The sequence below is a fragment of the Enterobacter cloacae complex sp. 342H5 genome (assembly GCF_050030905.1).
GTDB lineage: Bacteria > Pseudomonadota > Gammaproteobacteria > Enterobacterales > Enterobacteriaceae > Enterobacter > Enterobacter intestinihominis.
In genome coordinates this window covers 3,207,019-3,322,361 of the sequence record NZ_JBLGVB010000001.1, presented here as the reverse complement: position 1 = coordinate 3,322,361, position 115,343 = coordinate 3,207,019, and the positions used below count along the sequence as shown (strand labels likewise).

General features: G+C 55.7%; 97 protein-coding genes, 6 tRNA genes and 1 pseudogene (2 of these 104 only partly in view). 57 read left to right on the top strand and 47 right to left on the bottom strand.

Annotated features, from left to right (window positions below):
• Positions 1-263: the 5' end (the start) of a PTS transporter subunit EIIC gene (locus ACQG03_RS15780; protein WP_038416508.1), read on the bottom strand. Its footprint begins 1,282 nt before the window's first position; only the first 263 of its 1,545 coding nucleotides appear in the window; it begins with the start codon at positions 261-263; its stop codon lies off the left edge, out of view.
• Positions 264-549: 286 nt separating this feature from the next.
• Here ACQG03_RS15780 and ACQG03_RS15775 point away from each other — a divergent pair, with 286 nt between their 5' ends.
• The 16 genes from ACQG03_RS15775 (at position 550) to ACQG03_RS15700 (ending at position 23,773) form a co-directional block, all read left to right on the top strand.
• Entirely contained in the window at positions 550-5,502 is a 4,953-nt protein-coding gene (locus ACQG03_RS15775) for an alpha-2-macroglobulin family protein (protein ID WP_063163667.1), read from the top strand.
• 1 nt (position 5,503) lies between these two features.
• Positions 5,504-7,831, top strand: coding sequence for a peptidoglycan glycosyltransferase PbpC (pbpC, locus tag ACQG03_RS15770; RefSeq protein WP_063163666.1), 2,328 nt, complete (start codon positions 5,504-5,506; stop codon positions 7,829-7,831).
• A gap of 88 nt (positions 7,832-7,919) precedes the next feature.
• Positions 7,920-10,298, top strand: coding sequence for a DMSO/selenate family reductase complex A subunit (locus ACQG03_RS15765; protein ID WP_063163665.1), 2,379 nt, complete (start codon positions 7,920-7,922; stop codon positions 10,296-10,298).
• Positions 10,295-10,924, top strand: a complete 630-nt coding sequence (locus tag ACQG03_RS15760) for a DMSO/selenate family reductase complex B subunit (protein ID WP_022649006.1) — start codon at positions 10,295-10,297, stop codon at positions 10,922-10,924. Before ACQG03_RS15765 ends, ACQG03_RS15760 begins: the two co-directional genes overlap by 4 nt.
• Positions 10,917-11,696, top strand: a complete 780-nt coding sequence (locus ACQG03_RS15755; RefSeq protein ID WP_063163664.1) for a dimethyl sulfoxide reductase anchor subunit family protein — start codon at positions 10,917-10,919, stop codon at positions 11,694-11,696. The genes ACQG03_RS15760 and ACQG03_RS15755 overlap by 8 nt, the downstream gene beginning before the upstream one ends.
• Entirely contained in the window at positions 11,696-12,571 is an 876-nt protein-coding gene (locus ACQG03_RS15750; RefSeq protein ID WP_063163663.1) for a 4Fe-4S binding protein, read from the top strand. The genes ACQG03_RS15755 and ACQG03_RS15750 overlap by 1 nt, the downstream gene beginning before the upstream one ends.
• A gap of 124 nt (positions 12,572-12,695) precedes the next feature.
• Positions 12,696-13,127 carry a nucleoside-diphosphate kinase gene (ndk, locus tag ACQG03_RS15745; protein WP_003860625.1) on the top strand — a complete coding sequence of 144 codons (432 nt, stop codon included), beginning with the start codon at positions 12,696-12,698 and terminating at the stop codon, positions 13,125-13,127.
• A 147-nt stretch (positions 13,128-13,274) separates the two neighbouring features.
• Positions 13,275-14,441 carry a bifunctional tRNA (adenosine(37)-C2)-methyltransferase TrmG/ribosomal RNA large subunit methyltransferase RlmN gene (locus ACQG03_RS15740; RefSeq protein WP_003860623.1) on the top strand — a complete coding sequence of 389 codons (1,167 nt, stop codon included), beginning with the start codon at positions 13,275-13,277 and terminating at the stop codon, positions 14,439-14,441.
• Positions 14,442-14,732: 291 nt separating this feature from the next.
• Positions 14,733-15,743 (top strand): cytoskeleton protein RodZ, encoded by a 1,011-nt coding sequence (gene rodZ / locus ACQG03_RS15735; protein ID WP_045621487.1) that lies wholly within the window; start codon positions 14,733-14,735, stop codon positions 15,741-15,743.
• 26 nt (positions 15,744-15,769) lie between these two features.
• Complete coding sequence (gene ispG / locus ACQG03_RS15730) at positions 15,770-16,888, top strand: flavodoxin-dependent (E)-4-hydroxy-3-methylbut-2-enyl-diphosphate synthase (protein WP_003860619.1); 1,119 nt, start codon at positions 15,770-15,772, stop codon at positions 16,886-16,888.
• Between the two features lie 81 nt (positions 16,889-16,969).
• A complete protein-coding gene (gene hisS, locus ACQG03_RS15725) occupies positions 16,970-18,244 on the top strand; it encodes a histidine--tRNA ligase (protein WP_022649001.1) in 1,275 nt (424 codons plus the stop codon).
• 13 nt (positions 18,245-18,257) lie between these two features.
• Positions 18,258-18,878, top strand: a complete 621-nt coding sequence (locus tag ACQG03_RS15720; protein WP_032622338.1) for a YfgM family protein — start codon at positions 18,258-18,260, stop codon at positions 18,876-18,878.
• 10 nt (positions 18,879-18,888) lie between these two features.
• Positions 18,889-20,067, top strand: coding sequence for an outer membrane protein assembly factor BamB (bamB, locus tag ACQG03_RS15715; protein ID WP_022648999.1), 1,179 nt, complete (start codon positions 18,889-18,891; stop codon positions 20,065-20,067).
• A gap of 112 nt (positions 20,068-20,179) precedes the next feature.
• On the top strand, positions 20,180-21,652 hold the full coding sequence (gene der / locus ACQG03_RS15710) for a ribosome biogenesis GTPase Der (protein ID WP_022648998.1): 1,473 nt from the start codon (positions 20,180-20,182) through the stop codon (positions 21,650-21,652).
• Positions 21,653-21,951: 299 nt separating this feature from the next.
• On the top strand, positions 21,952-23,493 hold the full coding sequence (locus ACQG03_RS15705; protein WP_023306697.1) for a peptide MFS transporter: 1,542 nt from the start codon (positions 21,952-21,954) through the stop codon (positions 23,491-23,493).
• A 58-nt stretch (positions 23,494-23,551) separates the two neighbouring features.
• Positions 23,552-23,773: a zinc ribbon domain-containing protein gene (locus ACQG03_RS15700; protein WP_023300707.1), complete on the top strand. Its 222-nt coding sequence runs from the start codon at positions 23,552-23,554 to the stop codon at positions 23,771-23,773.
• Here the strand turns inward: ACQG03_RS15700 and ACQG03_RS15695 are convergent.
• From ACQG03_RS15695 to xseA, 3 genes are read right to left on the bottom strand one after another with little or no spacing between them, the layout of a single operon-like run.
• A complete protein-coding gene (locus ACQG03_RS15695) occupies positions 23,770-24,120 on the bottom strand; it encodes a protealysin inhibitor emfourin (RefSeq protein WP_023300706.1) in 351 nt (116 codons plus the stop codon). The genes ACQG03_RS15700 and ACQG03_RS15695 overlap by 4 nt on opposite strands.
• A complete protein-coding gene (locus ACQG03_RS15690) occupies positions 24,121-25,140 on the bottom strand; it encodes a M4 family metallopeptidase (RefSeq protein ID WP_023306696.1) in 1,020 nt (339 codons plus the stop codon).
• Between the two features lie 58 nt (positions 25,141-25,198).
• A complete protein-coding gene (gene xseA / locus ACQG03_RS15685; RefSeq protein WP_063163662.1) occupies positions 25,199-26,572 on the bottom strand; it encodes an exodeoxyribonuclease VII large subunit in 1,374 nt (457 codons plus the stop codon).
• A gap of 159 nt (positions 26,573-26,731) precedes the next feature.
• Here xseA and guaB point away from each other — a divergent pair, with 159 nt between their 5' ends.
• Positions 26,732-28,198: an IMP dehydrogenase gene (gene guaB, locus ACQG03_RS15680; protein WP_003860601.1), complete on the top strand. Its 1,467-nt coding sequence runs from the start codon at positions 26,732-26,734 to the stop codon at positions 28,196-28,198.
• Between the two features lie 68 nt (positions 28,199-28,266).
• A complete protein-coding gene (guaA, locus tag ACQG03_RS15675) occupies positions 28,267-29,844 on the top strand; it encodes a glutamine-hydrolyzing GMP synthase (RefSeq protein ID WP_006811514.1) in 1,578 nt (525 codons plus the stop codon).
• 159 nt (positions 29,845-30,003) lie between these two features.
• On the opposite strand, the gene ACQG03_RS15670 is transcribed toward guaA, so the two are convergent.
• From ACQG03_RS15670 to ACQG03_RS15660, 3 genes are all read right to left on the bottom strand, one after another.
• Complete coding sequence (locus ACQG03_RS15670; protein WP_023300702.1) at positions 30,004-30,495, bottom strand: Hcp family type VI secretion system effector; 492 nt, start codon at positions 30,493-30,495, stop codon at positions 30,004-30,006.
• A 251-nt stretch (positions 30,496-30,746) separates the two neighbouring features.
• On the bottom strand, positions 30,747-31,262 hold the full coding sequence (locus ACQG03_RS15665; protein WP_074148395.1) for a DUF2778 domain-containing protein: 516 nt from the start codon (positions 31,260-31,262) through the stop codon (positions 30,747-30,749).
• Positions 31,263-31,722: 460 nt separating this feature from the next.
• A complete protein-coding gene (locus ACQG03_RS15660) occupies positions 31,723-32,076 on the bottom strand; it encodes a helix-turn-helix domain-containing protein (protein WP_006811509.1) in 354 nt (117 codons plus the stop codon).
• A 334-nt stretch (positions 32,077-32,410) separates the two neighbouring features.
• Here ACQG03_RS15660 and ACQG03_RS15655 point away from each other — a divergent pair, with 334 nt between their 5' ends.
• Both ACQG03_RS15655 and oqxB read left to right on the top strand, forming a co-directional pair.
• Positions 32,411-33,586 (top strand): efflux RND transporter periplasmic adaptor subunit, encoded by a 1,176-nt coding sequence (locus tag ACQG03_RS15655; RefSeq protein WP_063163661.1) that lies wholly within the window; start codon positions 32,411-32,413, stop codon positions 33,584-33,586.
• Between the two features lie 23 nt (positions 33,587-33,609).
• Positions 33,610-36,762: a multidrug efflux RND transporter permease subunit OqxB gene (gene oqxB / locus ACQG03_RS15650; RefSeq protein ID WP_063163660.1), complete on the top strand. Its 3,153-nt coding sequence runs from the start codon at positions 33,610-33,612 to the stop codon at positions 36,760-36,762.
• A 66-nt stretch (positions 36,763-36,828) separates the two neighbouring features.
• Here the strand turns inward: oqxB and ACQG03_RS15645 are convergent, their stop codons facing one another.
• From ACQG03_RS15645 to ACQG03_RS15635, 3 genes are all read right to left on the bottom strand, one after another.
• Complete coding sequence (locus tag ACQG03_RS15645; protein WP_063163659.1) at positions 36,829-37,308, bottom strand: RrF2 family transcriptional regulator; 480 nt, start codon at positions 37,306-37,308, stop codon at positions 36,829-36,831.
• Positions 37,309-37,475: 167 nt separating this feature from the next.
• Positions 37,476-38,864, bottom strand: coding sequence for a sensor histidine kinase (locus ACQG03_RS15640; protein ID WP_063163658.1), 1,389 nt, complete (start codon positions 38,862-38,864; stop codon positions 37,476-37,478).
• A complete protein-coding gene (locus ACQG03_RS15635; protein WP_426726136.1) occupies positions 38,864-39,541 on the bottom strand; it encodes a response regulator in 678 nt (225 codons plus the stop codon). Before ACQG03_RS15635 ends, ACQG03_RS15640 begins: the two co-directional genes overlap by 1 nt.
• A 205-nt stretch (positions 39,542-39,746) precedes the next feature.
• On the opposite strand from ACQG03_RS15635, the gene ACQG03_RS15630 reads away from it, so the two are divergent.
• The gene (locus tag ACQG03_RS15630; protein ID WP_063146747.1) at positions 39,747-40,583 is read left to right on the top strand and encodes a MipA/OmpV family protein; all 837 of its coding nucleotides are present in this window, start codon (positions 39,747-39,749) and stop codon (positions 40,581-40,583) included.
• Positions 40,584-40,713: 130 nt separating this feature from the next.
• Here the strand turns inward: ACQG03_RS15630 and ACQG03_RS15625 are convergent.
• The 3 genes and pseudogenes from ACQG03_RS15625 to ACQG03_RS15615 all read right to left on the bottom strand — a co-directional run bounded on the left by ACQG03_RS15625 (position 40,714) and on the right by ACQG03_RS15615 (position 42,264).
• Positions 40,714-41,459: pseudogene (locus ACQG03_RS15625) on the bottom strand (alpha/beta fold hydrolase).
• 10 nt (positions 41,460-41,469) lie between these two features.
• Positions 41,470-41,937: a DUF6130 family protein gene (locus ACQG03_RS15620; protein ID WP_003860582.1), complete on the bottom strand. Its 468-nt coding sequence runs from the start codon at positions 41,935-41,937 to the stop codon at positions 41,470-41,472.
• Positions 41,938-42,093: 156 nt separating this feature from the next.
• Positions 42,094-42,264, bottom strand: a complete 171-nt coding sequence (locus ACQG03_RS15615) for a YfgG family protein (protein WP_017383512.1) — start codon at positions 42,262-42,264, stop codon at positions 42,094-42,096.
• Between the two features lie 368 nt (positions 42,265-42,632).
• Here ACQG03_RS15615 and ACQG03_RS15610 point away from each other — a divergent pair, with 368 nt between their 5' ends.
• Positions 42,633-44,930 carry an EAL domain-containing protein gene (locus tag ACQG03_RS15610; RefSeq protein ID WP_051979833.1) on the top strand — a complete coding sequence of 766 codons (2,298 nt, stop codon included), beginning with the start codon at positions 42,633-42,635 and terminating at the stop codon, positions 44,928-44,930.
• On the opposite strand, the gene ppx is transcribed toward ACQG03_RS15610, so the two are convergent.
• The 4 genes from ppx to purM form a co-directional block, all read right to left on the bottom strand.
• A complete protein-coding gene (ppx, locus tag ACQG03_RS15605; protein WP_003860570.1) occupies positions 44,878-46,416 on the bottom strand; it encodes an exopolyphosphatase in 1,539 nt (512 codons plus the stop codon). The two genes, ACQG03_RS15610 and ppx, sit on opposite strands and share 53 nt — an antisense overlap.
• 3 nt (positions 46,417-46,419) lie before the next feature.
• Positions 46,420-48,480, bottom strand: a complete 2,061-nt coding sequence (gene ppk1, locus ACQG03_RS15600) for a polyphosphate kinase 1 (protein WP_006811494.1) — start codon at positions 48,478-48,480, stop codon at positions 46,420-46,422.
• A 204-nt stretch (positions 48,481-48,684) separates the two neighbouring features.
• Positions 48,685-49,326, bottom strand: a complete 642-nt coding sequence (purN, locus tag ACQG03_RS15595) for a phosphoribosylglycinamide formyltransferase (RefSeq protein WP_023300681.1) — start codon at positions 49,324-49,326, stop codon at positions 48,685-48,687.
• A complete protein-coding gene (gene purM / locus ACQG03_RS15590) occupies positions 49,323-50,360 on the bottom strand; it encodes a phosphoribosylformylglycinamidine cyclo-ligase (RefSeq protein ID WP_032623797.1) in 1,038 nt (345 codons plus the stop codon). Before purM ends, purN begins: the two co-directional genes overlap by 4 nt.
• 266 nt (positions 50,361-50,626) lie before the next feature.
• On the opposite strand from purM, the gene ACQG03_RS15585 reads away from it, so the two are divergent.
• From ACQG03_RS15585 to ACQG03_RS15570, 4 genes are all read left to right on the top strand, one after another.
• Entirely contained in the window at positions 50,627-52,057 is a 1,431-nt protein-coding gene (locus ACQG03_RS15585) for a 6-phospho-beta-glucosidase (protein WP_023306686.1), read from the top strand.
• Positions 52,058-52,274: 217 nt separating this feature from the next.
• Entirely contained in the window at positions 52,275-52,901 is a 627-nt protein-coding gene (gene upp, locus ACQG03_RS15580; RefSeq protein WP_022648979.1) for a uracil phosphoribosyltransferase, read from the top strand.
• An 82-nt stretch (positions 52,902-52,983) separates the two neighbouring features.
• Positions 52,984-54,273 (top strand): uracil permease, encoded by a 1,290-nt coding sequence (gene uraA / locus ACQG03_RS15575; RefSeq protein ID WP_022648978.1) that lies wholly within the window; start codon positions 52,984-52,986, stop codon positions 54,271-54,273.
• A 97-nt stretch (positions 54,274-54,370) separates the two neighbouring features.
• Entirely contained in the window at positions 54,371-55,072 is a 702-nt protein-coding gene (locus ACQG03_RS15570) for a DnaA inactivator Hda (RefSeq protein ID WP_211482948.1), read from the top strand.
• Positions 55,073-55,148: 76 nt separating this feature from the next.
• Here ACQG03_RS15570 and ACQG03_RS15565 read toward each other — a convergent pair whose 3' ends face one another.
• From ACQG03_RS15565 to celB, 3 genes are read right to left on the bottom strand one after another with little or no spacing between them, the layout of a single operon-like run.
• On the bottom strand, positions 55,149-56,567 hold the full coding sequence (locus ACQG03_RS15565; protein ID WP_063163657.1) for a leucyl aminopeptidase family protein: 1,419 nt from the start codon (positions 56,565-56,567) through the stop codon (positions 55,149-55,151).
• The gene (locus tag ACQG03_RS15560) at positions 56,567-57,523 is read right to left on the bottom strand and encodes a N(4)-(beta-N-acetylglucosaminyl)-L-asparaginase (RefSeq protein WP_022648976.1); all 957 of its coding nucleotides are present in this window, start codon (positions 57,521-57,523) and stop codon (positions 56,567-56,569) included. Before ACQG03_RS15560 ends, ACQG03_RS15565 begins: the two co-directional genes overlap by 1 nt.
• Positions 57,524-57,526: 3 nt before the next feature.
• Entirely contained in the window at positions 57,527-58,846 is a 1,320-nt protein-coding gene (gene celB, locus ACQG03_RS15555) for a PTS cellobiose transporter subunit IIC (protein WP_063163656.1), read from the bottom strand.
• A 147-nt stretch (positions 58,847-58,993) separates the two neighbouring features.
• On the opposite strand from celB, the gene ACQG03_RS15550 reads away from it, so the two are divergent.
• The gene (locus ACQG03_RS15550) at positions 58,994-59,818 is read left to right on the top strand and encodes a homeodomain-like domain protein (protein ID WP_032623803.1); all 825 of its coding nucleotides are present in this window, start codon (positions 58,994-58,996) and stop codon (positions 59,816-59,818) included.
• Here the strand turns inward: ACQG03_RS15550 and arsC are convergent.
• Together arsC and bepA are read right to left on the bottom strand one after the other, a co-directional pair.
• Positions 59,815-60,171 (bottom strand): arsenate reductase (glutaredoxin), encoded by a 357-nt coding sequence (gene arsC / locus ACQG03_RS15545; protein WP_063163655.1) that lies wholly within the window; start codon positions 60,169-60,171, stop codon positions 59,815-59,817. The two genes, ACQG03_RS15550 and arsC, sit on opposite strands and share 4 nt — an antisense overlap.
• Positions 60,172-60,184: 13 nt before the next feature.
• Positions 60,185-61,648 (bottom strand): beta-barrel assembly-enhancing protease, encoded by a 1,464-nt coding sequence (gene bepA, locus ACQG03_RS15540; protein ID WP_003860547.1) that lies wholly within the window; start codon positions 61,646-61,648, stop codon positions 60,185-60,187.
• Between the two features lie 220 nt (positions 61,649-61,868).
• On the opposite strand from bepA, the gene ACQG03_RS15535 reads away from it, so the two are divergent.
• Positions 61,869-62,933 (top strand): AI-2E family transporter, encoded by a 1,065-nt coding sequence (locus ACQG03_RS15535; protein ID WP_003860546.1) that lies wholly within the window; start codon positions 61,869-61,871, stop codon positions 62,931-62,933.
• 533 nt (positions 62,934-63,466) lie between these two features.
• On the opposite strand, the gene bcp is transcribed toward ACQG03_RS15535, so the two are convergent.
• Complete coding sequence (gene bcp / locus ACQG03_RS15530) at positions 63,467-63,937, bottom strand: thioredoxin-dependent thiol peroxidase (protein ID WP_063147671.1); 471 nt, start codon at positions 63,935-63,937, stop codon at positions 63,467-63,469.
• Entirely contained in the window at positions 63,937-64,506 is a 570-nt protein-coding gene (locus ACQG03_RS15525) for a glycine cleavage system transcriptional repressor (RefSeq protein WP_000213743.1), read from the bottom strand. Before ACQG03_RS15525 ends, bcp begins: the two co-directional genes overlap by 1 nt.
• Before the next feature lie 145 nt (positions 64,507-64,651).
• Here ACQG03_RS15525 and dapA point away from each other — a divergent pair, with 145 nt between their 5' ends.
• From dapA to ypfH, 6 genes are all read left to right on the top strand, one after another.
• Positions 64,652-65,530 carry a 4-hydroxy-tetrahydrodipicolinate synthase gene (gene dapA, locus ACQG03_RS15520; protein WP_003860542.1) on the top strand — a complete coding sequence of 293 codons (879 nt, stop codon included), beginning with the start codon at positions 64,652-64,654 and terminating at the stop codon, positions 65,528-65,530.
• 16 nt (positions 65,531-65,546) lie between these two features.
• On the top strand, positions 65,547-66,581 hold the full coding sequence (gene bamC, locus ACQG03_RS15515) for an outer membrane protein assembly factor BamC (protein WP_022648971.1): 1,035 nt from the start codon (positions 65,547-65,549) through the stop codon (positions 66,579-66,581).
• A 109-nt stretch (positions 66,582-66,690) separates the two neighbouring features.
• Positions 66,691-67,404, top strand: coding sequence for a phosphoribosylaminoimidazolesuccinocarboxamide synthase (purC, locus tag ACQG03_RS15510; protein WP_001171626.1), 714 nt, complete (start codon positions 66,691-66,693; stop codon positions 67,402-67,404).
• 120 nt (positions 67,405-67,524) lie between these two features.
• Positions 67,525-68,394 carry a KPN_02809 family neutral zinc metallopeptidase gene (gene ypfJ, locus ACQG03_RS15505; protein WP_022648970.1) on the top strand — a complete coding sequence of 290 codons (870 nt, stop codon included), beginning with the start codon at positions 67,525-67,527 and terminating at the stop codon, positions 68,392-68,394.
• Positions 68,394-70,340 carry a tRNA(Met) cytidine acetyltransferase TmcA gene (locus ACQG03_RS15500; RefSeq protein ID WP_063163598.1) on the top strand — a complete coding sequence of 649 codons (1,947 nt, stop codon included), beginning with the start codon at positions 68,394-68,396 and terminating at the stop codon, positions 70,338-70,340. The genes ypfJ and ACQG03_RS15500 overlap by 1 nt, the downstream gene beginning before the upstream one ends.
• 73 nt (positions 70,341-70,413) lie before the next feature.
• Complete coding sequence (gene ypfH / locus ACQG03_RS15495; protein WP_023306678.1) at positions 70,414-71,109, top strand: esterase; 696 nt, start codon at positions 70,414-70,416, stop codon at positions 71,107-71,109.
• 38 nt (positions 71,110-71,147) lie between these two features.
• Here ypfH and ACQG03_RS15490 read toward each other — a convergent pair whose 3' ends face one another.
• From ACQG03_RS15490 to ACQG03_RS15480, 3 genes are read right to left on the bottom strand one after another with little or no spacing between them, the layout of a single operon-like run.
• A complete protein-coding gene (locus tag ACQG03_RS15490; protein ID WP_000383991.1) occupies positions 71,148-71,345 on the bottom strand; it encodes a YpfN family protein in 198 nt (65 codons plus the stop codon).
• Positions 71,346-71,369: 24 nt separating this feature from the next.
• Complete coding sequence (gene dapE, locus ACQG03_RS15485; RefSeq protein WP_063163599.1) at positions 71,370-72,497, bottom strand: succinyl-diaminopimelate desuccinylase; 1,128 nt, start codon at positions 72,495-72,497, stop codon at positions 71,370-71,372.
• A gap of 3 nt (positions 72,498-72,500) precedes the next feature.
• Entirely contained in the window at positions 72,501-72,857 is a 357-nt protein-coding gene (locus ACQG03_RS15480) for an ArsC family reductase (RefSeq protein ID WP_045309148.1), read from the bottom strand.
• 387 nt (positions 72,858-73,244) lie between these two features.
• Here ACQG03_RS15480 and ypfM point away from each other — a divergent pair, with 387 nt between their 5' ends.
• Positions 73,245-73,304 (top strand): protein YpfM, encoded by a 60-nt coding sequence (ypfM, locus tag ACQG03_RS15475; RefSeq protein ID WP_100181659.1) that lies wholly within the window; start codon positions 73,245-73,247, stop codon positions 73,302-73,304.
• A 110-nt stretch (positions 73,305-73,414) separates the two neighbouring features.
• Here ypfM and acrD read toward each other — a convergent pair whose 3' ends face one another.
• Together acrD and narQ are read right to left on the bottom strand one after the other, a co-directional pair.
• Positions 73,415-76,528 carry a multidrug efflux RND transporter permease AcrD gene (gene acrD / locus ACQG03_RS15470; RefSeq protein ID WP_426726135.1) on the bottom strand — a complete coding sequence of 1,038 codons (3,114 nt, stop codon included), beginning with the start codon at positions 76,526-76,528 and terminating at the stop codon, positions 73,415-73,417.
• A gap of 141 nt (positions 76,529-76,669) precedes the next feature.
• Positions 76,670-78,364: a nitrate/nitrite two-component system sensor histidine kinase NarQ gene (gene narQ, locus ACQG03_RS15465; RefSeq protein WP_032623807.1), complete on the bottom strand. Its 1,695-nt coding sequence runs from the start codon at positions 78,362-78,364 to the stop codon at positions 76,670-76,672.
• Positions 78,365-78,516: 152 nt separating this feature from the next.
• Here narQ and aegA point away from each other — a divergent pair, with 152 nt between their 5' ends.
• The 3 genes from aegA to ACQG03_RS15450 all read left to right on the top strand — a co-directional run bounded on the left by aegA (position 78,517) and on the right by ACQG03_RS15450 (position 82,304).
• Positions 78,517-80,493, top strand: a complete 1,977-nt coding sequence (gene aegA, locus ACQG03_RS15460; protein ID WP_074148390.1) for a formate-dependent uric acid utilization protein AegA — start codon at positions 78,517-78,519, stop codon at positions 80,491-80,493.
• A gap of 67 nt (positions 80,494-80,560) precedes the next feature.
• Entirely contained in the window at positions 80,561-81,151 is a 591-nt protein-coding gene (gene nudK / locus ACQG03_RS15455) for a GDP-mannose pyrophosphatase NudK (protein ID WP_048965538.1), read from the top strand.
• A gap of 109 nt (positions 81,152-81,260) precedes the next feature.
• Positions 81,261-82,304 (top strand): DUF1176 domain-containing protein, encoded by a 1,044-nt coding sequence (locus tag ACQG03_RS15450; RefSeq protein WP_058647010.1) that lies wholly within the window; start codon positions 81,261-81,263, stop codon positions 82,302-82,304.
• Positions 82,305-82,385: 81 nt separating this feature from the next.
• Here ACQG03_RS15450 and tkt read toward each other — a convergent pair whose 3' ends face one another.
• Together tkt and tal are read right to left on the bottom strand one after the other, a co-directional pair.
• Positions 82,386-84,374: a transketolase gene (gene tkt, locus ACQG03_RS15445; protein ID WP_022648960.1), complete on the bottom strand. Its 1,989-nt coding sequence runs from the start codon at positions 84,372-84,374 to the stop codon at positions 82,386-82,388.
• A 19-nt stretch (positions 84,375-84,393) separates the two neighbouring features.
• Positions 84,394-85,344 carry a transaldolase gene (gene tal / locus ACQG03_RS15440; protein WP_062933268.1) on the bottom strand — a complete coding sequence of 317 codons (951 nt, stop codon included), beginning with the start codon at positions 85,342-85,344 and terminating at the stop codon, positions 84,394-84,396.
• Between the two features lie 286 nt (positions 85,345-85,630).
• Here tal and maeB point away from each other — a divergent pair, with 286 nt between their 5' ends.
• On the top strand, positions 85,631-87,910 hold the full coding sequence (gene maeB / locus ACQG03_RS15435; protein WP_063163601.1) for an NADP-dependent oxaloacetate-decarboxylating malate dehydrogenase: 2,280 nt from the start codon (positions 85,631-85,633) through the stop codon (positions 87,908-87,910).
• Positions 87,911-88,031: 121 nt separating this feature from the next.
• Here the strand turns inward: maeB and hemF are convergent, their stop codons facing one another.
• Positions 88,032-88,931, bottom strand: coding sequence for an oxygen-dependent coproporphyrinogen oxidase (hemF, locus tag ACQG03_RS15430; RefSeq protein ID WP_023306671.1), 900 nt, complete (start codon positions 88,929-88,931; stop codon positions 88,032-88,034).
• Positions 88,931-89,806 (bottom strand): N-acetylmuramoyl-L-alanine amidase AmiA, encoded by an 876-nt coding sequence (amiA, locus tag ACQG03_RS15425; RefSeq protein WP_023306670.1) that lies wholly within the window; start codon positions 89,804-89,806, stop codon positions 88,931-88,933. Before amiA ends, hemF begins: the two co-directional genes overlap by 1 nt.
• A gap of 212 nt (positions 89,807-90,018) precedes the next feature.
• Here amiA and ACQG03_RS15420 point away from each other — a divergent pair, with 212 nt between their 5' ends.
• From ACQG03_RS15420 to pdxK, 10 genes are all read left to right on the top strand, one after another.
• Positions 90,019-90,444 carry a GNAT family acetyltransferase gene (locus ACQG03_RS15420; RefSeq protein WP_003861292.1) on the top strand — a complete coding sequence of 142 codons (426 nt, stop codon included), beginning with the start codon at positions 90,019-90,021 and terminating at the stop codon, positions 90,442-90,444.
• Positions 90,431-90,880, top strand: coding sequence for a DUF2919 domain-containing protein (locus ACQG03_RS15415; RefSeq protein ID WP_063151774.1), 450 nt, complete (start codon positions 90,431-90,433; stop codon positions 90,878-90,880). The genes ACQG03_RS15420 and ACQG03_RS15415 overlap by 14 nt, the downstream gene beginning before the upstream one ends.
• Positions 90,881-90,943: 63 nt before the next feature.
• A complete protein-coding gene (locus ACQG03_RS15410; protein WP_022648954.1) occupies positions 90,944-91,519 on the top strand; it encodes an RpoE-regulated lipoprotein in 576 nt (191 codons plus the stop codon).
• 92 nt (positions 91,520-91,611) lie between these two features.
• The gene (locus ACQG03_RS15405) at positions 91,612-92,511 is read left to right on the top strand and encodes a Dyp-type peroxidase (protein ID WP_022648953.1); all 900 of its coding nucleotides are present in this window, start codon (positions 91,612-91,614) and stop codon (positions 92,509-92,511) included.
• Positions 92,512-92,687: 176 nt separating this feature from the next.
• Positions 92,688-93,701, top strand: coding sequence for a sulfate ABC transporter substrate-binding protein (locus ACQG03_RS15400; RefSeq protein ID WP_022648952.1), 1,014 nt, complete (start codon positions 92,688-92,690; stop codon positions 93,699-93,701).
• Positions 93,701-94,534, top strand: a complete 834-nt coding sequence (gene cysT, locus ACQG03_RS15395) for a sulfate/thiosulfate ABC transporter permease CysT (protein ID WP_022648951.1) — start codon at positions 93,701-93,703, stop codon at positions 94,532-94,534. Before ACQG03_RS15400 ends, cysT begins: the two co-directional genes overlap by 1 nt.
• Positions 94,534-95,409: a sulfate/thiosulfate ABC transporter permease CysW gene (gene cysW, locus ACQG03_RS15390; RefSeq protein WP_003861305.1), complete on the top strand. Its 876-nt coding sequence runs from the start codon at positions 94,534-94,536 to the stop codon at positions 95,407-95,409. Before cysT ends, cysW begins: the two co-directional genes overlap by 1 nt.
• Positions 95,399-96,493 carry a sulfate/thiosulfate ABC transporter ATP-binding protein CysA gene (gene cysA / locus ACQG03_RS15385; RefSeq protein ID WP_022648949.1) on the top strand — a complete coding sequence of 365 codons (1,095 nt, stop codon included), beginning with the start codon at positions 95,399-95,401 and terminating at the stop codon, positions 96,491-96,493. Before cysW ends, cysA begins: the two co-directional genes overlap by 11 nt.
• A gap of 67 nt (positions 96,494-96,560) precedes the next feature.
• On the top strand, positions 96,561-97,472 hold the full coding sequence (gene cysM / locus ACQG03_RS15380) for a cysteine synthase CysM (protein WP_022648948.1): 912 nt from the start codon (positions 96,561-96,563) through the stop codon (positions 97,470-97,472).
• Positions 97,473-97,477: 5 nt separating this feature from the next.
• Entirely contained in the window at positions 97,478-98,314 is an 837-nt protein-coding gene (gene pdxK / locus ACQG03_RS15375; protein WP_022648947.1) for a pyridoxine/pyridoxal/pyridoxamine kinase, read from the top strand.
• 44 nt (positions 98,315-98,358) lie between these two features.
• Here the strand turns inward: pdxK and crr are convergent, their stop codons facing one another.
• The 5 genes from crr to cysZ form a co-directional block, all read right to left on the bottom strand.
• Positions 98,359-98,862 (bottom strand): PTS glucose transporter subunit IIA, encoded by a 504-nt coding sequence (gene crr / locus ACQG03_RS15370; protein WP_022648946.1) that lies wholly within the window; start codon positions 98,860-98,862, stop codon positions 98,359-98,361.
• 43 nt (positions 98,863-98,905) lie between these two features.
• On the bottom strand, positions 98,906-100,633 hold the full coding sequence (ptsI, locus tag ACQG03_RS15365; protein WP_022648945.1) for a phosphoenolpyruvate-protein phosphotransferase PtsI: 1,728 nt from the start codon (positions 100,631-100,633) through the stop codon (positions 98,906-98,908).
• Between the two features lie 45 nt (positions 100,634-100,678).
• Positions 100,679-100,936 (bottom strand): phosphocarrier protein Hpr, encoded by a 258-nt coding sequence (ptsH, locus tag ACQG03_RS15360; RefSeq protein WP_000487600.1) that lies wholly within the window; start codon positions 100,934-100,936, stop codon positions 100,679-100,681.
• A 317-nt stretch (positions 100,937-101,253) separates the two neighbouring features.
• A complete protein-coding gene (cysK, locus tag ACQG03_RS15355; RefSeq protein WP_006811453.1) occupies positions 101,254-102,225 on the bottom strand; it encodes a cysteine synthase A in 972 nt (323 codons plus the stop codon).
• Between the two features lie 163 nt (positions 102,226-102,388).
• Positions 102,389-103,150, bottom strand: a complete 762-nt coding sequence (cysZ, locus tag ACQG03_RS15350) for a sulfate transporter CysZ (RefSeq protein WP_022648944.1) — start codon at positions 103,148-103,150, stop codon at positions 102,389-102,391.
• 229 nt (positions 103,151-103,379) lie between these two features.
• Here cysZ and zipA point away from each other — a divergent pair, with 229 nt between their 5' ends.
• From zipA to ACQG03_RS15335, 3 genes are all read left to right on the top strand, one after another.
• Positions 103,380-104,357, top strand: a complete 978-nt coding sequence (zipA, locus tag ACQG03_RS15345) for a cell division protein ZipA (RefSeq protein ID WP_063163602.1) — start codon at positions 103,380-103,382, stop codon at positions 104,355-104,357.
• Between the two features lie 68 nt (positions 104,358-104,425).
• The gene (ligA, locus tag ACQG03_RS15340; RefSeq protein ID WP_032623825.1) at positions 104,426-106,441 is read left to right on the top strand and encodes an NAD-dependent DNA ligase LigA; all 2,016 of its coding nucleotides are present in this window, start codon (positions 104,426-104,428) and stop codon (positions 106,439-106,441) included.
• Position 106,442: 1 nt separating this feature from the next.
• Entirely contained in the window at positions 106,443-106,658 is a 216-nt protein-coding gene (locus tag ACQG03_RS15335; protein ID WP_063163603.1) for a DUF3820 family protein, read from the top strand.
• Here the strand turns inward: ACQG03_RS15335 and ACQG03_RS15330 are convergent.
• Positions 106,655-107,650 (bottom strand): bile acid:sodium symporter family protein, encoded by a 996-nt coding sequence (locus ACQG03_RS15330; RefSeq protein ID WP_022648941.1) that lies wholly within the window; start codon positions 107,648-107,650, stop codon positions 106,655-106,657. The genes ACQG03_RS15335 and ACQG03_RS15330 overlap by 4 nt on opposite strands.
• Before the next feature lie 89 nt (positions 107,651-107,739).
• Here ACQG03_RS15330 and ACQG03_RS15325 point away from each other — a divergent pair, with 89 nt between their 5' ends.
• A complete protein-coding gene (locus tag ACQG03_RS15325; protein WP_022648940.1) occupies positions 107,740-108,681 on the top strand; it encodes a LysR family transcriptional regulator in 942 nt (313 codons plus the stop codon).
• Here ACQG03_RS15325 and ACQG03_RS15320 read toward each other — a convergent pair.
• The 5 genes from ACQG03_RS15320 to ACQG03_RS15300 form a co-directional block, all read right to left on the bottom strand.
• On the bottom strand, positions 108,672-109,013 hold the full coding sequence (locus ACQG03_RS15320; protein ID WP_022648939.1) for a FlxA-like family protein: 342 nt from the start codon (positions 109,011-109,013) through the stop codon (positions 108,672-108,674). The genes ACQG03_RS15325 and ACQG03_RS15320 overlap by 10 nt on opposite strands.
• Before the next feature lie 137 nt (positions 109,014-109,150).
• Positions 109,151-109,226: transfer RNA gene (locus tag ACQG03_RS15315), tRNA-Lys, on the bottom strand.
• A gap of 4 nt (positions 109,227-109,230) precedes the next feature.
• Positions 109,231-109,306: transfer RNA gene (locus ACQG03_RS15310), tRNA-Val, on the bottom strand.
• 29 nt (positions 109,307-109,335) lie between these two features.
• Positions 109,336-109,411 (bottom strand) — tRNA-Val (locus tag ACQG03_RS15305).
• 41 nt (positions 109,412-109,452) lie between these two features.
• A tRNA-Val gene (locus tag ACQG03_RS15300) sits at positions 109,453-109,528 on the bottom strand.
• Between the two features lie 258 nt (positions 109,529-109,786).
• On the opposite strand from ACQG03_RS15300, the gene gltX reads away from it, so the two are divergent.
• Complete coding sequence (gene gltX / locus ACQG03_RS15295) at positions 109,787-111,202, top strand: glutamate--tRNA ligase (RefSeq protein ID WP_022648938.1); 1,416 nt, start codon at positions 109,787-109,789, stop codon at positions 111,200-111,202.
• A gap of 51 nt (positions 111,203-111,253) precedes the next feature.
• On the opposite strand, the gene ACQG03_RS15290 is transcribed toward gltX, so the two are convergent.
• Together ACQG03_RS15290 and ACQG03_RS15285 are read right to left on the bottom strand one after the other, a co-directional pair.
• On the bottom strand, positions 111,254-111,640 hold the full coding sequence (locus tag ACQG03_RS15290; protein WP_063163604.1) for a YfeC-like transcriptional regulator: 387 nt from the start codon (positions 111,638-111,640) through the stop codon (positions 111,254-111,256).
• 1 nt (position 111,641) lies between these two features.
• The gene (locus tag ACQG03_RS15285) at positions 111,642-112,004 is read right to left on the bottom strand and encodes a YfeC-like transcriptional regulator (RefSeq protein ID WP_022648936.1); all 363 of its coding nucleotides are present in this window, start codon (positions 112,002-112,004) and stop codon (positions 111,642-111,644) included.
• A 217-nt stretch (positions 112,005-112,221) separates the two neighbouring features.
• On the opposite strand from ACQG03_RS15285, the gene ACQG03_RS15280 reads away from it, so the two are divergent.
• The 3 genes from ACQG03_RS15280 to ACQG03_RS15270 all read left to right on the top strand — a co-directional run bounded on the left by ACQG03_RS15280 (position 112,222) and on the right by ACQG03_RS15270 (position 114,814).
• A tRNA-Ala gene (locus ACQG03_RS15280) sits at positions 112,222-112,297 on the top strand.
• Positions 112,298-112,338: 41 nt separating this feature from the next.
• Positions 112,339-112,414, top strand: a tRNA-Ala gene (locus ACQG03_RS15275).
• A gap of 210 nt (positions 112,415-112,624) precedes the next feature.
• Positions 112,625-114,814: an EAL domain-containing protein gene (locus ACQG03_RS15270; RefSeq protein WP_063138120.1), complete on the top strand. Its 2,190-nt coding sequence runs from the start codon at positions 112,625-112,627 to the stop codon at positions 114,812-114,814.
• Positions 114,815-114,859: 45 nt separating this feature from the next.
• Here ACQG03_RS15270 and nupC read toward each other — a convergent pair whose 3' ends face one another.
• Positions 114,860-115,343, bottom strand: partial view of a nucleoside permease NupC gene (nupC, locus tag ACQG03_RS15265; protein WP_022648934.1) — the 3' end only. The gene runs 704 nt beyond the window's last position; the window shows 484 of its 1,188 coding nt (coding positions 705-1,188); the start codon falls outside the window, past its right edge — the gene reads right to left on this strand; the stop codon is at positions 114,860-114,862.

Below are 115,343 nucleotides of genomic sequence, written 5' to 3'. Positions count from 1 at the left end.
CCTTTGTCTCGGGTTGCCAGGCCAATGGGGATCCCGACGGCAAACACCAGCGCCAGGTTGACCAGCACCGACACGGCAGATTTGGCGATCAGCTGGCCGACACTCTGGATCAGCGGATGGCCGAGAAACGGCAGGTACTCGGCCAGATTGCCGTTACCCAGCACATTCCCAAAGGCGATAAACAGACCGACGATGGGTAAGATAAGTACAGGTCCGTAAAGTGATTTTCCGAAATTTTGTAGGGCGTTCACGGCTCGTTTCATGGCTTTCTCTCTTATTGAACCGCGCACTCGGGGTGCGTCATGGTCATAAAACTAGCAGGCATGATGCGAGCTTATCCAGCTATCTTCTTGTTTTAAAAACAAATGACGCGAAAGGTAACATGTTACGTTACGCTGTGTGATCGCGGTTCCACCCTCGCATGCGAGCGCGATGCCATTCTGCGAGGCGCTTTCCAGATTATAAAATTGGACTTTTTGTATTAACGAAACTTGCGGATAATACTTATCCGGACGACGACCAACAGGCCCCTCAGGCCAGGGACATAGGATGAAACCGTTTCGCTTAGCTGCGATCTCTCTCGCGCTGCTCACCACCTTTACGCTTGCCGGCTGTGATAACAGCGATGACAAACCTCAGGCCGCTGCCCCCGCAGCGTCTACTACATCAGAACAGAAAACCCCGGCAAAACCGGATCCTGAAAAGCTGGCTAAGCTGGCCGCGCAGAGTCAGGGTAAGGCGTTGACGCTGCTGGATGCCTCTGAAGTGCAACTCGACGGCGCTGCGACACTGGTTCTGACCTTCTCTGTCCCGCTGGATCCCAGCCAGGATTTTGCGAAAACGGTGCATGTGGTGGATAAAAAAAGTGGCAAAGTGGACGGCGCCTGGGAACTGGCCCCCAATCTGAAAGAGCTGCGCCTGCGCCATCTGGAGCCGAATCGTAATCTGGTCGTCACCGTCGAGCGTAATTTGCTGGCGCTGAACAAAGCGACATTCGGCATTGACTATGAAAAAGCGATCACCACCCGGGATGTTGAACCGACGGTCGGATTCGCCAGCCGCGGATCGCTGCTGCCGGGTAAAGTGGTGGAAGGGTTGCCGGTGATGGCGCTCAACGTCAACAATGTGGACGTGAACTTCTACCGCGTTAAGCCGGAGTCGCTGGCCTCGTTTGTCAGCCAGTGGGAGTACCGTAACTCGCTGACCAACTGGGAATCTGACAACCTGCTGAAGATGGCGGAACTGGTCTACACCGGCCGTTTCGACCTCAACCCGGCGCGCAACACGCGTGAAAAACTGCTCCTGCCGCTCAAAGATATTAAGCCGCTCCAGCAGTCTGGCGTCTATATCGCCGTGATGAATCAGGCTGGTCACTATAACTACAGTAACGCCGCGACGCTCTTTACCTTAAGTGATATTGGGCTGTCCGCTCACCGTTATCATAACCGCCTGGACATCTTCACCCAGAGTCTTGAAAACGGTGCGGCGCAGTCAGGCGTGACCATTACCCTTCTGAACGATAAAGGACAGACCCTGGCCGAGGCGAACAGCGACGCCGATGGTCATGCGAAACTGGAAACCGATAAAGAAGCCGCGCTCATCCTGGCCAGTAAAGATGGCCAGACCACGCTTCTTGACCTCAAACTTCCGGCGCTGGATCTGGCGGAGTTTGATATCGCCGGTAACCCGGGTTACAGCAAACAGTTCTTTATGTTTGGCCCGCGCGATCTCTATCGTCCGGGTGAAACGGTGATCCTTAACGGCCTGCTTCGCGACAGCGATGGCAAACCGCTTCCCGAGCAGCCGGTAAAACTTGACGTGCTGCGTCCGGACGGCCAGGTAGCGCGTACGGTCGTTGTGCAACCTGAGAACGGCCTTTATCGCTTCAACTATTCGCTTGATAGCGGCGCCCAGACCGGCATGTGGCATATTCGCGCGAATACGGGGGATAACCAGCAGCGCATGTGGGATTTCCACGTCGAAGATTTTATGCCTGAGCGTATGGCGCTGAATCTGACCGGGCAAAAAACGCCGGTTTCCCCGCAGGAGGATGTGGACTTTAACGTTGTGGGCTATTACCTGTATGGCGCGCCGGCTAACGGTAATTCTCTGCAAGGCCAGCTTTTCCTGCGTCCGCTACGTGACGCGGTGCCTGCACTGCCTGGCTTCCAGTTCGGTGATATTGCCGAGGAGAACCTGAGCCGCAGCCTGGATGAAGTGCAGCTTACGCTGGACGAACAGGGGCGCGGACAGGTTACCACCGAAAGCCAGTGGAAAGAGGTGCACTCGCCGCTGCAACTGATTTTGCAGGCCAGCCTGCTGGAATCAGGCGGGCGTCCGGTAACGCGACGCGCCGAGCAGGCTATCTGGCCTGCGGCTGAACTTCCGGGGATCCGCCCACAGTTCGCCAGCAAGGCCGTGTACGACTACCGCACCGATACCACCGTCAACCAGCCGATTGTCGACGAGAACGGCAACGCCAGCTTTGACATCGTCTATGCCGATGCCAGCGGGGCGAAAAAAGCGGTATCTGGTCTGCAGGTGCGTCTGGTCCGTGAGCGTCGCGACTACTTCTGGAACTGGTCCGAGAGCGAGGGCTGGCAGTCTCAGTTTGATCAAAAAGATCTGGTTGAGGGCGAGCAGGAACTTAACCTCAAGGCCGATGAAACCGGTAAAGTCACCTTCCCGGTGGAGTGGGGCTCATACCGTCTGGAAGTGAAAGCCCCTGATAGCATGGTCAGCAGCGTGCGCTTCTGGGCGGGGTACAGCTGGCAGGATAACAGCGATGGCACGGGTGCTGCACGCCCGGATCGTGTGACGCTGAAACTGGACAAGCCATCCTATCAGCCAGGCGATACCATCAACCTGCATATTGCAGCGCCGGCCGCAGGCAAGGGCTATGCAATGATCGAATCCAGCGAAGGGCCACTGTGGTGGAAAGAGATCGACGTACCGGTTAACGGTCTGGATCTCGCCATTCCGGTGGATAAGGCCTGGAAACGTCACGATCTCTACCTCAGCACGCTGGTGGTTCGTCCTGGCGATAAATCTAAGTCCGCCACGCCAAAACGCGCGGTTGGTCTGCTGCATCTGCCAATGGGGGACGAAAATCGTCGCCTGAGCATCGCACTTGATAACCCACAAAAAATGCGTCCGAACCAGACGCTTTCTGTGAAAGTGAAAGCCAGCGTAAAAGAGGGGGCTGTGCCACAGAAGGTGAACGTGCTGGTCTCGGCTGTTGATAGCGGCGTGCTGAACATTACCGACTACGTCACGCCGGATCCGTGGGAAGCTTTCTTCGGTCAGAAGCGCTATGGCGCGGACATCTATGATGTTTACGGCCAGGTGATTGAAGGTCAGGGACGTCTGGCCGCACTGCGCTTTGGCGGAGACGGCGATGAACTGAAACGCGGCGGTAAGCCACCGGTGAACCATGTCACCATTATTGCTCAGCAGGCGCAGCCGGTTACGCTTGATGCCAACGGTGAAGGCACCATCACGCTGCCGATCGGTGATTTCAACGGCGAACTGCGCCTGATGGCGCAGGCCTGGACGGAAGACGATTTCGGCAGCAGCGAAAGCAAAATCATTGTGGCGGCTCCGATTATCACCGAGCTTAACACGCCGCGATTCCTCGCAAGTGGCGATACCTCTCGCCTGACGCTGGACCTGACCAACCTTACTGACCAGCCGCAAACGCTGAACATTGCGTTAACCGCAACCGGTAAGGTGTCGCTCGAAGGTGCTCAGCCAGAGCCGGTTAAGCTGCCGCCTGGCGCTCGTAGCACTCTGTTTATTCCGGTGCGCGCGCTGGAAGGCTATGGCGATGGTGAAGTAACTGCTCAGGTGACGGGGCTTCAGCTCCCTGGTGAGACGTTTGCGCCGCAGCAGAAGAGCTGGAAAATTGGTGTACGCCCCGCATTCCCGGCGCAAACGGTGAATACGGGCACGATGCTGAACCCTGGCGAATCCTGGAGCGCGCCAGCACAGCATATCGACGGTTTCTCGCCTGCCACGCTACAGGGACAGCTATTGCTCAGCGGTAAACCACCTTTGAACCTGGCGCGCTACATTCGTGAACTTCAGGCCTATCCATACGGATGTCTTGAGCAGACCACCAGCGGCCTGTTCCCGTCCCTCTACACCAACGCGGCACAGCTTACGGCGTTGGGCATTAAAGGCGACACCGAAGATAAACGCCGTGCGGCCATTGATATCGGCATCTCCCGTCTGCTGCAAATGCAGCGTGACGATGGCGGTTTTGCCTTGTGGGATAAAAACGGCCCGGAAGAGTACTGGCTGACCGCCTATGTTACGGATTTCCTGGTGCGGGCAGGGGAGCAGGGTTACAGCGTGCCTGCCGAGGCGGTGAATAACGCCAACAGCCGACTGCTGCGCTATTTACAGGATCCGGGGATGATGTCCATCCGCTACAGCGACGACACCCAGGCCAGCAAATTTGCTGTCCAGGCGTATGCTTCGCTGGTGCTGGCTCGCCAGCAAAAAGCGCCGCTCGGTGCACTGCGTGAAATCTGGGAGCGTCACGCTCAGGCCGCTTCCGGGCTTCCGTTGATGCAGCTGGGCATGGCACTCAAACTGATGGGGGATACACCGCGCAGCCAGCAGGCGCTGGATCTGGCTCTCAAAACACCCCGTAACGACAGCCGAAACTGGATGGCGGATTACGGCAGCCAGCTGCGTGATAATGCCCTGATGCTCTCCCTGCTGGAAGAGTACAAGCTGCTGCCGGATGCGCAAAACAGGCTGTTGAACGCGTTATCTGAAGACGCGTTCAGCCAGCGCTGGCTGTCAACCCAGGAGAGCAATGCGCTGTTCCTGGCTGGACGTTCACTGCAAACCTTGTCAGGCGCGTGGCAGGCAACGACCACCCTCTCTGAACAGACCCAGAGCAGTGATAAAGCGCAGGTAGAAAACCTGAACGGCGACCAGCCTGGTGCCTTGCAGGTGACGAATACCGGCACTACGCCGCTGTGGGTACGACTGGACACGACTGGCTATCCGGAGTATGCGCCTCAGCCATCCTCTAATGTCTTGCAGATTGAACGTCATATCCTGGCGACAGACGGCAGCAGCAAGTCGCTCTCTTCTCTGAAGAGCGGTGAACTGGTTCTGGTATGGCTGGAGGTGAAGGCCAGCCAGAACGTGCCGGATGCGCTGGTGGTGGATCTGCTCCCGGCAGGTATGGAGCTGGAAAACCAGAATCTGGCGAGCAGCAGCGCCAGCTTGCAGGACAGCGGCAGTGAAGTGCAAAACCTGCTGAATCAGATGCAACAGTCTGATATTCAGCACATGGAATTCCGCGACGATCGCTTTATGGCCGCCGTGCCGGTCAATGAAGGTCAGCCGGTCACGCTGGTTTACCTGGCCCGTGCCGTTACGCCGGGAACCTATCAGGTGCCTGTTCCGATGGTCGAGTCCATGTACGTTCCGCAGTGGCGGGCAACGGGGTCGGCCAGTGGCCCGCTGATCGTTGTTCCGTAAGATGCAGATAGCAGGCCTGATTCGCTCCCGCTGGCTGTGGCTTGCGGGAGCGCTTCTCTTTTCAGGGGGGCTGATTGTCGCCGCTGATCGCGTGTGGCCGTTGCCCCTGAAAGAGGTCAACCCTGCGCGAGTGGTCGTGGATGAGCAGGGTGTTCCGTTGTGGCGTTTTGCCGACAGCGAAGGCATCTGGCGCTATCCGGTTACCATTGAAGAGGTTTCCCCACGCTATCTTGAGGCGCTGATCCAGTATGAAGATCGCTGGTTCTGGGATCACCCTGGCGTCAATCCGCTTTCTGTACTGCGTGCCGCCTGGCAGGATCTCACCGCCGGGAGAGTGGTTTCTGGCGGGAGCACGCTTACCATGCAGGTGGCACGCCTGCTGGATCCGCATCCGCGTACCTTTGGCGGTAAAATTCGTCAGCTGTGGCGGGCGATGCAGCTGGAGTGGCATCTCTCCAAGCGTGAAATCCTGACGCTGTATCTCAACCGTGCCCCGTTTGGCGGCACGTTGCAGGGCGTGGGCGCGGCAAGCTGGACTTATCTTGGCAAACCGCCGTCTCAGCTGAGCTATTCCGACGCGGCGCTGCTGGCTGTACTGCCACAGGCACCCAGCCGTCTGCGCCCCGACCGCTGGCCGGAACGTGCCGAAGCGGCGCGGAACAAAGTGCTCGACCGCATGCTGACTCAGGGCGTCTGGTCTGAGAAGCAGGTGAAAGAGTCCCGTGAAGAGCCGGTCTGGCTGGCCCCCCGGCAGATGCCGCAGCTGGCGCCGCTCTTTTCCCGCATGATGTTGAGTAAAAGCCGCGACACAAAAATAGTCACCACGCTGGATGCAGCTTTGCAACGACAGCTTGAAGAGCTGGCAATGAACTGGAAATCGCGCCTGCCTGCCCGCAGTTCACTGGCGATGATCGTCGTGGATCATACATCCATGAAAGTGCGTGGCTGGGTAGGCTCGGTAGATATCAATGATGGCAGTCGCTTTAGTCACGTGGATATGGTCAATGCGATCCGATCACCGGGATCGGTCCTCAAGCCATTCATCTATGGCATGGCGCTGGACGATGGCCTGATCCATCCCGCTTCGTTATTACAGGATGTTCCAAGAAAAACGGGGGATTATCGCCCCGGCAACTTTGACAGCGGTTTCCATGGGCCGGTCAGCATGAGCGAAGCCCTGGTGCGTTCCCTCAACCTGCCTGCGGTGCAGGTACTGGAAGCGTACGGCCCAAAACGTTTTGCAGGCATGCTGAGCAACGCGGGATTACCGCTCATACTCCCCGCGGGGGCGCAGCCCAACCTCTCCCTGATCCTGGGTGGCGCAGGCGCACGCCTGGCTGATATCGCTGCCGCCTACAGTGCCTTTGCGCGGCAGGGGCAGGCGGGCCGGTTGCGTTTACAGCCGGGCGATCCGCTGATCGAACGTCCGCTGCTGTCGCAGGGGGCGGCGTGGATCATTCGTCGCATTCTCGCCAGTGAAGCACAGCCCCTGCCGGACAGTGCGCTGCCCCAGGTTGCGCCGCTGGCGTGGAAAACGGGCACCAGTTACGGCTACCGGGATGCCTGGGCCATCGGGCTGAACGCCCGGTATGTCATTGGAATCTGGACCGGACGTCCGGACGGCACGCCCGTTGCCGGGCAGTTTGGTTTCGCCAGCGCGGTTCCGCTCCTGAATCAGGTCAATAACATGCTTCAGTCCCGCTCGATGGTGGATGAAGCCCGTCTGCCGCGCGATCCGCGTCCTGCAAGCGTAGGACGGGGCGTGATTTGCTGGCCGGGGGGCCAGTCCCTGCCTGAAGGGAACGAAAACTGTCGGCGTCGGCTGTCAACCTGGCTGCTGGAAGGCAGTGAACCGCCTACGCTGCTGCTGCCGGAACAGGAAGGTATTCGCGGGATCCGTTTCCCGGTCTGGCTGGATAAAGAAGGCAAACGCGTCGCAGCGGATTGTCCTGATGCGACAGAAAAAGTGCTGGATGTCTGGCCGCTGCCGCTGGAGCCCTGGCTGCCTGCTGCCGAAAAACGGGCCGCTCGTCTCCCCGCCCGTTCAGCGGTTTGCCCTCCGCTGGATAATCATAATGCGGCGCCGCTGATGTTGTCAGGCGTCAGAGAAGGGGCGGTAATTAAACGTCTTCCGGGTGAGAAAAACATGACCCTGTTCGTTTCAACCAGCGGCGGGGAGGGGCAACGATGGTGGTTTTTGAATGGAGAACCGCTGGACGGACATCAGAAGAATTATTCACTGCAATTATATTTGTCGGGTAAATATCAGTTAGTTGTATTAGATGAAACAGGACAAACGGCGACGGTCAATTTTGAGTTAGATCGCTAAGTGTTACTCCTCAAGAGTTAGCTTGATAATTATCAATATCCGTTCCTGAAAAAAAACGAGAATGCGTTTTTATTTTAAGGAACGAGCAATGGAAAAAAATAAACATCAGGGAGAGGGGACTATTCCCGCCATATCCCGGCGTCAGTTTATTCAGGCAGGATCGGCGCTCGCCGCTCTGCCTTTTGTCGTCAAAACCGGCAAAGTACAGGCACAGGGCGCGGCGGTTTCAGACACTACGCCTGAAGAAAAAGTGGTGCAAACCTGTAGTACGTTTGACTGCGGCGGCAAGTGTGATATTCGTGCTCACGTCAGTGAGGGCGTTGTGACCCGAATTTCTACGCGTCCGGATAACGCATTGGATCCGCAAATGCCCGTAATGCGCGCCTGCGTGCGTGGCCGGGCTTATCGGAAATTTGTTTACCATCCCGATCGGCTGAAATACCCAATGAAACGTGTAGGGAAACGTGGCGAAGGAAAATTCGAGCGTATTACCTGGGATGAAGCCACCACCCTTATTGCGAATCAATTAAAAACTATTACGCAAAAATACGGTGCGGCTTCACGCTATGTTCATGTGGGCACCGCTGTGTCCGGCGGGACTTTTTCCGGCGATAAAATGGTTCGTCGTCTGCTCAACTTAACCGGCGGCTATCTCGAAAGCTATCACTCGGTCAGTATGGGTAACACGGCGGCAGCAACGCCGTATACCTATGGCACCGCTGCCAGCGGCAGTTCTCTGGACACGCTGCTGGACACCAAACTGGTCATCCTCTGGGGACATAACCCGACGGAAACGATCTTTGGTCACAGCAACCACTTCTACCAGAAGATGAAGCAAAACGGCACTCGCTTTATTGTTGTCGACCCTCGCTATTCCGATACGGTTTCCTCCCTGGCCGATCAGTGGATCCCGCTGCTTCCCACCACGGACAACGCCCTGATGGACGCGATGATGTATGTGATCGTCACGGAGAACCTGCACGATCGCGACTTTCTTCAGCGCTACACCCTGGGCTTTGACGAAGACACTATGCCAGAAGGCGTTCCGGCCAATGAATCCCTGATGGCTTACCTGAGCGGCGCAAAAGATGGCGTGGCGAAAACGCCCGAGTGGGCAGAGAAAATCACCCACGTGCCTGCACAAACAATTCGGCAACTGGCGCGCGACTACGCAACCACCAAACCCGCTGCGCTGATCCAGGGCTGGGGACCGCAGCGTCATAACTGCGGCGAGCGCACCGCACGCGGCTCGACGTTGCTGGCTACGCTCACGGGTAACGTCGGGGTGAAAGGCGGTTGGGCAGCGGGCTATGGCGGCTGCGCAAACCGGAAATTTGCCGCCGGACCAGAAATGCCGGACAACCCGGTCAAAGCCAAAATATCGGTGATGAACTGGGTGCAGGCCGCCGACGATGCCTCTCAGGTCACCGCGGACGTCGGCCTGAAGGATGCCGAAAAGCTGGACAGCAATATCCGCATCCTGTTCTCGCTGGCGGGAAATTATCTGGCTAACCAGAACCCGGATCTTCATCAGGCAACCCGTGTCCTGGAAGACGAGTCGAAAATTGAGTTTATCGTCGCAAGCGATCTGTTTATGACGCCGAGCGCCCGATACGCCGACCTTCTTTTGCCGGAAACCAGCTTTATGGAACGCTGGAATATCGGCGAAACCTGGGGCACGGCAAGCTATCTGATCCTGTCAGAAAAGCTCATTGAACCTGAATTTGAACGCCGTTCAGACTACGACTGGCTGCGGGAGGTCGCCGCTAAGCTTGGCGTCGAACCCGCGTTCAGTGAAGGGCGTGACGAAAAAGCGTGGATTGAGCACATCTGGGAGCAGACGCGTCTTTCCATGCCTGACGAAAACCTGCCGGACTTCGCGACGCTACAGAAGACGCGTCAGCACCTTTTCAAAAGCGCGCCGTTCGTCGCCTTTGAAGACAACATTCGCGATCCGCAGAATCATCCGTTTCCGACGCCGTCCGGAAAAATTGAGATCTTCTCGAAGCGTCTGTACGACATGCATCACCCGGAAATTCCGGCGCTGTCGCACTACGTGCCTGCCCATGAAGGGCCGGAAGATGCGCTGGCGAAACGCTTCCCGCTCCAGCTGATTACCTGGAAAGGAAAAAACCGCGCTAACTCCACCCAGTACGCCAACCCGTGGTTAATTGAGGCGCAGCAGCAAAAGCTGTGGATCAACCCGCAGGATGCGCAAAAACGCGGCATTGCGCAGGGAGATACCGTGCGTATTCATAACGCGCGCGGCATTTGCGAGATCCCGGCGGAGGTCACGCCGCGCATCATTCCAGGCGTTGTGGCCATGCAGGCAGGTGCCTGGTGGCAGCCGGACGAGCAGGGTATTGATAAGGGCGGCTGCGCGAACGTGCTCAGTTCCGCACGTATTACCGCGCTTGCGAAAGGGAATTCCCATCAAACCATGCTGGTGGAGGTAGCTAAAGCATGAGTCAGTTTAAACATTACGCACCGGTAAGCGACAAACAGCTGGGTTTTTATATCGACTCTTCTCGCTGCTCGGGCTGCAAAGCATGTCAGGTAGCGTGCAAAGATAAAAACAACCTTGAGGTCGGACGTCGTTTCCGTCGCGTGTACGAAGTTAATGGCGGGAGCTTTATCCCGACCGGGCAGGGTGGCGTCAGCAATAACGTTTTTGCCTACACGCTCTCTATCTCCTGTAACCACTGTGCCGACCCAATCTGCACCAAAAACTGTCCGACCACTGCGATGCATAAGCGTCCGGGGGACGGTATTGTGCGCGTAGATACTGATAAGTGCGTCGGCTGCGGCTACTGCGCGTGGTCATGCCCTTACGGCGCGCCACAGCTCAACGAGCAGACCGGGCAGATGTCCAAATGTGATTTCTGCGTGGATCTACAGGCGAAGGGGGAACAGCCTGTCTGTGTGGCAACCTGTCCTCTCGAAGCGATTAAATTCGGGCCGATTGATGAACTGCGGGCGAAGTATGGTGCGGTCTGTGATGTGAAAGGCTTGCCTGATTCCTCCATCACCAAACCGAACCTGGTGATCAAAGCGCATCAGGGCGCAGAGAAAGAGGGGAAACGTCATGCATGAGTTACCGCTGCTGATTTTTACGCTGTTCCTGCAAGGATCGGTTGGCGTTACGCTGTGGCTGGCCTTCGGAAGCACGCAACGCAGCGTGCTGCTGCCGGCTGCCGGAGCGTTTGTGTTGGCCAGCCTCGGTCTGCTCGCCTCCGCGTTGCACATGGGCTATCCACTTAATGCGTTCAACGCGCTGCGTCACGTATCCAGCTCCTGGCTGAGCCGTGAGATTATCTTTGCCAGTCTTTATCTTGCGGCACTTGGCCTCGCAACGCTGCTGATGTTTGTCAAAAAACCAGGCTGGAAGCCGCTGTTGGTTGTGGCAGGTCTTGTCGGGCTGGTGGATGTGTTCTGCATGGCGCAGATCTACATGCATGCATCCGTGGTGACGTGGCATCACATTAATACCCTGTTGCTGTTTATTGGTTCGGTGGGAATTATCGGTTCAGCCTGCATGGCCGTTGGGGCACGTTCCCAGACTCGCGTGCGAACGGCGATTGTCATTATCACGCTGCTGGTGATTGCACGTCTGGTGATGCAGCCCGTCTGGCTGGCAGATATTACGGCTATGGACAACACCGTTGTGACGTTCCCACACGCACCGTTACAAATGCTGGAGCAACTGCGAACCGTGCATCTGCTGAGCTGGTGCGTTTCCGTTGCGGGTATGCTGTGCTTTGCTGCGGGCGGCTTAAAAGCGGCGCGAGGCACAATGCTGTTGGGCAGCGCCTTGCTGATTGTGGGTGAGCTAATGCTGCGCTTTGTTTTCTTCAGTATTGGCTGATGGGCGGATTAACCTTTGCCCCGGCGATGGACGTGACGCATGCGTGCGTCCGTCGCCGTTTTCGCCACTCTTCCTGCTGCGCCTGCGCGGACGTCTGTCCCGTGCAGGCTTTTTCTTTTAACGACACCGGCGTCTCGGTTGATGACAGCCGCTGTATTGAATGCGGTGACTGCCTGTTTGTCTGCCCCGCTGAAGCCATCACCGGCATCACGCCGCGAAAACGTTTTCTGTGTGGCGATACGCTTGTTGGGCCTTTTACTGACCGTGCGCCAGGGGTGAATGAGCTTCTGCTGTGGCACGCGCAGCACCACGTTCGTTTTATCAGTATCGACGCGGAGCAGAATCCTGACTGGTTGCTGGCGATTGCCCGGCTGAATCTGGCGCTTCGTCGACGTGGTGAAGCAGCGTGGGCGTTTAAACATATACCCGTCAACGAGGTAAATACCGCCCGGCGTGCGCTGATGCACGTTCCCCGTGAGGATGTCCGGGTCTGTTGCGTCGTGCCCGGTCAGCGTGAGCTGCGCAGGGCGTTTTCTGCGTTTAGCGAGGCAGAGATAACTCTCGATACCGAATCCTGCGTACTCTGCGGCGCGTGCTGGCGGAGTTGTACGGAAAACGCGATTCGGTTTGAGAACGCTGAACTGGTCGTGGAAACCGGACGCTGTACGGGGTGTGGCGGCTGCGAAGCGGTATGCCAGCATGCGGCGATAAACGTGACGCAAACAGACGGGACAGCGAAAAGCGTGACCATACCGGCATATGAAGCCGTTTGTTTGACGTGCCACCGCCATTTCTGGTCATTTAGTTCTGATGAAAAGCAGTGTCCGCTCTGTTTTCACCATCAGTACGGCATGCGAAATACGAGCTGTTGCTAATCTTCGTCTCATTTTAAAAAAATGTTATGCATAACCATAGGCAATGGCGCTATTGCTCTTTATAATCCGCGCCACACCATACTCAGGTATGCAAAAACAACAGAACATTTTACAGAGGTTATCAATGGCTATTGAACGTACTTTTTCCATCATCAAACCAAACGCGGTGGCAAAAAACGTTATTGGCAGCATCTTCGCTCGCTTTGAATCAGCAGGGTTTAAGATCGTTGGCACCAAAATGCTGCACCTGACCGTTGAACAGGCTCGCGGTTTCTACGCTGAGCACGAAGGTCGCCCATTCTTTGACGGTCTGGTCGAGTTCATGACTTCTGGCCCAATCGTGGTATCCGTACTGGAAGGCGAAAACGCGGTACAGCGTCACCGCGATCTGCTGGGTGCAACCAACCCGGACAACGCGCTGGCAGGTACTCTGCGCGCTGACTACGCAGACAGCTTCACCGAGAACGGCACCCACGGTTCCGACTCTGTTGAATCTGCTGCTCGCGAAATCGCGTTCTTCTTTGCAGAAGGCGAAGTGTGCCCGCGCACTCGCTAATAATTTCGTAAATGCCGCGTGCAAACGTGGCATCCCTGCGCCAGACTTTGTACAATGCAACGCCCCGGACGAGCAGACTGCTTACCGGGGCGTTTCTTTTCAACCCACCAAGGGCCACAACGTGTAACAACGAGGCCGGAAAAAATTATGTCTGAATTAGTGAATACCTCCGAAGTCGCCATTCCTGCGGTTCCCAATAAAAATGGAAAAATTAACCTGCTGGACCTGAACCGTCAGCAGATGCGCGAGTTCTTTAAAGAGATGGGCGAGAAGCCGTTTCGTGCCGATCAGGTCATGAAATGGATGTACCACTATTGCAGCGACAACTTTGATGACATGACGGACATCAACAAAGTGCTGCGCAATAAGCTTAAAGAAGTGGCGGAAATCCGCGCACCGGAAGTGGTGGAAGAGCAGCGCTCTTCAGATGGCACTATCAAGTGGGCCATTGCCGTTGGCGATCAGCGTGTTGAAACCGTGTATATCCCGGAAGACGATCGCGCCACGCTGTGCGTCTCTTCTCAGGTGGGCTGTGCGCTGGAGTGCAAATTCTGCTCTACGGCGCAGCAGGGCTTTAACCGTAACCTGCGCGTATCGGAAATTATCGGCCAGGTCTGGCGTGCCGCGAAAATCGTGGGTGCAGCGAAAGTCACCGGTACACGTCCAATCACCAACGTGGTGATGATGGGGATGGGTGAACCTCTGCTCAACCTGACCAACGTCGTTCCGGCGATGGAAATCATGCTCGACGATTTCGGTTTTGGTCTGTCCAAGCGCCGCGTTACGCTCTCTACTTCCGGCGTTGTGCCTGCGCTGGACAAACTGGGTGACATGATTGACGTTGCGCTGGCCATCTCCCTTCACGCGCCAAACGACGCCATCCGTGACGAAATTGTGCCGATCAACAAAAAGTACAATATCGAAACTTTCCTGGCTGGCGTGCGCCGTTACCTGGAGAAATCCAATGCTAACCAGGGCCGCGTGACCATTGAATACGTGATGCTGGATCATGTTAACGACGGTACCGAGCATGCACATGAGCTGGCTGAACTGCTGAAAGATACGCCATGTAAGATCAACCTGATCCCATGGAACCCGTTCCCGGGCGCGCCGTATGGCCGTAGCTCGAACAGCCGTATCGATCGCTTCTCAAAAGTGCTGATGGAGTATGGTTTCACCACCATCGTACGTAAAACGCGTGGCGACGATATCGACGCAGCCTGTGGTCAGCTGGCGGGTGACGTTATTGACCGTACCAAACGTACGCTGCGTAAGCGTATGCAGGGTGAGTCAATCGCGGTTAAAACCGTTTGATTATTATGCAGACACGGCGCATTTTTTGCGCCGTGAAGCATTAATTTACTGAATAACCAGCCACAATCATCACGACTGATTAATAATTACGGTGCGTTTCATACGACTTTCGGGCAGTATGTAACGACGTAACAACAGTTTAGCGTGAAGGCCTGCCAGCGCTGTCATCTGCGGCCCGACAGTCTTATACTGTTTGTTCCAGGTTAACTGACCTAAAGTTTCGCGGTGCGGGTGGCATTGTGACTCACCGGCACCTGAACCCTTATTTTCACGTACCAGTAGTTGTAGCGAATGAATACTGAAGCCACTCACGATCAAAATGCAGCACTCTCCACTGGCGTTCGTCTTCGCAACGCCCGTGAACAACTCGGACTCAGCCAGCAAGCCGTTGCAGAACGCCTGTGCCTGAAGGTTTCCACCGTTCGCGACATTGAAGAAGATAAGGCACCCGCCGATCTGGCTTCAACGTTTCTGCGCGGTTATATCCGTTCTTACGCCAAACTGGTTCATATTCCTGAAGACGAATTACTGCCGATGATGGAGAAGCAGGCGCCTGTGCGTGCGGCAAAAGTTGCGCCGATGCAAAGCTTCTCTTTGGGTAAACGTCGTAAAAAACGCGATGGCTGGCTCATGAGCTTTACCTGGCTGGTCCTGTTCGTGGTTGTCGGGCTGACGGGCGCATGGTGGTGGCAAAACCACAAAGCGCAACAGGAAGAGATCACCACCATGGCCGATCAGTCCTCCGCTGAGCTTAATCAGTCTGGTACTAACGGCGCGCAAAGCGTGCCGTTGAGCACCGAAGGGGCTGCGACCTCCAGCGAACCTCAGGCGGCAGCAACCAGCACGCCTGCAACCGAGCCAGCGGCGACGCCAGAAGCGACGGCGAATACCGCACCAGCCACCCAGGCCCAGGATCAGAACGCGGTCGTATCACCTTCTCAGGCCAATGTTGATACCGCCCCTGCGGCAACGGCACCGGCAGATAACACCGCGGCGTCACTGCCAACTGACCCGGCGGGTACGGCGGCACCTGCCGTTGACCCGAATGCGCTGGTGATGAATTTCACGGCTGATTGCTGGCTGGAAGTGACTGACGCGACAGGTAAAAAGCTGTTCAGCGGCCTGCAACGTAAAGATGGCACGTTAAATCTAACGGGCCAGGCACCATACAAGCTTAAAATCGGCGCACCGGCAGCGGTACAGATCCAGTATCAAGGAAAACCTGTCGATCTGAGCCGCTTTATCAGAACTAACCAGGTTGCGCGTCTTACCGTTAATGCCGAACAATCAGCAGCACAGTAACAGACGTGCAATGCGGGAGATTTTACATGCATAACCAGGCTCCTATTCAACGTAGAAAATCGAAACGGATTTACGTTGGGAACGTGCCAATCGGCGATGGGGCGCCTATCGCCGTCCAGTCGATGACCAATACGCGTACTACGGATGTAGAAGCGACGGTTAATCAAATCAAAGCATTAGAACGCGTCGGCGCGGACATTGTTCGCGTCTCAGTGCCGACCATGGACGCCGCTGAGGCGTTCAAACTGATCAAGCAGCAGGTGAGCGTTCCGCTGGTTGCCGATATTCACTTCGATTACCGTATCGCGCTGAAAGTCGCTGAATACGGTGTCGATTGTCTGCGTATTAACCCAGGCAACATCGGCAACGAAGAGCGCATTCGCATGGTGGTTGACTGCGCCCGCGACAAAAACATTCCAATCCGTATCGGCGTAAACGCTGGCTCTCTGGAAAAAGATCTCCAGGAAAAGTACGGTGAGCCGACGCCGCAGGCGCTGCTCGAATCCGCCATGCGTCACGTCGATCATCTGGATCGCCTTAACTTCGATCAGTTCAAAGTGAGCGTGAAAGCGTCTGACGTTTTCCTGGCCGTTGAATCGTATCGTCTGCTGGCAAAACAGATCGATCAGCCGCTGCACCTTGGCATCACCGAGGCGGGCGGTCTGCGCAGCGGCTCAGTAAAATCGGCAATTGGTCTCGGCCTGCTGCTCTCTGAAGGCATCGGTGACACGTTACGCGTCTCCCTGGCCGCCGATCCGGTGGAAGAGATCAAAGTCGGTTTCGACATCCTGAAATCACTGCGTATCCGCGCGCGGGGGATCAACTTCATTGCCTGCCCAACCTGTTCACGTCAGGAGTTTGACGTGATCGGCACCGTGAATGCCCTGGAGCAGCGTCTGGAAGACATCATCACCCCGATGGACGTTTCCATCATCGGCTGCGTGGTGAACGGTCCGGGTGAAGCGCTGGTGTCCACGCTGGGCGTTACCGGCGGTAACAAGAAAAGTGGTCTCTATGAAGATGGCGTTCGTAAAGATCGTCTGGATAATAGTGATATGATCGACCAGCTTGAAGCCCGCATTCGCGCAAAAGCGACGATGATGGACGAAGCGCAGCGCATCAGCGTTCAGCAGGTTGAAAAATAACGTGATGGGAAGCAGGCTGCTTCCCATGTATGATTGAACCCATTCTTTGGGTTCTTTTTTGTATATAGAAAGAGAATAAACGTGGCAAAAAACATTCAAGCCATCCGCGGCATGAACGATTATCTGCCTGGCGAAACCGCCATCTGGCAGCGCATTGAAGGCACACTGAAGCAGGTGCTCGGCAGCTACGGTTACAGCGAAATTCGTTTGCCGATTGTAGAGCAGACCCCGTTATTCAAACGCGCGATCGGCGAAGTAACCGACGTGGTTGAAAAAGAGATGTATACCTTTGAGGACCGCAACGGCGACAGCCTGACCCTGCGTCCTGAGGGGACGGCGGGTTGCGTACGCGCCGGCATCGAACATGGTCTCCTGTACAATCAGGAGCAGCGCCTGTGGTATATCGGCCCGATGTTCCGCCACGAACGTCCGCAAAAAGGCCGCTACCGTCAGTTCAACCAGCTTGGCGTGGAAGTGTTTGGTCTGCAAGGACCAGATATCGATGCCGAACTGATTATGCTGACTGCCCGCTGGTGGCGTGCGCTCGGTATTTCTGAGCACGTTTCCCTGGAGCTGAACTCTATCGGTTCTCTGGAAGCGCGTGCGAACTATCGCGATGCGCTGGTGGCGTTCCTGGAACAACACAAAGAGAAGCTCGACGAAGACTGTAAACGTCGTATGTACAGCAACCCGCTGCGCGTACTCGATTCCAAAAATCCTGACGTACAGGCGCTGCTGAACGATGCGCCAGCGCTGGGTGACTACCTGGATGAGGATTCCCGCGAACACTTTGCTGGCCTATGCAAGCTGCTTGAAGCGGCGGGCATTGCTTATACCGTTAACCAGCGTCTGGTGCGCGGTCTGGACTACTACAACCGCACCGTATTTGAGTGGGTCACCACCAGCCTCGGTTCGCAGGGCACCGTCTGTGCTGGCGGTCGTTATGACGGACTGGTCGAGCAACTGGGTGGTCGCGCAGCACCGGCTGTAGGCTTCGCGATGGGCCTTGAGCGACTTGTTTTGCTGGTTCAGGCAGTTAATCCGGAATTTAAAGCCGATCCTGTTGTCGATATATACCTGGTGGCCTCAGGTGCGGATACGCAGTCTGCGGCGATGCAGCTTGCCGAACGCGTGCGCGATGCGCTGCCGGACGTAAAGCTGATGACCAACCACGGCGGCGGCAACTTTAAAAAACAGTTTGCTCGTGCCGATAAGTGGGGCGCAAGTATTGCACTGGTGCTGGGTGAGTCCGAAGTGGCCAACGGCGAAGTGGTGGTTAAAGACCTGCGCTCTGGTGAGCAAACTACGGTAACGCAGGATGGCGTTGCGGCGCACTTGCGCACTCTATTGGGCTAAGGAGAAGGACTGCGTGGAAATGTACGAGAACGAACACGACCAGGTTGATGCGGTTAAACGCTTCTTTGCTGAAAACGGCAAGGCACTGGTTGTAGGGGTTATTTTAGGTGTTGGTGCGCTGGTTGGCTGGCGTTACTGGAACAATCATCAGGCTGACTCTGCTCGCGGTTCATCCCTGAACTACGAAAACACCGTTAGCGCAATCCGTGCCGATCAGCCGCAAACGCTGACGGCTGCGGAGAAATTTGCCGCTGACAACAAAAACACCTACGGTGCGCTGGCTGCGCTGGAAGTGGCTCAGCAGTATGTTGATAAAAACGAACTGGACAAAGCCGCTGCGCAACTGTCTCAGGGGCTTGCTGCTGCCAGTGACGAAAATCTGAAAGCGGTGATCAATCTGCGCCTGGCACGTATTCAGGTTCAGCAGAAAAAAGCCGACGACGCGCTGAAAACGCTTGATACCATCAAAGGTGATGGCTTTGCCGCTATTGTCGCCGATCTTCGCGGTGAAGCACTGCTGAGTAAGGGTGATAAAGCGGGCGCGCGTAAAGCGTGGCAAGCTGGCGTGGATAGTAAAGCTTCACCTGCGCTGAGCGAAATGATGCAGATGAAAATAAATAATTTGTCCGTCTGAGAGGGACCCAATGCAATTGCGTAAATTACTTCTGCCAGGACTGCTTTCTGTTACGTTATTGAGTGGTTGTTCACTGTTCAGTGGCGAAGAAGACGTTGTCAAAATGTCCCCGCTGCCGACGGTTGAAAACCAGTTCACTCCGTCCACCGCCTGGGACACCTCCGTGGGTGATGGTATTGGCGATTTTTATTCCAACCTGCACCCGGCATTTGCTGACGGCGTGGTCTATGCGGCCGATCGCAAAGGCACCGTTAAAGCGCTGAACGCTGATGACGGAAAAGAAGTGTGGTCCATTAACCTGGCGGAAAAAGACGGCTGGTTCTCCCGTAAACCTGCGCTGCTTTCTGGCGGCCTGACCGTTGCCGGCGGTCACGTGTATGTGGGCAGCGAAAAAGCGCAGGTTTACGCGCTGAATGCCAGCGACGGTTCGGTTGCATGGCAGACCAGCGTTGCCGGTGAATCCTTGTCACGTCCGGTTGTCAGCGACGGCCTGGTGTTGATCCATACCAGCAACGGCCAGTTGCAGGCGCTGAACGAAGCAGATGGTCTGGTAAAATGGACGGTTAACCTGGATATGCCAGCGCTGTCTCTGCGTGGTGAATCTGCTCCGGCGACTGCATTTGGCGCCGCCATTGTGGGTGGTGACAACGGTCGTGTCAGCGCAGTACTGATGCAGCAGGGTCAGATGATCTGGCAGCAGCGTATTTCCCAGGCGACCGGTTCAACTGAAATCGACCGTCTGAGTGACGTGGACACCACGCCGGTCATCGTTGACGGTGTGGTTTACGCGCTGGCGTATAACGGCAACCTGACGGCGCTGGACCTGCGTAGCGGCCAGATCATGTGGAAACGTGAGCTGGGTTCCGTGAACGATTTCATTGTCGACGGCAACCGTATTTATATGGTGGATCAGAACGACCGTCTGCTGGCGCTGAGCACCGAAGGTGGCGTGACGCTGTGGACGCAGAGCGATCTGCTGCACCGTCTGCTGACCGCACCGGCACTGTATAACGGCAGCCTGGTGGTGGGCGACAGCGAAGGCTATATGCACTGGATCGATCCAGAGAATGGCCGCTTCGTGGCGCAGCAGAAAGTGGACGGCTCAGGCTTCCTGACCGACCCGGTTGTGGCTGACGGCAAACTGCTGATTCAGGCAAAAGACGGCACGCTGTACGCGATCACGCGTTAATTACACGGCGGTTGTAGTATACTAAACGGCTCCTGTTCACTCAGGAGCCGTTTTGACATTTTTAAAAACGCTGCGAAAGCGACGTTATTTTGAATTTTATGAGGCTTCAAACATGGTACCTGTGGTCGCGCTTGTCGGGCGCCCTAACGTTGGAAAATCCACTCTTTTTAACCGTTTAACACGCACCCGTGATGCGCTGGTTGCGGATTTCCCGGGGCTGACGCGTGACCGTAAGTACGGTCGTGCAGAGGTGGAAGGACGCGAGTTCATCTGTATCGATACCGGGGGTATTGACGGTACGGAAGACGGCGTAGAAACCCGCATGGCAGAGCAATCTCTGCTGGCTATCGAAGAAGCGGATGTGGTTCTGTTTATGGTGGATGCGCGCGCTGGCCTGATGCCCGCGGACTCCGCTATCGCTAAACATCTGCGTTCACGCGAAAAGCCAACCTTCCTGGTGGCGAACAAAACTGACGGTATCGATGCCGATCAGGCCGTTGCGGATTTCTGGTCTTTAGGTCTGGGTGATATTTATCCTATCGCGGCCTCGCATGGCCGTGGCGTCACCAGCCTGCTGGAAACCGTTCTGCTGCCGTGGGTTGATGAAGTAAACCCGCCGGAAGAGGTGGACGAAGACGCCGAATACTGGGCACAGTTTGAAGCCGGAGAGGAAGGCGAGGAAGAGCCGGAAGATGACTTCAACCCGCAGGATCTGCCGATTAAGCTGGCTATCGTTGGTCGCCCAAACGTAGGTAAGTCTACGCTTACTAACCGTATTCTGGGCGAAGAGCGCGTGGTGGTTTACGACATGCCAGGCACAACGCGTGACAGCATTTACATTCCAATGCAGCGCGATGAACGTGAGTACGTACTTATCGACACTGCAGGGGTGCGTAAGCGCGGGAAAATCACCGATGTAGTGGAAAAATTCTCGGTGATCAAAACACTTCAGGCGATTGAAGACGCCAACGTGGTGCTGCTGGTTATTGACGCACGTGAAGGTATCTCCGATCAGGATCTCTCTCTGCTCGGCTTTATTCTTAATAGCGGGCGCTCACTGGTTATCGTCGTCAACAAGTGGGATGGCCTGAGCAATGAAGTACGCGAACAGGTGAAAGAGACGCTGGACTTCCGTCTGGGCTTTATCGACTTTGCCCGCGTTCACTTCATCTCTGCCCTGCACGGCAGCGGCGTAGGCAACCTGTTCGAATCCGTTCGTGAAGCCTATGACAGCTCTACCCGCCGCCAGAGCACGGCGATGCTGACCCGTATCATGAACATGGCAGCAGAAGATCACCAGCCGCCGCTGGTGCGCGGTCGTCGCGTGAAGCTGAAATATGCCCACGCCGGGGGGTATAACCCGCCTATCGTGGTGATCCACGGTAACCAGGTGAAAGACCTGCCGGACTCCTACAAACGCTACCTGATGAACTACTTCCGTAAGTCGCTGGACGTGATGGGTACGCCTATCCGTATTCAGTTCAAGGAAGGGGAAAACCCGTTTGCGAATAAACGTAATACCCTGACGCCGAACCAGATGCGTAAGCGTAAGCGTTTGATTAAGCACATTAAGAAAAGCAAATAATTCTTACCGAACTCACTAAAACCCGCGCCTGTCGCGGGTTTTTTTCGCTCATTCAAAAGGCCTGCCTTCCCTTTGTGATGTCAATCACTATTCGCTTTTAACCATGTTTATATCTAAGAAAGTAGACAATCGTCGAATTTTCATCTTAAAGTCCAGGGTTCGGTACTAGACAAAACTAGCGCCTGGTTATCAAATGGTTAACCAATATTTCGCCGCATGTAAAAAATCGATCGGATACGTAACCGTTCGGCGTACATGCAGGTGTTTACAAGCACGACACATACCTTTTCGGGAGAATTATGCAATCCTCTGTTAATCAAAAAGAGAGCCGAACCTTCTTCGGCCATCCTTATCCGCTCGGTTCGCTGTTCTTCACCGAGATGTGGGAGCGTTTCTCGTTTTACGGTATTCGCCCGCTATTGATCCTGTTTATGGCCGCCACCGTGTACGACGGGGGGATGGGCCTGGCGCGTGAAAACGCCTCGGCGATTGTCGGCATCTTCGCGGGCACCATGTACCTCGCCGCACTGCCGGGCGGCTGGCTGGCGGATAACTGGCTCGGCCAGCAGCGGGCCGTCTGGTACGGTTCGATTTTGATTGCGCTTGGGCACCTGTCGATTGCCCTGTCGGCCATTATGGGCGACAACCTGTTCTTCATCGGCCTGATGTTCATCGTGCTCGGCTCCGGCCTGTTCAAGACCTGTATCTCGGTCATGGTCGGTACCCTCTACAAAAAGGGCGATGCGCGTCGTGACGGCGGTTTCTCGCTGTTCTATATGGGCATCAACATGGGCTCGTTCATTGCTCCTCTGATTTCCGGCTGGCTGATTAAAACCCACGGCTGGCACTGGGGCTTTGGTATCGGCGGTATCGGGATGCTGGTCGCCCTGATTATCTTCCGCGTGTTTGCCGTTCCGGCCATGAAGCGCTACGACAGCGAAGTCGGTCTGGACTCCACCTGGAACAGTCCAGTAGTGAAACGTAACGGCGTGGGTGCCTGGCTGCTGGCGCTGGCTGTGGGTGTTGCAATCATCGTCACGTTGATTGCCCAGGGCGTGATTGTGATTAATCCGGTCGCGGTGGCCAGCGTGCTGGTATATGTGATTGCCGCCTCCGTCGCGCTCTACTTCATCTACCTGTTCATCTTCGCCGGGCTGAATCGCAAAGAGCGCGCAAGGCTGCTGGTATGCTTTATTCTTCTGGTCTCCGCCGCGTTCTTCTGGTCCGCGTTCGAGCAGAAGCCAACCTCCTTCAACCTGTTCGCCAACGACTACACTAACCGCATGATCGGTGATTTTGAGATCCCGGCGGTGTGGTTCCAGTCGATTAATGCCCTGTTCATCATTCTGCTGGCACCGGTATTTAGCTGGGCATGGCCGAAGCTGGCGAGCAATAATATTCGCCCGAGCAGTATCACCAAGTTCGTGATCGGTATTTTGTGCGCGGCGGCGGGCTTCGGCCTGATGATGCTGGCGGCACAGAACGTGCTGAGCAACGGTGGAGCAGGGGTTTCTCCGTTCTGGCTGGTGGGCAGTATCCTGATGCTGACGCTCGGGGAACTGTGCCTGAGTCCGATTGGTCTGGCAACCATGACCCTGCTGGCGCCGGAAAGAATGCGCGGTCAGATGATGGGCCTGTGGTTCTGCGCCAGTGCGCTGGGTAACCTGGCTGCGGGCCTGATTGGTGGTCACGTGAAGGCCGACCAGCTGGATATGCTGCCAGACCTCTTTGCCCGTTGCTCCATCGCGCTGTTGATTTGTGCTGCGGTGCTGATCGTCCTCATTGTTCCGGTGCGTCGCATGCTGGAAAATGTGCAGACAAAACCGGCTACCGAAGCCTGATACTATTCAGCCTGCCGGGGCAGTTATCCAGCCCCGGCCCACCTCAACAGGAGAGAGCATGTCGATAACCTGTCCGGATTGCCACGCAGCGCTCGAGCCGCAAAACGGTATCGCGCACTGCGACAGCTGCAATAACGATATTCCCCTCGAAGCGCGCTGCCCTGATTGCCATCAACCGCTTCAGGTACTCAAGGCCTGCGGTGCGGTGGATTACTTTTGCCAGAACGGCCACGGTCTTATCTCTAAAAAACGCGTGGAGTTTGTTCGGGCTGAAGGTTAATCGCACACGCAGCCTTCACCTTTCTGCCACAGTTCCACCAGCGACTCGGGTGCTTCCTGCTCGGGTACCAGCACGATGATATCGGCGTAGTGCGCCTGATTTTGGCCGGTCCAGATAATCTGGATGCGGAAATAGCGCTGGTCACCTCTGCCGGGGGAAGAGGCTTGCCCGGGCGGCTGGCCGCGCGGGAAAGCCTGCTCCAGAATGCTCACCAGGCGCTGGCGCTGGGCCTCATTAAGCGAGGAGAGCGCAATGGTGCGCTGGCCGCTCAGCTTAGGGATAAAAGCGACGCCGCCTTCCCGGGCCAGCTCAACCACGGCGTCATCCGTCAGTTCCGGAACCTGCATTTACAGCACTCCTACCTGTTCCCAGGCTTGTTTTATAGCCGCCCCAACGTCGCTACCGGAGCGTTTCTCGCCGTGCGCTATCGTCAGTTTTGCAAAGGCATCAAAATCCGCATCCTGTGCCAGGTTGCGATCGCAAACCGTGTCGTACCAGGCATAACCCGCTTTTTCCCAGGCGTAGCCACCGATCGCCGTTGCGGCCAGGTAAAACGCGCGGTTGGGGATACCGGAGTTAAGGTGTACGCCGCCGTTATCCTCGCGCGTTTTGATGAAATCTTTCATATGCCCGGGCTGCGGATCTTTACCGAGCAGCGGATCGTTATAGGCCGTGCCGGGTTCAGACATGGAGCGAAGCCCTTTCCCGTTGATGCCCTCCGCCAGCAGCCCTTCACCAATCAGCCAGTCTGCTTTATCGGCGGTTTGCTTAAGATGGTATTGCTTCACCAGTGAACCGAACACGTCGGATAACGACTCGTTCAGCGCGCCCGATTGTTCAAAGTAGATGAGTCCGGCTTCGGTCTCCGTCACGCCGTGGCTAAGCTCATGCGCTACCACGTCGATGGCAATGGTAAAGCGGTTGAAGATTTCCCCGTCGCCATCGCCAAAGACCATCTGCTGGCCGTTCCAGAAGGCGTTTTGATACTCACGGCCATAGTGCACGGTGCCGGTGAGGATCAGCCCTTTGTTATCGAGCGAATCGCGCTGATATTCCTTCCAGAAGAAATCATGGGTAATACCCAGATAATCGTACGCTTCATCCACCGCCACATCTCCGTTGGAGGGCTGGCCTTCATAGCGTACCTGCGTACCCGGCAGCTCCTGGGTCTGTTTCGCATCGTAGATGTCACGCTCAAGCTGACCGGCTTTATTCACATGCGGCGCGGCGGGTTTGCCCGGCATATGGGCCATCAGCGTCTGGACGTGGGTTAAGGTCTGACGGGCGCAGCGCTGCTGCGGCTCAGAACCGCTTTCGATAATACGGCGAAGAATATACGGAGGGATGACGCTATGTAGATGGGGCATGCTGCTCTCCTTATTAAAAAAGGCAATAGCAGCAGTATAGTTTGTAACCGGCGAAGATTTATCCGCTTTTACGCTGACGCGTTTTTTTCACCGGTTTGATCTCTTTCACTTCACTCTCGACCCAGCCGTCAGAAAGCCGGGTGGTGAGCACATCCCCTGCTTTAACCTGCTTCGTCTGTTTCAGCACTTTGCCGTCCGTCGCGGTGGTCACGCTATAGCCGCGGGCCAGCGTGGAGAGTGGGCTGACGGCTTCCAGATGGGTGACCGCATTGCCAAAACGCTCGCGGGTGGCGCTCAGGCGTGAGCGGATATTTTCCGCGAGGCGGAACTCAAGCTGCTGGATACGCGTTTGTGCGCGATAAATCTTCGGCTGCGGATTCTGCTGGTTCAGACGCTGAGTCGTGCGCTGCTGGCGCGATATCGCTCTCTTAAGCTGGTTATCCAGCGCGAAGTTCATCCGCTGACGCAGACGCTCCAGTACGGTTTGCTGACGCGCCAGACGCAATTGCGGATGCTGCTGTTGCAGACGATGATGAAGCTGGGTAAAGCGGCGGGTACGGTTGGCGAGGAAGTAGTCCATCGCCATCTCCAGGCGCTGCTGCCCGTTCTGGATCTGGCGCAGCAGCTCCTGCTGATTACGGCTGACCACCTCTGCCGCCGCGGACGGCGTGGGCGCGCGTAAATCCGCGACAAAATCGGCTATCGTCACATCCGTTTCATGGCCGACGGCGCTCACCACAGGGATAAGGCTGGCAAAGATTGCCCGCGCCACGCGCTCGTCGTTAAAGCTCCACAGGTCTTCCAGCGAGCCGCCGCCGCGCCCGACGATCAGGACATCGCACTCCTGACGCGCATTCGCCAGCTCAATCGCGCGCACGATCTGCCCCGGCGCATCGTCACCCTGAACGGCAGTTGGGTAGATAATGACGGGCAGGGAAGGGTCACGGCGCTTCAGGACGTGCAAAATATCGTGCAGCGCCGCGCCGGTTTTCGAGGTGATAACTCCAACACAGTGGGCAGGTGAGGGCAGGGGCTTTTTAAACCGCTGGTCAAACAATCCCTCAGCCGAAAGCATGGCTTTTAACTGCTCGTACTTCTGCTGCAACAAGCCTTCACCGGCGGGCTGCATGCTCTCGACGATAATCTGATAATCGCCGCGCGGCTCATACAGGGTAATGTTGGCGCGAACCAGAACCTGCTGGCCATGCTGAGGGCGGAACGTCACGCGACGATTGCTGTTGCGGAACATCGCGCAGCGCACCTGAGCGGTGTCGTCTTTTAGCGTAAAGTACCAATGACCGGAAGCAGGCTGCGTGAAGTTAGAGATTTCACCGCTGATCCAGACCTGTCCCATTTCCTGCTCAAGCAGCAAACGCACCGTCTGATTAAGGCGGCTGACAGTATAAATTGAGGGGGATTGAGAGGATAACATGTGAGCGGGATCAAATTCTAAATCAGCAAGTTATTCAGTCGATAGTAACCTGCTGAGAGGCGATCGCAAGCATTTTTTTCAAAAAAGTGTAGATGCAATCGGTTACGCTCTGTATAATGCCACGGCAATATTTAACCACCCAGGTCAGAGATATTGCCCATGCTACGTATCGCTAAAGAAGCACTGACGTTTGACGACGTCCTCCTCGTTCCCGCTCATTCCACCGTTCTGCCGAATACTGCCGACCTCAGCACGCAGTTGACGAAAACCATTCGTCTGAACATTCCTATGCTCTCCGCAGCAATGGACACCGTGACTGAAGCGCGTCTGGCTATCGCTTTGGCACAGGAAGGCGGCATTGGCTTTATCCACAAAAACATGTCTATCGAGCGTCAGGCGGAAGAAGTTCGCCGCGTGAAGAAACATGAATCCGGTATCGTGTCCGATCCTCAGACCGTTCTGCCAACCACCACCCTGCACGAAGTGAAAGCGCTAACCGAGCGTAACGGCTTTGCAGGTTACCCGGTTGTGACCGAAGACAACGAGCTGGTGGGCATCATCACCGGTCGTGATGTGCGTTTCGTGACTGACCTGAACCAGCCTGTCAGCGTCTATATGACACCAAAAGAGCGCCTGGTGACCGTTCGCGAAGGCGAAACCCGCGACGTGGTGCTGGCGAAAATGCACGAAAAACGCGTTGAGAAAGCGCTGGTTGTGGATGCGAACTTCCACCTGCGTGGCATGATCACCGTTAAAGATTTCCAGAAAGCAGAACGTAAACCGAACGCCTGTAAAGACGAGCATGGCCGTCTGCGCGTCGGCGCTGCGGTTGGCGCGGGCGCAGGTAACGAAGAGCGCGTTGACGCGCTGGTTGCCGCGGGCGTTGACGTGCTGCTGATTGACTCCTCACACGGCCACTCCGAAGGCGTTCTGCAACGTATTCGTGAAACCCGTGCTAAATACCCGGATCTCCAGATCATCGGCGGTAACGTGGCTACGGGCGCAGGTGCTCGCGCGCTGGCGGAAGCCGGTTGCAGCGCGGTGAAAGTGGGTATCGGCCCTGGCTCTATCTGTACTACCCGTATCGTCACCGGCGTGGGCGTTCCGCAGATCACCGCGGTGTCTGACGCGGTTGAAGCGCTGGAAGGCACCGGTATTCCGGTTATCGCGGACGGCGGTATCCGCTTCTCTGGCGACATCGCCAAAGCGATCGCCGCAGGTGCCGCAGCCGTGATGGTGGGCTCCATGCTGGCCGGTACCGAAGAATCCCCGGGCGAAATCGAACTCTACCAGGGCCGTTCTTATAAATCCTACCGCGGTATGGGCTCCCTGGGCGCGATGTCCAAAGGTTCCTCCGACCGTTACTTCCAGACCGATAACGCCGCTGACAAACTGGTACCGGAAGGCATCGAAGGCCGCGTGGCCTATAAAGGCCGTCTGAAAGAGATCATCCACCAGCAGATGGGCGGCCTGCGTTCCTGTATGGGGCTGACCGGCTGTGGTACCATTGACCTGCTGCGTACCAAAGCGGAATTCGTACGCATCAGCGGTGCGGGTATCCAGGAGAGCCACGTGCACGACGTGACGATCACCAAAGAGTCCCCGAACTACCGTCTGGGATCATGATTTTCTTCGCCCGACCTCGTGTCGGGCGATTTATTTAATCTGTTTCACTTGCCTCGGAATTAGCGTCAATGACGGAAAACATTCATAAACATCGCATCCTCATCCTCGATTTTGGTTCTCAGTACACTCAACTGGTGGCGCGTCGCGTGCGTGAGCTGGGCGTTTACTGTGAACTGTGGGCGTGGGATGTTACGGAAGCACAGATTCGCGAGTTCAATCCAAGCGGCATCATCCTGTCCGGCGGCCCGGAGAGCACCACCGAAGAGAACAGCCCGCGCGCGCCGCAGTACGTATTCGAAGCTGGCGTACCGGTGTTCGGCGTGTGCTACGGCATGCAGACTATGGCGATGCAGCTGGGCGGCCACGTAGAAGGCTCTAACGAGCGTGAGTTCGGCTACGCGCAGGTTGAAGTCGTCACCGACAGCGCGCTGGTGCGCGGTATCGAAGACTCCCTGACCGCAGACGGCAAACCGCTGCTGGACGTGTGGATGAGCCACGGCGACAAAGTCACCGCTATCCCGTCGGACTTCGTGACCGTAGCCAGCACCGAAAGCTGCCCGTTCGCGATTATGGCGAACGAAGAAAAACGCTTCTACGGCGTGCAGTTCCACCCGGAAGTGACTCACACCCGTCAGGGTATGCGCATGCTGGAGCGCTTCGTGCGTGATATCTGCCAGTGTGAAGCCCTGTGGACCCCGGCAAAAATCATCGACGACGCCGTGGAGCGTATCCGCCAGCAGGTTGGTGATGACAAAGTGATCCTCGGCCTCTCCGGCGGCGTGGACTCCTCCGTGACCGCGATGCTGCTGCACCGCGCCATCGGCAAAAACCTGACCTGCGTCTTCGTGGACAACGGCCTGCTGCGTCTGAACGAAGCCCAGCAGGTCATGGACATGTTCGGCGACCACTTCGGTCTGAACATCGTTCACGTGGAAGGCGAGCAGCGCTTCCTGGACGCGCTGAAAGGCGAGAACGATCCGGAAGCGAAACGTAAAATCATCGGCCGCGTATTCGTGGAAGTGTTCGACGAAGAAGCGCTGAAGCTGGAAGACGTGAAATGGCTGGCGCAGGGCACTATCTACCCTGACGTGATCGAATCCGCCGCCTCCGCAACCGGTAAAGCACACGTCATCAAATCTCACCACAACGTGGGCGGCCTGCCGAAAGAGATGAAGATGGGCCTGGTTGAGCCGCTGCGCGAGCTGTTCAAAGACGAAGTGCGCAAGATTGGTCTGGAACTGGGTCTGCCGTACGACATGCTCTACCGTCACCCATTCCCGGGCCCGGGCCTCGGCGTACGCGTGCTGGGCGAAGTGAAGAAAGAGTACTGCGACCTGCTGCGTCGCGCGGACGCGATCTTCATTGAAGAGCTGCACAAGGCTGACCTGTACAACAAGGTTAGCCAGGCGTTCACCGTGTTCCTGCCGGTTCGTTCTGTAGGCGTAATGGGCGATGGACGTAAGTACGACTGGGTTGTCTCCCTGCGTGCTGTGGAAACCATCGACTTCATGACCGCGCACTGGGCGCACCTGCCGTATGACTTCTTAGGCCGCGTGTCTAACCGCATCATCAACGAAGTGAACGGCATTTCCCGCGTGGTGTATGACATCAGCGGCAAGCCACCGGCGACGATCGAGTGGGAATGATTTCGCGTCTGGCTACAGCCTGTAGGAAAATGCAGTAAAGTATCTCTAAGCCCGCGTAACTGCGGGCTTTTTTGTTTTTTATGTCTGGCACTTTCTGGCAGCGTTAGCAACGAAGAGCATAATTTCAGAACGCACTGTGGCGCAGAAAGTAACAGAAATTTATGCTGTTGGCCTCTCGTACCATGAATCAGAGAATTGGATATTCCCATCTACAATACGCCATGTGATTTTTTCATATTGCATAGAGACGGATTCCATATGATTTAACTTATCATTGCCTGATAATTTAACATTGGGCACACCACAATTAACACCCGTTATTTTTACATTTTCCATTAATACGGTGTAATAACACACCTCCTGGCCCGCATCATTGATATGATAAAATTTTACTTCTGCACTTTTTAATGTTTGCCCTGTAGCTGCTGCTTTGTAGAGATAGGGACTGGAACTGTCGACTTCTTTTTCAAAATTAAATGATGAATGTTGGCGTGTTCCGGTGATCTTTCCATTGGCAGTATCGACGGGAAGGTTAACACCATGACCCATACTGATTACCTCGATAGAGCCCTCACGATCCTGAACATCTACAGAGCCTTTGATATCTGCACCACCATCATCTTTTAGCCAAAGATAGGGAGGGATAGGCATTTTATTTACTCCTTATTAGTTTAATTAACTTCATTGTTATGATGTAGAAAAAGATAGAGGTAAGAGTGTTGAATGAAATTAATACATAATCATAACTATAATAGATATCTTCGGGTGTTGGGTTGTTGCTAATTAAATAGGAAATTCTAATGGCTGTTTCGTGACTTATTAATGGATGTTCAGTTAAGTAGCAAACATCTAACCATGAAACAATAGCGAATATGCCGATGAAAAGAACCATTCTAACAGAACTAAGGACAAGTTTTCTGATAACCACCAATAATGACCTCAATTGTTCCATAGGATTCTAAATCAAGACCTTTAACCTTTGCTGTCTTTGTTCTTAATAGTGCGTTTCTTAATCTATTGTAATCTGATTGGCTTGGTAAAGTTATACACCCTTCTGATACCTGACCGGGATGTAGCCTAAATCCACCTCTGGCTACGCTTTTGTAAAATGTAGAATCATCTATATTCCCATCGTCGCGAAATAAAGCAAACCATTCAGAATGATCAACATGATAACTAAAAGTGCTTTTATATGTATCGACTCCCCAGGCTCTAAATCTGTTAGCCATACCTCCTTTAGGCCTGTCTACTATATAATATTTACCTTTTGGTAGCGGTCCAACGTTAGGAATGATGCCACATGCTCCTTTGTTTCTGTATGCACCGTTACCAGAAAAAGCCATAAAGACTCCAACACCATCAAATTCAAGTGGTGAGTAATCAGCATCATTTATAATAAACTTTCCATGCAAAGTCATGTATCTCTCTTTTCTTTATAGATGCTTATGAAAATTATCTGCATATAGTGCGTGTATTTTTAAAATAAAATATACATAAAGTGCGCATTTAATTATTTTACTCTAAAAAGGTTGGCTTGCCTTTGGAAAGTAGATCTATATCAATTTTACAGCTACACCCGATAGTAGATCGTTTTAAGGGATGTGTTCATAAAAATATAAAGTGACGTTCCACAGATAATCCCGACAAAAATCATCCCTACAGTTGTGCTCGGAACCTCGACGCAACGAGATTAAGGACAATATATAAGAAAGCCGATTATCGAGAATAGCGTAAAGCCAAAATGCAAGGACTGAGCTGATATGATTGAGTGGGAATAAGCCCGTAAACCTTTCTGCACGTCATAAGCAGTTAAGACTGATAACCCCCCCTTTTACAGAGGGTTTTTCTTTTGTAACTGATATCCGAACGGGACGTGAATTATTGGCTCATCTGTCGGGATCCACGGCAGCCGATACTGCGTCGCCATGCCCCTGGCGCCTGACCATACTGACGCTTAAAGCTGCGGTTGAAGGACTGCTGAGAGTCAAAGCCCAGCGCGATCGCCACGTTCAGAATCGGTTCATCGCTTTGGGCTAAGCGCTCAACTGATTTTTGCAGCTTTTGCGCGCGAATATATTCAGCGAGAGGGGAGCCGGTATGTTCTTTGAAGATCCGCTGGAGATGCCATTTCGAATAGCCGGCTCGCCTGGAGACGGTTTCAATGTCCAGGCGGCTATCAAGGTTGTTGTCGATCCAGTCGAGCAAATCGTGAATGAATGCACCCGTGTTCATCTTGCTTCCCCCTACGCCACGCATTAAAAGCATCTTTGTTTGTTGCACTTAAAGGTGGCCCGTTTTGATATTAATTGCAAGTTTTATTGTTACATTTAAATCCCTTCTCAAAACCCGTGATTTACCTTCGCCGCAAATAGCACATAAAGTGCAACAATTATTCTTGCACTTAATTAAGCGCCTTCCTACAATCGCCGCGATAGTGTATTCGCAACTGTTACAGTTTTGTGGCGATGAACGACACAAATGGCCTTAAGCCAGACCGGACAAAGGAAGTGGCGCGGCGCCTCCCGCTGCGTCTTGCCCGGCGGCTACAATAACCGGAATAAAAATAATGAGCCTGCAAAAAACCTGGGGTTACTTTCATCTGAGCGCGACGGGGGTGGTTTTACTCTCCGCGCTTCTCGTCGGGTGCGATGACAGCGTCGCGCAAAATGCCGCACCGCAAGCGCCCGTCGTCAGCGCAGCTGACGTGGTGGTGAAATCCATTAGCCAGTGGGACAGCTTTAACGGTCGCATTGAAGCGGTGGAAAGCGTTCAGCTGCGCCCACGCGTCTCCGGCTACATTGATAAAGTGAATTACACCGACGGCCAGGAGGTGAAAAAGGGCGAGGTGCTGTTCACGATTGATGACCGAACCTATCGCGCGGCGCTGGAACAGGCGCAGGCGAACCTGGCGAGAGCCAAAACGCAGGCCAGCCTGGCGCGAAGCGAGGCTAACCGTACCGATAAATTAGTCAATACCAACGTGGTATCCCGTGAAGAGTGGGAGCAGCGCCGTTCCGCCGCTACCCAGGCGCAGGCCGATATTCGCGCGGCGCAGGCGGAGGTTGATGCCGCGCAGCTCAACCTCGACTTCACCAAAGTGACCGCGCCTATCGACGGTCGCGCCAGCCGGGCGCTGATCACCAGCGGTAACCTGGTGACTGCGGGTGACAGCGCCAGCGTGCTCACCACCCTGGTCTCACAGAAGACGGTTTACGTCTACTTCGACGTGGACGAGTCCACCTATCTTCACTATCAGAACCTGGCCCGCAGCGGGCAGGGGGCGTCCAGTCACCACACGGCGCTGCCGGTGGAGATTGGTCTGACGGGTGAGGAGGGCTATCCCCATCAGGGCAAAGTGGATTTCCTGGATAACCAGCTCACGCCGAGTACCGGTACAATCCGCATGCGTGCGCTGCTGGATAACTCACAGCGTCAGTTCACGCCGGGACTCTTCGCACGCGTGCGCCTGCCGGGCAGTGCGGAATTTAAAGCCACGCTTGTTGACGATAAGGCGGTGCTGACCGATCAGGATCGTAAGTATGTTTATGTCGTTGATAAAGACGGGAAAGCGCAGCGCCGCGATATTACGCCGGGGCGTCTGGCCGACGGTTTACGTATCGTACAGCAGGGGCTGAAACCCGGGGATAAAGTCATCGTCGATGGTTTACAAAAAGTGTTTATGCCGGGTATGCCGGTTAACGCGAAAACCGTTGCCATGACCGCCAGCGCCGCCCTCAACTGATCCCTTACCTGAGAATCCAATCCATGGACTTTTCCCGTTTTTTCATCGACAGGCCGATTTTTGCCGCCGTACTGTCGATTCTGATTTTTATCACAGGATTAATCGCCATCCCGCTGCTGCCGGTGAGCGAATATCCTGATGTCGTGCCGCCAAGCGTGCAGGTGCGCGCCGAGTACCCGGGCGCCAACCCGAAAGTGATTGCCGAAACCGTGGCGACGCCGCTGGAAGAGGCGATCAACGGCGTTGAAAACATGATGTACATGAAATCCGTCGCGGGCTCCGATGGCGTGCTGGTGACTACCGTCACCTTCCATCCGGGTACCGACCCGGATCAGGCGCAGGTACAGGTGCAAAACCGCGTTGCACAGGCCGAGGCGCGTCTGCCGGAAGACGTTCGGCGTCTGGGCATCACGACTCAGAAACAGTCGCCAACGCTGACGCTGGTGGTGCATCTCTTTTCGCCTGGCGGTAAGTACGATTCACTGTATATGCGTAACTACGCCACGCTGAAGGTGAAGGACGAGCTGGCGCGTCTGCCCGGCGTGGGTCAGATCCAGATTTTCGGCTCGGGTGAATACGCGATGCGCGTCTGGCTGGATCCAAACAAGGTGGCGGCGCGCGGACTGACGGCCTCGGACGTGGTGACGGCGATGCAGGAGCAAAACGTACAGGTCTCCGCCGGGCAGCTTGGCGCCGAGCCGCTGCCGAAAGAGAGCGATTTCCTGATCTCCATTAACGCCCAGGGCCGTCTGCATACCGAAGAAGAGTTTGGCAATATTGTCCTGAAAACAACGCAGGACGGCACGGTCGTCCGCCTGCGCGACGTGGCGCGTATCGAGATGGGTTCCGGCAGCTATGCGCTGCGCTCCCAGCTGAACAATAAAGACGCGGTCGGGATTGGTATCTTCCAGTCGCCGGGGGCAAACGCCATCGATCTGTCTAACGCGGTGCGCGCCAAAATGGACGAACTGTCCACGCGATTCCCGGACGATATGAAGTGGGCGGCACCTTACGACCCAACGGTATTTGTGCGCGACTCGATCCGTGCGGTTGTACAAACGCTGCTGGAAGCGGTGGTGCTGGTCGTGCTGGTGGTGATCCTGTTCCTGCAAACCTGGCGCGCGTCGATCATCCCGCTGATCGCGGTGCCGGTATCGGTGGTGGGTACCTTCAGCATTCTTTACCTGCTGGGCTTCTCGCTGAATACCCTGAGCCTGTTCGGGCTGGTGCTGGCCATCGGTATCGTGGTGGATGATGCCATCGTGGTGGTGGAGAACGTCGAGCGAAATATCGAAGAGGGGCTCGCCCCGCTTGCGGCGGCGCATCAGGCGATGCGTGAAGTGTCCGGGCCGATTATCGCCATTGCGCTGGTGCTGTGTGCAGTGTTTGTGCCGATGGCGTTCCTCTCTGGCGTGACCGGCCAGTTCTACAAACAGTTTGCGGTAACGATAGCCATTTCCACGGTGATCTCCGCGATCAACTCGCTGACGCTTTCTCCGGCGCTGGCCGCGCTGCTGTTGAAGCCGCATGGTGCCCCGAAAGATTTCCCGACCCGGCTTATCGATCGTCTGTTCGGCTGGATTTTCCGTCCGTTTAACCGCTTTTTCCATCGCAGCTCGACCGGCTATCAGGGACTGGTAGGGAAAACGCTTGGCCGACGCGGTGCAGTGTTTGCGGTTTATTTGCTGCTGCTTTGTGCCGCGGGTGTGATGTTTAAAGTCGTACCCGGCGGGTTTATTCCGACGCAGGATAAGCTGTACCTGATCGGCGGCGTGAAAATGCCGGAAGGCTCGTCGCTGGCGCGTACCGATGCGGTGATCCGCAAAATGAGCGAAATCGGGATGAATACCGAAGGCGTGGATTATGCGGTCGCGTTTCCTGGCCTGAACGCGCTCCAGTTCACCAATACGCCGAACACCGGGACGGTCTTCTTTGGCCTGAAGCCGTTCGACCAGCGTAAACATACTGCGGCGGAAATTAACGCGGAGATCAATGCGAAAATCGCTCAAATCCAGCAGGGCTTTGGCTTCTCGATTCTGCCGCCGCCGATTTTAGGGCTGGGTCAAGGGTCCGGTTATTCGCTGTACATTCAGGACCGTGCTGGTCTGGGCTATGGCGCGCTGCAAAACGCGGTGAACACCATGTCCGGGGCGATTATGCAGACGCCGGGGATGCATTTCCCCATCTCAACCTACCAGGCTAACGTTCCGCAGCTGGATGTGCAGGTTGACCGTGATAAAGCGAAAGCGCAGGGCGTATCGCTTACCGATCTTTTCGGCACGCTGCAAACCTATCTGGGCTCGTCATATGTAAACGACTTTAACCAGTTTGGACGGACCTGGCGCGTAATGGCACAGGCCGACGGGCAGTTCCGCGACAGCGTGGAAGATATCGCGAATTTACGCACACGCAATGACCAGGGCGAAATGGTGCCGATTGGCAGTATGGTGAAAATCACGACCACCTACGGGCCGGACCCGGTGATCCGCTATAATGGTTACCCGGCGGCGGATCTTATTGGTGATGCTGACCCGCGCGTGCTCTCTTCCGCGCAGGCGATGACGCAGCTGGACGCGATGTCTAAGCAGATCCTGCCGAACGGGATGAATATTGAATGGACGGACCTGAGTTTCCAGCAGGCCACCCAGGGCAATACGGCGCTGATCGTCTTCCCGGTCGCGGTGCTGCTGGCGTTCCTGGTGCTGGCGGCGCTGTATGAAAGCTGGACGCTGCCGCTGGCGGTGATCCTTATCGTGCCGATGACGATGCTCTCCGCGCTGTTCGGCGTCTGGCTGACCGGGGGCGATAACAACGTCTTCGTGCAGGTGGGGCTGGTCGTGCTGATGGGGCTGGCCTGTAAAAACGCGATACTTATCGTGGAGTTTGCCCGCGAGCTGGAAATTCAGGGCAAAGGCATCATGGAGGCTGCGCTGGAGGCGTGCCGCCTGCGTTTACGCCCGATTGTAATGACCTCTATCGCCTTTATTGCCGGGACCATTCCACTGATCCTTGGTCACGGGGCAGGGGCAGAAGTCCGCGGCGTCACCGGGATCACCGTCTTCTCCGGGATGCTGGGCGTGACGCTGTTTGGTCTGTTCCTGACGCCGGTCTTTTACGTGACGCTGCGTAAGTTCGTGACGCGCGGCAAAGCGGAAAGAGAGGTGTTGCCTGCGTAGGACGTAGCAGATAACAAAAAGCCGCCTTCACTGTGAAGGCGGCTTTTTTTTCGCAATCCGTCAGGATTAAGGCGCTTTTTTATGCTGTGTACAGAGTTCCGGCACCGGATCGCACCCGCTGGTATCGGCTTTTTTCACCTCTTCCAGCGCGCTGGCGACGGTATGGAGCGCTAAAACCGCTAACGAAGCCTGCTCCGCTTCATCAGCGATTGATTTGAAGTACCAACAGGCGTTGGCGCTGACCACACAGCGGGCCGGGACGTCAGGACGGGACGCCCACAGCTTTTTATCTTCAGTGACGGAAAGGTAGATATCACGCAGGGTGATCTCTTCAGCCGGGCGGCCAAGGTGAATAGAGCCGTTGCGGCCAAGCGTGGAGACGATAATGCCGTCGCGGGCGAGAGGAACCATTAATTTGCGGATAAAGCTCGGATTCGCTTCCAGGCCGTAAGCCAGGATTGCACTCGTCGAACGTTCACCCGATTGCTCCGCCATCGCTACGCTGAGAACCATCTGCAAAGCTGTCGGGAAGCGGTAATCTAACATTTTTCTGTCCTGGGTTGCGGTGAATCTTGTTCTTTTTGGCACCGCAGAGGTGAATAATCAGTAAGTAACAATATAACAAATACGGTAATTTTATTGAAGCAATCTGCGGCATACGTGAAGTAACGCTGCGCTGACACATGTCAGGACGTGTAGCGCCGGGTTTACGTTCATGCGAACGACGGATTCGGGAAATCAACGGTCACCATAAGACCACCTTCGGCTGACGTACTCAGATTGACCCTGCCGTTGTGTTGCTGCGTAACGGCTTTGACGATGGCAAGCCCCAGTCCACTCCCGCTTTGGGTCTGATTAGGATCGCGGAAAAATCTGTCGAACACGCGCTCCCGCAGTTCAACGGGGATACCGGGGCCCGCGTCTGAGACGCGCAGCTGAGCGGACTTATCACGCGATTGCAGTTGTACCTCAATGCGTCCACCCTCAGGGCTGTACTTCACGGCATTCTCAATTAAATTGTCGATCAGCGACACCAGACGTTCCCGAATGCCTGCGACATGGATTTCATCGTCGGCGAAGAATTCAAACTCAATCCCGCGTGCCGATGCCAGCGGCTCCAGTGCGGCCATTCGCTCCTGAATAAGCGTTGTCAGCGGCACAGGCTCCATTACCGTGTCGATGTGCGCTTCGCTGTGCTTCATCAGCAGAAGCTGATTGACGAGACGAGCAGCACGGCTATTGCTGCGAACAATGCCTGCAAGCAGCTCCTGCTGGCTTTCGCTGATGACCCAGGACTGCAGCGCCTCGACGTTGATTCGCATCGCGGCCAGCGGCGTACGCAGCTCGTGCGCGGCATCGGCAATAAACACCCTTTCCCTTTCGGCGCTTTCCCGCACCCTGGCGAGAAAGTCATTAATCGCGTCCACCGTCTGGCGCAGCTCCCTGTGCCTGGGAACGGCTTTTAAGGGAGAGAGATCGTCTGGCGTGCGCAATGAAATTTCATTCACTACCCTGTTCCAGGGGCGCATCGCGATGCGGATTGACAGCCACGCGGGAAACAGAAGAAAAGGGATGCATACCAGCAGCGGCATGACGTAATAGCCGCGCGAGTTCAGGTAGATAAAGAAATTCCAGCTGCCAGCCGGGGTGAAAAGGGTGACTTCAACGTCGGAGCGCGCGGATTTGAGCGTGCGGCTCGTCCAGGTGTGGTCTCCGGTCCGGACGCGCTGCATTTCCCCCAGGAGGCTATTTTTCACCTCCGTTGGCGCGCCACGCGAAGAAAAAATAATCTCATTATGCTTGCGAACGATCAGGTTGATAGCGAGCTCCGGATCTTCACCGCCGCCATAACCCTCCCGCAGCGCCTTGCTGAACGCGGCCAGCACCTCATTACGCGCCTGCGGCCTATCCTCCATGCTCTCAACCAGGGAAAAGAGGGTTTCGTAAGTCTCACTGCCCGTGAGTATTGGAGGGCTGCGCAGGTCCTCCAGCAAAATGAAGGTTAAAAAGAAACACCAGAGCAACGTAAGCAGCAGCATCTGGGCGACCAGCATTCGCCTGACCAGCGTAGGGAGCCTGAGGCGGTACCAAAAATTACGCATTAGCCTGCCGCCTTCTGAACCGGTACGGTATCAATGACGTACCCTACGCCCCGCACCGTTCGCACAAAGCCATCGCCAATTTTTCGCCGCAGGTTACCCATATGCACGTCGAGCGCGTTGCTGAGATTTTCTTTCGTGCCGAATATCCTCTCTTCCAGATACCGCCGCGTAAGCACGCGATCGGAGCGCAGCATTAACGTTTCAAGCAGCGCATATTCGCTTGCCGTCAGCTCAACGTGGCGTGCGCTCACCGTTACGCGACGCGTCGGAATATGAAGCGACAAACCGCGAATTTCTATTGCCTCATTTTCAAAACCGTAACTGCGTCGCGCAAGGGCTCTCACGCGTGCCAGCAGCTCGGCGAGAACAAAAGGTTTGACCAGATAGTCGTCCGCGCCCGCGTCCAGCCCGCACAGGCGGTCCTGCAGCGTGCCTCGCGCCGTCAGGATAATGACGGGGATCCCCCGGAGCTGCTGACGCAGACGCGTCATCAGGCTCATGCCATCGCCATCGGGCAGCCCCAGGTCGAGCAGGATAAGCTCCGGCACGCAGAGCTCAAGCTGATGCAGCGCATCCTCTTTCCGGCGTACCCATATGACATCAAATCCTTGATCTGCAAGGGCGAAACGTACGCCGTTGCCGAGATCCAGGTCGTCTTCAATTAGTAGAATTTTCACAAAGGTAACGGTATCAGCAGTGGATGAAGAACAGCTTAAGAAAAAAACGGTATCAGGAAATCATTCAACTTTACAGAACCAGCACGTGCTTCAGCGTTTCTTCATTTTCGGCTCATAAGAACCTTAGGGAGGGTATTCAGAATGAGCGCGCTGGCGTTTAACACCGCCTGAATCGTAACCATCTGAATCCAAAAGGGCTTCTTTAATGAGAAACTGCAAACTGCGTCACAGGTTCCCCCGTTCACTCATCGGTCGCAGCGTGAAAAGCATCCTGTCGGGGGCCGTCCTGGCGTTACTGGCTACCCCGGCGCTGGCGGCCGGGCAGCGCCAGGGCAACGTTTTAACCCTGGGGGGCGGCGTGGATGTTGCGCCACGCTATTCCGGTTCGGATAAGAGCCGCGTTACTGCGGCTCAGGTGGTTGATTACGCGATGGCAAATGGGTTCTTTATCAGTACCACCCGCGGGCTCGGCTACGGCAACCGCGTTGGCAACCTGGATTACAGCGCTGCGCTGAGCTATCGCGCAGGACGTAAGGATCGCGACGTAAGCAGCGATTCAATCGCCTCCGGCAGCGACTACCTGCGGGGGATGGGTGACATCAAAGGCTCGGCCGTCGTTGTGCCGGGGCTGGGGTACAGGATAACTGACTGGCTTAACGTGCAGCTGCAGGCTGATGTCCCGGTTTCGGAAAGAGACAACGGTGAGGCTGTGCACTTTGGCATTGCCAGCCCGCTCTACACCTCTCCTGAAAACTCGGTGACGCTGGCGCTGACCGGCAGCTGGGGATCCAGCAAGTACATGCAAACGTACTACGGGGTCAGCGCCGCCCAGTCGGCCGCATCGGGATTTGCCCGACATGATGCAGGATCGGGCATATACGCCTATTCGCTGAACCTGGACTGGACCCATAAGCTCACCTCCCGCTGGAGCCTGCTTGCCGCAGCTGGCGTTACGCAGCTGACGGGAGAGGCGGGCGATAGCCCCATTGTTCAGCGAAAAACGTCTCCTGTGGGAAGTTTGAAGGTGACGTATAGCTTCTGATGGTTCAGTGAGGGCGAAGGCGCGTTTGTGACAAAACCGCACATAACCCCGTTACAGGAGCCGGAAGTACATAAAGCCCGTAGGATGGCGTGGCCCGAAGTCGAACCGTTCATCATGCGGGCTTTTTTTATCACTGTTGACCCGATAACGCCTGTTCAATCGTACGGGTAACAACGTCCGGCTGGCTGACCATCGATACATGGCTTGCCGCAACCTCCGTGGTGTTGGCGTTGATTTTCTTCGCCATTGCGCGCTCAAGCTCAGGATTGATCATCCGGTCATTTTTGCTGACCACATACCAGCTCGGTTTGTCATGCCAGGCGGCATGCGCGACTTTCTCCCCAAACGCATTGGCCTTAATGGGGCTCTGCGTCGCGGCAATCACGCTGCGCTCAACGTCTTTCACGTCAGGGGCAAAATTCTCGCTGACCGCTTTTGTCGGCAGATGTAAATACCCCTCTGCCGTTTTAGCGAGGCTGGCGCTCCCTGGCGGATCAGGGAAGCTATTTGCCAGTTCTGCCGTCGACTGGCCGGAATCCGGCGCAAAAGCGGCAACGTAAACCAGTGACTTCAGCGGGCATTGTTTCCCGCCTCGCTGATTACCGTCCCGCCCCAGGAGTGACCGACCAGCACCACATCCCCATGAGCCCGGGCAATAGCACGCTGCGTGGCGGCGACATCATCTTTCAGAGACGTGAGCGGAAGTTGTACCGCAATGACCTCGGTATGGTGTTTTTGCAGCCGGGTGATCACCTTATTCCAGCTGCTCCCGTCGGCAAACGCCCCGTGCACCAGCACCACGCTGGCTTTCGTCTCTGCCAGCGCGCTGGTGGAAACCGCCAGCAGCGCCGCTGTTAATACAGACAATGCTTTCATAACAGGCTCCTTAAAAGTGATGAACCGCCGCGTGGGGCGGTACGGTGAATTCAACGGTTTTATGGTCGATGGGCTTATGCGTCGGGTCGGCAACGATGATGGTTACCTTGTGTTTCCCGGCGGGCAGCCCGACCAGGATCACCGGCTCGCCGCTGGTATCAGCCCAGTGCCAGGGCGCGTCATCCACCACTACGTGAATATGGCCGATACGCGGAGTGACTTTCAGCGCGTCGGGTCCAAATACAGGTTCAATGCGCAGGTTTTCGACGCGGTACTGAATAAAGACCGCACCTTTACTCAGCGGTCCCGCCAGCGGTGGGTCGACGATCAGTTTTGCTGGCGGCTGGGGTTTTTCCTGCGGCGCTACGGCGGCCGGGCCATTAACATCAGCGGCGCTCAGGCCATCCAACGGTGCGGCCAGTGCGCCAGCAAAGGACGTCAGCGCAAATACAGGAAGCAGGAAATATCGACGAATCATCGGTGTCTCTCCTCATCAGTTTATTATGGCGAGGGACACAGAAGACCATTTTTATGTATCGGGGATGTTTGCTTTTGCGGGCGTTTTGTACCGGTTTGTCAGCGTAGCGCTCGGGATACAGTGCGATACAGTTTGTCTGCCTGGAGCGAACACGCTTTAGCGCTCGGGCGAATCCACTACGAGGCCTGATTGCTGCGACTGAATTTTGTCCTGATGGTGATACCAGGCGCCAATGGAGGAATAAACAAAGCGGCCAAAGAAAAACAGGAAACTGATGAGCAGTATGATGCGGGTCATCCGGGTGTTAAATCGATGTCGTTTTCGCATACGCGTAGCCTGACTCACTTTCTTTTCCTGAGTATACCCTTTTGGGCGATACGGCTATTAAGGCACAGCCGCAAGTCGGGGTCAATTCAGCGAAATGTAAAATACCGTCAATGCTTACATTAATTTATGTTATTAAAAACAACGCTTTTATTTATCGCATTGATAATTACAGGAAAAATATTCAAATAAAACGTAAGAAATGTTTATTCAGATAAATTAATTTGATTTAGGTCAACGGCATCTCGTCGTTGATATTTAAAATCCCACCTCCACTGTGCTTGCCAGGAATTTTCCGGGCATCGTGTACGTCAGGTTGGATGCCTGTCTTCATTTACCCTCTGGATCGCAAGGGTTGTAAACGAGCATCTATGAATATTCACCACATCCTGAAGCAAAATAAAGACCGCTGGTGGGCACTTCCTCTTATATTACCCGTCGTGTTACTCCCGGTGCTTAGTGTGGCTAATACCTTAACGCAGCTGGGCGACGGTATCGTTGCGCTCTATTATCTCCCGCTCTCCTTTCTGCTGACGCTGATGTTGTTCTTTGGCCTGGAAGCCCTTCCCGGAGTGGTAGTGTCGCTGTTTTTACGTTATTACCCGTCCGTTGGGTTGTTTGAAACCGTGACCGGCATTTTGCATTTTATTGTCCCCCTGGTGCTCAGCTGGGGCGGTTACCGCGTGTTTGCGCCCCGACGCAATATGACCGCTTACGGTGACATACGCCTGATGGGGCAACGTATCTTCTGGCAGGTGTTTTGCCCGGCAACGCTTTTTCTGGTGCTATTTCAGTTTGCGGTTTATCTCGGGGTCTATGAGAGCCGCCAGAGCCTTGCAGGATTGAATCCCCTCAATATTCGGACCCTTATTAACTATCAGGGGCTGCTGGTGAGCGGGCTGACGGGTGTGCCGCTAAGCTACCTGCTGATCCGCCTGATACGTCATCCGCGCTATTTCAAGGGACTGATGTCCCAGCTCCGCACGCAAATAGACAAAAAGGTGACGGCCGTTGAGTTTGTGGTGTGGTTTTTAGCTCTGGGAGGGTTGCTGGCTATGCTGCTGCTGCCCATGAATGAAAACAGTTCCATTTTCAGCACCAACTACACTTTGTCACTGCTGATGCCCGTGATGCTCTGGGGGGCGATGCGCTTTGGCTACAAGCTGATGTCAATCATCTGGACGCCGGTCCTGCTGGTGTCGATTCACTTTTTTTATCACTACATTCCGGTGCAGGGGGGTTATGGCATTCAGCTGGCGATCACCTCATCCAGCTATCTGGTCTTTTCCTTCGTTGTGACGTACATGTCGATGCTGGCGACACGCCAGCGGACCATCAATATTCGCTCCCGCAGTCAGGCTTTTCTCGATCCGGTGGTGCATATGCCCAACCTGCGGGCGCTGTCGCGCGAGCTGGCCAGTCATCCGTGGTCAGCGCTCTGTTTACTGCGCGTGCCCGAGCTGGAGGTACTGGGACGCAATTACGGCGTACTGCTACGGATCCAGTATAAACAGCAGCTGGCGCAATGGATAAATGGCACCCTTCAGCCAAAAGAGCAAGTCTATCACCTCACCGGATATGACATGGCGGTGCGTCTGGAGGCGGAGTCGCATCAACAGCGCATTGAGACGCTGGACGAGCATATTAAGCAGTTTGTTTTTATCTGGGATGGTATGCCGGTGCAGCCTCAGGTTGGCGTGAGCTACTGCTATGTACGCTCACCCGTCAATCACCTCTATCTGGTGCTGGGGGAACTGGGCATCGTGGCTGACCTTTCCCTCTCAACGAATCACCCGGAAAATCTTCAGCAGCGCGGGGCTGTTCACTTGCAGCGTAGCCTGAAAGATAAGGTGGCGATGATGAGCCGTTTGCAGACAGCGCTGGAGCAGAACGCTTTTAGCCTGTTAGTTCAGCCCGTTCGCGGCCTGCGCGGCGATCATTACCACGAAGTGCTGCTGCGCATGCGTGATGATAACGGGGCGCTGATCTTTCCCGAGCAGTTCCTGCCCATAGCACAGGAGTTTGGTTTATCGTCGCGTGTCGATTTATGGGTACTGGAGCGTACGTTGAGTTTCCTGGCACAGCACCGCCAGCGTTTGCCGGGCCAGCGCTTTGCCATCAACCTCGCACCTTCTACCGTCTACCGGGCGCAGTTCCCGCTTGAAGTGAGCCGCCTGTTAGCCAGATATGCCGTTGAAGCATGGCAGCTGATCTTTGAAGTGACCGAAAGTAGCGCCTTTGGTCATGCGGATCTGGCGGCATCCACCCTCAGGCAATTGCAAAAAATGGGAATACGGATCGCCATTGATGATTTTGGCACCGGCTACGCCAGCTATGCGCGGTTAAAAAGCGTGGACGCCGACATTCTCAAAATCGACGGCGGCTTTATTCGCAATATTGTCAGCAACAGCCTGGATTACCAGATCGTGGCATCCATTTGCCATCTGGCCCGGATGAAGAAAATGCTGGTGGTGGCAGAATGTGTGGAAACAGAAGAGATACGTAGCGCGGTGCACGCGCTAGGTATCGATTATGTGCAGGGCTACTTAATTGGGTTGCCAGTTGAGCTTGATACGTTGCTCGAAACACAGCCTTCTCAGGAGAGCGCCTTAGCCGTTACGCTGCCGCCTCAGAACTCTCTTCTTCAATCTTCAACAGCCAGCCGGTGACCGCTTCCCAGTACTGCTGCTCTTTTTCCAGATCCAGCAGCACCAGCGCGTTCTGGCTAAACCAGTCGTGCGGGAAGCTCAGCGTCCAGTGATAGTCATCCGTTTTAAGCTTCAGTGTCGGCGGTGTGGTGGTCGCCTGCCGCTGATTATTGAGCAGCACGCCCAGGCGCAGAAGCTGAATGAGTGGCAGGAACTGCTTTTTCTTAAATAGCGTAAAGCGCGGCAGATCGTCGAGCTTGATGGCTTTGCGGTGATAGCGCACCAGCGTCGCCATCATGGTTTGCTGCTCCTGGTTGAAGCCAGGCAGATCGCTATTTTGCAGAATATAGGCTGAATGGCGATGCATTCCGCTGTGGTTTATGTTCAGCCCCACCTCATGCAGCATCGCGGCCCATTTTAACAGCGCGGCCAGCTGCGGATGCGCCAGCTTTGGATTCTGCTCCTCCCACTGCTCGTACATCTGAACCGTGGTTTCCAGCACCCGTTTCGCCTGTTCGCGGTCGATATTGTACTGGTTGGCAAGGCTCTGCGCGGTGCGGCTGCGAATATCCTGATGACGGAAACGGCCTTCCATCTCATACAGCACACCTTCGCGCAGGGCGCCGTCAGAGAGGCGCAGCTCTTTGATCGCCAGCGCGTCAAACACGCCGCAGAGGATCGCCAGCCCCGGTACGAACACCGCTTTACGCTCGTCGGACAAGCCCGGCAGACTCAGGGCGTCGAAGCTCTTGTGCTTAAGCACCTCTTCGGTGAGTTTCACCAGGCGCTCAGGCGTAATAAACCCGTCCTTTTCACCCATCGCCAGCAGCACTTCATGGGCCGCTTTAATCGACCCCGATGCGCCCAGCGCCACGTTCCAGCCCTGAATACGATACTGCCAGGCCAGATTTTCCAGTTTTTGCACGGCGGCCATGCGCGCGCGCTGGAAGTTTTCGCGGGTGATGACGCCGCCCGGAAAATACATTTGCGCGAAGCTGACGCAGCCCATACGGCGGCTTTCAACCAGACGCGGCTCGAAATCTTCGCCAATCACCAGTTCGGTTGAGCCTCCGCCGATATCAATCACCAGCTTGCGGCCTTTTTCCGGCTGCGTATGCTCCACGCCCATAAAAATCAGGCGCGCTTCTTCGTTACCAGAGATGATCTCAATCGGGTAGGGGATAACCTTTTCCGCGCGCTTAAGAAATTCCGGCGCGTTCAGCGCCTGGCGTAGCGTATGCGTCCCGACGATGCAAACGCTGGACGGCGAAAAGCCTTGCAGACGTTCTGCGAACAGCGACAGGCAGTTAAGCCCGCGCTCCATTGCCTCTTCGCTCAGCATGTTACGCGCGTCGAGCCCATCGGCCAGATGCACGCGCTGCTTCAGACGACCGATGATCTGCATCGCGCCATCCACCTCGCGGGCGATGACCATATGGAAACTGTTTGAGCCAAGATCGACCGCAGCGAACTCCTGCGGGCGTGGGGTATTATCGTTTATTGGCATAGGTTAATCGGGTTGCTCAAGTGATTTGATGTAATCGTAAATCGCCAGCTGCGACCGCACTTTACGGCGATTGCCGCGCGGTACATAGCGATTACTGAGTTCTTTGTCGATATAACGTGCTTTCACCGTATCGCTGAACAGGATCTCGATAATGTCCAGGATACGCTGCTTCAGGCGAGGATCCAGCAGCGGTGCCGCCACTTCAATACGGTAATCAATATTACGCGTCATCCAGTCGGCGGACGAGAGGTATACGCGCTTATCACCGGCGTTATCGAAAATATAGACGCGATCGTGTTCAAGATAGCGATCCACAATGCTGATCACGCGGATGTTGTCGCTGATGCCTTCCAGTTCCGGAATGAGCGAGCACATGCCGCGAATGAGCAGATTTACCGGAACGCCGGAGCTGGAGGCCGCATACAGGCGATCCACCAGGCCTTTGTCCACCAGATTGTTGAGCTTCAGCGTGATGCCGGACGACAAGCCGTTCTGCGCATTGGCAATCTCTTTGTCGATCATATCGTACAGCAGGCGCCGTGAGTTCTGCGGTGACACCAGCAGATAATCGAAGCTCACCGGGCGGTACGGGTTCTCAATGAAGTTGAACACCCGACGCACTTCGTTGGTGATGCGGGCATCGGCAGTCAGCAGCGAATAGTCGGTGTAAATACGCGCGGTTTTCTCGTTAAAGTTCCCGGTACCGATATGGGCGTAGCGCACCACGTCGTCGCCCTCTTTACGGGAGATCAGGAACAACTTGGCGTGAATTTTCAGCCCCGGCGCGGAGAAGATGACGTGCACGCCCGCTTCCGTCAGTCGGCGCGCCCAGTGGATGTTGGCCTCTTCGTCGAAGCGAGCCTGGAGCTCAACCACCACGGTCACTTTCTTGCCGTTGTGCGCTGCGTGGATCATCGCATCGATGATGCGGGAATCTTTCGCCACGCGATAAATGTTGATTTTAATCGCCAGCACGTTCGGATCGAACGAGGCCTGACGCAGCAATTCCAGCACGTGTTCAAAGGTGTGATACGGATAGTAGAGCAGCACATCCCGCTCGCGGATGGCATCGAACCCGTTGCGGAATTTATCGAACCAGATATGGCGCAGGCGCGGCAACGGTTTGTTTACCAGATTGGCTTTGCCGACGTTCGGGAAGCCAATGAAATCTTTAAAGTTGTGGTAACGCCCACCGGGGATTATGGAGTCGTAGCGGGAGATGGTCAGCTTATCGCGCAGCATCTCCACCATCGCGTCCGGCATATCGCGCTGATAGACAAAACGCACCGGCTCTGCCGTCAGGCGCTGCTTGAGGCTGGAAGACATCAGCTCCATCAGGCTGGCCTCCATCTCATGCACCAGATCGTACTCGGCATCACGGGTCATCTTCATTGAGTAGGCGTTGAGCGCGTCGTAATCGAAGAAACCTTTGAAGATATCGTCCAGACAATAGCGCAGAATGTTATCCAGCAGGATCATCGGCTTACGTCGGCGCGGGGTTTCCGGCGGCAGATTTACAAAGCGCGGGACTTTATCAGACGGTATTTCCAGCAGCGCGTAGTTAATGGTCTCACCACGAATGATTTCTACCGCCAGATAGGTGTAATCATCTTTCAGGAACTGCACCAGATCGGTTTCACGGTTGATCAGAATCGGGGTGATATGCTGGCGCAGATAGTGTTTGAAATAGTGGCGCAGCCAGTTTTGCTGATTCGCGGAGAGCTGGCGTTCGTTGATCAGGAAGATTTGGTTGCGTGCCATTTCCAGCAGCAGCTCGTTATAGAGGCCATCAAATTCCTGATCGGCTTTCATGACGCGAGACTGGATTTTTCCAAGCAGATGCCGCGAGTGGGAGTTTAAGCCCTGTTCTTCGCTGATGATGATTCGGCGTTTCAGTTCGGCGAAGCGAACCTTGTAGAACTCATCCAGATTGTTGGAATAGATGCCTAAAAAACGCATACGCTCAATCAGCGGGTTACTTTTATCGGCCGCTTCCTGAAGTACACGTTCGTTGAATGCTAACCAGCTTAGCTCTTTCTCGATATATAACTTTTCCTGACCCATTACAGCTCACACTCCAGTTCAATCACAGGACGTGGTAAATCCGTCTCGTCCTTATTATGGCGAGCATTTCCACGATATGTCCAACAGTGCCAGAAAAGTATGACAGTTATTTTTTTTGTTGGGGATTTTAGGGGGTTGGAGAAGGGAATATCGGGTAATGCAATATGTAGGTCGGGTAAGCGCAGCGCCACCCGACAGAACATACTACTCTTCAGCCGCATGACCCTGCGGGGGCAACTTCACGCCGTCCAGCCAGGCGGCACCGTCGCGCATCTCAAGACGGCCGTCAACAAACCAGCTTACCACCAGCGGATAAATGGCGTGTTCCTGAGCCTGTACACGTTCCGTCACGTCGTCTTCGTTGTCACCGTCAAAGACCGGTACTTTTGCCTGCAAAATGACCGGACCGCCGTCCAGCTCGTCGGTAACGAAATGCACGGAGGTACCATGCTCCTCATCGCCGTTCTCCAGCACCTGACGATGGGTATGCAGGCCAGGATATTTCGGCAGAAGAGAAGGGTGAATATTCAGCAAACGTCCGTTGTAATGCGCGACGAAGGCCGGGCTCAGGATACGCATGTAGCCCGCCAGCACCACCACGTCAGGCGCGTAGGCGTCAATCTCCTGCACCAGCTCACGGTCAAAGGCTTCACGCCCGGCGAACTGGCTGGCTTCCAGCGCGTGCGCAGGAATGTTCGCTTCCCGCGCGCGCTCAAGGCCGAACGCATCGGCCTTGTTGCTGAATACTGCCCGAATGGTGCCATTGATTTTCTTCTGTTTGCAGGCGTCTATGATTGCCTGCAAATTGCTTCCGTTGCCGGAAATGAGCACCACGATGTTTTTCATTCAATGACCACACGCTGTTCGGAATCGGAAGCTTTAATCGTACCGATTTTCCACGCGTTTTCACCTTTTTCTGTCAGCAGCTTAACCGCTTTATCCGCTTCGCTGGCGGGCAGGGCGATAACCATGCCCACGCCGCAGTTAAAGGTGCGGTACATTTCATGCTCGCTCACGTTGCCTGCGGATTGCAGCCAGTTGAAGACGGGCGGCCACTGCCATGAGGAGGCGTCGATCACCGCCTGGGTATTGTCCGGCAGCACGCGCGGAATGTTTTCCCAGAAGCCGCCGCCGGTAAGGTGAGCGATGGCGTGCACGTCAACGTTCTCAATCAGCTCCAGCACGTTTTTCACGTAGATGCGGGTCGGGGCCAGCAGGTGATCGGCCAGCGGTTTGCCGTCCAGCTCGGTGGTCAGCGGGTCGCAACCGCTCACTTCGAGGATCTTACGCACCAGAGAGTAGCCGTTGGAGTGCGGACCGCTGGAGGCCAGCGCAACCAGCACATCGCCGTCAGCCACTTTGCTGCCGTCGATAATTTCTGATTTTTCTACCACGCCGACGCAGAAGCCTGCGACGTCATAATCTTCACCGTGATACATGCCTGGCATTTCAGCGGTTTCACCGCCGACCAGCGCACAGCCGGATTGCAGACAGCCTTCGGCGATACCGTTAATGACGCTGGCTGCGGTATCCACATCCAGCTTGCCGGTCGCGTAGTAATCCAGGAAGAACAGCGGCTCAGCGCCCTGTACCACCAGGTCGTTGACGCACATCGCCACCAGATCAATACCAATCGTATCGTGACGCTTAAGATCCATCGCCAGGCGCAGTTTTGTACCGACACCATCCGTACCCGAGACCAGCACAGGTTCACGATATTTTTGCGGCAGCGCGCACAGTGCGCCGAATCCACCCAGGCCACCCATCACTTCCGGGCGGCGGGTTTTTTTCACCACACCTTTGATTCGGTCAACCAGCGCATTACCTGCGTCAATATCAACACCGGCATCTTTGTAGCTGAGAGAAGTTTTGTTGGTCACGGCTTAAATCCCCACGCGATTGCATAGCTAGTAAGAAAAATCGGCGCAATTCTAACAGTCCAGGCAAACGTTTGCGAGACTATTCTCGGCGCGGGGATCTTTTTTTCTGTGCGGACTGTCCAGGGCAACAAACTTGACTCTGTTCACGAAAATGAAACCGGTTTCGGCGATCTGCTTGCAACGGCTATCCCCTTTGCACATCATCAAAATGAAACCGGTTTCTGTAACTGTTTTTGCAGAAAATAACGCAGAATGAGGGAAAGCGAATGTCAGGATTTAAAGCAGGTTTTCTGTGGGGTGGGGCCGTTGCGGCGCACCAGCTTGAAGGCGGCTGGAAAGAGGGCGGCAAGGGCGTGAGCGTTGCCGATGTCATGACGGCAGGCGCCCACGGGGTACCGCGTGAAATCACCAACGGCGTGCTGGAGGGGAAAAATTACCCAAACCACGAAGCCATCGACTTTTACCACCGCTATAAAGAAGACATCAAACTCTTTGCCGAGATGGGGTTCAAATGCTTCCGCACCTCCATTGCCTGGACGCGTATCTTCCCGAAAGGCGACGAGCTGGAGCCGAACGAAGCGGGACTCAAATTCTATGACGATCTTTTCGACGAGTGCCTGAAGCACGGCATCGAGCCGGTGATCACGCTTTCCCACTTCGAGATGCCTTTCCACCTGGTAACGGAATACGGCGGCTGGCGTAACCGTAAGCTGATCGACTTCTTTGTCCGCTTCGCGAAGGTCGTTTTTGAGCGCTATCAGCATAAAGTGAAGTACTGGATGACCTTTAACGAGATCAATAACCAGGCCAACTTTCATGAAGACTTTGCGCCGTTTACCAACTCCGGGCTGAAATATGCGCCGGGAGAAGATCGCGAACCGGTGATGTTCCAGGCGGCGCACTATGAGCTGGTGGCCAGCGCCCTGGCGGTGAAAGCGGGGCGCAAGATCAACCCATCACTGCACATCGGCTGCATGATTGCCATGTGCCCCATCTATCCGCTGACCTGTGCCCCGGACGACATGATGATGGCGATGAACGCCATGCATCGCCGCTACTGGTTCACCGACGTTCACGTGCGCGGCAAGTATCCGCAGCATCTGCTCAACTACTTTGAACGTCGCGGCTTCGCGCTGGATATCACCGAAGAAGATAAAGTGGCGCTGACGCAAGGCTGCGTGGATTACATCGGGTTCAGCTACTACATGTCGTTCGCCACCAAAGCGACGGCGGATAATCCGACGCTGGATTATGACGAGAGCAAGAGCCTGGTTTCTAACCCGTACGTGCAGAAATCGGACTGGGGCTGGCAGATCGATCCTGTCGGGCTGCGCTACTCTCTGAACTGGTTCTGGGATCACTATCAGCTGCCGCTGTTTATTGTGGAAAACGGCTTTGGCGCGATCGACGTGCTGGAGAGCGACGGCACGGTGAACGACCAGTACCGCATCGACTACCTTTCCGCCCACATCCGCGAGATGAAAAAAGCGGTGGTGGAAGACGGCGTGGATCTGATGGGCTATACCCCGTGGGGCTGTATCGACCTGGTCTCTGCCGGTACTGGCGAGATGAAGAAACGCTACGGTTTTATCTTTGTCGATAAAGATAACGAAGGTAACGGCACGCTGAACCGCAGCAAGAAGAAATCGTTCGACTGGTATAAGCAGGTGATTGCGAGCAACGGCGATAACCTGTAATTGTCGGGTGGCGCTAACGCTTACCCGACCTACACTACACGTAGGCCCGCGTAAGCGCAGCGCCGCCGGGCAAGACCCCGCACCCAAACCGGAGCCCAGCCTCCGGCTTTTTTGTTTTTGATTGATGTACATCAAGCAACATGGGTATGGCGCAATCCAAAAAAAGCGGTATAATCCCGCGATTTTTTTGCGGATGCCACCTCAGAGGAGAAAGAGAATGAAGATTGTGGAAGTGAAACACCCACTCGTTAAACACAAGTTGGGCCTGATGCGTGAGCATGACATCAGCACGAAGCGTTTTCGCGAACTGGCTTCTGAAGTGGGTAGCCTGCTGACCTACGAAGCGACCTCTGATCTGGAAACGGAAAAAGTGACCATCGAAGGCTGGAACGGCCCGGTACAGGTTGAGCAGATCAAAGGTAAAAAAATTACCGTGGTGCCAATCCTGCGTGCGGGTCTGGGCATGATGGAAGGCGTGCTGGAGCACGTCCCAAGCGCGCGTATCAGCGTGGTGGGTATCTACCGTAACGAAGAGACGCTTGAGCCGGTCCCATACTTCCAGAAGCTGGTCTCTAACATTGATGAGCGTATGGCGCTGGTAGTTGACCCGATGCTGGCGACCGGTGGTTCGATGATCGCCACCATTGACCTGCTGAAACAAGCAGGCTGCAGCAGCATCAAAGTGCTGGTGCTGGTCGCGGCGCCGGAAGGTATCGCGGCGCTGGAAAAAGCGCACCCGGACGTTGAACTCTATACCGCGTCTGTCGACCAGGGACTGAACGAGCACGGGTACATCATCCCGGGGCTCGGCGATGCCGGCGATAAGATTTTTGGGACTAAATAATCGAATAACGATAAAGAAGCCGACTTTGAGAGTCGGCTTTTTTTTGAATAAAAACCAACAATGACACTCAGAGGAAAACACTATGACGCGCCGTGCTATCGGGGTGAGTGAAAGACCGCCGCTTTTACAGACAATCCCGCTTAGTTTGCAGCACCTGTTCGCCATGTTTGGCGCAACCGTGCTGGTGCCAATCCTGTTTCACATTAACCCGGCTACCGTGCTGCTGTTTAACGGCATCGGTACGCTGCTTTACCTCTTCATCTGTAAAGGCAAAATCCCGGCCTATCTCGGGTCGAGCTTCGCGTTTATCTCCCCGGTACTGCTGTTGCTGCCGCTGGGTTACGAGGTCGCGCTGGGCGGCTTTATCATGTGCGGCGTGCTGTTCTGCCTGGTCTCCTTCATTGTGAAGAAAGCGGGTACCGGCTGGCTGGACGTGATGTTCCCGCCTGCGGCAATGGGGGCAATCGTTGCCGTCATCGGCCTGGAACTGGCGGGTGTCGCGGCGAACATGGCTGGGCTGCTGCCTGCGGACGGTCAGTCACCGGATTCTAAAACCATTATTATTTCGCTGGTGACGCTGGGCGTGACGGTTTTCGGTTCCGTCCTGTTCCGCGGCTTTATGGCGATTATCCCGATCCTGATCGGCGTGCTGGCGGGTTACGCGCTCTCCTTCGTGATGGGCGTTGTGGATACCACACCGATTGCCGAGGCACACTGGTTCGCGCTGCCGACCTTCTACACCCCACGCTTCGAATGGTTTGCTATCTTCACCATTCTGCCTGCTGCACTGGTGGTGATTGCTGAGCACGTTGGCCACCTGGTGGTGACGGCGAACATCGTGAAGCGTGACCTGATCCGCGACCCGGGCCTGCATCGCTCCATGTTTGCCAACGGTTTCTCCACCATCATCTCCGGTTTCTTCGGCTCCACGCCAAACACGACTTACGGGGAGAACATCGGCGTAATGGCGATCACCCGCGTCTACAGCACCTGGGTTATCGGCGGCGCGGCGATCATCGCTATTCTGCTCTCCTGCGTCGGCAAACTGGCGGCGGCGATCCAGATTATCCCGGTTCCGGTGATGGGCGGCGTTTCCCTGCTGCTGTACGGGGTGATCGGTGCGTCCGGTATTCGCGTGCTGATTGAATCCAAAGTGGATTACAGCAAGGCGCAGAACCTGATCCTGACCTCCGTTATCCTGATCATCGGCGTGAGCGGCGCGAAGGTGCACATCGGCGCGGCAGAGCTGAAGGGTATGGCGCTGGCGACCATCGTCGGCGTGGGCCTGAGCCTGATTTTCAAGCTGATCTCGGTCATTCGTCCGGAAGAAGAAATCCTGGACGCTGACGATAGCGAAAAAGCACCACATTGATCCTTTAACCGGGCGGACGATCCGCCCGGTTCTCTCCTTGCTGGTTCCGTGTTAAACTCCATTCCGATTTTATGTAAGATCTCTGGTTGAGGTATTTCTGAACGGACCGGCACAGCTCTCTCTGCCACTTTATCTCCCTGACGACGAAACTTTCGCGAGTTTCTGGCCGGGTGATAACCCCTCTTTACTGGCTGCACTGCAAAACGTGCTGCGCCAGGAACACAGCGGATACATCTATATCTGGTCACGCGAAGGCGCGGGACGCAGCCACCTGCTGCATGCCGCCTGTGCGGAACTTTCGGCGCGCGGTGACGCGGTAGGCTATGTGCCGCTGGATAAACGCACCTGGTTTGTGCCTGAAGTGCTGGAGGGCATGGAACATCTCTCCCTGGTCTGCATCGATAATATTGAATGCGTGGCGGGAGACGAGCCGTGGGAAATGGCGATCTTTAACCTCTACAACCGCATTCTGGAGTCGGGCAAAACCCGGCTGCTGATCACCGGCGATCGTCCGCCGCGTCAGCTCAATCTGGGGCTGCCGGATCTGGCGTCTCGTCTGGACTGGGGGCAAATCTACAAGCTGCAACCGCTGTCGGATGAAGACAAACTCCAGGCACTTCAGTTGCGCGCCAGACTGCGCGGATTTGAACTGCCGGAAGACGTAGGCCGCTTCCTGCTCAAGCGTCTGGATCGGGAGATGCGCACGCTCTTTGATACGCTCGATCAGCTCGATCGCGCCTCCATCACCGCCCAGCGCAAGCTGACCATTCCGTTTGTGAAAGATATTCTTAAGCTGTAGTTATGCCGGGTGGCGGCTGCGCCTTACCCGGCCTACATATGGCACCCGTAGGCCCGGTAAGCGCAGCGCCACCGGGCTAAAGATCCCCCATCAGGTGCTCAACCAGCAGCGGAATCGGTCTTCCCGACGCCATGCTTCTGCCGTTCTCACGCCACAGCGCCGTCCCGCTGATATCCAGATGTGCCCATGGGATCGCCGGCGGACAGAAGTGATGCAGCAGCCACGCCGCCGAGGCGCTTATCGCCGCATTGTTAGTCGGTGTGTTGCACAGATCGGCAATCGCGCTGTCGGTCTGCTTTTTCAGCCGTGCGTCCAGCGGCAGAGACCACACCTCGTCACCGCTCCGTTTTCCTGCCTGCGTCAACGCGGCGCGCAGCGGTTCATCCTGGGTCATCAGCCCGCTCAGCTCATACCCCAGCGCTTTCACCACTGCGCCCGTCAAAGTCGCCATATCAATGATGTAGCGGGCCTGCGGGTACCGCTGGCTGGCCCAGGCAATGGCGTCAGCCAGCACCAGCCGGCCCTCGGCATCGGTATTATTGATTTCAACGGTGGTGCCGTTACAGGCTGTTGCCACCGTGCCGGGCTGCATGGCGTCGGGGCCGATGGCGTTTTCCGCCAGCGCCAGCACGCCCATGATGCGCACGGGTAATTTCAGCTCCGCAACTGTCAGCATCAGCCCCAGTACGTTGGCCGCGCCGCACATGTCATATTTCATGGTGTACATGCCCGCGCCTTCCTTCAGCCACAGGCCGCCGGTGTCAAAGGTAATGCCTTTTCCCACGTAGCAGCGCATCGGGCCGTCGTTGGCACCATCATAATGAATAGCCAGCAGACGCGGCGGGCAGGTCGCCCCTTTGCCAACGGCGTGCAGCAGTCCAAGACCCTGCTCAGCAATATCTTTTTCGTTCAGCACCTCGCAGCGCAGGGCAGGGCTGGCGGCACACAGTTTTTGCGCCTCTTCCACCACAAACTGCGGCGTGCAGCGGTCGGACGGCATATCCGCCAGACGTCGCGCCGCGATCATGCCGAGCGCAATGGCCTGCTGCTGGCGGAAGGTCGTCTCCAGCTTCGCCTGCTGTTCCGGCAGGCAGAGGGCAGTGATGCAGGTAAGACGCACCGCTTCGTCCGTCTTCTTCAGCTTCAGGTCACTGAGCCTGTGCGCCTGATTAAAGAGAAAACGCAGCACCTGCGCCAGCACCACATCGTCGATATCCGTCACGTCCAGCACGAGTTCGGCGCTGGCGGGGGCGGTAAGCAGCGGTCGCAGGGCGGTGAGCAACCCTTCGGTCAGGGCGTCATGCCATAGCGCGTCCGACAACAGAGTAATGCGCGCAAACGGCGCGCAGCCAAAGCGCGCGTCCGCGACGGTGCTCTGCTGGCGCATTTCAGCGATAAGAGCGCTATCCGGTAACAGGGAACTGTCAGCGCGCGCAATCAAATGGCTGTTCGGCTTCGCGTCTGAAAGCGCGTTGATAAACTGGTAAGTGATCATCATGATTCCTCAATCGGCGCGCGGATCCGTGCGGCATAGGCCTGCATCCACTCCTCATCTACCGCGTGATAGTGCGTTTTCTCCCGCAGGCGTTCAGTACGAAAAACGGTGAGGGGCTGGCGAGCCGTCGCCACCACGAACGAGAAGGTTTTTATGTTAGTCGCGGCGCCAAATTCGCCCTGGTTGTTCATGCACACCACGGAGAGATCGCCCGCGCGACCGAAGCGCGACATCAGCTTGTCTTCCAGTTCGAATACGACTGAATCCGCCGCCTGCTGCGGCGTCATCCCTTGCGCCATCCGGCGAACGATTTCGTAGCTGGTACAGCCCTTCATCAGGTCTTCACCGACGCCTGTGGCGGTGGCCGCGCCGGTTTCGCTGTCGCAGTAAAAGCCGGAGCCGATGATGGGTGAGTCACCGAGGCGACCGCGTTTTTTCATAAACAGGCCACTGGTGGAGGTGGCGACGCTCATCGAACCCTGTTTATCAAGGCCAATGATGCCGACGGTGTCATGTCCGTCGTAGGGGCTTAACCCCTTATCCAGCGTTTCGCGGCAGCGCTTGCGGTAGTGCTGCATGGCGCGATCCGTGAGCATAGTTTTGTCGGCAAAGCCCTGGCTCAGCGCCCATTCGCGCGCGCCCTGGCCGACCAGCAGGCTGTTATAGCGTTGACGGCTGAGCGCGTGCGCCACGCGCACCGGGTTGGCGATATCCACCAGATTCCCCACGGCGCCGAACGCCAGCGTGTCGCCGTCCATATAGGCCGCGTCCAGCTCCACCTCGCCGTTCTCGGTCGGCAGGCCACCGTAGCCGACGGATTTATACAGCGGAAAGTCTTCCACGGCAGCGACGGCATCGACCACCGCCGAAGCGACCGGTTTTCCCGCCGCCAGGGCAGACGCGGATTCCGTTACCCCTTCAAGTGCCATTCGCCAGGTTGCGATAATTCCCCACATGCTTTACTCCTGTTTTGCAAGGGTGGTGTCGGGTTGCGTAGCGGTAGTCAGCTCCGCGGCGCGGTACTGTTTATCCAGGATACGCATAAAAGGCAGGTACAGCATGGCGCCAATCAGCAGGTTGATCAGCTGCATCACGCTGCCGCTCAGGTGCCCGGTGACGATAAAGCCGCTGATAACCGGCGGCAGCGTCCAGGGAATAAACACCCCGGTGGTGACGGCGACCGCGCCAATTTTCATCGCCGCATACTGCACGGTGACCAGCACCAGCGGCACCAGATTAAACGGGATGAGCATGATCGGGTTCATGATCACCGGCAGGCCAAACAGGATCGGTTCGTTGATGTTAAACACCGAGGCACCCGCACCGAGGTGCGCCACCTCTCGCATGTTTTTGCTGCGGGCGAAAATCAGCATCGCTATCACCAGCGACAGCGTGGCGCCCGCGCCGCCCATCCAGATCATGTCAAAAAACTGTTCCGTGATAATGTGCGGCGGTGTCGTTCCCGCCTGGATCGCGGCGATGTTGTCGGTCTGGTTTTCCATCCACAGCGGACGAATAATGCCGTTGATCATCGAACCGGAGTTAATGCCCACTGACCACAGAATGGTGATACTGAATACGGTCATCAGCGCACCGAAATAAGAGGTACCGTAGTGGCGCACCGGGGTGGCAACCACTTCATAAATAAACTGGTGGATGGTGTGGTAGTGGGTGTTTTCGAAGATGATGCGGATAATAAGCACCAGAATCATTACCAGCAGGGCCGGGATCAGCGCCGCGAACGACTCCTGCACCGCCGGTGGTACGCCGTCCGGCATTTTGATGACCAGTTTTTTGCGCTTCAGCCAGCAGAACAGTTCCGTCCACAGCAGGGAACCGATCATCGCCACAAACAACCCTTTGCTGCCAATCCACTCCACTGGCATCACGGTAATGCCGCCGTTTTCCGCCACTTTGATAAAGGGCGTCAGGATCAGAAACGCAACCAGCGCCAGGATGCCGCAGGAGATGCGGTCCTCGCCATAATGCTCAGCCAGGCGGTAGGCCACCAGGAAGCTGATAAACAGCGACATGGTTGAGAATACCGCGTTGAATGGAATCTCTATAATCGCACTCCAGCTCTCACCAAAGGCCTGAGACATAAACTGCTGATAGGCCTGATTCGGGAAGGAGGAGATCACCAGCAGGATGGAGCCGACGATGATAAACGGCATGAATGAAACGTAGGCCCCACGAATGGCCCCAAGATGACGCTGCTGGGCCGTTTTCGCCGCCAGCGGCATCAGTTTTGCTTCAAGAAATCCCAGAACATTGTTCATTGTGAACTCCGTACAAGATTGAGAGGTGTTGTTTATGTTATGTCTGTGGATTATCAGTGAAGCGCGGCGAGCGAAAGGTGAAATCGGTCACAAAGCATTCGCTGTTCTACTATAAATCTCATAAGATTAGTTGCGGAGAGAGACGCGATGGAAATCAAACTGCATGCTAACGCCACCACCACACCGCGTATCCGTCGCTATCTTCAGCAGTCAGATAAAAGCGACAGAGAGCTAGCTGTTGAACTGGGGATCTCGGTCACCACCGTCAGGCGCTGGCGCAACCGCGACCAGGTTTCGGATAACCACACAACGCCAAAAGTGATACACAAAGCATTGAGACAAGAGCAGGCGGCACTGATAAATGCCCTGCGGGATATCACTGGGGCACCGCTGGATGAACTGCTGCTGCTGGTGAATGACGGACTCGGGATCGCCGTTTCCCGCGCGACCCTGAACCGCTACCTCAAACCGGCTTCGGTAAGACAAAAGGGGGCGTCGTTGCAGGGCAAAAAGGCGCTGAAGGCCGGTATCATGCCGCAGAAGCTACTTCTGCATCATCAGCCGCTATCGCTGCATATGGACGACGGTGGGGAGCAACACCTGCTCTGGGCGCGTGAACCCGTCAGCGGCTGGTGCTACGCCCGGCTTTATGCCGGTGTCTCGCCGCAGTTGCTGACCCGCTGGACGAACGAGGTGCTGGCTGCATGTCCGGCTGATATTCAATCTATTGAGACTTTTGGGCTAGAAGTGAACTTGCCGGAGCATAACGTCATCGTAAAAGTGCATTCACAGTATTATCTTGCCCTTCAGGTCGCCGTGCCGTTACGTGAGATCATTCCGCGCGTGAATAGTGAACCGGCGGGAGAACTGTTGATCCAGTTGTGTGAATTTTTCAACCGGGGAAAAGCGCAGAAAAAGCTGGGGGAGAGTACGCCGCAGGCGTTTCTGGAAGCGCTGCGGCGTAACGATTAGACGATCCCGAGTACGTCTTCCGGCGGACGGCCGATACGCGCCTTGCCGTTCGCCACGACAATCGGGCGCTCAATCAGCTTAGGATTGTCGACCATCGCCTGAATCAGCCGATCTTCAGTGAGACTGGTATCGTTCAGATTGAGCGATTTATACAGATCTTCTTTCTGACGCATCAGCTCGCGTGCGCTGCCCATGTTCAGCATCTTCAGCAACTGGTGGATCGTCTGCGCGTCCGGGGGCGTCTCCAGATACAACACCACTTCCGGATCGATGTCGTTAGACTTCAGCAGATTCAGAGTCTCGCGGCTCTTGGAGCAGCGAGGGTTATGGTAAATTTTTACCGCGTCTGTCATGACTTCTCCTTTATTACATCTTCTCGTACGGCTTAAAGCGTTGTTGCAGGCCACGCAGCTGGTCGATTCGCGCATCGTAGCGGGCCTGTTGCAGGCTGCCGAGCTTCACCTGTGAGCTGGCGCTGCTTAGCAGGGAAATGGCCTGATCGAGGCGCCCCGCCAGCGCCAGACCTTCCGCACGCGCGGCCAGCTCCTGATCGCGATTACCCAGTTGCCCCTGGGCCTGGGCGAGCAGCTCCCAGCCGTTCTGGTCATCTTTATTGTTAAAGGTATAGCGGTTCAGAATGGTCACCGCCTCGCCGGGCTGGCCGCCCTGTAAGTAGGCGTTCGCCAGGTTAAGTTGCAATACCGGATTGTTGCGAATGTCTTTCGCCCCTTTCAGACGGTTGATCGCATCGGTCGCTTTTTTCTGTCCTAAATCGATATCGGTTGCGAGGTCGAGATACCACGGATTGTCAGGCGCCGACGCCAGCAGCGGCTGTAGCGCTTTACGCGCTTCATCGTACTTGCTTGCTTCCATCGCCTGGAGTGCCTGACCATACTGCGCGGCGTTCTTCTCGCGCACGTTGCCTTTCGCCAGCGCGTCCAGCAGATCGCTGGTGAGCTGATTACGTCCGGAGTTGTACATGCCAAGCGTTCTCACTTTGGCCATGTAGAAATCCTGCGAGGACTGCACGACGACCGGACGCATCTGGTTAGCACGGTTACGCGCATCCGAGAGACGGCTTTCCGGCAACGGGTGGGTCAACAGAATTTCAGGCGGGCGCGACGAGTAGCGTGCCTGGTCGAGCAGTTTTTCCAGGAAGCTCGGCATGGCCTGCGGGTCAAAGCCGGAACGCTGTAAAACCTGAATGCCGATGCGGTCTGCTTCCTGCTCGTTCTGCTGGGTAAAGCTGATCATCCCCTGACGCGTTCCCGCCAGCGTCCCGGTAAGCGCCGCCATCCCGGCCTGCGGGCTGGCCATTGCCAGCAGAATAGAGCCCAGCGCGCCCACCCAGGTCAGGGGGGCGTTACGCTTCTGATCTTCCATCGCACGCGCCAGATGGCGCTGGGTGACGTGCGAAATTTCGTGCGCCATGACGGACGCCAGCTGGCTTTCGTTATCGGAATAACGGAACAACGCCGAATGCAGCACCACGTTCCCGCCAAAGAAGGCGAAGGCGTTGATTTCGTCGTTATTGATTAAATAGAAGTGGAAGGGCGTTTTTACCGAGTCTGCGTGCGCCACCAGTCGCATCCCCAGACCGTTGATGTACTGCACCAGCAAAGGGTCGTTAATCAGCGGAGCACTGCCGCGCAGCTGGCGTACGTAATAATCACCCATCTGCATCTCCTGCCCGATGGAGAGCGTGCTTCCTGCCGTGGTGCCCATGTCCGGCAATGAATCGGACGAGTCAGCGAAAGCGGGCAACACCTGACCCACCGTCACGGCGGCAATCAGTGTCGCAACCAGTGTTTTTCTCAACTGCCTGAACATAACCACTGTCCTGTATGTTGGATGTGCTAATTTGACCGATGAACCCGCATAACGTTCATCTCCGCTGCTCTGCGAGTGTAGCCGTGTTAAGAGATGAAGAAAATCCCATTCATCAGGGTTTTGCGAAACCTGACAGTGAAACAAAAAGGAAAGTCTTTTTTGTGACAGTTAGATACAATTCACCGTCTCACTCCCGCCATTCGATTCAGGGAAGGGTTGTATGCTCGAAATGTTAATGCAGTGGTATCGGCGTCGGTTTAGCGATCCGGAAGCCATTGCTTTGCTGGTCATTCTGGTTGCCGGATTCGGTATCCTGTTCTTCTTTAGTGGCCTGTTGGCACCGCTTCTGGTGGCAATTGTGCTGGCGTATCTGCTGGAGTGGCCCACCGCGCGTCTGGAACATATCGGCTGTTCCCGTCGCTGGGCGACCAGCATTGTCCTGGTGTTGTTTGTCGGCATTCTGCTGCTGATGTCCTTCGTGGTGATGCCCATCGCCTGGCAACAGGGGATCTACCTGATCCGCGACATGCCCGGCATGCTGAATAAACTGTCTGATTTTGCCGCCACGCTGCCGCGCCGCTATCCTGCGCTGATGGACGCCGGGATCATCGATGCGATGGCCGAAAACATGCGCGCCCGCATCATGACCATGGGTGACTCGGTGGTGAAATACTCTCTGGCCTCGCTGGTGGGGTTGCTGACGCTGGCGGTTTACCTTGTTCTCGTGCCGCTAATGGTGTTTTTCCTGGTCAAAGATAAAGAGCAGATGCTGAATGCGGTGCGCCGCGTGCTGCCGCGCAATCGCGGTCTCGCAGGACAGGTCTGGCAGGAGATGAACCAGCAAATCACCAACTATATTCGCGGCAAAGTGCTGGAGATGATTGTGGTGGGCGTGGCGACCTGGATTGGCTTCGTGATTTTCGGGCTGAACTACTCGCTGCTGCTGGCGGTGTTGGTCGGATTCTCGGTTCTGATCCCGTATATCGGCGCGTTTGTGGTGACCATTCCGGTAGTCGGTGTGGCGCTGTTCCAGTTTGGTCTGGGTACGGAGTTCTGGAGCTGTTTCGCCGTATACCTGATTATTCAGGGACTGGACGGGAACCTGCTGGTACCGGTGCTGTTCTCAGAAGCAGTTAACCTGCATCCGCTGGTGATTATCCTGTCAGTGGTGATTTTCGGCGGGCTGTGGGGATTCTGGGGCGTGTTCTTCGCCATTCCGCTGGCGACGCTGATTAAAGCCGTGGTCCACGCGTGGCCGGATGTGCCGGCGGTGGAAGAGAAGTAGATTTAGTGCGGGCTGATGCCCTCACCCAACCCTCTCCCACGGGGCTGAGGGATCCCCAGTAATTTTTTTATGCAGAAGCAATAAAGTTGCTTTCTAAATGACTGAGGGCTGTCAGCGATGCCCTGGTCCGGCTGTAAATCGCTGAGGCGTTTGCCTTCCGGCCGGGGCGAGGCGCAGGGATGCGCCGAGAGGGCGGCTTTACAGGGACGTTGCCTCCGCCCGTACCCGATAAGCCGGAAGGAATAAGCCGAGGGCACCGCGAAGCGGCGATTTACCGCCGGGAGCCCGGGTCGCCAGGGTGGTGGCGACTGAGCCACCCTGGCACGTTCACCGGTCATGTCGTTACAGAGTAGCAAGGAACATAAAGTGAACGGAATGACCACCACCGCCGTATGTTCCCCTCACCCTAACCCTCTCCCCGGAGGGGCGAGGGGATTGCTCAGTGCTCGCATTAATTTGTGGGGAACCCTCAGCCCACGGGGAGAGGGGGCAAACACCAAAAACGGCAACCTGGGTTGCCGTTTTGCTGTTTATCAGGCGCTTTGTTTCAGCCAGTGCAACACCACGTCGTGGTGGTTGCTGGTTTTGAAATCATCAAACACGTGCTCAACTTTACCGTCAGCGTCAATCAGGAAGCTGATGCGGTGAATACCGTCGTACGTTTTGCCCATAAAGGACTTCTCACCCCAGACGCCAAACTGCTCGCAAACCTGGTGGTCTTCATCGGAAAGCAGCGTGAAGTTCAGCAGCTCTTTTTCCGCAAAACGTGACAGCTTCTCTGGTTTATCGGTGCTGATGCCCAGCACTTCCACACCGACCTTTTTCAACTCATCCATGTTGTCGCGTAAACCGCAGGCCTGTACGGTACAGCCCGGGGTCATGGCTTTCGGGTAGAAATAGACCAGAACACGCTGTCCCTGGAAGTCGGTCAAATTTACTTGCTCGCCGTCTTGATCCGGTAAGCTAAATTTCGGTGCGATATCACCGGCTTTCAGTGGGTTCATTACTCAACTCCATCCTGTTCGTGCTGCGAATAATCGACGACGCTTATACTGCCTTGCGCGTGTAATTCTGTACAGAGGGCTTTGAACGCTTGCTCGATATTTGACGCATCCTGCGAGGCAGGGCTGTGGGCGGTAATTTGAATAAACAGCGTCGGGATGGCGTTTTCATCGCCAGGCTGCGTGCGGGAAACCAGTTCGGCAATGTTCATCTGATGGCTGTCAAACAGTGCCGTAAAACGTTCAATCAGATGAGGTGAATCAGGCACTTCAACCTGTACCCAGACTGTGGCAGGCAGAGCCGGACGCGGGCGCGCGGTGGTGCGCTTCATCACAATCAGTAAATCCAGCTCTGCGCCTTTCAGCGGCAGGGTAGATTCGATGAGGGTAATGGCATTCCATGTTCCGGAAAGCAGCATGATGAACGTGAACTCTTCGCCAAGCATAGCCAGCCGGCTGTCTTCGATATTGCAGCCGCAGCTGCTCACGTGGCGAGTGATGGTATTCACGATACCCGGCCTGTCAGCACCCAGCGCAGTGATAACCAGGTAATGTTGTGATGAGGTTGTCAAACCTGTTCTTCCTTTGCGTGGTTAAGTCTTCCTAAGGAAAGCATAAAAAAAACATGCATACAACCGCCTGAGAGCCTCAGGTCGCTTGCTTTTATTACAGTTCCAAACGTAACATTGAGGCTCTTGTTCGCACAGAGGATGGCTCATGTTCACGGGAAGTATTGTCGCGCTTGTTACACCGATGGATGAAAAAGGTAATGTCTGCCGGTCAAGCATGAAGAAGCTCATTGATTACCATGTCGCCAATGGAACCTCGGCGATCGTTTCGGTAGGGACTACCGGTGAATCCGCCACGCTGAGCCACGAAGAGCACGGCGATGTTGTGATGCTGACCCTGGAACTGGCGGACGGGCGTATTCCGGTCATCGCGGGTACGGGCGCAAACGCAACGGCAGAGGCCATTAGCCTGACTCAGCGTTTTAACGACAGCGGCATTGTTGGCTGTCTGACGGTGACCCCTTACTACAACCGCCCAACTCAGGAAGGTTTGTTCCAGCATTTCAAAGCCATCGCTGAACATACTGACTTGCCACAAATTCTGTATAATGTGCCGTCCCGTACCGGTTGCGATATGCTGCCGGAAACCGTTGGCCGTCTCTCGAAAGTAAAAAATATTATCGGGATTAAAGAGGCGACAGGGAACTTAAGCCGCGTTCATCAGATCAAAGAGCTGGTTTCAGACGACTTTATCCTGTTGAGCGGTGATGATGCGACCGCACTGGACTTTATGCAGCTCGGTGGTAACGGCGTGATTTCCGTGACGGCGAACGTGGCGGCGCGTGATATGGCTGACATGTGCAAACTGGCCGCAGCCGGTCACTTTGATGAAGCTCGCGTGATTAATCAGCGTCTGATGCCGTTGCATAATAAATTATTTGTCGAACCCAATCCGATCCCAGTGAAATGGGCATGTAAGGAGTTGGGGCTTGTAGCAACCGACACGCTGCGTCTGCCAATGACACCGATTACCGACCATGGTCGTGAAATTGTCGCTGGCGCGCTGAAGCATGCCGGTTTGCTGTAAAGTTTAGGGAGATTTGATGGCTTATTCAGTACAGAAGTCGCGCCTGGCCAAGGTTGCGGGTGTTTCGCTTGTTATGCTCCTCGCTGCCTGTAGTTCAGACTCGCGCTACAAGCGCCAGGTGAGCGGTGATGAATCCTATCTGGATGCGCCGCCGCTTGCTGAACTTCACGCGCCTGCCGGCATGATCCTGCCGATCCAGAACGGTGATTATAATATTCCGGTTACCAACGGCAGCGGCCTGGTGGGTAAAGCGCTCGATATTCGTCCGCCAGCTCAGCCTCTGGCGCTGGTGAGTGGCGCGCGCACGCAGTTCACCGGTGATACAGCTTCTCTGCTGGTGGAAAGCGCACGCGGTACCACGCTGTGGCCGCAGGTTGTGAGCGTCATTCAGTCGAAAAATTATACGATTGATAAACGCGACGACGCCAGCCAGACCTTAACCACCGACTGGATTGAGTGGAACCGTCTCGATGAAGACCAGCAGTATCGTGGTCGTTATCAAGTCTCCGTTAAGCCGCAGGGTTATCAGCAGGCGGTTACCGTTAAGCTGTTGAATCTTGAGCAGGCAGGTAAACCGGTTGCCGATCCGTCCGCCATGCAGCGCTACAGTACCGAAATGCTGAACGTGATTGCAGCGGGTCTGGATAAGAACGCTGCTGATGCCGCAAACGCCGCGCAGAACCGTAACGGTTCAACGTTTGACGTGCAGAGCGGTGCAGACGATACCGGCCTGCCAATGCTGGTGGTGCGTGCGCCGTTTAACCAGACCTGGCAGCGTCTGCCAGCCACGCTGGAAAAAGTGGGCATGAAGGTGACCGACAGCACCCGTTCAACGGGCAGCATCACAGCGACCTATAAGCCGCTGTCTGAAAGTGCCTGGCAGGAGCTGGGGGCAAGCGATCCACAGCTGCCTTCCGGTGACTACAAAATCCAGGTCGGCGACCTCGATAACCGCAGCAGCCTGCAGTTTATCGATCCGAAAGGACACACGCTGACCCAGGCGCAGAACGATGCGCTGGTCGCTGCCTTCCAGGCCGCATTCAGCAAATAATAGTGAGGGCTGGTTAATCCAGCCCTTTTTATTTTCGTGCCACGCAAACGTGTGCGTGGCATAATATGGCCAGTTTTGAATACAAATCATCACACCAGGAGTAATGAAGATGCAGAAGCAAGCTGAGTTGTATCGTGGCAAAGCGAAAACCGTATACAGCACGGAAAACCCGGATCTGTTGGTGCTCGAATTCCGCAATGATACGTCAGCAGGAGACGGCGCACGCATTGAGCAGTTCGATCGTAAGGGCATGGTGAACAACAAGTTCAACCACTTCATTATGACCAAACTGGCCGAAGCCGGTATCCCGACTCAGATGGAAGCGTTGTTGTCCGATACGGAATGTCTGGTAAAAAAACTGGATATGGTGCCGGTTGAGTGCGTTATCCGTAACCGTGCCGCAGGCTCCCTGGTGAAGCGTCTGGGCATCGAAGAGGGTATCGAACTGAATCCACCGCTGTTCGATCTGTTCCTGAAAAACGACGCCATGCATGACCCGATGGTCAACGAATCCTACTGTGAAACCTTCGGCTGGGTCAGCAAAGAGAACCTGGCGCGCATGCAGGAACTGACCTACAAAGCCAACGACGTGCTGAAAAAGCTGTTTGATGACGCGGGCCTGATCCTGGTCGACTTCAAGCTGGAGTTCGGTCTGTACAAAGGCGAAGTGGTGCTGGGCGACGAGTTCTCTCCTGACGGCAGCCGCCTGTGGGACAAAGAGACGCTGGATAAAATGGACAAAGACCGTTTCCGCCAGAGTCTGGGTGGCGTGGTCGAAGCGTACGAAGCGGTTGCTCACCGTTTAGGCGTTAAGCTCGACTAAACTGCGCATTTGCCAAAGGATGTTGGCATCCTTTGGCGTCTTATCCTTGTTTACTATGGTAATCCTTTCATTAACCGCCTACGATCATAGCTATTATAAATGGAATAGTTCGAGGTGTTTATGCGCTGGCAAGGGCGTCGTGAAAGTGACAACGTAGAAGACAGACGCAGCAGTGGTGGCGGTGGGCCGTCTATGGGCGGGCCAGGTTTCCGGTTACCCAGCGGCAAGGGCGGTATTATTCTGCTGGTCGTCGTGCTGGTAGCGGGCTACTACGGTGTCGACCTGACCGGTTTGATGACCGGTGAAACCGGGCAACAGCAGCAGTATTCTCAGCGCTCCATCAGCCCGAATGAAGATGAAGCGGCGAAATTTACTTCCGTTATTCTCGCGACGACCGAAGATACCTGGGGTCAGCAGTTCGAGAAAATGGGGCGGACTTATCAGCCGCCAAAACTGGTGATGTACCGGGGAGCAACCCGCACGGGCTGCGGCACCGGGCAGTCCGTTATGGGGCCGTTCTACTGCCCGGCGGACAGCACCGTCTATATCGATCTCTCCTTCTATGACGACATGAAAAGCAAGCTGGGCGCCGACGGCGATTTTGCCCAGGGCTACGTGATCGCGCATGAAGTCGGCCACCATGTGCAGAAGCTCCTCGGCATTGAACCTAAAGTGCGTCAGATGCAGCAGAATGCGTCTCAGGCGGAGGTGAATCATCTCTCCGTACGCATGGAGCTTCAGGCCGACTGCTTCGCTGGCGTCTGGGGACACAGCATGCAGCAGCAGGGCGTGCTGGAAACAGGCGATCTGGAAGAGGCCCTGAATGCCGCACAGGCGATTGGTGACGATCGCTTGCAACAGCAAAGCCAGGGGCGCGTTGTGCCGGACAGCTTTACCCATGGCACCTCAGAGCAGCGCTACAGCTGGTTTAAGCGTGGCTTTGACAGCGGCAACCCGTCGCAGTGTAATACCTTCGGCAAAGCTATGTGATGTTGGGGGTTGAACAGCTGGTTAACCAGCTTCAGCGTACCGGGCACCGCCGGCTGGTGGTGCTTAGCGGCGATGAAGCGTGGACGTTGAGCCAGGCGACCATCCTGCGCGATACGTTACCAGGAGACTGGCTGTGGCTGGAGGAAAACCCCTCTAAGGCCATCAGCGGCCTGCTGGGACGTGAATATCTGCACGCCGTTTTTGACGCGCGTCGCGGGTTTGACGTCTCGGCCTTCGCCGCCCTCAGCGGGACCCTGCGCGCCGGAAGCCTTCTGGTGCTGCTGGTGCCGCCGTTCTCCGTCTGGGCTAACAGGCCCGACGCGGATTCTCTACGCTGGAGCGACAGCGCAGAGCCGATCGCCACCCCGCACTTTGTTTCCCATTTTTGCCGGACGCTGGCCGCCGATTCAGATGCTATCGTCTGGCATCAACATCGTCCTCTGTGCCTTCCCGTTGCGCCAGATTTACCCGCCTGGCAGCCCGCCAGCGGTGAACCGCAGCGCGAGCAGGCTGCGATCCTCGATGCGCTTCTGACCATGCCTGCTGGCGTGGCTGCCGTGACGGCCCCGCGCGGACGAGGAAAGTCCGCCCTGGCGGGCATGTTGCTCAACGGCATTCAGGGTAGTGCTGTAGTGACCGCACCGGCAAAAGGGGCGACGGATGTCATCGCGCGTTTCGCCGGGGAACATTTTCACTTTATGGCCCCGGATGCGCTGCTGGCCTCCACAACAGAAGCTGACTGGCTGATTGTCGATGAGGCGGCCGCCATCCCCGGCCCGCTGCTCGAGAAACTGACGATGCGCTTTCCCCGCGTGTTGTTGACCACTACGGTGCAGGGTTATGAAGGCACGGGCAGGGGATTCCTGCTGAAGTTCTGCGCCCGGTTCAGCGGTCTGCGGCGATATACCTTATCAACTCCTGTACGCTGGGCTGCCGGATGTCCTCTTGAGCGAATCGTGGCGAACGCGCTGCTGTTCGACGATGCGCTTATCGATCGCAAACCGGCAGGGGAGGTAAGTTTAACGTCGCTGGCGCCCGGGGTGTGGGAGAGCGATCCGGCGCGCGGCGCAGGCGTGTATGAACTGCTGTGTGCCGCGCACTACCGGACGTCCCCCCTCGATTTACGCCGGATGATGGACGCCCCCGGCCAGCACTTTGCTGTTGCTCAGGCGGGCGCGGAGATCGCTGGCGCGCTCTGGCTGGTGGAGGAGGGCGGCTTATCCCCAGAGCTTAGTCGCGCGGTGTGGGCGGGATTTCGTCGGCCGCGTGGGAATCTGGTGGCGCAGTCTCTGGCTGCCCACGGCGGTTCGCCTCTCGCGGCGACGCTGAAAGGCCGACGCGTCAGCCGTATTGCGGTTCATCCTCATCGCCAGCGGGAAGGCATCGGCCAGGGGCTGATCCGCAGTGCCAGCGGAGAAGATTATCTCTCGGTCAGCTTTGGCTATACCGACGAGCTGTGGCGTTTCTGGCGGCAGTGCGGGTTTGTGCTGGTGCGAATGGGCAGCCACCGGGAGGCCAGCAGCGGGTGCTATACGGCGATGGCGTTGCTGCCGCTGAGCGAGGCGGGGCATCAGCTCTGCGAAGAGGCGCATCAGCGTTTATGTCGTGATATGCGCGTCCTGTCGGCCTGGAATGGTGAAAAGATCCCGGTGATGGATGCATGGGAAGCTACCCTTAATAGTGACGACTGGCTGGAGCTGGCGGGGTTTGCCTTTGCGCACCGGGCGTTTTCAACCTCGGTTGCGGCGCTAACGCGATTGTTGGTAGCCGTGGATATGCCGCTCCCGGCGCTGCGCGGGAAAATGGAAGGGAATACACACGATTTCGGGCGCAAAGCGTTGCTGGCGAAGCTACGCGAGGAAACCGCTCACGCGCTTGAAAGGCTTGATTACTCCCGTAGCCAGCGGCTGAAAGCCGACATTTTGCAATGGCAATTTTTTCAATGACTTCTTCAGTAAAGTGGCATGGTCATTACCCCGCAGAGGCGTAAAATCCTGCTTAACAATTAAGGAGATCGCCATGAAACATGACCATTTTGTTGTGCAAAGCCCGGATACACCTGCTAAACAGCTACTGCTTCTGTTTCATGGCGTGGGCGACAATGCCGTCAATATGGGACAGATTGGCAGCTGGTTTGCACCCGTTTTCCCACACGCGCTGATCGTCAGTATCGGCGGCGTGGAGCCCTGCGGTCCGGACGGGCGGCAGTGGTTTTCCGTCGAGGGCGTGACGGAGGAAAATCGTCAGGCACGTATTGATGCCGTTATGCCAGCCTTTATCGATATCGTGCGTTACTGGCAGCAGCAGAGCGGCGTAGGTGCCAATGCAACAGCGCTGATTGGCTTCTCTCAGGGCTCAATCATGTCGCTGGAAAGCGTAAAAGCGCAGCCCGGACTGGTGTCCCGCGTGATTGCCTTCAACGGGCGTTTTGCGACGTTACCGCAAAGCGCGACCACGCAGACCACGATCCATCTCATTCATGGGGGTGAAGACCGGGTAATTGAGCTTTCGCATGCGGTTGCGGCCCAGGACGCGCTGATGCGTGAAGGCGGGGATGTGACGCTGGATATCGTGGACGATCTGGGGCATGCCATTGACGATCGCAGCATGCAGTTCGCGCTCGGTCATCTGCGTTATACCGTACCGAAGCACTACTTTGATGAAGCGCTCAGCGGCGGTAAGCCGAATGATGATGATATCGTCGAGTTTATGTGAGGTTTCCCCTCTCCCTAGGGAGAGGGGAAACAAAGCGATTACTTCTTCTGGTCCTTCTTCGGCCAGTCGTCTTCATCGTCCCACTTGTCGTTAAAATCACGGTGCGGCGGAAGATCCGGTTTGTTGGCAAGGAACTTTTTGTGGTCAACGCGCTTGAGATCTTTAATCACGTTAAGCAGCACGCCTACCAGAAACACCAACACCAGAATCCACCAGTACTTTGAAAGCCAGTCCATTCGCTAATCCTCTTTAAGCACCCGTCAGGCGACGAGCTGCTCCATAATACGTTGATACATGCGGGCCAGCAGTTGTAAATCGGCAGCGTTCACGCATTCATTGATTTTGTGAATCGTCGCGTTAACCGGACCCAGTTCGACAACCTGTGCGCCCATGCGGGCGATAAAGCGTCCGTCAGACGTGCCGCCCGTTGTCAGCAGCTGTGGCTTAATCTCATTATAGTGCGCGATGGCGTTCACTACCGCATCCACCAGTTTACCGCGCTTCGTCAGGAACGGCTGGCCAGACAGCCACCAGTCGAGGGTATAGCGCAGCTGGTATTTCTCTAGCAGCGCAATCACGCGCGCTTTTATCATCTCGTCGGTCAGTTCGGTGCTGAAGCGGAAGTTAAACTGGACGAAGAGATCGCCGGGAATGACGTTGTTGCTGCCAGTGCCGGCCTTGATGTTGGCTATCTGCATGCTGGTTGGCGGGAAAAATTCGTTGCCTTTATCCCATTCAATGGCCACCAGTTCGTTCAGCATCGGCGCGGCGCGGTGTACCGGGTTATCCGCCAGGTGCGGATAGGCAACGTGGCCCTGCACGCCATGAATGGTCAAATTGCAGGTCAGGGATCCACGGCGGCCATTTTTCACCACATCGCCCACCACTTCGGTGCTGGACGGTTCGCCCACCAGACAGTAGTCCAGACGTTCATTGCGCGCCATCAGCGCCTCAACGACCTTCACGGTGCCGTTGTGGGCGCTGGCTTCTTCATCTGAGGTAATCAAAAACGCAAGACGGTTTTTATGGTTCGGATGCTGGGCGACGAAACGCTCTGCCGCCACGACCATCGCAGCCAGGGAACCTTTCATATCCGCAGCGCCGCGTCCGAAAAGCATGCCGTCGCGGATGGTTGGCTCAAAAGGCGGGTTGATCCAGCGGTCTGCGTCGCCTGCGGGAACTACGTCGGTATGTCCGGCAAACGCCAGCGTCTCCCCCTGACCGCGCCATGCCCAGAAGTTCTGCGTATCGCCAAAATCCATGTGCTCGACGGTAAAACCGATGGCACGCAGGCGCTCAATCATTAATGCCTGACAACCTGCGTCGTCCGGGCTAAGGGAAGGACGGCGAATAAGCTGCTGAGTCAGCTCAATGACCGGGCATGACATAGACTACACCTCAACGAATAAATCTGAATAAAGGGTTTCACTGAAACCCAGCAGCATAGGCTGACCTGGCTTGCAGAGCAATGGGCGTTTGATGATTGCCGGCATTTCAAGCATCAGTTTGGCTGCGCTGTCGGCGTTGTTGATCGTGGCCCGGAGAGATTCATCCAGTTTTCGCCAGGTGGTCCCGCGGGTGTTCAGCAGCGCTTCCCAGCCCAGTTCGTTGATGGCGGAATGGAGAAACGCGGGGTCAAGCCCGTCGGCACGGTAATCATGGAAGCGATAGTCGATGTTGTGTGCTTCCAGCCAGCGGCGGGCTTTTTTAATCGTATCGCAATTCTTAATGCCGTACATCACAACCATAGTGAATCCTTTTGTTCTTGTGTGGGTTAAATGTTCAATATTTTCGAAGATATATCCTTAAGTGGAATATAACATATTCGGAATTTTTCGTGATTTACAATTCTCCATAATTCAACGAACAACTGTACGCTGAATAGTGTTCCATCTTTTAAGCATAGTTGTCCACTCTGTATAAATTGCCAATAAACTCAGGGGGAAATTAAAAATGCTGTCATTTTTCTGACTATTTCAAAATATTGCTGTGGGTCACATAAAATTTACCCGGCAACGCTCATAGTGATCCTAAACCTACCTGCACAGCGAGGCTCAATCACAGCAATCGGTTAAAGTGGCTTCACAATGATGATACGTTTTCGTAGAATGCACATAATAATAAGAGAGGTTGTTATGATTGAACATGAACTGGGGAACTGGAAAGATTTTATCGAAGGCATGCTTCGTAAATGAATTTCCGGTAAGAAATGCAAGAGCACTTAATTAACTAAAATAACCATAGTGTGAAAGAATCACACAATAAAAAGGCGGCCTGTAAAGCCGCCTTTTTTTATTTCAACGGGTTATTCCGGCTTATCCTTCAGCGGGAAACGACGGCGTATCAGCACAAAGAACAGCGGTACGAAATAGATAGCCAGAATCGTCGCGGAAATCATTCCCCCCATAACGCCCGTTCCCACCGCGTGCTGGCTGCTGGAGCCTGCGCCGGAGCTGGTGGCCATCGGCAGGACGCCAAATACAAACGCCAGAGAAGTCATCAGGATCGGGCGCAGGCGCTGACGACAGGCGTGCAGCGTGGCGGCCATCAGTTCGTGACCTTTGGCATTCATCTCATTGGCAAATTCGACGATCAGAATGGCGTTTTTCGCCGACAATCCGATTACGGTGAGGAGTCCTACCTTGAAATAGACATCGTTTTCCAGGCCACGCATCCAGGTTGCCAGCAGCGCGCCGATGACCCCGAGAGGCACCACCAGCATTACCGAGAACGGCACTGACCAGCTTTCATACAGCGCCGCCAGGCAGAGGAACACCACCAGCAGCGAAAGGGCATACAGGGCAGGCGCCTGCGCGCCGGAAAGCCGTTCCTGGTAGGACATCGCCGTCCACTCCAGGCCAAAGCCGGTCGGTAACTGCTGAACCAGTTTTTCCATAATGTCCATTGCGGTACCGGTACTGACGCCAGGCGCGGCTTCACCGACAATCTCCAGCGCCGAATAGCCGTTGTAACGCTCCAGACGCGGCGAACCGGTCTCCCAGCGTGACGTCGCAAACGCCGAGAACGGCACCATGCCGCCGGTGTTATTGCGCACATACCAGCGGTTGATATCGTCCGGCAGCATGCGGTATTTGGCAGCAGACTGAACGTAGACCTTTTTCACGCGACCGCGATCCATAAAGTCATTCACGTAGCTTGAGCCCCATGCCGTTTGCAGGGTGTCGTTAATGTCGTCGATGGAGACGCCCAGCGCCTGCGCTTTACGCTGGTCGATATCCACCTGTAGCTGAGGGCTGTCATCCAGACCGTTATGACGAACGCGGGTAAGCTGCGGCTCTTTCCCGGCCAGCTCGAGCAGTTTATCGCGAGCTGCCATCAACGCGTCATGCCCGGCACCCGCGTGATCCTGAAGCTCCATATCAAATCCGGCTGAGCTGCCCAGGCCACTGATAGCGGGCGGGCTGCTGGCGAAAACGCGCGCTTCCTTGATTTTGTTGAACGCTTTAGTTGCACGTTCAATGATGGCAAAGGAGGAGCCGCTATCGCTGTCGCGCTGGTCCCAGTCTTTCAGGCGCACAAACATACGCGCCACGTTCTGCCCGTTACCGCCAGGGCCAGAGCCGACGGTGGAGAAGACGGAGACCACGTTATCCTTCTCCTGAGTATGGAAGTAGTTCTCAACCTTCTGCACCACTTTCAGGGTCTGCTGCTGGGTCGAGCCGCTCGGTAACTGTACGGAGGTGATAAACATGCCGCGATCTTCCAGCGGCAGGAACGAGGTTGGCAGCCGCAGGAATAAGAAGACCATGCCGCCGAGCAGCAGGACATAGACCACCATCCAGCGCACGCTGCGGTGCAGTACTTTACCCACGCCCGCTTCATAGCGCGCCGCATTTCGGTTAAACATGCGGTTAAACCAGCCGAAGAAGCCTTTTTGACCGTGGTGTTCGCCCTTATGCAGCGGTTTGAGCAGCGTCGAGCACAGAGCAGGGGTAAGGATCATCGCCACCAGTACGGAGAGCACCATCGCAGAGACGATGGTGATCGAGAACTGGCGATAAATCGCGCCCGTAGTGCCGCCAAAAAACGCCATCGGGATAAATACCGCCGACAGCACCATGGCGATACCGACCAGCGCACCCTGAATTTGCCCCATCGATTTACGCGTGGCCTCGCGGGGCGAAAGCCCTTCCTCGCTCATGATGCGCTCGACGTTTTCCACCACCACGATGGCATCATCCACCAGCAGGCCGATGGCCAGCACCATGGCAAACATGGTCAGGGTGTTGATGCTGTAACCGAAGGCATACAGCACCGCAAAGGTTCCCAGCAACACCACCGGCACCGCAATGGTGGGGATCAGCGTGGCGCGGAAGTTTTGCAGGAACAGGTACATCACGAGGAACACCAGCGCGATAGCTTCGAGCAGGGTTTTCACCACATCTTCGATGGAGGCTTTTACGAATGAGGTGGTTTCGTAGGCGACTTTGTACTCCAGTCCGTGCGGGAAGTAATGCGACAGCTCATCCAGACGCTCTAACACCCGCTGCGCGGTCGCCATTTCGTTAGCGCCGGAGGCCAGTTTCACCCCCAGGCCGGACGCAGCATTGCCGTTAAAGCGGCTCAGGTAGTCATATTTTTCCGCCCCCATTTCCACGGTGGCGACATCCCCCAGACGCACTTCCGAACCGTCCTGATTCACGCGCAGAGTGATATTGCGGAACTGTTCAGGCGTCTGGAGCAGCGACTGGGAGTTGATGGTGGCGTTAAGCGCCTGGTTATCCACGGACGGCGTACCACCGAGCTGCCCCACGGCAATCTGAGCGTTCTGCGATTCGATAGCGTCGGTGACATCTTTGGCGGTCATCTGCACGCTGTTCAGCTTGTTGGGATCCAGCCAGATACGCATGGAATACTGCGAGCCGTAGGCGTCGATATCACCCACGCCGTTGATACGGCTGAGCGGGTCCTGAATATTACTGGCGACGTAGTCCGCGATGTCCTGCTTATCCATCGAGCCATCGGTTGAAACAAACGCGATTGTCAAAATATTGGTGTCACCGGTCTTACGCACGGTCACCCCCTGGTTCTGCACCGCCTGAGGCAGTTTACGCAGGGCCGATTGCAGCTGGTTTTGCACCTGCTGCACCGCTTCGTCCGGATCCGTGCCCGCCGTAAAGCTCAGGGTTACCGTCGCCTGGCCCGTGGCGCTGCTCTGCGAGGACATGTACATCAGGTTATCAAGACCCGTCATGTTCTGCTCGATAACCTGCGTGACGGTATTTTCCAGCGTCTGTGCCGAGGCGCCAGGGTAGTTCGCCGTGATACGCACGTTAGGGGGGGCGAGGTCGGGGTATTGCTCAACAGGAAGGGAAGTAATCGCCAGGACACCCGTCAGACACAACAGGATTGCTAGCACCCAGGCAAAAATGGGGCGATCGATGAAAAAATTCGCCATTAAAATGTGACCTCGTTTTGCTGCACGTCATTATTGTTTATTGCCCGCCTAACTTTAGCGGTAAGGCCCAGGTCAAACGTGGAGAAATAAAGGAGATAATGTAAATTATCATGCGCTTTTTTCAGCGCGCCTTCTTTCCCGCTATTTTTCAGCCTGCGCCGCAGGTGTCCGGAACGTCACGCTGACCTGTGTACCGCCCTGTGGCGGCTGAGAAAAGTGTAATGTTCCGCCGAGCCGTCCCGCGCGTTCGCGCATGATATTCAGCCCGTAATGCCCCGGCGGTTCACTGGCGTCGCCGATACCAATACCGTTGTCACGGATCGTGACCGTGTGAGTACCGTCCGCGGTGGTGACGCAGCTGACCACAATCTCGCTGGCGTCGGCATGTTTAATCGCATTCAGCACTGCCTCACGCACAATCTGTAAGAGGTGCACCTGTTTTTGCGCGTCCAGCGCAAGCGATGAGAGACGGCAGTCGAGCACCAGCTTCGCGCTGGTCTGGCTTTGCAAACCGTCGAGAGACTCCTGTAGCGCGGCAGGAAGATTGGCGTGGTTGAGCGTCAGGCGAAAGGTGGTGAGCAGCTCGCGTAGCTGATGCCAGGCGTTATTCAGCTCGCGGGAGAAGTCCGTAATGATGGTCTGCGCCGGGGCATTGTCGCCCGGCACGGCATGCTTCAGCAGCGTAAGCTGAATACGCAAATAGGAGAGCACCTGCGCCAGCGAATCATGCAACTCGCGCGCGATGGTGGCGCGCTCTTCCATCAGCAGCAACTGCTGATAATGTTTCTGCGCCTGATTGAAATAGAGCCCCCTGCCCAGCATCGTCGCCACGCTTTCCATGAGCGGCAGCGGAACATCCCCGGTCGCGCTTTGCCAGCGCAGTTCGCCGTACAGGGTGTCCTGCATTAATACCGGTAAATTGTGCATTTTCTCGCCCGGGGACTCCTGTCCTTCGTAAAGCTGCCAGTCGTCACTGGTGCGCAATTGCAGGTAATTCATCTGCGTATAATCATGCACAATTTGCAAAATATGCCGGAAGCAGTGGCTGTCTATCTGCCCGGTATTCAACGCCTGTGAGCATTTGAACAGCATTTCAAGCTGCTGATGCGCTTCATTCAGGTGGCGGGTTTTTTCGGCAACGGAGTGCTCCAGGGAACGGTACAGGGTGTGTAATTCCGCCGACATATGGTTGAAGGCGCGGGAAAGCTGGCCCAGCTCGTTGGGAAGCATAATATCCGGCGCGGGGGTATCGAACTGCCCCTGTTCGATACGCTCGCTCGCTGCCACCAGATTATTCAGCGGCAGCACAACCTGACGGCGGATGCGCCGCAGGGTCATCACCGCCAGCAGCAGGATGCCCAGGCCGCCCGTCAGCGACATGAAAATCACCAGCTGTATCTTATGTTCGGTGTAGTGCTGTAGCGCCAGCACAAAGGCATCTATCCGGCCCACGAAATCCTCTATGTGGCTCTGATACCACCCGGTATCGCCGCTGGCGATACGCGTGTCCATCTCCTGCCAGCCAAGCTGCAACTGCTGGTAACGCTGTTTGACGTCCTCTGGCACATACCAGCGGTTTAGCTTCTGCAACGCAGGCGCGCTCAGCGTTTTCTGCCAGACCGCGCGGTGCTCTGCCAGTGACGGGCTGGCGCGCTGCATTTCGTAGCCCAGGCGGTAGCTCTGCATGCGCAGCGATCCGGCGATGTTAATCGCCTCGGCGTCGCGCTGGCTGCTGGCGAGTGTAACCAGCGCAATGGCGCTGATCAGAACGGACAAGACAATCATCGAAAAGAAAGCCCGAGCCAGGCTTCCCGATACGGGGCGTTTAACGGTCACTCATCAGCTTCCTGAATTAAATTGATCTGCCACAGGTTCACTGGAAATAGTTCGCCTTCCTGGGCATTTGAACATTGCGTCGCCATGCCACTGTGGGTAAATACGATAACAATATAAAGAATAAGGTTATTGAACCAAAAACAGGTGTTGTTATGAATCGTTTTATTATGGCCAACGCTCAACAGTGTATCGGTTGTCGCGCCTGCGAAGTTGCCTGTGTGATGGCGCACAACGGGGAGCAGCACGCGCTGAGCGAGCGCCATTTTCATCCCCGCATTACGGTCCTTACCTCTGGCTTGCGAAAAAGCCCAGTGACCTGCCACCACTGTGAAAATGCGCCCTGCGCGCAAAGCTGCCCGAACGGAGCCATCACGCAACACAGCGACAGCGTACAGGTCAATCAACAAAAATGCATTGGCTGTAAAGCCTGCGTGGTGGCCTGCCCGTTTGGCACGATGGACATGCTGATCACCCCGCTTGAAAACGACAGCGTAAAGGCCTCGGCGCACAAATGCGACCTCTGCCTGGAAAGGCCGCAAGGCCCGGCCTGCGTTGAAAACTGCCCGGCGGAGGTGCTTACGCTCGCCACCCCAGCCGTGCTGGATAAGCTGGTTAAACAGCGCCGACAGCGCAGCGCAAGGCTGGACACGCTGCCGTGGCACAGCGAGGCGGTTCAATCAGCCCCTCCGCAAACCAAACGGCAACAGATGCATAACACCCCGGCGCGCGGTGAGCCGGATAAGCTCAGCCCCGACGCGCGCGCAGGCCATTTTAATGAGATCTACTTGCCGTTTCGCCCGGAACAGGCGCAGCGCGAAGCATCCCGGTGCCTGAAATGTGGCGACCACAGCATTTGCGAGTGGACCTGCCCGCTGCATAACCATATTCCGCAGTGGATTGAGCGGATCAGGGCGGGGGATATCACCGGTGCGGCTGAGCTTTCTCACCAGACTAACTGTTTACCGGAAATTACCGGCCGCGTCTGTCCACAGGATCGATTATGTGAAGGCGCCTGCACCCTGCGGGATGCGTCAGGGGCGGTAACCATCGGTAATATCGAACGATATATCTCGGATCGGGCGCTGGCGATGGGCTGGACGCCGGACGTCAGCCACGTTACACCGGTCGGTAAGCGCGTCGCCATCATTGGTGCCGGTCCGGCAGGGCTGGCCTGTGCCGACGTACTGGTGCGCAGCGGCATCGGTGTGACGGTCTACGATCGCCATCCAGAAATCGGCGGATTGCTGACCTTTGGTATTCCGGCCTTCAAGCTGGATAAATCCCTGTTAGCGCGGCGCAGAGAGATATTCAGCGCGATGGGTATCCGCTTCGAGCTGAACTGCGAGGTGGGAAAAGACGTGTCGATGGTCCAACTGCAAAACGACTACGATGCCCTGTTCATCGGCGTAGGGACCTATCGTTCCATGAAAGCAGGTATCCCTCATGAAGACGCGCCGGGCGTGTACGACGCGCTGCCGTTTTTAGTGGCGAACACGCGGAACGTGATGGGCATTGACCCTGCCGCAGACGAGCCGTTTATTGACACGCAGGGGTTAAACGTGGTGGTACTGGGCGGGGGCGATACGGCGATGGACTGCGTGCGCACCGCGCTGCGACATGGCGCGGCGAAAGTAACCTGCGCCTATCGGCGGGACGAGGCCAACATGCCGGGCTCAAAGAAAGAGGTTAAAAACGCGAAAGAAGAGGGCGCGGCCTTTGAATTTAATGTCCAGCCGGTTGAGCTCACGCTGGATGACGACGGGAAGGTCAAGGGTATCCGGATGCTGCGCACCCGTCTGGGCGAGCCGGATGCGCAGGGGCGGCGTCGTCCTGTCCCGGTGGCGGACAGTGAGTTTGTCATGCCAGCGGATGCGGTGATCATGGCGTTTGGGTTTAATCCGCACGCCATGCCGTGGCTTCAGGCGCAGGGCGTTGAAACCGACGACTGGGGGCGCATCAGGGCCTCCGTGGAGAGCCGTTATCGCTACCAGACCTCGAATCCGCAGATTTTTGCTGGCGGTGATGCGGTACGTGGTGCGGATCTGGTGGTCACCGCGATGGCGGAAGGGCGCCATGCCGCGCAGGGGATCATGGACTGGCTTGGCGTGCCGCCGCGCAACATGCATTAACGCAGACGGGCGACAAAGCGGGCATCACGGCGTAGTATAAACAGACTCATTTTGCCGTGGAGCCCGTATGTCCCTGAACATTACCGTTATTAAAGACAAAATCCTTTCTGAAAATTACTTTGTCCTGCGTAACATCACTTACGATCTCACCCGTAAGAGCGGGGACGTCATTCGCCATAAACGCGAAGTCTACGACCGGGGCAATGGTGCAACCATTCTGCTGTATAACCGTGAAAAGCAAAGCGTGGTGCTGATCCGCCAGTTTCGCATCGCGACATGGGTCAATGGCAACGCGGACGGACGTCTGATTGAAACCTGTGCAGGTCTGCTGGACGACGATGAGCCGGAAGTGTGTATCCGCAAAGAAGCCATTGAAGAGACGGGCTTTGAGGTGGGGGCGGTGCAGAAAGTCTTTGAGCTGTTTATGTCCCCTGGCGGGGTTACCGAGCTGGTTCACTTCTTCATTGCGGAGTACACCGATGCCCAGCGCACGCACCGGGGCGGTGGCGTGGACGATGAAGACATTGAAGTGCTGGAAATGCCTTTCGCTCAGGCTGTCGACATGGTGAAAAGCGGCGAGATCCGCGACGGTAAAGCGGTGATCCTGTTGCAGTATCTGCAAACCAGCGGTTTGATGAATGCTGCGGCGGTAGCGTGATAAGTTGTATTTCAGATAAATCTATCCGATAAATCCGATTGAGCCAGCCCGCCCAGGGCACGAAGATACGCCCCAGATTGACCTATTCGTTTCCGGGGCTGTGCCGTTCATGCGCTACTGCGTTTTTCTTCTCTTCTTCATTTGCGTGCTTCCCGCGCCTTTGGTGTGGGCTGCGCCTGCGCAGCAGTCTTTTTCAGACTGGCAGGTGACCTGCAATAACCAGAATTTCTGCGTAGCGCGCAACACCGGCGAGCATCGCGGTCTGGTCATGACGCTGAGCCGCAGTGCGGGGGCAAAAACAGACGCCAGCCTGCGCATCGATCTCGGCGGTCTTTCGACGCCTTCGGTGAAAGAGCCTGACATTGCCCCGCGCCTGCTGCTCGACAATGTGCCGCTTCAGCTCACGTCGCAACACTGGCAGTTAACCCCCTGGCATCTTAAAACAGACGATACGGGCACCATCACCACGTTTCTGAAAACCATTCAGGAGGGGCAGGCGCTGACCCTGCGCGGGGGGAAGCAGACAATCTCTCTGGCCGGTCTGAAAGCGGCGCTGCTGTTTATTGATGCCCAGCAAAAACGCGTCGGAAGTGAAACGGCATGGATTAAAAAAGGAGATAGTCCACCGCTGAGCGTGCCGCCTGCGCCGGCATTAAAAAAGGTGGCAGTGGTGAACCCCACGCCAACGCCGCTGACGCATAACGAACTCAACGATCTGCTGGATTACGGTACCTGGCGCATGAACCACAGCCAGTGCTCCCTCGATCCGAACCGGCGTGAAGTGCGCGTGACCGCGTTGACCGATGACAAAGCGCTGATGATCATCAGCTGTGAGGCGGGGGCGTACAACACCGTCGATCTGGCGTGGCTGGTGTCGCGTAAAAAACCGTTTGCTGCCAGAAGCGTGAGATTGCGCCTGCCGTTTACCCCTTCCAGCCAGAGTAGCGACATGGAGCTGATGAATGCCAGCTTCGATGAAAAAACGCGCGAGCTGACCACGCTGGCACTGGGACGCGGGATTGGCGACTGTGGGATCCAGACCCGCTGGCGTTTTAACGGCCAGCGCTTCCGCCTGGTGCGCTACGCGGAAGAGCCAAGCTGCGATAACTGGAATGGGCCAGATGCCTGGCCCACGCTGTGGATCACAAGGTAGGGCGCTGTCGCTTACCCGGCCTACGTTTTAGCGATTTGTAGGCCCGGTAAGGCGTAGCCGCCACCGGGCACGAAGACTGCACTACAGCACGCTCAGCGCTTTCTCCACCACATTCTCAACGGTAAAGCCGAAGTACGGGAACAGCTTATCGGCCGGGGCGGATTCACCGTAACCCTTCATGCCGACAATCGCCCCTTTCAGACCCACATATTTGTACCAGTAGTCGGCAATGCCAGCTTCAACCGCCACGCGCGCCGCGACGTTTGAAGGCAGCACCGATTCGCGGTACGCCTCATCCTGGGCATCAAAGATATCCGTTGAAGGCAGGGAAACCACGCGCACCGCGTGACCCTCGGCGGTCAGTTTCTCGGCCGCTTTTACCGTGATTTCCACCTCTGAACCGGTGGCAATCAGGATCACGTCCGGTTTACCGCCGCTGTCTTTCAGGATGTACCCGCCGCGGGCGATATTTTTCACCTGCTCCGGCGTGCGCTCGATCTGCGCCAGGTTCTGGCGCGACAGGATCAGCGCTGTGGGTCCGTTATGGCGCTCTACGGCCAGCTTCCAGCCCACAGCCGCTTCAACCTGATCGCACGGACGCCAGGTACTGAAGTTTGGCGTCAGGCGCAGGCTCGCCAGCTGCTCTACCGCCTGGTGCGTCGGCCCATCTTCACCCAGTCCGATGGAGTCGTGGGTATACACCATGATTTGCCGCGCCTTCATCAGGGCCGCCATACGCGCCGCATTACGGGCATATTCGACAAACATCAGGAAGGTGGCGGTGTACGGCACGAAGCCGCCATGGTGGGCGATACCGTTGGCAATGGCGGTCATCCCGAACTCGCGCACGCCGTAGTGGATATAGTTTCCGGCAATGTCTTCCTTCAGGGATTTAGAGCCAGACCAGATGGTGAGGTTACTTGGCGCCAGATCCGCCGAGCCGCCCAGCAGTTCGGGCAGGACAGGGCCAATCGCGTTCAGGGTGTTTTGTGACGCCTTACGGGTGGCAATTTTCGCCGGGTTAGATTGCAGGTTTTCAATCAGCGCCTGAGTTTTCTCTTCCCAGTCTTCCGGCAGGCCACCGCTCATGCGGCGGTTAAATTCGGCCGCCAGCTCCGGATACGCTTTTTTGTAGGCAGCAAACTTCTCGTTCCAGGCCTGCTGCGCTTTTTCACCTGTTTCGCGAGCATCCCAGGCCCTGTAGATCTCTTTTGGGATCTCAAAGGCCGGGTGTTTCCAGCCCAGTTTCTGGCGGGTCAGCGCCACTTCCTCTTCACCCAGCGCCGCGCCGTGCGCCTCTTCTTTACCCGCTTTGTTCGGCGAGCCGAAGCCGATGGTGGTGCGGCAGACGATCAGGGACGGTTTGTCCTTTACGCTCTGCGCTTCCTGAATCGCTTTTTTCACCGCCTCAGGATCGTGACCGTCGATCTCGTGAACCACGTGCCAGTGATAGGCTTCAAAGCGTTTCGCCGTGTCGTCGGTAAACCAGCCCTCGGTTTCCCCGTCAATGGAGATACCGTTGTGATCGTAGAAGCCAATCAGCTTGCCCAGGCCCAGGGTGCCCGCCAGCGAGCAGACCTCGTGGGAGATCCCCTCCATCAGGCAGCCATCACCCATAAAGACATAGGTGTAGTGATCGACAATCTCGTGGTCGGGCTGGTTGAACTGCGCGGCCAGCGTACGCTCTGCAATCGCCAGGCCGACGGCATTCGCCAGCCCCTGGCCCAGCGGGCCGGTAGTGGTTTCAACACCCGGCGTATAGCCGATCTCCGGGTGGCCCGGCGTTTTGGAGTGCAGCTGGCGGAAGTTTTTTAACTCCTCAAGCGGCAGGTCGTAGCCGGAGAGGTGCAGCAGGCTGTAGAGCAGCATCGAGGCGTGACCGTTGGAGAGAATAAAACGGTCGCGATCGTACCAGGTCGGATCGGTCGGGTTGTGCTTCAGGAAGTCGTTCCACAGCACTTCGGCAATATCAGCCATACCCATGGGGGCGCCAGGGTGGCCGGAATTGGCTTTTTGTACGGCATCCATGCTGAGGGCGCGAATGGCGTTGGCGAGCTCTTTACGGGACATAGTTCACTCCGTGGCAAGGTTAAAGTTTGGCGGCGAGAAGATCTTCGAGTTTGCGCTGGTCGACGGCGAACTGGCGGATGCCATCTGCCAGTTTTTCCACGGCCATTGGATCCTGATTGTGCTCCCAGCGGAATTCCGCTTCGGTCATGGGTTTCGGTTTTGGCAGAACGGTAGAGGTCGGTACCAGCTTGCGGATCACCGTCTCTTCACTCTCCTGAAGCTTCTTCAGCAGGTCTGGGGAGATGGTCAGCCGGTCGCAGCCCGCGAGCGCGAGGATCTGCTCGGTGCGGCGGAAGCTGGCCCCCATCACGATGGTCTCGTAGCGGTGCTGCTTGTAATAATCGTAGATATTACGCACCGATTTCACGCCGGGATCTTCGTCCACCACATACGGATCCATCGGCTGTTTCGCCTGATACCAGTCGTAGATACGTCCGACAAACGGTGAAATCAGGAACACGCCCGCTTCGGCGCAGGCACGCGCCTGGGCGAAGGAGAACAGCAGCGTCAGGTTACAGTTGATCCCCTCTTTCTCCAGCACTTCCGCCGCGCGGATGCCTTCCCAGGTGGAGGCAAGCTTGATCAGGATGCGTGATTTATCGATCCCCTGCTCCTGATAGAGTTCCACCAGGCGGCGAGCCTTGTTAATGCTCTTTTCCTGGTCGAATGAGAGGCGGGCATCCACTTCGGTGGAGACGCGTCCCGGTATGCTTTTAAGAATTTCCGCACCGATATTGACCGCCAGCTTGTCACTGGCCTCGGCGACCTGCTGCTCCTGCGTTTTCCCGCGCTGTTTGCCGTAGGCAAGGGCGTCATCAATCAGATGACTAAAGTGCGCAAGACCGGCCGCCTTGAGCAGCAGAGAGGGATTGGTGGTCGCGTCTTCCGGCTGGTAGTGACGAATCGACTCGATGTCGCCGCTGTCTGCAACCACGGTGGTAAATTGTTTGATGCCGTCTAGCTGGTTCATAATTACTCCTTGGAAATAAAAGAGTTAGTCGAGTGCGTTAGTTCACACTTCTGAGAAAATCATGATGGACTTAACAAAAAAGCATAGCAGACGGGGGAGGCATTGCTTTCTGAGACGGGTAACATGGCTGTTATAAATTGATAACAATTTTTATTCTGCAATGGTGAGAGTTTGGCAGCCTTCAAAGTTTAGGAGCCTGCCTGCGGCGATACTATGCGGCACACCAGGGTGTGCATAGGAACGTCGACATCACCCTTTTTGACCGAAACGTGAAAGGAATAACAAGATGGATGATCAGTTAAAACAAAGCGCTCTCGATTTTCACGAGTTTCCTGTTCCGGGTAAAATCCAGGTATCCCCGACCAAACCGCTGGCGACCCAGCGCGATCTGGCGCTGGCCTACTCGCCGGGCGTGGCTGCTCCGTGCCTGGAAATCGAAAAAGATCCGCTGGCAGCGTACAAATACACCGCGCGCGGCAACCTGGTGGCCGTTATCTCTAACGGTACGGCGGTGCTGGGGTTAGGGAACATCGGTGCGCTGGCTGGTAAGCCGGTGATGGAAGGGAAGGGCGTTCTGTTTAAGAAATTTGCCGGTATCGACGTCTTCGATATCGAAGTGGACGAACTGGATCCGGATAAATTCATCAACGTGGTGGCGGCGCTGGAGCCGACCTTCGGCGGCATCAACCTGGAAGACATCAAAGCGCCGGAATGTTTCTATATCGAGCAGAAGCTGCGCGAGCGTATGAACATTCCCGTGTTCCATGACGACCAGCACGGCACGGCGATTATCAGTACCGCCGCCATTCTGAACGGCCTGCGCGTGGTGGAGAAAAATCTCTCCGACGTGCGCATGGTGGTCTCCGGCGCAGGTGCCGCGGCCATCGCCTGTATGAACCTGCTGGTGGCGCTGGGCATGCAGAAGCACAATATTGTGGTCTGCGACTCCAAGGGCGTGATCTACAAAGACCGCGAGCCAAACATGGCGGAAACCAAGGCGGCCTATGCGGTGGAAGACGACGGCAGGCGCACGCTTGAAGACGTGATTGACGGTGCTGACATTTTCCTCGGCTGTTCAGGCCCGAAAGTGCTGACCCAGGAGATGGTGCAGAAGATGGCGCGCGCGCCAATGATCCTGGCCCTGGCGAACCCGGAGCCGGAAATTCTGCCGCCGCTGGCGAAGGCGGTGCGTGAAGACGCTATCATCTGCACCGGACGTTCGGACTACCCGAACCAGGTGAACAACGTGCTCTGCTTCCCGTTCATCTTCCGCGGGGCGCTGGACGTCGGCGCCACGGCGATCAACGAAGAGATGAAGCTGGCTGCCGTTCATGCTATCGCAGAGCTGGCGCACGCCGAGCAGAGCGAAGTGGTGGCCTCCGCCTACGGCGATCAGGATCTGAGCTTCGGCCCCGACTACATCATCCCTAAACCATTTGACCCGCGTCTGATCGTGAAGATCGCGCCAGCGGTGGCCAAAGCGGCGATGGACTCCGGCGTGGCGACGCGGCCGATTGAAGATTTCGATGCCTACGTCGATAAACTCACCGAGTTCGTTTACAAAACCAACCTGTTTATGAAGCCGATCTTCTCCCAGGCGCGCGCCGACGCGAAGCGCGTGGTGCTGGCGGAAGGGGAAGAGGCGCGCGTGCTGCATGCCACGCAGGAGCTGATCACCTTAGGGCTGGCGAAACCGATCCTGATTGGTCGTCCGAGCGTGATCGAGATGCGTATTCAGAAGCTCGGCCTGCAAATAAAGCCGGGCGTGGACTTTGAGATCGTTAACAACGAATCCGATCCGCGCTTCAAAGAGTACTGGAACGAATACTATTCGATCATGAAGCGTCGCGGGATCACCCAGGAGCAGGCGCAGCGGGCGGTGATCAGCAACACCACGGTGATCGGCGCGATCATGGTTCATCGCGGTGAGGCGGATGCGCTGATCTGCGGCACCATCGGCGAGTACCATGAGCATTTCAGCGTGGTACAGGAGATCTTCGGCTATCGCGAGGGCGTCCATACTGCCGGCGCAATGAACGCGCTGCTGCTGCCAAGCGGTAACACCTTTATCGCCGATACCTACGTCAACGACGATCCCTCCCCGGACGAACTGGCGGAAATCACCGTGATGGCGGCGGAAACCGTGCGCCGCTTTGGTATCGAGCCGAAAGTGGCGCTGCTGTCGCACTCAAACTTCGGGTCATCCAAATCCGCGGCGGCGTGCAAAATGCGCCAGACGCTGGAACTGGTGCGCGAGCGTGCGCCGGAGCTGATGATCGACGGCGAGATGCACGGCGACGCCGCGCTGGTGGAGAGTATTCGTAATGAACGTATGCCGGACAGCCCGCTGAAAGGCTCGGCGAACGTGCTGATTATGCCGAACGTGGAAGCGGCGCGTATCAGCTACAACCTGCTGCGCGTGTCGAGTTCTGAAGGTGTGACCGTCGGGCCGGTACTGATGGGGGTGTCAAAACCGGTACATGTGTTAACGCCGATTGCCTCCGTGCGTCGTATCGTCAACATGGTGGCGCTGGCGGTGGTTGAGGCGCAGACGCAGCCGCTGTAATTTATTGCCCTCGCCCCTCGCCCCTCACCCTAACCCTCTCCCCATAGGGGAGAGGGGACTGCTCTGAGCCGTCTTTTCACCCTCGCCCCTTTGGGGAGAGGGCCGGGGTGAGGGGTAAGGGTTAAACCCAGTCCCGAACCTTAATAAACTCACTCAAGGCAGCCTCCGGGCTGCCTTCTTTTGGCGCGTAGCTGTATTCCCAGCGCACCAGCGGCGGCATCGACATCAGAATGGACTCCGTGCGCCCGCCGGTTTGCAGGCCAAACAGCGTCCCGCGATCCCACACCAGATTAAACTCCACATAGCGCCCGCGACGGTAGAGCTGGAACTCACGCTCGCGCACGCCGTAGTCGGTGTCTTTGCGGCGTTCGACAATCGGAAGATAGGCGTCGGTAAAGCCTTCACCCACCGCGCGCATAAAGCTGAACGCGGTATCAAAATCCGGCGTGTTGAGATCGTCAAAGAACAGCCCGCCGATGCCGCGCTGCTCGTCGCGGTGCTTCAGATAAAAATAGTCATCGCACCACTTTTTATATTTCGGGTAAACGTCTTCGCCAAACGGCAGGCAGAGGTCGCGCGCGGTGGTGTGCCAGTGCACGGCATCCTCTTCAAAGCCATAGTAAGGCGTTAAGTCGAAACCGCCGCCAAACCACCAGACCGGATCGGCCCCCGGTTTTTCCGCGATGAAAAAGCGCACGTTGGCGTGGCTGGTTGGCACAAACGGGTTATGCGGATGCACCACCAGCGAGACGCCCATCGCCTCGAAGCTGCGGCCCGCCAGTTCAGGCCGATGCGCCGTGGCGGACGCTGGCATTGCATCACCGTGGACGTGGGAGAAGTTGACCCCGGCCTGTTCAAAAATACCGCCGTTACGCAGCACGCGGCTGCGCCCGCCGCCGCCCGCTTCGCGCTGCCAGGTGTCTTCCTGGAATTCACCGCCGTCTGCGGCGGTCAGTTTCTGGCAAATCGCGTCCTGGAGCTGCATCAGGAAAGTTTTGACCAGCTGTGCATTCGGTTTCATCAACGTTTCCTGGAGTGCGCTTTTTGATTATCGAACCAGTTGAAATAACTGATGACCCCGGAGGCGATGGCGTTCGCGATCTTCTGACGAAACGCCTTAGTGCCGAGTAAACGCTCTTCTTCCGGGTTGGTAATGAACGAGGTTTCCACCAGCACGGACGGAATAGACGGTGACTTCAGCACCACAAACGCGGCCTGCTCGGTGCTTTTACTGTGCAGACGGTGCACGGGTTTAATCCGTTTGAGGATATGCGAGCCGAGCGTCAGGCTGTTTTTGATGGTATCGGTCTGCACGAGATCGAACAGAACCTGCTGCAACAGATGGTCTTTGTCGGTGGCTTTTTTCCCGGCTACTTCATCCGCCCGGTTTTCGCGATCGGAGAGGTATTTCGCCATGGCGCTACTGGCGCCACGGTTGGAGAGCGCAAATACCGAGGCGCCTGCGGCGGAAGGGTTTGTGAAGCCATCCGCGTGAATGGACATAAACAGGTCTGCGCCGTGCTTGTGGGCAATCTCCACGCGATCGTACAGCGGGATAAACGTGTCGCCTGTGCGCGTCAGGCGGGCGTCAATACCGTTGCTGCGTAAAATTGCGCGTACATTTTTTGCAATTGCCAGCACGACGTGTTTTTCTTTCGACCCGTTTCGGCCAATGGCGCCGGTGTCGATCCCGCCGTGGCCTGGATCGAGCATGACCAGACGCTTTGCGCCAGCTTTTTTGGTTTTCGGCTTGCTGTGTCCGTTACTGGTTTTAAGCGTGCTCTCTTCTTTTGCCTGAGCCTGCTTTGCGATACCCGATAACGTTAAGGCCGCCAGCCCCGCTTTGAGAACCTGACGACGCGATGTGAGTGCTTTTAATGGTTTGAATGTGCTCATGCGGCCTGAATTGTAAAAATTGGGGTCCTGGTGTTATATCGTATCGTGTTTCCCGTTACGACAGTCCTTATTGAGAATTGTTTTACTTTTCATTTCAATACGTGACAAAGTGACATTATGCCAAATTTTGGCGAGTTTTTCCCCGGTTATTGGCTAAACGCCCTGTTCACGCCATAATCACTGTTTTTAAACCCGAAAAGGCGGTTAATACCATGGAGATACGCGTTTTTCGCCAGGAAGATTTCGAAGAGGTGATCACCCTTTGGGAGCGCTGCGATCTGCTGCGTCCGTGGAACGATCCGGAAATGGACATCGAACGGAAGGTGAATCACGACGTCAGTCTGTTTCTGGTCGCTGAGGTCAACGGCGAAGTGGTCGGGACGGTGATGGGTGGGTACGACGGCCACCGCGGCTCGGCCTACTATCTGGGCGTGCACCCGGAATACCGCGCGCGCGGCATCGCCAACGCGCTGCTTAACCGTCTGGAAAAGAAACTGATCGCCCGTGGCTGCCCGAAAATCCAGATTATGGTCCGGGAAGATAACGACGTGGTGCTGGGCATGTATGAACGTCTGGGCTACGAGCACGCGGATGTACTGACGCTGGGTAAGCGCCTGATCGAAGATGAAGAGTACTGAGTTCCACCCTGGCGACTACGACGTTCACGGTCGTCTGCGTCTGCCTTTTTTGTTCTGGTGCGTTCTGCTGTTGCAGGCCCGCACCTGGGTGCTGTTCGTGATGGCTGGCGCGTCGCGCGGGCAGGGCGATACGTTACTGAATCTCTTTTATCCCGATCACGATGCGTTCTGGCTGGGATTGCTGCCGGGCGTACCGGCGGTCCTGGCGTTTCTGTGCAGCGGACGGCGACAAGCCATTCCGCGCTTCTGGCGCGCGCTTCGCTGGCTGTTGATCCTGGCGCAGTTTGTGCTTCTGGTCTGGCAACCCTTGCTCTGGCTGTACGGCGAGCCGCTTTCGGGTATCGGGATTGCACTGGTGGTGGCGGATACTGTCGCGCTGCTGTGGCTGGTCACGAATCCCCGTTTACGCGCCTGTTTTACGCAAGAGCCAGATTAAAACGGCACTTTTTGCCGATACTGCACTCCAACAAGCGTTGATTTACTACGAAAGGACGTCTCAATGAAATCGCTGCGTTTACTTTTATGCGCTCTCCCGCTGGCGTTAACCGGCTGTTCCACGCTCTCATCCATCAACTGGTCTGCGGCCTATCCGTGGAACTGGTTTGGCTCTTCAATGGAAGTGACCGAGCAGGGCGTGGGCAAAATCACCGCCTCGACGGCGCTGGATCAGGATGCCATTCAGGATGCCATCGGCAGTGATTATCGCCTGCGCAGCGGCATGAAAACCGAGAACGGCAACATCGTGCGCTATTTCGAAGCGTTGAAAGATGACAAGGTGGCAATGGTCATCAACGGCGATAAAGGTACGGTCAACCGCATTGCGGTGATGGATGAAGAGATCCCGACCTCAGGTGGCGTGAAGGTGGGAACGCCGTTTGGCGAACTCTATCAGAAAGCGTTTGGCCACTGCGCCAGTGTGCCATCGGAGGAGAGCGTGGCGGTCGAGTGTAAGGCCGACGGCAGCCAGCATATTAGCTATGTGTTCAGCGGCACCTGGAACGGTCCGGAAGGGTTAATGCCGTCTGACGACACCCTGAAAAAGTGGAAAGTGAGCAAAATTATCTGGCAGCAGTAATTTGCGCCTGAGCAAGCCGCCTCGCTGAAATCCGGGTATAATAGCCGCCATCAATGCCACGCTGTCGTGGCATCTTTATTTCAGGAGGAGCGATGTCTCAGGTTCAGAGTGGCATTTTGCCAGAACATTGCCGGGCGGCGATTTGGATTGAAGCCAACGTCAAAGGGGACGTGGATGCCCTGCGCGCGGCCAGCAAAGTTTTCGTTGATAAACTGGCCACCTTCCAGGCCAAATTCCCCGAAGCCCATCTGGGCGCGGTGGTTGCCTTTGGCAGCACCGTCTGGCGTCATCTGAGCGGCGGCGAAGGCGCAGAAGAGCTGAAAGACTTTATTCCTTATGGCAAAGGTCTTGCGCCCGCCACCCAGTATGACGTTCTGATCCATATCCTCTCCCTGCGTCACGACGTGAACTTTTCTGTCGCTCAGGCTGCGATTGAGGCCTTTGGTGACAGTATCGACGTGCAGGAAGAGATCCACGGTTTCCGCTGGGTGGAAGAGCGCGATTTGAGCGGCTTCGTCGACGGCACCGAAAACCCGGCCGGGGAAGAGACGCGTCGCGAGGTGGCTGTAATCAAGGATGGCGTGGACGCGGGCGGCAGCTATGTGTTCGTCCAGCGCTGGGAGCATAACCTCAGGCAGCTTAACCGCATGAGCGTGCATGACCAGGAGATGATGATTGGCCGTACCAAAGATGCCAATGAAGAGATTGACGGCGATGCGCGTCCGGTCACTTCCCACCTGTCCCGCGTTGACCTTAAAGAAGACGGTAAGGGGCTGAAGATTGTTCGCCAGAGCCTGCCGTACGGCACCGCGAGCGGTACGCACGGCCTGTACTTCTGCGCTTACTGCGCACGCCTCTACAACATCGAACAGCAGCTGCTGAGCATGTTTGGCGATACCGACGGTAAGCGTGACGCCATGCTGCGCTTCACCCGCCCGGTGACCGGCGGCTACTACTTTGCGCCGTCCGTTGAGCGCCTGCTGGCGTTGTAAATCGCTCTCTATTCGTAGGCCGGGTAAGCGTGAGCGCCACCCGGCAATTTCTCCTGCACCTCTTATTCCCTTTTCTGCTTCTAAATCACCAAACGGTATATAAAACCGTTACTCCTTTAGACTCCGTTATAAATATTATGACTATAAGATAGTCATCACATTTATAAGGGTGCGCAATGGCCGTTACTGTACTGAAAAAAGGATCGCTGGCACTGGCAGGTTTACTGCTGGTGGCGCAGGCGCAGGCAACCGAGTTGCTGAACAGTTCTTATGATGTTTCGCGCGAGCTGTTTGCCGCCCTTAATCCCGCATTTGAACAGCAGTGGGCGAAAGAGAACAACGGCGACAAGCTGACCATCAAGCAGTCGCACGCTGGCTCATCTAAGCAGGCGCTGGCCATTTTGCAGGGGCTGAAAGCGGACGTGGTGACCTACAACCAGGTCACGGACGTGCAGATCCTGCACGACAAAGGCAAACTGATCCCGGCGAACTGGCAAAGCCGCCTGCCGAACAACAGTTCGCCATTTTACTCCACCATGGGCTTCCTGGTGCGCAAGGGCAACCCGAAGAACATCCACGACTGGAACGACCTGGTGCGTTCAGACGTAAAGCTGATCTTCCCGAATCCGAAAACCTCCGGCAACGCACGTTACACCTATCTGGCGGCGTGGGGCGCGGCGGACAAAGCTGACGGTAACGATAAAGCGAAAACCGAACAGTTTATGACCCAGTTCCTGAAAAACGTCGAGGTGTTTGATACCGGCGGTCGTGGCGCAACCACCACCTTCGCCGAGCGCGGGCTGGGCGACGTGCTGATCAGCTTTGAATCCGAAGTGAACAATATTCGTAAACAGTACGAAGCGCAGGGCTTCGAAGTGGTTATCCCGAAAACGAACATTCTGGCCGAGTTCCCGGTGGCGTGGGTGGATAAAAACGTTAAGGCTAACGGCACAGAAAAGGCGGCGAAAGCCTACCTGAACTATCTGTACAGCCCGCAGGCGCAAACCGTTATCACCGACTACTACTACCGTGTCAACAACCCGGACGTGATGAGCAAGCTGAAAGACAAATTCCCGCAGACCGAGCTGTTCCGCGTGGAAGATCATTTCGGCGCCTGGCCTGAGGTCATGAAAACGCATTTTGTCAGCGGCGGTGAGTTGGACAAACTGCTGGCAGCGGGGCGTAAGTAATGTTTGCAGTGTCCTCCAGACGTGTGCTGCCGGGCTTTACCTTAAGCCTCGGTACCAGCCTGCTGTTCGTCTGTCTGATTTTGTTATTACCGCTCAGCGCGCTGGTGATGCAGCTCGCTGAGATGAGCTGGTCCCAGTACTGGGAAGTGATTACTAACCCGCAGGTGGTGGCGGCCTACAAGGTCACCCTGCTGTCTGCGTTCGTGGCCTCGATTTTTAACGGCGTGTTTGGCCTGCTGATGGCGTGGATCTTAACTCGCTATCGCTTCCCTGGCCGCACCCTGCTCGACGCGCTGATGGATCTGCCGTTTGCCCTACCGACGGCGGTTGCCGGTTTGACGCTGGCGTCGCTGTTTTCCGTGAACGGCTTTTACGGTGAGTGGCTGGCGAAGTTTGATATCAAAGTGACCTATACCTGGCTCGGTATCGCGGTGGCCATGGCCTTTACCAGCATCCCGTTTGTGGTACGTACCGTGCAGCCGGTGCTGGAAGAGTTAGGACCCGAATACGAAGAGGCCGCAGAAACGCTCGGCGCCACGCGCTGGCAGAGTTTTCGCAAGGTCGTGCTGCCGGAACTCTCTCCGGCGTTGCTGGCGGGTATCGCGCTCTCCTTTACCCGCAGCCTCGGTGAATTTGGCGCGGTCATTTTTATCGCCGGGAACATCGCGTGGAAAACCGAAGTGACCTCGCTGATGATTTTTGTCCGTTTGCAGGAGTTTGATTATCCGGCCGCGAGTGCGATTGCCTCGGTGATCCTTGCCGCGTCGCTGCTACTGCTGTTCTCGATTAACACTCTGCAAAGTCGCTTTGGTCGACGTGTGGTAGGTCACTGATGGCGGAAGTTACGCAATTGAAGCGCTATGACGCGCCCCGCATCAACTGGGGCAAATGGTTTCTGATTGGTACCGGCGTGCTGGTCTCCGCATTCATTCTCGTCGTGCCGATGGTGTACATCTTCGTTCAGGCCTTCAGCAAAGGGATTATGCCCGCGCTGCAAAACCTGGCCGATCCGGACATGCTCCACGCCATCTGGCTGACGGTCATGATTGCCCTGATCACCGTCCCGGTGAATCTGGTGTTTGGCGTATTGCTGGCCTGGCTGGTAACGCGCTTTAACTTCCCGGGGCGTCAGCTGCTGCTGACCCTGCTGGATATCCCGTTTGCGGTGTCACCGGTGGTGGCGGGTCTGGTTTATCTGCTCTTCTACGGTTCCAATGGCCCGCTGGGCGGCTGGCTGGATGAACACGACCTGCAGATCATGTTCGCCTGGCCGGGGATGGTGCTGGTGACCGTCTTTGTCACCTGTCCGTTCGTGGTACGCGAGCTGGTGCCGGTGATGCTCAGCCAGGGCAGCCATGAAGATGAAGCCGCGGTGCTGCTCGGCGCTTCCGGCTGGCAGATGTTCCGCCGCGTCACGCTGCCGAATATCCGCTGGGCACTGCTTTACGGCGTGGTGCTGACCAACGCCCGTGCGATCGGTGAGTTTGGCGCGGTGTCGGTGGTATCCGGCTCGATTCGCGGCGAAACCCTGTCGCTGCCGTTACAGATTGAATTACTGGAACAGGACTACAACACCGTCGGTTCCTTTACTGCCGCAGCGTTGCTGACGCTGATGGCGATTTTGACCCTGTTTTTGAAGAGTGTGGTGCAGTGGCGTTTAGAGAATCAGGAAAAACGTCAGCATCAGGAGGGAAATCATGAGCATTGAGATTGCCAATATTAAGAAGTCTTTTGGTCGCACCCAGGTGCTGAATGATATCTCGCTGGATATCCCTTCCGGACAAATGGTGGCGCTGCTGGGGCCGTCTGGCTCCGGTAAAACCACGCTGCTGCGTATTATCGCCGGGCTTGAGCACCAGACCAGCGGACATATCCGCTTCCACGGTACGGACGTAAGCCGTTTGCATGCCCGCGACCGTAAAGTGGGTTTTGTATTCCAGCACTACGCCCTGTTCCGCCACATGACGGTATTCGACAACATCGCGTTTGGTTTGACCGTACTGCCGCGTCGTGAGCGTCCGAATGCGGCCGCCATCAAAGCGAAAGTGACCAAACTGCTGGAGATGGTGCAGCTGGCTCATCTGGCGGACCGCTTCCCGGCACAGCTTTCTGGCGGGCAGAAACAGCGCGTGGCGCTGGCGCGTGCGTTAGCCGTGGAACCGCAAATCCTGCTGCTGGACGAACCGTTTGGCGCGCTGGATGCGCAGGTGCGTAAAGAGCTCCGCCGCTGGCTGCGTCAGCTTCATGAGGAACTCCAGTTCACCAGCGTTTTCGTGACCCACGATCAGGAAGAGGCGATGGAAGTAGCCGACCGCGTGGTGGTGATGAGTCAGGGCAACATTGAGCAGGTTGACGAGCCAGAGCAACTCTGGCGTGAACCGGCGACCCGCTTTGTGCTGGAGTTTATGGGGGAAGTAAACCGCCTTCAGGGTACTATTCGCGGCGGTCAGTTCCACGTTGGCGCGCACCGCTGGCCGCTGGGGTATACCTCCGCGCACCAGGGACCGGTGGATCTGTTCCTGCGCCCGTGGGAAGTGGACGTCAGCCGCCGTACCAGCCTGGACTCACCGCTTCCGGTGCAGGTGCTGGAAGCTAGCCCTAAAGGTCACTACACCCAATTAGTGGTACAGCCCCTGGGCTGGTACACCGAGCCGCTAACCGTAGTTATGCGTGACGACGAGCCGCCGCACCGTGGGGAACGCCTGTTTGTGGGGCTGCAACACGCGCGCATTTATCACGGCAACGAGCGCATCGAGACGCGCGAGGATATTGCTCTGGCGGAGTCAGCCTGATAGGTTATTGAGTATGTTTTTCGCCCGGTGGCGTGATGCTTACCGGGCTTTTTATTGAGTAAAAAACGTGAATACACTCGAACACACCATCGGCAACACCCCTCTGGTCAAACTTCAGCGCATGGGGTGTGACAACGGCAGCGAAATCTGGGTCAAACTTGAAGGCAATAACCCGGCGGGGTCGGTGAAAGACCGGGCGGCGCTGTCGATGATTGTTCAGGCCGAAAAGCGCGGCGAAATAAAGCCCGGCGACGTGCTGATCGAAGCCACCAGCGGTAACACCGGTATCGCACTGGCGATGATAGCCGCCCTGAAAGGCTATCGTATGAAGCTGCTGATGCCGGATAACATGAGCCAGGAGCGCCGTGCCGCCATGCGTGCCTACGGGGCCGAGCTGATTCTGGTGAGCAAAGAGCAGGGTATGGAAGGGGCGCGAGATTTAGCGTTAGCGATGGCGGAGCGCGGGGAAGGCAAGCTGCTCGACCAGTTTAATAACCCGGACAACCCGTACGCGCACTACACCACCACCGGCCCGGAAATCTGGCAGCAAACCGGCGGGCGCATCACCCACTTTGTCTCCAGCATGGGGACCACGGGCACGATCACCGGTGTGTCACGTTTTCTGCGCGAGCAGGAGCAGCCGGTGACGATTGTCGGCCTCCAGCCGGAAGAGGGAAGCAGTATTCCGGGCATTCGCCGCTGGCCCGCGGAGTATATGCCGGGCATCTTTAATGCGCAGCTTGTGGACCAGGTGCTGGATATTCATCAGCGCGAGGCGGAAAATACCATGCGTGAGCTGGCCGTGCGTGAAGGCATCTTCTGCGGCGTCAGTTCGGGTGGCGCGGTAGCGGGGGCGATTCGGGTGGCTAAGGCAAACCCGGGTGCAGTAGTGGTAGCGATTATTTGCGATCGCGGCGATCGCTACCTGTCGACCGGCGTCTTTGGTGAAGAGAGTTATTCGCAGGGGGCGGGGATTTAAGCGTCATGGAGATGATTTTATTCCGGGATAACACCCGGGCGCAGCAAACCGATATTGTCGCCGTTCAGTCGCAGGTGGTGTACGGCAGTGTGGGAAACAGCATCGCGGTGCCAAATATTCGCACCCATCGACTGAACGTTACCGCCGTGCCGACGGTGCTGTTCAGCAATACGCCTCACTACGACACCTTCTACGGCGGGGTGATCCCGGACGAGTGGTTCAGCGGCTACCTGAAGGCGCTGGAAGAGCGCGAGATCCTGCGCGAGCTTAAAGCAGTCACTACCGGCTATATGGGCAGCGCCAGCCAGATCGTGCTGCTGGCGCAGTGGCTGAAGGCGATCAAAGTTCAACATCCCGATCTGCTGGTGCTGGTCGACCCGGTAATCGGAGACATCGACAGCGGGATGTACGTGAAGCCGGATATTCCTGAAGCCTACCGTGAGCACCTGCTCCCGCTGGCCCAGGGCATTACGCCCAACGTGTTTGAGCTGGAAGTGCTGAGCGGCAAACCGTGCCGTACGCCGGAGAGCGCCATTGCCGCCGCGCAGGGGCTGCTGTCTGACACGCTTAAATGGGTGGCGATCACCAGCGCGCCAGTGGCTGACGATCCGCAAAATATCCACGTCGTGCTGGTGAGCGAGGAGGGCGTTACCGTAAGCGCACACCCGCGCGTTGAGACGGATCTGAAAGGGACGGGGGATCTGTTCTGTTCGGAGCTGGTGAGCGGTATCGTCGGCGGTAAAACCGTGGCCGACGCCATTCGCATGGCGGGCGACAGGGTGACTGACGTGATGATCTATACGCAGTCGAAAGGCTACGACGAGCTTATTCTGCCTGCATAAACAAAAATGGCGCCCGAAGGCGCCATTTTACCGTGCGGCAAGAATTACTTCTTGATGCGGATAACCGGGGTTTCACCCACGGTAACGCTGCCAGACAGTTTGATCAGCTCTTTGATTTCGTCCATGTTGGAGATAACAACCGGAGTCAGGGTAGACTTCGCTTTTTCTTCCAGCAGTGGCAGATCGAATTCAATTACAGGGTCGCCAACTTTAACACGCTGGCCTTCTTCCGCGATACGTTTGAAGCCTTCGCCTTTCAGTTCAACGGTGTCGATACCGAAGTGAACGAACAGTTCGATACCGCTATCGGATTCGATAGAGAACGCATGGTTGGTTTCAAAAATCTTACCAATGGTACCGTCAACTGGAGCAACCATTTTGTTGCCAGTTGGTTTGATAGCAATGCCATCACCAACGATTTTCTCAGCAAACACTACATCCGGCACGTCTTCGATATTGACGATCTCGCCGGAGAGCGGAGCAACAATCTCAATAGTTCCGGAGTCGCTATTGCTTTTGTCACCGAACAGTTTACTAAATAAACCCATTAGACTTATCTCCTAAGCAGTAATTTGGGCCGCATCTCGTGGATTAGCAGATTGTTTTTTCTTCAATGAACTTGTTAACCAGCGTCATTAACTCGTCCGTTGTCGGTTGAGCAAGAGCCTGCTCTGCTAATACCTTCGCATCTTCGAAGTTCGTGTTACGGATAATCTTCTTGATGCGCGGGATGGAAATGGCGCTCATAGAGAATTCGTCCAAACCCATACCCAGCAACAGAAGTGTAGCACGTTCGTCGCCTGCAAGCTCACCACACATGCCAGTCCATTTACCTTCTGCATGAGAAGCATCAATAACTTGCTTGATCAAATTCAGTACAGACGGCGACATTGGCTGGTAGAGATGTGAAATCATATCATTACCACGGTCAACTGCCAGGGTGTACTGTGTTAAATCATTGGTACCGATACTAAAGAAATCAACTTCTTTGGCTAAATGACGTGCAATGGTCGCGGCTGCCGGTGTTTCCACCATCACGCCGATCTCGATTGACTCGTCAAATGCTTTACCTTCGTCACGCAGTTCCTGCTTGTAGATTTCAATCTCTTTCTTCAGTGCACGCACTTCTTCAACAGAGATGATCATCGGGAACATGATGCGCAGCTTACCGAAAGCGGATGCACGCAGGATAGCGCGAACCTGGTCACGCAGGATCTCTTTGCGATCCATGGCGATACGTACGGCACGCCAGCCCAGGAACGGGTTCTCTTCTTTCGGGAAGTTCATGTACGGCAGCTCTTTGTCGCCACCGATATCCATGGTGCGGACGATAACGGCCTGCGAGCCGCACGCTTCCGCAACCGCTTTGTACGCTGCAAACTGCTCTTCTTCCGTTGGCAGGGCGTCGCGGTCCATGAACAGGAATTCAGTACGATACAGACCTACACCTTCCGCACCGTTGCGCTCAGCGCCGTCAACGTCACGTACGGTACCGATGTTAGCGCACACTTCAACCTGATGGCCGTCCAGCGTGATGGCTGGCAGATCTTTCAGTTTAGCGAGTTCCGCTTTCTCGGTAGCAACCTGCTCCTGAACGGAACGCAGCTGCTCGATCACATCGTTAGTTGGGTTGACGTAAACCACGTTGTTTACGGCATCCAGAATCAGATAGTCGTCGTTTTTCACCTGCGAGGTGACGCTACCGGTACCCACGATGGCTGGTAGCTCCAGAGAACGCGCCATGATAGAGGTGTGGGAGGTACGTCCACCTGCATCAGTAATGAAACCCAGCACCTTGTTCAGGTTCAGCTGTGCGGTTTCAGACGGGGTCAGGTCAGCGGCAACCAGGATGACTTCGTCCTGAATCGCGCTCAGATCGATGATGGCCAGACCCAGGATGTTGCGCAGCAGGCGCTTACCGATGTCACGTACGTCAGCCGCACGCTCTTTCAGGTATTCATCGTCCAGTTCTTCCAGGGCAGTTGCCTGACCTTCGATAACTTCATGCGCAGCCGCGTCGGCCGTCATGCCTTTATCTTTAATCAGGGCTATGATTTCCTGCTCCAGCTCCTCATCTTCGAGCAGCATAATGTGCCCTTCGAAGATGGCTTCTTTTTCTTCACCGAAAGTTTCGCCAGCTTTAGTTTTAATCGCTTCCAGTTGCGCAGATGCCTTGGCACGACCGCTCAGAAAACGTTCAACTTCCTGATCAACCTTGTCGGCAGAAATTTTTTTCCGGTCAATGACGATTTCGTCTTCTTTCAGCAGCAATGCTTTGCCGAAAGCGATACCCGGGGATGCTAAAATGCCTGAAATCATAACCCTACCTTACTTGTGACTGATATTGAAAAGAACCCGGTAAACTTACTCGAGTTCAGCCATCAGCTTAACCAGATGCTCAACTGCTTTCTGCTCGTCTTCACCTTCAGCGGAGATGGTAACAACGGTACCCTGAGTCAGACCCAGAGTTTGCAGCTTGAACAGGCTTTTTGCGCTAGCGCTTTTGCCGTTGGAAGTCACAGTGATTTCAGAAGTGAAGCCTTTCGCTTCTTTAACAAACTGAGCAGCAGGGCGGGTGTGCAGACCGTTCGGAGCGGTAATGGTAACTTCTTGCTGGAACATTGTATTTCCCCAACTTATAGGTTTAGTGTTGTGGAACTAAAGTCTAGCCTGGCGACTTAACTTTAGCCTGTATAGTTAGCGCTGACGTTTCAATCGTCATTAAACATTATGCAGTGAAAGCAAGACTTGAACCAAATCATAAAATCGATTCAGCAGCGCTATTTCGTTCACCGATTAATTTCGCGCATCAAAATAATTGCTGGTTTAAATACCAGACCCAACGGGGTGAAGCAATGCCAGGAGGGGTAAAACTTTGAAGCAGGCCACAAAAAAGCACCTGAAAAGGTGCTTTTTTACGCGTTTTTAACATACTGGCATCACTGTTGCAGTTCTTTCTCTGTGAACAGATCGGCAAACAGTGCTGTGCTTAAGTAACGCTCACCCGAAGACGGTAGGATAACCACAATATTCTTGTTGGTAAAGGTTTCGTCTTCGAGCAGTTTGAGAGCTGCAGCAACCGCCGCACCGGAAGAGATACCTGCCAGAATGCCTTCCTCGTCCATCAGGCGACGCGCCGTGGAGATGGCTTCTTCATTGGTGATGGCGACCACTTTATCGATCAGCTTCAGATCGAGGTTGCCTGGAATAAAGCCAGCGCCGATACCCTGGATTTTGTGCGGACCTGGTTTGATCTCTTCGCCTGCCAGCGCCTGAGCGATAACCGGCGAGTCGGTTGGCTCAACGGCAACGGTAATCAGATCTTTTTTACCTTTCGTGCCTTTAATATAGCGAGACACCCCGGTCAGCGTACCGCCGGTGCCTACGCCGGAGATAAACACATCAACCTGACCGTCGGTATCTTCCCAGATTTCCGGGCCGGTGGTTTTCTCATGAATTTCCGGGTTGGCCGGGTTGCTGAACTGCTGGAGCAGCAGATACTTTGCAGGATCGCTGGCGACGATTTCTTCGGCCTTCTGAATCGCGCCCTTCATGCCTTTCGCGCCTTCCGTGAGGACCAGATTCGCACCCAACGCTTTCAGCAGCTTACGGCGCTCAATACTCATGGTTTCAGGCATAGTCAGCGTCAGCTTATAGCCGCGCGCCGCCGCAACATAGGCCAGGGCGATACCGGTATTGCCGCTGGTGGGTTCAACCAGCTCAACGCCAGGTTTCAGCACGCCACGCTTTTCAGCATCCCAAATCATATTCGCACCGATACGGCATTTAACGCTGAAGCTTGGGTTACGAGATTCGACCTTCGCCAGAATGCGTCCATTACCGATACGGTTCAGTCGAACCAGGGGCGTATGACCGATAGTCAGCGAGTTGTCTTCATAAATCTTACTCATGGCCTGTCCTTAACTGTATGAAATTGGGATACCGACCCAGCATACCTGTTGAACAAGTATGGGGAAGTAAGGAAATCGCATATCTATATGCTGCAAGGAAATAATGGGGATCAGTATGGAATAAGGGGCGGCATAAGCCACCCCTCTTTTACACATTTTTGCATTACTTCCATAACGCGTGCTTAGCACGGTAGCAGTCCACCCACATCGCCGTCGCGCCGCAAACGGCAACGGGCATGATGAACAGATTCAGGAAAGGGATCATGGTGAACAGGCTGGTAAGAGCACCAAACTGCATATTGGCAACCTTCTGAGTGCGCAGGGCAGTGCGCATCTCTTTAAACGGCACTTTGTGGTTATCGAACGGATAATCACAGTACTGGATAGCAAGCATCCAGGCGCTGAACAGGAACCACAGCACGGGTGCGACCGTCTGGCCGATCCCGGGTACAAAATAAAGGATGAGCAGCACAATCGCCCGCGGCAGGTACCACGCAAACTTCTGCCATTCGCGCTTCATGATGCGGGGGACATCTTTCACGATCCCCAGTACGCCCGTGTCAGGCGGCGCCGCACCGGTCAGGCGCGCTTCCAGCTGTTCGGCCAGCAGACCGTTGAACGGCGCGGCTATCCAGTTAGCTATCGTCGAAAAGAAATAGCCGAAAACCAGCAGCACGGAGATAACCGCAATCGGCCAGAGCAGGTAGTCCAACCACTGTAACCAGTCCGGCACATAGCTCATCAGGGAAGGGATCCAGCTTTCCAGCCTGGTGAACAACCACCAGAACGCGCCCCCCATCAGAATAATGTTGATCAGTAACGGCAAAACAACGAAGCGTCGAATGCCCGGCAGGGAGACCAGTTTCCAGCCCTGAGAAAAGTACCAGACCCCGCTGCGTGGGGCAGAAGAAGATGTTGAAACCATACCAGGCTGTACTCCTTTTTACACAACCAGTGGAATTGCCCGCCTATATTATCCAGTTACGGGCCAATGACCAGTTCGGAAATGTTCGAAAAACCAGCAAAAAGCACGATTTAGTTCATCTTTATGCTGTGAATGCTCTGCATACACTTGCACTTGACGTAAACGGCAAATACTCTTAGTGAGTAAATGTTTGCCGTGGTGGCAAGGTGTTAGAACAACAGAGAATATAATGATGCAGGATTTGCGTCTGATATTAATCATTGTTGGCGCGATCGCCATAATCGCTTTACTGGTACATGGTTTCTGGACCAGCCGTAAAGAGCGTTCCTCTATGTTTCGCGATCGTCCACTGAAGCGCATGAAGTCCAGTCGCGAAGACGATGACGTTGAAGACGACATCGATGGTCTTGACGACGACGGTGTGGGTGAAGTTCGTGTTCATCGGGTCAATACTGCGCCCGGCGCAGCGCATGGAGAGCATGAAGCTCCCCGCGCTCTGCAGCACCAGTATCAACCACCGTATGCCTCTGCCCAGCCGCGCCAGCCAGCGCCGCCGCCAGTGGAAGAACCTGTTCGTCATCCGTCGCAGCAGCCTGTGCAACAGCAGCCCGTTGCGCCACAGCCTGTACAGCAGCAACCTGTGCAACAGCCTGCACAGCCAGTGCATCAGCCACAGCCAGTGCAACAGCCGCAGCCGGTAGAACAACCGCAGCCTGAATCTGCACCGCCTGCGCCACAGCCCGCTCCGCGCGTTGAGCCAGAACCGGTTGTTGAAAAGCCGCAGCGTAAAGAAGCGGTAATCATCATGAATGTGGCTGCTCATCATGGCACCCATCTGAACGGTGACGTGCTGCTTAACAGCATCCAACAGGCAGGCTTCAAGTTCGGCGACATGAATATTTTCCATCGCCACCTGAGTCCTGACGGCAGCGGTCCGGCGCTGTTCAGCCTGGCCAATATGGTCAATCCAGGCACGTTTGACCCGGAAATGACCGGTGATTTCGTCACGCCTGGGGTTACGATCTTTATGCAGGTGCCGTCCTACGGTGACGAGCTGCAAAACTTTAAGCTGATGCTACAGTCCGCTCAGCACATCGCCGACGAAGTGGGCGGTGTGGTGCTCGACGATCAGCGTCGTATGATGACGCCGCAGAAACTGCGCGAATATCAGGACCGCATCCGCGAAGTTAAGGAAGCTAACGCGTAATCGTCGCGTTTACTTCAACTCCTCCTCAACCCCCGCCTGTCGGGGGTTTTTCTCATTGATGGTGCGATATGGACTCAATCGAACAACAACTTACTGAACTGCGAACCACGCTTCGCCATCATGAATATCTCTATCATGTTATGGACGCACCGGAAGTGCCGGATGCGGAATATGACCGCCTGATGCGTGAACTGCGCGAGCTGGAAGCGCAGCACCCGGAGCTGATTACGCCCGATTCCCCAACGCAGCGCGTCGGCGCGGAACCGCTGGGTGCTTTCAGCCAGGTGCGCCACGAAGTGCCGATGCTGTCGTTGGATAACGTGTTTGATGAAGAGAGTTTTCTGGCTTTCAACAAGCGCGTGCAGGATCGCCTGAAGAGCGTCGACAATCTTAGCTGGTGCTGCGAGCTAAAACTGGATGGTCTGGCCGTCAGCATTCTTTATGAGAACGGCGTGATGGTACGTGCCGCAACGCGCGGCGACGGCACCACCGGGGAAGACATCACCACCAATGTGCGCACCATTCGTGCGATCCCGCTGAAGCTGCGTGGCGATAATATTCCTGCGCGGCTGGAAGTGCGCGGGGAAGTTTTCCTTCCGCAGGCGGGGTTTGAGAAGATCAATGAAGAAGCGCGTCGTACCGGGGGTAAAGTGTTTGCAAACCCGCGTAACGCGGCGGCAGGTTCGCTGCGCCAGCTCGATCCGCGTATCACCGCGAAGCGACCGCTTACTTTCTTCTGCTACGGCGTCGGGATCCTGGAAGGCGGTGACCTGCCGGATACCCACCTGGGTCGTTTAATGCAGTTCAAAGAGTGGGGTTTGCCGGTAAGCAACCGCGTGCAGCTTTGCGACTCTCCAGAGGCGGTGCTGGCGTTCTATCACAAGGTTGAAGAAGATCGTCCCACGCTTGGGTTTGATATTGATGGCGTAGTGATCAAGGTTAACTCCCTGGCATTGCAGGAACAGTTGGGTTTTGTTGCCCGGGCGCCACGCTGGGCAGTGGCCTTTAAGTTCCCGGCGCAGGAGCAGATGACCTTCGTTCGCGACGTGGAATTTCAGGTAGGACGTACGGGGGCGATTACGCCTGTGGCGCGTCTGGAGCCTGTGCAGGTGGCTGGCGTGCTGGTCAGTAACGCTACGCTGCATAACGCCGATGAAATTGCCCGTCTGGGGCTGCGAATTGGTGACAAAGTGGTGATTCGCCGCGCGGGCGATGTGATCCCGCAGGTGGTTAACGTAGTGGAATCAGAACGTCCTGCCGATACCCGTGCCATCGAGTTTCCTGCCCATTGTCCGGTATGTGGTTCGGACGTTGAGCGCGTGGAAGGTGAAGCGGTAACGCGCTGTACGGGCGGGTTAATCTGCGGCGCGCAGCGTAAAGAGTCCCTGAAGCACTTTGTCTCCCGCCGGGCGATGGACGTCGACGGAATGGGTGACAAGATCATCGACCAGTTAGTTGAGAAAGAGTATGTCCATACGCCAGCGGACCTCTTTACCCTGACGGCAGGTAAGCTGACCGGTCTTGATCGTATGGGGCCGAAATCTGCCCAGAACGTGGTCAATGCGCTTGAGGCGGCCAAAAATACTACCTTTGCCCGTTTCCTTTACGCGCTCGGCATTCGTGAAGTCGGAGAGGCGACGGCGGCAGGGCTGGCGGCGTATTTCGGCACGCTGGAGGCTCTTGAGAAAGCCACCATCGACGAACTACAGAAAGTCCCTGACGTTGGCATAGTGGTCGCTACCCACGTCTTCAACTTCTTCGCCGAAGAGAGCAACCGTGAAGTGATCGGTAAATTACTGGAACAGGGCATTCACTGGCCCGCACCGGTAGTGGTTAATGCAGAAGAGATCGACAGCCCGTTTGCCGGTAAAACGGTGGTGCTGACCGGCAGTCTGAGCCAGCTCTCGCGTGATGACGCGAAAGCGCGCCTGGTGGCGCTTGGGGCAAAAGTGGCGGGAAGCGTGTCAAAGAAAACCGACCTGGTGATCGCCGGGGAAGCGGCCGGTTCGAAGCTGGCAAAAGCGCAGGAGCTCGGCATCGAGGTGATCGATGAAGCGGAAATGATGCGCCTTTTAGGAGAGTGATGTGGAAAAAGAGCAGCTCGTTGAGATCGCCAATACGGAGATGCCGTTCGGTAAATATAAGGGCCGCAGGCTGATTGATTTACCGGAAGAATATCTGCTGTGGTTTGCCTGTAAGGATGAGTTTCCTGCCGGGCGTCTTGGCGAGCTGATGGCTATCACATTACTGATCAAAACAGAGGGGCTGACCCAGCTGGTGCAGCCCCTGAAACGTCCTTAAACTTTCGCGGCGCGGGTCTCTTCCTGCGCCAGCTTTTCAGTCTGTGCCTTGTAACGCCGCGCCAGTACCGCACACACCATCAGCTGGATCTGATGGAAAATCATCAGCGGCAGTACCATCATCCCAATGACCGACGTCGGGAACAGAATATTGGCCATCGGGATCCCGTTGGCCAGGCTCTTTTTCGATCCACAGAATACGATGGTGATTTCATCGGCCTTATTGAAGCCGCATTTGCGGGCCACAAAGACGTTAACCGCGATCACAATGGTCAGCAGAACAATGCTTACCACCACAATAAACAGCAGCGATCCTGCACCAACCCTGTGCCAGATGCCGTTCACCACGGCTTCGCTGAAGGCCGTGTAAACCACCAGCAAAATGGAGCTTTGGTCCGTTTTCCCGATCCATTTTTTGTGTTTCGCCACAAACGCCCCAATCCAGGGGCGGGATAAGTGTCCGAGCACAAACGGCAGTAGCAGTTGCAGACAAATTTTACCCACCTGCTCCAGATTACCTTCTGCACCATGCATGTTCATCAGCAGACCGACCAGCAGCGGTGAAACAAAGATCCCGAGCAGGCTGGAAGCCGAAGCAGAACAGACCGCCGCCGCGACGTTGCCGCCAGCCAGCGAGGTAAAGGCAATAGCAGACTGCACGGTGGCCGGCAAAATGCACAGATAAAGGAAACCGGTATAGAGTGCCGGATCGACATTCACCGGCGCCCACCAGGCAAACAGCACGCCCAGAACAGGGAAGAGGATAAAGGTGCTGCACATTACCCAGAGGTGCAGTCGCCAGTGGCTACCGCCTGCAATAATGGCTTCCCGGGAGAGTTTGGCGCCATGCATAAAGAACAACAGGGCAATGGCTGCCGTGGTCAGCCCTTCAATGACCGGAACGAAACCGCCCCGCGCCGGGAAGAACGAGGCCAGCAAGACGACACCAATCAGGGTCAGCGTAAACGGATCAAGGATACGAAAAAGTTTCATAATCACTCCTGAAAACAGATGCCGCTATTGTGCTTTCTTCCCTTTGAGAAATAAAATTGATTTATTGCATCCATTCATGAATTAAACAGATGAATTATTCACTACGTCAGCTTCGTGTTTTCGTCACCGTCGCGCAGGCCCGCAGCTTCAGTCGGGCAGGGGAGATGATTGGCCTCAGCCAGTCGGCGGTGAGCCATAGCGTGAAAGAGCTGGAAACTCAAACCGGCGTGAAGCTGCTCGACCGCACGACGCGCGAAGTGGTGCTCACCGAAGCGGGACATCAGCTGGCAACGCGTCTGGAAAGGCTGCTGGATGAACTGAACAGTACGCTGAGGGACGTCGGACGGCTTGGACAACAGCTTTCCGGTACCGTGAGAGTGGCGGCGAGCCAGACGATTTCGGCGCATCTTATTCCCCAGTGCATCGCTGAAAGTAATCACCGCTATCCGGATATCGATTTTGTTTTGCACGACAGGCCGCAGCAGTGGGTACTGGAGAGTATTCGTCAGGGGGATGTGGATTTCGGGATTGTTATCGATCCCGGAGCGGTAAGCGACCTGGAATGTGAAGTGGTACTCTCGGAACCCTTTTTATTGCTCTGCCGCGATGATGATCCTCTGGCATCGCTGTCGCAGGTGGCCTGGCAAGCCTTACAGGGGGCAAACCTGGTGTTACAGGATTATGCATCAGGTAGCCGCCCGCTGATAGATGCCGCACTGGCCGCACAGGGCGTAAAGGCAACCATTGTGCAGGAGATTGGGCATCCTGCCACGCTCTTCCCCATGGTCGAAGCGGGGATTGGGATCAGCGTTCTGCCTGCGCTGGCGCTTCCACTGCCGCAGGGAAGTCGTTTAACGGTGAAGCGTTTCCTGCCCTGTATTGAACGCCAGCTGATGCTGGTACGCCGTAAAAACAGGTCTCTTTCCGGAGCGGCTCATGCCTGCTGGGATGTGGTGCGTATGCAGGCCAGGCGTCTGATGGAGGCCCGCACGCGCGATCCACTTTTTAACGAAACCAATGATCAGATATAGATATCAATCTGATGTTCTGCGGAGGGTTTATTGACGCCTTCCGCCACGGCCTGACCGCTTTCCTGTTTTGGCATCGCCTCTTCTGCCTGCTGACGCTGCAATTGCGCCAGCTGTGCCTGCAACATAGCCAGCTGAGATTCGAGCAATTCTTGCTGCTTTTGCTTTTCTTCCGCTGTGGCATCACCCATGGCGACTTCTTTGAGTTGCTGAGTGACTTTCGTTATCTGTTTGGTCAGACGGGTGATCTGGGAAGCAATGTCGTTTCCGCCGGAGCTGTTATCTACGCTGCCGATTTCCATCGCCGACAGAGAAACGGGCTTAAGAGTTGTCATATTGAGATCCTTTTCGCCATAAAATAGAGGTATCGGCAAAGAAGGCGTGAGCTTGAGTAAAACAAGCGGTTTGGCTGCAATGGGGATGTGCTATATCGCAGATAGCAAAAAAGCGCCTTTAGGGCGCTTTTTTACATTGGTGGGTCGTGCAGGATTCGAACCTGCGACCAATTGATTAAAAGTCAACTGCTCTACCAACTGAGCTAACGACCCGAAATGGTGGGCGATGACGGGCTCGAACCGCCGACCCCCTCCGTGTAAAGGAGATGCTCTACCAACTGAGCTAATCGCCCATTTCGGAACTGCTACGATAAGGTGAGAATGGTGGGCGATGACGGGCTCGAACCGCCGACCCCCTCCGTGTAAAGGAGATGCTCTACCAACTGAGCTAATCGCCCAATCTCAATTCTTATCTACACTGCGAGTCTACCGAAGTAGATGGTGGGTGATGACGGGCTCGAACCGCCGACCCCCTCCGTGTAAAGGAGATGCTCTACCAACTGAGCTAATCACCCCCGCTGTGTGGAGTCGCATTATAGGGAGAGTTGAAAATGAGTCAACGCATTTTCTAAAGTTTTTATTCGTTCGTCGTAAAATTAGTCAAAACGATCGCAAAACGGACTGTGGTGCATGATTTCTAAACAAAAACAGCAATCTCGAACCGGATAAAGTGATCGACATTGAGGAATCGGCCCACAGTGATAGAATATTGCCCATTGTTTTCTTCCCAGGATTTGCCGATTACCGGCATCTTTATAACGTAAGGCCATTTCATGAAAATCAAAACTCGCTTCGCGCCGAGCCCGACAGGCTATCTGCATGTCGGTGGTGCACGTACTGCTCTCTACTCCTGGCTTTTCGCACGCCACAACAAAGGTGAGTTTGTGCTGCGTATTGAAGACACCGACCTGGAGCGCTCAACGCCGGAAGCAATTGAAGCCATTATGGATGGGATGAACTGGCTGAATCTGGAGTGGGACGAAGGCCCATACTTCCAGACCAAACGTTTTGACCGCTATAACGCCGTAATTGACGAGATGCTGGTCGCAGGCACGGCCTATAAGTGCTACTGCTCAAGGGAGCGTCTGGATGCGCTGCGCGAAGAGCAAATGGCAAAAGGCGAAAAACCGCGTTATGACGGTCGTTGCCGTCATGACCACAGCGAGCATGCTGCTGATGAGCCTTGCGTAGTGCGTTTTGCTAACCCGCAGGATGGCTCTGTTATCTTTGATGACCAGATCCGTGGCCCGATCGAATTCAGCAACCAGGAGCTGGATGACCTCATCATTCGTCGTACTGACGGCTCGCCAACCTATAACTTCTGCGTAGTTGTGGACGACTGGGATATGGAAATCACTCACGTGATCCGTGGTGAAGACCATATCAATAACACCCCGCGTCAGATCAACATTCTGAAAGCGCTGAACGCGCCTGTACCGGTGTATGCGCACGTATCGATGATCAACGGTGACGACGGTAAAAAGCTGTCCAAACGTCATGGCGCGGTGAGCGTGATGCAGTACCGTGATGACGGCTATCTGCCGGAAGCGCTACTGAACTATCTGGTGCGTCTGGGCTGGGCTCATGGTGACCAGGAGATCTTCAGCCGCGAAGAGATGATCGAGCTTTTCTCTCTGAACTCGGTAAGCAAATCAGCCAGCGCGTTCAACACTGACAAACTGCTGTGGCTGAACCATCACTACATCAATACCATGCAGCCAGAGTATGTGGCGACTTATCTGCAATGGCACATTGAGCAGGCAAACATCGATACCCGTACGGGCCCTGAACTGGCGGATCTGGTGAAGCTGCTTGGCGAGCGTTGCAAAACGCTGAAAGAGATCGCCGAGAGCTGCCGCTACTTTTATGAAGAGTTTGACGCGTTCGACGCCGATGCGGCCAAGAAACACCTGCGTCCGGTTGCGCGTCAGCCGCTGGAAGTGGTGCGAGATAAACTCGAAGCCATTACCGAATGGACTGCAGAAAATGTTCACCACGCGATTCAGGCAACCGCTGATGAGTTGGAAATTGGCATGGGTAAAGTCGGTATGCCGCTGCGCGTTGCGGTGACGGGGGCAGGCCAGTCTCCGGCGCTGGACGTGACCGTTCATGCCATTGGCAAATCACGTAGCGTTGCGCGTATCAACAAGGCGCTGGGCTTTATTGCTGAGCGCGAAAGCCAGCAGTAATGCTCGTGAAATACAAATAACGGCAGGGTAACCTGCCGTTTTTTATGTCTGTTATTCAGCAATACCAAGACGCGTGAGAAAACCCTGCAAACCTTCGCGAGCGAGCAGCTTGTGCAAACGTTCCTGTTCGACAGTTGTCATGTTTTCCAGCGAGTCGATAATTTGTGGAAGCAGGCTGGATGAGGTCGCCACGCAATAGAGTGAAGGGCTTTCTGCCACATGGTAAACAGCCCGACTGTTACGAATGGCGGGAAGGCTAATGATGTGCTCCTTAACGTGCGCATCAATACATATCACCCTCGCTCTTCCGCCTTTTACACCGTTGATACCCTCCGTTTTCCATCCTTTCTGTCGTATCCAGCGATTAACGGTTTGTCGGGCGACGCCCAGACTGTCCGCCAGCTCTTCCGTGGTCATTTTGCTGCGTAATCTTTTCATATTAGCGTTGGTCGCGAATCCCTAAGCGTTGTAACAATCCGGTAATCCCTTCCCGCAGTAACAGAGATGTCATCTGCTTTTGCTCATCCGGCGTCATTTCATTCGCCAGCGTCAGGAGCAGGGCGTGAAGCGAGCCTTCGTGGTACGCCTTTTCTGGCATTTCCGGCGACTCTGTTACCCTGCGTGCGCTGCGAATAAAGTCGCGCACTTTTTCATTGACGTGTACCAGACGCGCCTTGCCGCCCTGAACGCCTGGTTTTGGCGATGTAATCCAACCCTCTTTGCGTACCCATTTATTGATGGTCTGTCGGCTATAGCCAGTCAGCAGGGCTAACTCTTCTGGCGTCATTCGTTCCTTGATCATACAATTTCCTGAATATCTGTGGGGTTAATTAGTGGTTCATTTTATAGCACCGTTTTACGTGAAAACGTGACAAGCTTAACTCCTGGCTGCGAGCAGACTCGCAAAGTGATTCATTTGCATGATTTTTCGGCGGTTGAAAGGCTGAGGTTGAATTTGCCGTTGACACTGTACGGCGGAATTCATATTATGCCGCCCGTCAACATGACAGCTTTACGATGGGGCTATAGCTCAGCTGGGAGAGCGCCTGCATGGCATGCAGGAGGTCAGCGGTTCGATCCCGCTTAGCTCCACCAAACTCTGAACCCAACAGAGTACGGTAGGTAAAGTAACATGTGGGGCTATAGCTCAGCTGGGAGAGCGCTTGCATGGCATGCAAGAGGTCAGCGGTTCGATCCCGCTTAGCTCCACCAAAATTTAAACCCTCGTCGTCAGACGGGGGTTTTTTATATCTTGTAAAATATTTAGACTGTTTTTGTTGCAATTAACGTCATTTTCTATACCTCACCTCAATCCAAATCAATAAATAAGTCCATAAATAGACCTAAACTTGATTCGTCCAATTAATAAACCTATTATCGATCCGGTCAATAAGACGATGGTTAAATAGATTACCCGGATTAATGAATAGAAAAATTTACAATAATGTAAAAATATTTATGATTGCCCTGGCGCTAAGCCTGATTGCGATCCCCTTTTCCCGTTATATCTCTCCGCGCGCTATCGTTAACGAAAATGATGTTTATTTAGCGTGGCTGCCCTTAAGCGCCATGCTCGCCATTGTGTTGTTATTTGGACGACGGGCAATCATTCCTTTGTTGCTAAGTTTTAGTGTTACTAATGCTTATTACTTTGATTTAGCCCCGCTACAATCTATCGTTTTATTATGTTGTCAGACGTTTTCCGTCTTCGCCGCCTGTGGCGTTATCCGTTTGATGCTGGGCAAGCGCTGGCGCCACAGCATGCCGAATAAGTACATTGGTATACGTATTTTATGGCTCGGATTTATGGTGCCTGTGGGCATCAAATTATCGATGTATCTGGCGGGGTATTTATTTGATTTCCCGGTAACCATCTCCTCCTATTTCGGCGAAGGCTCTGCAATTTATAACGTTATCGATATTCAGAGTCTGATTTGCGCCGCCCTGATTTTCACCATGATGTTCTATTATCCATTAAGAATGATTATTAATCCTCGCTATGCCCGAACATTCTGGCGGCGAAGCGTGAAGCCCCTCTTTTGCAACAAAAAAGCGTTATTTATCGTTGTGTGGCTGATGCTGTTGGTCTCAATGATCGCTATTTTATGCGCGCCTTTTGAGTCGCAGTTTATTGCGGGTTATTTGATGCCGACCGTTTTCATTCTTTTTACCCTGGGTATTGGTCGTTTGAGCTATGCGCTCATCTCTTTATTCTGGGCAGCCTCAGCGCTCATGTTGTTGACCTATAATTATAATTTTCTCAATGGCGTTGAATCGGGCCACTCGCTCTCCTTTATTCTGTCGGTACTCATCTCTTTCGCTATCTGCCTGCTTTACATGTCGCAGATCTATCAGAAAAGTGAATGGCTGAAACAGGGGTGGCAGGATAGGGCGCTTACCGATCCGCTCACCGGTCTGCCTAACATTCGTGCGCTGGAAGTTTTTCTACAGCATCATCCTGAGGCCAAAGTCTGCTGCTTGCGTCTGGATAATCTGGAATTCCTGAGCCGTCACTACGGCATCCTCATGCGCGTGCACTGTAAAAAGATGATCACCGCGTCGCTGCAGCCGTTATTGCAAAAAGACGAGAAGCTCTTCCAGTTACCAGGCAGTGAACTGATGTTGGTCTTGCTGGGACCGGGCACGGCTGAACGTCTGCAATTTATGGTTGACCATCTGAACAGCCGTAAAATTATCTGGAACAAGACTGAGCTCGACATTGAGTTTGGTGCCTCCTGGGGGGAAGTGCCAAATGGAGAAAGCGTGCATCACACGCTGGGTCAGTTGAGCTGGCTGTCCGAGCAGTCCTGTTCCGGGCATAACGTCCTTGCGTTAACCAACAGTCTGGATGATGTTTCTGGTCATACGACTGACAGGGTGCTAATGCTGGCCCGTATAAAACGCGCCCTTGATATCGGTGGTCTCCATCTTTACGCGCAGCCAATTCACAACGCGCGCGGAGAAGGGTACTTTGAAATCCTTTCGCGTCTTGAAAGTGATGGTGAGATCATCACCCCTGACCGCTTTATTCCGCTGATTGCTCAGTTCAACCTGAGCCACCGATTCGACCTGAACGTGGTGGAAAAATTGCTGATGTGGATGCGCAGTCATCCATCCGGACGGGCCGGAACGCGGTTCTCCGTTAATCTGATGCCGCTGACGCTGATGCAGAACGAGATTGCAACTGAGATCATCGCGCTTTTTGAACGCTACGCCGTTGCACCGCAAGATATCGTCATTGAGATCACCGAGGAACAGGCTTTCTCTGACTCGGGAAGCAGCATCAACAATATCCAGCAGCTGCGGGATTATGGCTTCCGCATTGCTATCGATGACTTTGGTACCGGCTATGCCAACTTTGAGCGCCTGAAGCGACTGGAGGCCGATATCATTAAGATCGATGGCTGCTTCGTGAAAGATATCTGCACCGACAGCATGGATGCGATGATCGTGCAGTCCATTTGCAACATGGCAAAAACGAAATCGCTTTGTGTGGTGGCTGAATATGTGGAATCGGCTGAACAACGCGAGATGTTGCTGCGATACGGCGTTGATTATTTGCAGGGCTATTTGATTGGTAAACCACTGCCCCTGACGGCGCTGGAGACATAAAAAAACCGGGAGCGATGGCTCCCGGTTTTCATTGAGCGGTATGGATTACAGCACCAATGCTGCGATAGAGGCAGACAGGACGCTCACCAGCGTTGAACCGTAAACCAGCTTCAGGCCAAAGCGAGAAACGACGTTACCTTGCTCTTCGTTCAGGCCTTTAATCGCACCAGCGATAATACCGATGGAAGAGAAGTTCGCGAAGGAGACCAGGAAGACGGACAGGATCCCTTCCGCACGCGGGGAGAGCGTGCTGGCAATCTTCTGAAGATCCATCATCGCCACGAATTCATTGGATACCAGTTTCGTTGCCATGATACTGCCCACCTGCAACGCTTCGTGAGCGGGCACACCCATTACCCAGGCGACCGGGTAGAAGATATAGCCCAGAATACCCTGGAACGAAATACCAAGTACGGCCGCAAACAGGGCGTTCAGCGCAGCGATCAGTGCGATAAAGCCAATCAGCATCGCGGCAACGATAATCGCAACCTTGAAACCCGCCAGAATGTATTCACCCAGCATTTCGAAG

Excerpts from the sequence above, each read along its gene's own strand:
- ACQG03_RS15775 (WP_063163667.1), top strand. The coding sequence starts at position 550 with ATGAAACCGTTTCGCTTAGCTGCGATCTCTCTCGCGCTGCTCACCACC.
- pbpC (WP_063163666.1), top strand. The coding sequence starts at position 5,504 with ATGCAGATAGCAGGCCTGATTCGCTCCCGCTGGCTGTGGCTTGCGGGA.
- ACQG03_RS15765 (WP_063163665.1), top strand. The coding sequence starts at position 7,920 with ATGGAAAAAAATAAACATCAGGGAGAGGGGACTATTCCCGCCATATCC.
- ACQG03_RS15760 (WP_022649006.1), top strand. The coding sequence starts at position 10,295 with ATGAGTCAGTTTAAACATTACGCACCGGTAAGCGACAAACAGCTGGGT.
- ACQG03_RS15755 (WP_063163664.1), top strand. The coding sequence starts at position 10,917 with ATGCATGAGTTACCGCTGCTGATTTTTACGCTGTTCCTGCAAGGATCG.
- ACQG03_RS15750 (WP_063163663.1), top strand. The coding sequence starts at position 11,696 with ATGGGCGGATTAACCTTTGCCCCGGCGATGGACGTGACGCATGCGTGC.
- ndk (WP_003860625.1), top strand. The coding sequence starts at position 12,696 with ATGGCTATTGAACGTACTTTTTCCATCATCAAACCAAACGCGGTGGCA.
- ACQG03_RS15740 (WP_003860623.1), top strand. The coding sequence starts at position 13,275 with ATGTCTGAATTAGTGAATACCTCCGAAGTCGCCATTCCTGCGGTTCCC.
- rodZ (WP_045621487.1), top strand. The coding sequence starts at position 14,733 with ATGAATACTGAAGCCACTCACGATCAAAATGCAGCACTCTCCACTGGC.
- ispG (WP_003860619.1), top strand. The coding sequence starts at position 15,770 with ATGCATAACCAGGCTCCTATTCAACGTAGAAAATCGAAACGGATTTAC.
- bamB (WP_022648999.1), top strand. The coding sequence starts at position 18,889 with ATGCAATTGCGTAAATTACTTCTGCCAGGACTGCTTTCTGTTACGTTA.
- der (WP_022648998.1), top strand. The coding sequence starts at position 20,180 with ATGGTACCTGTGGTCGCGCTTGTCGGGCGCCCTAACGTTGGAAAATCC.
- ACQG03_RS15705 (WP_023306697.1), top strand. The coding sequence starts at position 21,952 with ATGCAATCCTCTGTTAATCAAAAAGAGAGCCGAACCTTCTTCGGCCAT.
- ACQG03_RS15700 (WP_023300707.1), top strand. The coding sequence starts at position 23,552 with ATGTCGATAACCTGTCCGGATTGCCACGCAGCGCTCGAGCCGCAAAAC.
- ACQG03_RS15695 (WP_023300706.1), bottom strand. The coding sequence starts at position 24,120 with ATGCAGGTTCCGGAACTGACGGATGACGCCGTGGTTGAGCTGGCCCGG.
- ACQG03_RS15690 (WP_023306696.1), bottom strand. The coding sequence starts at position 25,140 with ATGCCCCATCTACATAGCGTCATCCCTCCGTATATTCTTCGCCGTATT.
- xseA (WP_063163662.1), bottom strand. The coding sequence starts at position 26,572 with ATGTTATCCTCTCAATCCCCCTCAATTTATACTGTCAGCCGCCTTAAT.
- guaB (WP_003860601.1), top strand. The coding sequence starts at position 26,732 with ATGCTACGTATCGCTAAAGAAGCACTGACGTTTGACGACGTCCTCCTC.
- guaA (WP_006811514.1), top strand. The coding sequence starts at position 28,267 with ATGACGGAAAACATTCATAAACATCGCATCCTCATCCTCGATTTTGGT.
- ACQG03_RS15670 (WP_023300702.1), bottom strand. The coding sequence starts at position 30,495 with ATGCCTATCCCTCCCTATCTTTGGCTAAAAGATGATGGTGGTGCAGAT.
- ACQG03_RS15665 (WP_074148395.1), bottom strand. The coding sequence starts at position 31,262 with ATGACTTTGCATGGAAAGTTTATTATAAATGATGCTGATTACTCACCA.
- ACQG03_RS15660 (WP_006811509.1), bottom strand. The coding sequence starts at position 32,076 with ATGAACACGGGTGCATTCATTCACGATTTGCTCGACTGGATCGACAAC.
- ACQG03_RS15655 (WP_063163661.1), top strand. The coding sequence starts at position 32,411 with ATGAGCCTGCAAAAAACCTGGGGTTACTTTCATCTGAGCGCGACGGGG.
- oqxB (WP_063163660.1), top strand. The coding sequence starts at position 33,610 with ATGGACTTTTCCCGTTTTTTCATCGACAGGCCGATTTTTGCCGCCGTA.
- ACQG03_RS15645 (WP_063163659.1), bottom strand. The coding sequence starts at position 37,308 with ATGTTAGATTACCGCTTCCCGACAGCTTTGCAGATGGTTCTCAGCGTA.
- ACQG03_RS15640 (WP_063163658.1), bottom strand. The coding sequence starts at position 38,864 with ATGCGTAATTTTTGGTACCGCCTCAGGCTCCCTACGCTGGTCAGGCGA.
- ACQG03_RS15630 (WP_063146747.1), top strand. The coding sequence starts at position 39,747 with ATGAGAAACTGCAAACTGCGTCACAGGTTCCCCCGTTCACTCATCGGT.
- ACQG03_RS15620 (WP_003860582.1), bottom strand. The coding sequence starts at position 41,937 with ATGATTCGTCGATATTTCCTGCTTCCTGTATTTGCGCTGACGTCCTTT.
- ACQG03_RS15615 (WP_017383512.1), bottom strand. The coding sequence starts at position 42,264 with ATGCGAAAACGACATCGATTTAACACCCGGATGACCCGCATCATACTG.
- ACQG03_RS15610 (WP_051979833.1), top strand. The coding sequence starts at position 42,633 with ATGAATATTCACCACATCCTGAAGCAAAATAAAGACCGCTGGTGGGCA.
- ppx (WP_003860570.1), bottom strand. The coding sequence starts at position 46,416 with ATGCCAATAAACGATAATACCCCACGCCCGCAGGAGTTCGCTGCGGTC.
- ppk1 (WP_006811494.1), bottom strand. The coding sequence starts at position 48,480 with ATGGGTCAGGAAAAGTTATATATCGAGAAAGAGCTAAGCTGGTTAGCA.
- purN (WP_023300681.1), bottom strand. The coding sequence starts at position 49,326 with ATGAAAAACATCGTGGTGCTCATTTCCGGCAACGGAAGCAATTTGCAG.
- ACQG03_RS15585 (WP_023306686.1), top strand. The coding sequence starts at position 50,627 with ATGTCAGGATTTAAAGCAGGTTTTCTGTGGGGTGGGGCCGTTGCGGCG.
- upp (WP_022648979.1), top strand. The coding sequence starts at position 52,275 with ATGAAGATTGTGGAAGTGAAACACCCACTCGTTAAACACAAGTTGGGC.
- uraA (WP_022648978.1), top strand. The coding sequence starts at position 52,984 with ATGACGCGCCGTGCTATCGGGGTGAGTGAAAGACCGCCGCTTTTACAG.
- ACQG03_RS15565 (WP_063163657.1), bottom strand. The coding sequence starts at position 56,567 with ATGATCACTTACCAGTTTATCAACGCGCTTTCAGACGCGAAGCCGAAC.
- ACQG03_RS15560 (WP_022648976.1), bottom strand. The coding sequence starts at position 57,523 with ATGTGGGGAATTATCGCAACCTGGCGAATGGCACTTGAAGGGGTAACG.
- celB (WP_063163656.1), bottom strand. The coding sequence starts at position 58,846 with ATGAACAATGTTCTGGGATTTCTTGAAGCAAAACTGATGCCGCTGGCG.
- ACQG03_RS15550 (WP_032623803.1), top strand. The coding sequence starts at position 58,994 with ATGGAAATCAAACTGCATGCTAACGCCACCACCACACCGCGTATCCGT.
- arsC (WP_063163655.1), bottom strand. The coding sequence starts at position 60,171 with ATGACAGACGCGGTAAAAATTTACCATAACCCTCGCTGCTCCAAGAGC.
- bepA (WP_003860547.1), bottom strand. The coding sequence starts at position 61,648 with ATGTTCAGGCAGTTGAGAAAAACACTGGTTGCGACACTGATTGCCGCC.
- ACQG03_RS15535 (WP_003860546.1), top strand. The coding sequence starts at position 61,869 with ATGCTCGAAATGTTAATGCAGTGGTATCGGCGTCGGTTTAGCGATCCG.
- bcp (WP_063147671.1), bottom strand. The coding sequence starts at position 63,937 with ATGAACCCACTGAAAGCCGGTGATATCGCACCGAAATTTAGCTTACCG.
- dapA (WP_003860542.1), top strand. The coding sequence starts at position 64,652 with ATGTTCACGGGAAGTATTGTCGCGCTTGTTACACCGATGGATGAAAAA.
- bamC (WP_022648971.1), top strand. The coding sequence starts at position 65,547 with ATGGCTTATTCAGTACAGAAGTCGCGCCTGGCCAAGGTTGCGGGTGTT.
- purC (WP_001171626.1), top strand. The coding sequence starts at position 66,691 with ATGCAGAAGCAAGCTGAGTTGTATCGTGGCAAAGCGAAAACCGTATAC.
- ypfJ (WP_022648970.1), top strand. The coding sequence starts at position 67,525 with ATGCGCTGGCAAGGGCGTCGTGAAAGTGACAACGTAGAAGACAGACGC.
- ACQG03_RS15500 (WP_063163598.1), top strand. The coding sequence starts at position 68,394 with ATGTTGGGGGTTGAACAGCTGGTTAACCAGCTTCAGCGTACCGGGCAC.
- ypfH (WP_023306678.1), top strand. The coding sequence starts at position 70,414 with ATGAAACATGACCATTTTGTTGTGCAAAGCCCGGATACACCTGCTAAA.
- ACQG03_RS15490 (WP_000383991.1), bottom strand. The coding sequence starts at position 71,345 with ATGGACTGGCTTTCAAAGTACTGGTGGATTCTGGTGTTGGTGTTTCTG.
- dapE (WP_063163599.1), bottom strand. The coding sequence starts at position 72,497 with ATGTCATGCCCGGTCATTGAGCTGACTCAGCAGCTTATTCGCCGTCCT.
- ACQG03_RS15480 (WP_045309148.1), bottom strand. The coding sequence starts at position 72,857 with ATGGTTGTGATGTACGGCATTAAGAATTGCGATACGATTAAAAAAGCC.
- acrD (WP_426726135.1), bottom strand. The coding sequence starts at position 76,528 with ATGGCGAATTTTTTCATCGATCGCCCCATTTTTGCCTGGGTGCTAGCA.
- aegA (WP_074148390.1), top strand. The coding sequence starts at position 78,517 with ATGAATCGTTTTATTATGGCCAACGCTCAACAGTGTATCGGTTGTCGC.
- nudK (WP_048965538.1), top strand. The coding sequence starts at position 80,561 with ATGTCCCTGAACATTACCGTTATTAAAGACAAAATCCTTTCTGAAAAT.
- ACQG03_RS15450 (WP_058647010.1), top strand. The coding sequence starts at position 81,261 with ATGCGCTACTGCGTTTTTCTTCTCTTCTTCATTTGCGTGCTTCCCGCG.
- tkt (WP_022648960.1), bottom strand. The coding sequence starts at position 84,374 with ATGTCCCGTAAAGAGCTCGCCAACGCCATTCGCGCCCTCAGCATGGAT.
- tal (WP_062933268.1), bottom strand. The coding sequence starts at position 85,344 with ATGAACCAGCTAGACGGCATCAAACAATTTACCACCGTGGTTGCAGAC.
- maeB (WP_063163601.1), top strand. The coding sequence starts at position 85,631 with ATGGATGATCAGTTAAAACAAAGCGCTCTCGATTTTCACGAGTTTCCT.
- hemF (WP_023306671.1), bottom strand. The coding sequence starts at position 88,931 with ATGAAACCGAATGCACAGCTGGTCAAAACTTTCCTGATGCAGCTCCAG.
- amiA (WP_023306670.1), bottom strand. The coding sequence starts at position 89,806 with ATGAGCACATTCAAACCATTAAAAGCACTCACATCGCGTCGTCAGGTT.
- ACQG03_RS15420 (WP_003861292.1), top strand. The coding sequence starts at position 90,019 with ATGGAGATACGCGTTTTTCGCCAGGAAGATTTCGAAGAGGTGATCACC.
- ACQG03_RS15415 (WP_063151774.1), top strand. The coding sequence starts at position 90,431 with ATGAAGAGTACTGAGTTCCACCCTGGCGACTACGACGTTCACGGTCGT.
- ACQG03_RS15410 (WP_022648954.1), top strand. The coding sequence starts at position 90,944 with ATGAAATCGCTGCGTTTACTTTTATGCGCTCTCCCGCTGGCGTTAACC.
- ACQG03_RS15405 (WP_022648953.1), top strand. The coding sequence starts at position 91,612 with ATGTCTCAGGTTCAGAGTGGCATTTTGCCAGAACATTGCCGGGCGGCG.
- ACQG03_RS15400 (WP_022648952.1), top strand. The coding sequence starts at position 92,688 with ATGGCCGTTACTGTACTGAAAAAAGGATCGCTGGCACTGGCAGGTTTA.
- cysT (WP_022648951.1), top strand. The coding sequence starts at position 93,701 with ATGTTTGCAGTGTCCTCCAGACGTGTGCTGCCGGGCTTTACCTTAAGC.
- cysW (WP_003861305.1), top strand. The coding sequence starts at position 94,534 with ATGGCGGAAGTTACGCAATTGAAGCGCTATGACGCGCCCCGCATCAAC.
- cysA (WP_022648949.1), top strand. The coding sequence starts at position 95,399 with ATGAGCATTGAGATTGCCAATATTAAGAAGTCTTTTGGTCGCACCCAG.
- pdxK (WP_022648947.1), top strand. The coding sequence starts at position 97,478 with ATGGAGATGATTTTATTCCGGGATAACACCCGGGCGCAGCAAACCGAT.
- crr (WP_022648946.1), bottom strand. The coding sequence starts at position 98,862 with ATGGGTTTATTTAGTAAACTGTTCGGTGACAAAAGCAATAGCGACTCC.
- ptsI (WP_022648945.1), bottom strand. The coding sequence starts at position 100,633 with ATGATTTCAGGCATTTTAGCATCCCCGGGTATCGCTTTCGGCAAAGCA.
- ptsH (WP_000487600.1), bottom strand. The coding sequence starts at position 100,936 with ATGTTCCAGCAAGAAGTTACCATTACCGCTCCGAACGGTCTGCACACC.
- cysK (WP_006811453.1), bottom strand. The coding sequence starts at position 102,225 with ATGAGTAAGATTTATGAAGACAACTCGCTGACTATCGGTCATACGCCC.
- cysZ (WP_022648944.1), bottom strand. The coding sequence starts at position 103,150 with ATGGTTTCAACATCTTCTTCTGCCCCACGCAGCGGGGTCTGGTACTTT.
- zipA (WP_063163602.1), top strand. The coding sequence starts at position 103,380 with ATGATGCAGGATTTGCGTCTGATATTAATCATTGTTGGCGCGATCGCC.
- ligA (WP_032623825.1), top strand. The coding sequence starts at position 104,426 with ATGGACTCAATCGAACAACAACTTACTGAACTGCGAACCACGCTTCGC.
- ACQG03_RS15330 (WP_022648941.1), bottom strand. The coding sequence starts at position 107,650 with ATGAAACTTTTTCGTATCCTTGATCCGTTTACGCTGACCCTGATTGGT.
- ACQG03_RS15325 (WP_022648940.1), top strand. The coding sequence starts at position 107,740 with ATGAATTATTCACTACGTCAGCTTCGTGTTTTCGTCACCGTCGCGCAG.
- ACQG03_RS15320 (WP_022648939.1), bottom strand. The coding sequence starts at position 109,013 with ATGACAACTCTTAAGCCCGTTTCTCTGTCGGCGATGGAAATCGGCAGC.
- gltX (WP_022648938.1), top strand. The coding sequence starts at position 109,787 with ATGAAAATCAAAACTCGCTTCGCGCCGAGCCCGACAGGCTATCTGCAT.
- ACQG03_RS15290 (WP_063163604.1), bottom strand. The coding sequence starts at position 111,640 with ATGAAAAGATTACGCAGCAAAATGACCACGGAAGAGCTGGCGGACAGT.
- ACQG03_RS15285 (WP_022648936.1), bottom strand. The coding sequence starts at position 112,004 with ATGATCAAGGAACGAATGACGCCAGAAGAGTTAGCCCTGCTGACTGGC.
- ACQG03_RS15270 (WP_063138120.1), top strand. The coding sequence starts at position 112,625 with ATGAATAGAAAAATTTACAATAATGTAAAAATATTTATGATTGCCCTG.